General features: G+C 63.7%; 91 protein-coding genes and 1 tRNA gene. 51 read left to right on the top strand and 41 right to left on the bottom strand.

Translation table 11 applies throughout. The annotated features are described in order from the left end of the window. The first annotated feature begins 310 nt into the window (after positions 1–310). The 6 genes from G3N62_RS06455 (at position 311) to G3N62_RS06430 (ending at position 5155) form a co-directional block, all read left to right on the top strand. On the top strand, positions 311–889 hold the full coding sequence (locus G3N62_RS06455; protein ID WP_034187262.1) for a YqgE/AlgH family protein: 579 nt from the start codon (positions 311–313) through the stop codon (positions 887–889). Further along, on the top strand, positions 886–1335 hold the full coding sequence (gene ruvX, locus G3N62_RS06450; RefSeq protein WP_011351144.1) for a Holliday junction resolvase RuvX: 450 nt from the start codon (positions 886–888) through the stop codon (positions 1333–1335). The genes G3N62_RS06455 and ruvX overlap by 4 nt, the downstream gene beginning before the upstream one ends. Next, entirely contained in the window at positions 1322–1834 is a 513-nt protein-coding gene (gene pyrR / locus G3N62_RS06445) for a bifunctional pyr operon transcriptional regulator/uracil phosphoribosyltransferase PyrR (RefSeq protein WP_034187263.1), read from the top strand. The genes ruvX and pyrR overlap by 14 nt, the downstream gene beginning before the upstream one ends. A gap of 73 nt (positions 1835–1907) precedes the next feature. Then, complete coding sequence (locus tag G3N62_RS06440; RefSeq protein WP_006476735.1) at positions 1908–2939, top strand: aspartate carbamoyltransferase catalytic subunit; 1032 nt, start codon at positions 1908–1910, stop codon at positions 2937–2939. Between the two features lie 52 nt (positions 2940–2991). Then, positions 2992–4278, top strand: a complete 1287-nt coding sequence (locus tag G3N62_RS06435; RefSeq protein ID WP_034187264.1) for a dihydroorotase — start codon at positions 2992–2994, stop codon at positions 4276–4278. 19 nt (positions 4279–4297) lie between these two features. After that, positions 4298–5155, top strand: coding sequence for a lysophospholipid acyltransferase family protein (locus G3N62_RS06430; protein WP_124669244.1), 858 nt, complete (start codon positions 4298–4300; stop codon positions 5153–5155). 32 nt (positions 5156–5187) lie between these two features. Here the strand turns inward: G3N62_RS06430 and G3N62_RS06425 are convergent, their stop codons facing one another. Then, positions 5188–6027, bottom strand: coding sequence for a symmetrical bis(5'-nucleosyl)-tetraphosphatase (locus G3N62_RS06425; RefSeq protein ID WP_124669243.1), 840 nt, complete (start codon positions 6025–6027; stop codon positions 5188–5190). On the opposite strand from G3N62_RS06425, the gene G3N62_RS06420 reads away from it, so the two are divergent. The 14 genes from G3N62_RS06420 to G3N62_RS06355 all read left to right on the top strand — a co-directional run bounded on the left by G3N62_RS06420 (position 5983) and on the right by G3N62_RS06355 (position 22836). Further along, entirely contained in the window at positions 5983–6234 is a 252-nt protein-coding gene (locus tag G3N62_RS06420) for a hypothetical protein (protein ID WP_206141212.1), read from the top strand. The two genes, G3N62_RS06425 and G3N62_RS06420, sit on opposite strands and share 45 nt — an antisense overlap. Positions 6235–6370: 136 nt before the next feature. After that, positions 6371–7432, top strand: a complete 1062-nt coding sequence (gene rfbB, locus G3N62_RS06415) for a dTDP-glucose 4,6-dehydratase (protein ID WP_034187267.1) — start codon at positions 6371–6373, stop codon at positions 7430–7432. A gap of 11 nt (positions 7433–7443) precedes the next feature. Next, complete coding sequence (gene rfbA / locus G3N62_RS06410; protein ID WP_034187268.1) at positions 7444–8337, top strand: glucose-1-phosphate thymidylyltransferase RfbA; 894 nt, start codon at positions 7444–7446, stop codon at positions 8335–8337. Then, on the top strand, positions 8322–8873 hold the full coding sequence (rfbC, locus tag G3N62_RS06405; protein ID WP_011544743.1) for a dTDP-4-dehydrorhamnose 3,5-epimerase: 552 nt from the start codon (positions 8322–8324) through the stop codon (positions 8871–8873). Before rfbA ends, rfbC begins: the two co-directional genes overlap by 16 nt. Beyond that, positions 8866–9765 carry a dTDP-4-dehydrorhamnose reductase gene (gene rfbD, locus G3N62_RS06400; protein WP_124669242.1) on the top strand — a complete coding sequence of 300 codons (900 nt, stop codon included), beginning with the start codon at positions 8866–8868 and terminating at the stop codon, positions 9763–9765. The genes rfbC and rfbD overlap by 8 nt, the downstream gene beginning before the upstream one ends. Beyond that, entirely contained in the window at positions 9758–10666 is a 909-nt protein-coding gene (locus G3N62_RS06395; protein ID WP_124669241.1) for a glycosyltransferase family 2 protein, read from the top strand. Before rfbD ends, G3N62_RS06395 begins: the two co-directional genes overlap by 8 nt. Before the next feature lie 46 nt (positions 10667–10712). Further along, positions 10713–11495 (top strand): ABC transporter permease, encoded by a 783-nt coding sequence (locus G3N62_RS06390; protein WP_034187271.1) that lies wholly within the window; start codon positions 10713–10715, stop codon positions 11493–11495. Between the two features lie 10 nt (positions 11496–11505). Continuing rightward, positions 11506–12258: an ABC transporter ATP-binding protein gene (locus G3N62_RS06385; protein WP_034187272.1), complete on the top strand. Its 753-nt coding sequence runs from the start codon at positions 11506–11508 to the stop codon at positions 12256–12258. Between the two features lie 42 nt (positions 12259–12300). Continuing rightward, the gene (locus G3N62_RS06380) at positions 12301–14178 is read left to right on the top strand and encodes a glycosyltransferase family 2 protein (protein WP_124669240.1); all 1878 of its coding nucleotides are present in this window, start codon (positions 12301–12303) and stop codon (positions 14176–14178) included. 97 nt (positions 14179–14275) lie between these two features. Continuing rightward, positions 14276–15718, top strand: coding sequence for a mannose-1-phosphate guanylyltransferase/mannose-6-phosphate isomerase (locus G3N62_RS06375; RefSeq protein WP_034187274.1), 1443 nt, complete (start codon positions 14276–14278; stop codon positions 15716–15718). Positions 15719–15831: 113 nt separating this feature from the next. Further along, positions 15832–16866 (top strand): GDP-mannose 4,6-dehydratase, encoded by a 1035-nt coding sequence (gene gmd / locus G3N62_RS06370; protein WP_034187275.1) that lies wholly within the window; start codon positions 15832–15834, stop codon positions 16864–16866. A 4-nt stretch (positions 16867–16870) separates the two neighbouring features. Continuing rightward, positions 16871–17761, top strand: coding sequence for an NAD-dependent epimerase/dehydratase family protein (locus G3N62_RS06365; protein ID WP_059557220.1), 891 nt, complete (start codon positions 16871–16873; stop codon positions 17759–17761). Further along, positions 17758–17895, top strand: coding sequence for a hypothetical protein (locus G3N62_RS06360; RefSeq protein ID WP_154233728.1), 138 nt, complete (start codon positions 17758–17760; stop codon positions 17893–17895). The genes G3N62_RS06365 and G3N62_RS06360 overlap by 4 nt, the downstream gene beginning before the upstream one ends. A gap of 45 nt (positions 17896–17940) precedes the next feature. Next, positions 17941–22836 carry an FkbM family methyltransferase gene (locus tag G3N62_RS06355; protein ID WP_241012922.1) on the top strand — a complete coding sequence of 1632 codons (4896 nt, stop codon included), beginning with the start codon at positions 17941–17943 and terminating at the stop codon, positions 22834–22836. Between the two features lie 132 nt (positions 22837–22968). Here G3N62_RS06355 and G3N62_RS06350 read toward each other — a convergent pair whose 3' ends face one another. After that, on the bottom strand, positions 22969–24282 hold the full coding sequence (locus tag G3N62_RS06350) for a hypothetical protein (protein ID WP_124669238.1): 1314 nt from the start codon (positions 24280–24282) through the stop codon (positions 22969–22971). A 605-nt stretch (positions 24283–24887) separates the two neighbouring features. Between G3N62_RS06350 and G3N62_RS06345 the strand changes: the two genes are divergently transcribed. From G3N62_RS06345 to G3N62_RS06330, 4 genes are read left to right on the top strand one after another with little or no spacing between them, the layout of a single operon-like run. Then, positions 24888–25733: a glycosyltransferase gene (locus tag G3N62_RS06345; protein ID WP_034187278.1), complete on the top strand. Its 846-nt coding sequence runs from the start codon at positions 24888–24890 to the stop codon at positions 25731–25733. After that, entirely contained in the window at positions 25730–26695 is a 966-nt protein-coding gene (locus G3N62_RS06340) for an SDR family oxidoreductase (RefSeq protein WP_206141210.1), read from the top strand. Before G3N62_RS06345 ends, G3N62_RS06340 begins: the two co-directional genes overlap by 4 nt. A gap of 6 nt (positions 26696–26701) precedes the next feature. After that, positions 26702–27718 carry a glycosyltransferase family 4 protein gene (locus G3N62_RS06335; RefSeq protein ID WP_059557214.1) on the top strand — a complete coding sequence of 339 codons (1017 nt, stop codon included), beginning with the start codon at positions 26702–26704 and terminating at the stop codon, positions 27716–27718. Between the two features lie 12 nt (positions 27719–27730). After that, positions 27731–29614, top strand: coding sequence for a nucleoside-diphosphate sugar epimerase/dehydratase (locus tag G3N62_RS06330; protein ID WP_124669236.1), 1884 nt, complete (start codon positions 27731–27733; stop codon positions 29612–29614). Positions 29615–29709: 95 nt separating this feature from the next. Here G3N62_RS06330 and G3N62_RS06325 read toward each other — a convergent pair whose 3' ends face one another. Genes G3N62_RS06325 through G3N62_RS06305 form a run of 5 tightly spaced genes read right to left on the bottom strand, consistent with a single transcriptional unit; the run spans position 29710 to position 35138 of the window. Then, positions 29710–30816 carry a glycosyltransferase gene (locus G3N62_RS06325; protein ID WP_124669235.1) on the bottom strand — a complete coding sequence of 369 codons (1107 nt, stop codon included), beginning with the start codon at positions 30814–30816 and terminating at the stop codon, positions 29710–29712. Positions 30817–30843: 27 nt separating this feature from the next. Further along, positions 30844–31866 (bottom strand): UDP-glucose 4-epimerase GalE, encoded by a 1023-nt coding sequence (galE, locus tag G3N62_RS06320; protein ID WP_034187283.1) that lies wholly within the window; start codon positions 31864–31866, stop codon positions 30844–30846. Between the two features lie 15 nt (positions 31867–31881). Beyond that, complete coding sequence (locus G3N62_RS06315) at positions 31882–33018, bottom strand: glycosyltransferase family 4 protein (RefSeq protein ID WP_124669234.1); 1137 nt, start codon at positions 33016–33018, stop codon at positions 31882–31884. Between the two features lie 42 nt (positions 33019–33060). Next, positions 33061–33885 carry a glycosyltransferase gene (locus G3N62_RS06310; protein ID WP_059557209.1) on the bottom strand — a complete coding sequence of 275 codons (825 nt, stop codon included), beginning with the start codon at positions 33883–33885 and terminating at the stop codon, positions 33061–33063. Next, positions 33882–35138 (bottom strand): oligosaccharide flippase family protein, encoded by a 1257-nt coding sequence (locus tag G3N62_RS06305; protein WP_069706993.1) that lies wholly within the window; start codon positions 35136–35138, stop codon positions 33882–33884. The genes G3N62_RS06310 and G3N62_RS06305 overlap by 4 nt, the downstream gene beginning before the upstream one ends. A gap of 255 nt (positions 35139–35393) precedes the next feature. Here G3N62_RS06305 and G3N62_RS06300 point away from each other — a divergent pair, with 255 nt between their 5' ends. The 4 genes from G3N62_RS06300 to waaA all read left to right on the top strand — a co-directional run bounded on the left by G3N62_RS06300 (position 35394) and on the right by waaA (position 40263). Beyond that, positions 35394–36788 carry a phosphomannomutase/phosphoglucomutase gene (locus G3N62_RS06300; RefSeq protein WP_049030306.1) on the top strand — a complete coding sequence of 465 codons (1395 nt, stop codon included), beginning with the start codon at positions 35394–35396 and terminating at the stop codon, positions 36786–36788. A 174-nt stretch (positions 36789–36962) separates the two neighbouring features. After that, a complete protein-coding gene (gene waaC, locus G3N62_RS06295) occupies positions 36963–37958 on the top strand; it encodes a lipopolysaccharide heptosyltransferase I (RefSeq protein WP_034187288.1) in 996 nt (331 codons plus the stop codon). Between the two features lie 24 nt (positions 37959–37982). Continuing rightward, the gene (locus tag G3N62_RS06290; RefSeq protein ID WP_059557203.1) at positions 37983–38867 is read left to right on the top strand and encodes a Kdo hydroxylase family protein; all 885 of its coding nucleotides are present in this window, start codon (positions 37983–37985) and stop codon (positions 38865–38867) included. A 37-nt stretch (positions 38868–38904) separates the two neighbouring features. After that, positions 38905–40263: a lipid IV(A) 3-deoxy-D-manno-octulosonic acid transferase gene (waaA, locus tag G3N62_RS06285; RefSeq protein ID WP_124669233.1), complete on the top strand. Its 1359-nt coding sequence runs from the start codon at positions 38905–38907 to the stop codon at positions 40261–40263. An 81-nt stretch (positions 40264–40344) separates the two neighbouring features. Here waaA and ureG read toward each other — a convergent pair whose 3' ends face one another. The 16 genes from ureG to hemN all read right to left on the bottom strand — a co-directional run bounded on the left by ureG (position 40345) and on the right by hemN (position 54924). Next, positions 40345–40992 (bottom strand): urease accessory protein UreG, encoded by a 648-nt coding sequence (gene ureG, locus G3N62_RS06280; protein WP_034187291.1) that lies wholly within the window; start codon positions 40990–40992, stop codon positions 40345–40347. A 16-nt stretch (positions 40993–41008) separates the two neighbouring features. Continuing rightward, the gene (locus G3N62_RS06275) at positions 41009–41689 is read right to left on the bottom strand and encodes an urease accessory protein UreF (RefSeq protein ID WP_124669232.1); all 681 of its coding nucleotides are present in this window, start codon (positions 41687–41689) and stop codon (positions 41009–41011) included. Continuing rightward, positions 41676–42293, bottom strand: a complete 618-nt coding sequence (gene ureE / locus G3N62_RS06270; protein WP_206141209.1) for an urease accessory protein UreE — start codon at positions 42291–42293, stop codon at positions 41676–41678. The genes G3N62_RS06275 and ureE overlap by 14 nt, the downstream gene beginning before the upstream one ends. An 18-nt stretch (positions 42294–42311) precedes the next feature. Beyond that, on the bottom strand, positions 42312–44018 hold the full coding sequence (gene ureC, locus G3N62_RS06265) for an urease subunit alpha (protein WP_034187294.1): 1707 nt from the start codon (positions 44016–44018) through the stop codon (positions 42312–42314). 29 nt (positions 44019–44047) lie between these two features. Further along, on the bottom strand, positions 44048–44353 hold the full coding sequence (locus tag G3N62_RS06260; RefSeq protein ID WP_034187295.1) for an urease subunit beta: 306 nt from the start codon (positions 44351–44353) through the stop codon (positions 44048–44050). 8 nt (positions 44354–44361) lie between these two features. Then, positions 44362–44664 (bottom strand): urease subunit gamma, encoded by a 303-nt coding sequence (gene ureA, locus G3N62_RS06255; RefSeq protein WP_006406310.1) that lies wholly within the window; start codon positions 44662–44664, stop codon positions 44362–44364. A 236-nt stretch (positions 44665–44900) separates the two neighbouring features. After that, entirely contained in the window at positions 44901–45776 is an 876-nt protein-coding gene (locus G3N62_RS06250; RefSeq protein WP_034187296.1) for an urease accessory protein UreD, read from the bottom strand. Positions 45777–45955: 179 nt separating this feature from the next. Beyond that, positions 45956–46648, bottom strand: a complete 693-nt coding sequence (urtE, locus tag G3N62_RS06245) for an urea ABC transporter ATP-binding subunit UrtE (RefSeq protein ID WP_059557193.1) — start codon at positions 46646–46648, stop codon at positions 45956–45958. Positions 46649–46652: 4 nt separating this feature from the next. Continuing rightward, positions 46653–47510 carry an urea ABC transporter ATP-binding protein UrtD gene (urtD, locus tag G3N62_RS06240; protein ID WP_049033579.1) on the bottom strand — a complete coding sequence of 286 codons (858 nt, stop codon included), beginning with the start codon at positions 47508–47510 and terminating at the stop codon, positions 46653–46655. Further along, the gene (urtC, locus tag G3N62_RS06235) at positions 47507–48694 is read right to left on the bottom strand and encodes an urea ABC transporter permease subunit UrtC (protein ID WP_034187299.1); all 1188 of its coding nucleotides are present in this window, start codon (positions 48692–48694) and stop codon (positions 47507–47509) included. The genes urtD and urtC overlap by 4 nt, the downstream gene beginning before the upstream one ends. Position 48695: 1 nt before the next feature. Further along, positions 48696–50315, bottom strand: coding sequence for an urea ABC transporter permease subunit UrtB (gene urtB, locus G3N62_RS06230; RefSeq protein ID WP_124669230.1), 1620 nt, complete (start codon positions 50313–50315; stop codon positions 48696–48698). 113 nt (positions 50316–50428) lie between these two features. Beyond that, positions 50429–51736, bottom strand: coding sequence for an urea ABC transporter substrate-binding protein (gene urtA / locus G3N62_RS06225; protein WP_049033581.1), 1308 nt, complete (start codon positions 51734–51736; stop codon positions 50429–50431). A 367-nt stretch (positions 51737–52103) separates the two neighbouring features. Further along, positions 52104–52427 carry a rhodanese-like domain-containing protein gene (locus G3N62_RS06220; RefSeq protein ID WP_034187302.1) on the bottom strand — a complete coding sequence of 108 codons (324 nt, stop codon included), beginning with the start codon at positions 52425–52427 and terminating at the stop codon, positions 52104–52106. A 14-nt stretch (positions 52428–52441) separates the two neighbouring features. Then, positions 52442–53098, bottom strand: coding sequence for a protein-L-isoaspartate O-methyltransferase (locus G3N62_RS06215; protein WP_034187303.1), 657 nt, complete (start codon positions 53096–53098; stop codon positions 52442–52444). A gap of 104 nt (positions 53099–53202) precedes the next feature. Then, entirely contained in the window at positions 53203–53460 is a 258-nt protein-coding gene (locus tag G3N62_RS06210; protein ID WP_006488573.1) for a hypothetical protein, read from the bottom strand. Positions 53461–53532: 72 nt separating this feature from the next. After that, positions 53533–54924: an oxygen-independent coproporphyrinogen III oxidase gene (gene hemN, locus G3N62_RS06205; protein ID WP_124669229.1), complete on the bottom strand. Its 1392-nt coding sequence runs from the start codon at positions 54922–54924 to the stop codon at positions 53533–53535. Positions 54925–55100: 176 nt separating this feature from the next. On the opposite strand from hemN, the gene G3N62_RS06200 reads away from it, so the two are divergent. The 3 genes from G3N62_RS06200 to G3N62_RS06190 all read left to right on the top strand — a co-directional run bounded on the left by G3N62_RS06200 (position 55101) and on the right by G3N62_RS06190 (position 56909). After that, entirely contained in the window at positions 55101–55421 is a 321-nt protein-coding gene (locus G3N62_RS06200) for a YkgJ family cysteine cluster protein (protein ID WP_124669299.1), read from the top strand. Then, positions 55418–55999 carry a DUF1439 domain-containing protein gene (locus G3N62_RS06195; protein WP_034187305.1) on the top strand — a complete coding sequence of 194 codons (582 nt, stop codon included), beginning with the start codon at positions 55418–55420 and terminating at the stop codon, positions 55997–55999. Before G3N62_RS06200 ends, G3N62_RS06195 begins: the two co-directional genes overlap by 4 nt. A gap of 79 nt (positions 56000–56078) precedes the next feature. Continuing rightward, positions 56079–56909, top strand: a complete 831-nt coding sequence (locus tag G3N62_RS06190) for an undecaprenyl-diphosphate phosphatase (RefSeq protein ID WP_034187306.1) — start codon at positions 56079–56081, stop codon at positions 56907–56909. A gap of 89 nt (positions 56910–56998) precedes the next feature. Here G3N62_RS06190 and trmB read toward each other — a convergent pair whose 3' ends face one another. Continuing rightward, positions 56999–57766, bottom strand: a complete 768-nt coding sequence (gene trmB, locus G3N62_RS06185) for a tRNA (guanosine(46)-N7)-methyltransferase TrmB (RefSeq protein ID WP_034187307.1) — start codon at positions 57764–57766, stop codon at positions 56999–57001. Positions 57767–58121: 355 nt separating this feature from the next. On the opposite strand from trmB, the gene G3N62_RS06180 reads away from it, so the two are divergent. The 4 genes from G3N62_RS06180 to G3N62_RS06160 all read left to right on the top strand — a co-directional run bounded on the left by G3N62_RS06180 (position 58122) and on the right by G3N62_RS06160 (position 64605). Next, a complete protein-coding gene (locus G3N62_RS06180; protein ID WP_206141208.1) occupies positions 58122–59483 on the top strand; it encodes a P-loop NTPase fold protein in 1362 nt (453 codons plus the stop codon). A 1389-nt stretch (positions 59484–60872) separates the two neighbouring features. After that, positions 60873–61790 carry a DUF1837 domain-containing protein gene (locus tag G3N62_RS06170; RefSeq protein ID WP_206141206.1) on the top strand — a complete coding sequence of 306 codons (918 nt, stop codon included), beginning with the start codon at positions 60873–60875 and terminating at the stop codon, positions 61788–61790. 6 nt (positions 61791–61796) lie between these two features. Further along, a complete protein-coding gene (locus G3N62_RS06165; protein ID WP_206141205.1) occupies positions 61797–63887 on the top strand; it encodes a DEAD/DEAH box helicase in 2091 nt (696 codons plus the stop codon). A gap of 148 nt (positions 63888–64035) precedes the next feature. Then, the gene (locus G3N62_RS06160; RefSeq protein ID WP_206141211.1) at positions 64036–64605 is read left to right on the top strand and encodes a recombinase family protein; all 570 of its coding nucleotides are present in this window, start codon (positions 64036–64038) and stop codon (positions 64603–64605) included. 68 nt (positions 64606–64673) lie between these two features. Here the strand turns inward: G3N62_RS06160 and G3N62_RS06155 are convergent, their stop codons facing one another. The 3 genes from G3N62_RS06155 to G3N62_RS06145 form a co-directional block, all read right to left on the bottom strand. Then, positions 64674–65054: a hypothetical protein gene (locus tag G3N62_RS06155; RefSeq protein WP_206141204.1), complete on the bottom strand. Its 381-nt coding sequence runs from the start codon at positions 65052–65054 to the stop codon at positions 64674–64676. Positions 65055–65375: 321 nt separating this feature from the next. Further along, positions 65376–65681, bottom strand: coding sequence for a hypothetical protein (locus G3N62_RS06150; RefSeq protein WP_241012920.1), 306 nt, complete (start codon positions 65679–65681; stop codon positions 65376–65378). A gap of 84 nt (positions 65682–65765) precedes the next feature. Next, entirely contained in the window at positions 65766–66119 is a 354-nt protein-coding gene (locus tag G3N62_RS06145; protein ID WP_206141203.1) for a hypothetical protein, read from the bottom strand. On the opposite strand from G3N62_RS06145, the gene G3N62_RS36395 reads away from it, so the two are divergent. After that, positions 66004–66450 (top strand): helix-turn-helix transcriptional regulator, encoded by a 447-nt coding sequence (locus tag G3N62_RS36395; protein WP_307871475.1) that lies wholly within the window; start codon positions 66004–66006, stop codon positions 66448–66450. The two genes, G3N62_RS06145 and G3N62_RS36395, sit on opposite strands and share 116 nt — an antisense overlap. 3 nt (positions 66451–66453) lie before the next feature. On the opposite strand, the gene G3N62_RS36390 is transcribed toward G3N62_RS36395, so the two are convergent. The 3 genes from G3N62_RS36390 to G3N62_RS06125 form a co-directional block, all read right to left on the bottom strand. Then, the gene (locus tag G3N62_RS36390) at positions 66454–68457 is read right to left on the bottom strand and encodes a site-specific integrase (RefSeq protein ID WP_206141202.1); all 2004 of its coding nucleotides are present in this window, start codon (positions 68455–68457) and stop codon (positions 66454–66456) included. 84 nt (positions 68458–68541) lie between these two features. Further along, positions 68542–68616: transfer RNA gene (locus G3N62_RS06130), tRNA-Gly, on the bottom strand. Positions 68617–68833: 217 nt separating this feature from the next. Continuing rightward, positions 68834–69415, bottom strand: a complete 582-nt coding sequence (locus G3N62_RS06125; RefSeq protein ID WP_124669228.1) for a hypothetical protein — start codon at positions 69413–69415, stop codon at positions 68834–68836. A 417-nt stretch (positions 69416–69832) separates the two neighbouring features. Here G3N62_RS06125 and G3N62_RS06120 point away from each other — a divergent pair, with 417 nt between their 5' ends. The 3 genes from G3N62_RS06120 to G3N62_RS06110 all read left to right on the top strand — a co-directional run bounded on the left by G3N62_RS06120 (position 69833) and on the right by G3N62_RS06110 (position 72332). After that, entirely contained in the window at positions 69833–71263 is a 1431-nt protein-coding gene (locus G3N62_RS06120; protein WP_124669227.1) for an SIR2 family protein, read from the top strand. 64 nt (positions 71264–71327) lie between these two features. Continuing rightward, a complete protein-coding gene (locus tag G3N62_RS06115) occupies positions 71328–71909 on the top strand; it encodes a hypothetical protein (RefSeq protein WP_124669226.1) in 582 nt (193 codons plus the stop codon). A gap of 189 nt (positions 71910–72098) precedes the next feature. Next, entirely contained in the window at positions 72099–72332 is a 234-nt protein-coding gene (locus tag G3N62_RS06110; RefSeq protein ID WP_124669225.1) for a hypothetical protein, read from the top strand. Here the strand turns inward: G3N62_RS06110 and G3N62_RS06105 are convergent. Beyond that, the gene (locus G3N62_RS06105; protein ID WP_260449309.1) at positions 72308–73360 is read right to left on the bottom strand and encodes a restriction endonuclease; all 1053 of its coding nucleotides are present in this window, start codon (positions 73358–73360) and stop codon (positions 72308–72310) included. The genes G3N62_RS06110 and G3N62_RS06105 overlap by 25 nt on opposite strands. Positions 73361–73557: 197 nt before the next feature. Continuing rightward, a complete protein-coding gene (locus G3N62_RS06095) occupies positions 73558–73911 on the bottom strand; it encodes a hypothetical protein (protein ID WP_124669224.1) in 354 nt (117 codons plus the stop codon). A gap of 271 nt (positions 73912–74182) precedes the next feature. Here G3N62_RS06095 and G3N62_RS06090 point away from each other — a divergent pair, with 271 nt between their 5' ends. Next, the gene (locus G3N62_RS06090) at positions 74183–74497 is read left to right on the top strand and encodes a hypothetical protein (RefSeq protein WP_124669297.1); all 315 of its coding nucleotides are present in this window, start codon (positions 74183–74185) and stop codon (positions 74495–74497) included. 61 nt (positions 74498–74558) lie between these two features. Here the strand turns inward: G3N62_RS06090 and G3N62_RS36255 are convergent, their stop codons facing one another. Further along, on the bottom strand, positions 74559–74693 hold the full coding sequence (locus G3N62_RS36255; RefSeq protein WP_260404680.1) for a hypothetical protein: 135 nt from the start codon (positions 74691–74693) through the stop codon (positions 74559–74561). A 512-nt stretch (positions 74694–75205) separates the two neighbouring features. On the opposite strand from G3N62_RS36255, the gene G3N62_RS06080 reads away from it, so the two are divergent. The 3 genes from G3N62_RS06080 to G3N62_RS06070 all read left to right on the top strand — a co-directional run bounded on the left by G3N62_RS06080 (position 75206) and on the right by G3N62_RS06070 (position 78495). Next, a complete protein-coding gene (locus G3N62_RS06080) occupies positions 75206–76108 on the top strand; it encodes a hypothetical protein (protein WP_148094409.1) in 903 nt (300 codons plus the stop codon). A gap of 534 nt (positions 76109–76642) precedes the next feature. Beyond that, positions 76643–76987 carry a cupin domain-containing protein gene (locus G3N62_RS06075; protein WP_034187308.1) on the top strand — a complete coding sequence of 115 codons (345 nt, stop codon included), beginning with the start codon at positions 76643–76645 and terminating at the stop codon, positions 76985–76987. Between the two features lie 341 nt (positions 76988–77328). Continuing rightward, positions 77329–78495, top strand: coding sequence for a mandelate racemase/muconate lactonizing enzyme family protein (locus G3N62_RS06070; RefSeq protein ID WP_124669222.1), 1167 nt, complete (start codon positions 77329–77331; stop codon positions 78493–78495). Between the two features lie 3 nt (positions 78496–78498). On the opposite strand, the gene G3N62_RS06065 is transcribed toward G3N62_RS06070, so the two are convergent. From G3N62_RS06065 to G3N62_RS06055, 3 genes are all read right to left on the bottom strand, one after another. Continuing rightward, on the bottom strand, positions 78499–79125 hold the full coding sequence (locus G3N62_RS06065) for a LysE family transporter (RefSeq protein ID WP_034187310.1): 627 nt from the start codon (positions 79123–79125) through the stop codon (positions 78499–78501). Positions 79126–79233: 108 nt separating this feature from the next. Further along, complete coding sequence (locus G3N62_RS06060; RefSeq protein ID WP_124669221.1) at positions 79234–79575, bottom strand: SMR family transporter; 342 nt, start codon at positions 79573–79575, stop codon at positions 79234–79236. Positions 79576–79697: 122 nt separating this feature from the next. Beyond that, the gene (locus tag G3N62_RS06055; protein WP_034187311.1) at positions 79698–80636 is read right to left on the bottom strand and encodes a LysR substrate-binding domain-containing protein; all 939 of its coding nucleotides are present in this window, start codon (positions 80634–80636) and stop codon (positions 79698–79700) included. Between the two features lie 170 nt (positions 80637–80806). Here G3N62_RS06055 and G3N62_RS06050 point away from each other — a divergent pair, with 170 nt between their 5' ends. From G3N62_RS06050 to scpB, 3 genes are all read left to right on the top strand, one after another. After that, on the top strand, positions 80807–82129 hold the full coding sequence (locus G3N62_RS06050; protein ID WP_124607808.1) for an MFS transporter: 1323 nt from the start codon (positions 80807–80809) through the stop codon (positions 82127–82129). Positions 82130–82190: 61 nt separating this feature from the next. Next, a complete protein-coding gene (locus G3N62_RS06045; protein ID WP_124669220.1) occupies positions 82191–83414 on the top strand; it encodes a CaiB/BaiF CoA-transferase family protein in 1224 nt (407 codons plus the stop codon). Next, positions 83411–84220, top strand: coding sequence for a methylmalonyl-CoA decarboxylase (scpB, locus tag G3N62_RS06040; protein WP_034187314.1), 810 nt, complete (start codon positions 83411–83413; stop codon positions 84218–84220). The genes G3N62_RS06045 and scpB overlap by 4 nt, the downstream gene beginning before the upstream one ends. A 28-nt stretch (positions 84221–84248) precedes the next feature. Here the strand turns inward: scpB and G3N62_RS06035 are convergent, their stop codons facing one another. From G3N62_RS06035 to G3N62_RS06025, 3 genes are all read right to left on the bottom strand, one after another. Next, positions 84249–84791, bottom strand: a complete 543-nt coding sequence (locus tag G3N62_RS06035; protein ID WP_034187315.1) for a chromate transporter — start codon at positions 84789–84791, stop codon at positions 84249–84251. Continuing rightward, on the bottom strand, positions 84788–85399 hold the full coding sequence (locus tag G3N62_RS06030; RefSeq protein ID WP_069706099.1) for a chromate transporter: 612 nt from the start codon (positions 85397–85399) through the stop codon (positions 84788–84790). Before G3N62_RS06030 ends, G3N62_RS06035 begins: the two co-directional genes overlap by 4 nt. A 112-nt stretch (positions 85400–85511) precedes the next feature. Further along, on the bottom strand, positions 85512–86267 hold the full coding sequence (locus G3N62_RS06025) for a DeoR/GlpR family DNA-binding transcription regulator (RefSeq protein WP_124669219.1): 756 nt from the start codon (positions 86265–86267) through the stop codon (positions 85512–85514). 81 nt (positions 86268–86348) lie between these two features. Between G3N62_RS06025 and G3N62_RS06020 the strand changes: the two genes are divergently transcribed. The 3 genes from G3N62_RS06020 to G3N62_RS06010 all read left to right on the top strand — a co-directional run bounded on the left by G3N62_RS06020 (position 86349) and on the right by G3N62_RS06010 (position 88369). Beyond that, positions 86349–86948: an NUDIX domain-containing protein gene (locus tag G3N62_RS06020; RefSeq protein WP_034187318.1), complete on the top strand. Its 600-nt coding sequence runs from the start codon at positions 86349–86351 to the stop codon at positions 86946–86948. After that, positions 86945–87325, top strand: a complete 381-nt coding sequence (locus tag G3N62_RS06015; protein ID WP_059557169.1) for a hypothetical protein — start codon at positions 86945–86947, stop codon at positions 87323–87325. The genes G3N62_RS06020 and G3N62_RS06015 overlap by 4 nt, the downstream gene beginning before the upstream one ends. 183 nt (positions 87326–87508) lie before the next feature. Next, complete coding sequence (locus G3N62_RS06010) at positions 87509–88369, top strand: Sir2 family NAD-dependent protein deacetylase (RefSeq protein WP_049031360.1); 861 nt, start codon at positions 87509–87511, stop codon at positions 88367–88369. Between the two features lie 37 nt (positions 88370–88406). On the opposite strand, the gene G3N62_RS06005 is transcribed toward G3N62_RS06010, so the two are convergent. Further along, complete coding sequence (locus tag G3N62_RS06005) at positions 88407–89618, bottom strand: S53 family peptidase (protein WP_124669218.1); 1212 nt, start codon at positions 89616–89618, stop codon at positions 88407–88409. Positions 89619–90027: 409 nt separating this feature from the next. On the opposite strand from G3N62_RS06005, the gene crcB reads away from it, so the two are divergent. Together crcB and G3N62_RS05995 are read left to right on the top strand one after the other, a co-directional pair. Beyond that, on the top strand, positions 90028–90414 hold the full coding sequence (gene crcB / locus G3N62_RS06000; RefSeq protein ID WP_034187322.1) for a fluoride efflux transporter CrcB: 387 nt from the start codon (positions 90028–90030) through the stop codon (positions 90412–90414). A gap of 23 nt (positions 90415–90437) precedes the next feature. Further along, entirely contained in the window at positions 90438–90788 is a 351-nt protein-coding gene (locus G3N62_RS05995) for a DUF190 domain-containing protein (RefSeq protein WP_034187323.1), read from the top strand. 12 nt (positions 90789–90800) lie between these two features. Here the strand turns inward: G3N62_RS05995 and G3N62_RS05990 are convergent, their stop codons facing one another. Then, complete coding sequence (locus G3N62_RS05990) at positions 90801–91364, bottom strand: YggT family protein (protein WP_006488584.1); 564 nt, start codon at positions 91362–91364, stop codon at positions 90801–90803. Between the last annotated feature and the right edge of the window lie 103 nt (positions 91365–91467).

Below are 91467 nucleotides of genomic sequence, written 5' to 3'. Positions count from 1 at the left end.
GCCTCGACGCGCACGGCCACGCGTCCGACATGCTGCGCGCGGCGCTGCTGAAGATCGCGGCCGGCGTCGCGCCGCCGGACCTCACCGCGGCATCCGGCGCGCTCGGCACGGCGCTCGGCCGGACCTGACGAACGAGGGGACGGGCAGATGGCGGCGCCCCTTGTCGCGCGGGCCTGCAACACGCTGCCGACAGCACCCGCGCGCGTGTTAGAGTGCCGTGTGATCCGCGCGCGTCGTTGCCAGCGTGGCGCGGCGTTGCTTGTTGATCGCGGCCCGGTCAGGTCGCGGCGTCTTTGCTAAAATTCAAACCATGTCAAAGCCTTCCGATCGCATCAATCTCACCAACCAGTTCCTGATCGCCATGCCCAACATGGCCGATCCGACGTTCTCGGGAACGGTGGTCTATCTTTGCGATCACAGCGAGCGCGGTGCGCTCGGCCTCGTCATCAATCGTCCTACCGACATCGATCTCGAATCGCTGTTCAACCGTATCGACCTGAAGCTCGACATCGAGCCGCTGCTGCACATTCCCGTGTACTTCGGCGGCCCGGTCCAGACCGAGCGCGGCTTCGTGCTGCACGAGCCGGTCGAGGGCGCGAACTACAACTCGTCGATGTCCGTCGACGGCGGGCTGGAGATGACGACGTCGAAGGACGTGCTCGAGGCGGTCGCGACGGGCACCGGCCCGAAACGCTTCCTGCTGACGCTCGGCCATGCCGGCTGGGGCGCGGGGCAGCTCGAGGAAGAAATTTCCCGCAACGGCTGGCTGACCGTGGCCGCCGATCCGCGCATCGTGTTCGACACGCCGGCCGAAGAGCGCTTCGAAGCCGCCCTCGGCCTGCTCGGCGTCAGCTCGTCGATGTTGTCCGGCGAAGCAGGGCACGCATGAGCGGCGCGAGCGCGCGCGATGCGACGCTCCTGGCGTTCGACTACGGCGAAAAACGGATCGGCGTCGCGGTCGGCAACGCGCTGACGCGCTCGGCCCGTGCACTCGTCGTGATCCAGAACCTGAATCGCGAACACCGTTTCAAGGCGGTCGGCGACCTGCTGGCCGAATGGCGGCCGGACGCGCTCGTCGTCGGCCTGCCGATGCATCCGGACGGCACGCCGCACGACATGACGCAGCAGGCGAAGCGCTTCGGCAACCAGCTGAACGGCCGCTTCGGGCTGCCCGTCACGTGGGTCGACGAGCGTTATTCGTCGGTCGAGGCCGAGGCCGGGCTGCGCGAGCGCAACGTGCGCGGCCGCGCCCGCGCGGAGATGCTCGATGCCGAGGCCGCCCGCGTCATTCTTCAACAGTATCTCGATCAATTGTCCGATCATGAGCACCATTGATGCCGAGGCGCTTTACCGCGTCCTGCTCGACCAGATCCGCGCCGCGTACGGCACGGCGTTCGCCGAACCGGGCGGCCCGCGGCTCGCCGGCATTCACAGCGGCGGCGCATGGCTGGCCGAGCGTCTCGCACGCGATCTCGGCGCGCCGGCCTTCGGCGTCGTGAACGTCGCGCTGCATCGCGACGACTACGCGAAGAAGGGGCTCCACAGCCAGGCCAGCCCGACATCGCTGCCGTTCGAGATCGACGGCGCGCGCATCGTGCTCGTCGACGACGTGCTGTACACCGGGCGCACCGTGCGCGCGGCGCTCAACGAGCTGTTCGACTACGGCCGTCCGGCCGCGGTCGAACTCGCGGTGCTGGCCGATCGCGGCGGCCGCGAGTTGCCGGTCGCCGCACGCTTCGCGGGCGGCACGCTCGACGTGCCGGCCGGCGCGACGCTCGTGCTCGCGCGCGACGACGCGCGGTTCACGCTGCGCGTCGACCCGCACGGCGCCTGAACGACACGCGAACCGTATCCCGGGCCGCTGGTTTGCACCGCGGCCCGTTTGCATAGTTGGAATCACGCACACCATGACCACCGACACCACTGGCCGCACCGGCAATCCCGCCGCGGCCGCGAGCCCCGACCGGTTCCGCTACGGGTTCCTGAAGGGCAACCCGCAGCTCACGAAAAACGGCGAGCTGAAGCACCTGCTGTCGATCGAGGGCCTGCCGCGCTCGATCGTCAACCATATCCTCGATACGGCCGAGCAGTTCGTCAGCGTGACGGACCGGGAAGTGAAGAAGGTGCCGCTCCTGCGCGGCAAGTCCGTCTTCAACCTGTTCTTCGAGAACTCGACGCGCACGCGCACGACCTTCGAGATCGCCGCGACGCGCCTGTCGGCCGACGTGCTGAACCTGAACATCAACGCGTCGTCGACGAGCAAGGGCGAATCGCTGCTCGACACGATCAACAACCTGTCGGCGATGCATGCCGACCTGTTCGTCGTGCGCCATGCGTCGAGCGGCGCACCGTACCTGATCGCCGAGCACTGCGCGCCGCACGTGCACGTGATCAACGCCGGCGACGGTCGCCACGCGCACCCGACGCAGGGCCTGCTCGACATGTACACGATCCGTCACTACAAGCGCGACTTCACGAAGCTGCGCGTGGCGATCGTCGGCGACATCCTGCATTCGCGCGTCGCGCGCTCCGACATCCATGCGCTCACCACGCTCGGCGTGCCGGAAGTGCGCGCGATCGGGCCGCGCACGCTGCTGCCGGGCGGGCTCGAGCAGATGGGCGTGAAGGTGTTCCACAACCTCGACGAAGGGCTGAAGGGCGTCGACGTGATCATCATGCTGCGCCTGCAGAACGAACGGATGAGCGGCGCGCTGCTGCCGTCCGCGCAGGAGTACTTCAAGACGTGGGGCCTGACGCCCGAGCGCCTCGCGCTCGCCGCGCCCGACGCGATCGTGATGCACCCGGGCCCGATGAACCGCGGCGTCGAGATCGATTCGCAGGTCGCCGACGGCCCGCAGTCGGTGATCCTCAACCAGGTCACGTTCGGCATCGCCGTGCGGATGGCGGTGATGGGCATCGTTGCCGGCAACAGCGACTGAGCCCGCTTTCGCGCCTCCTTATTCACGCAATCAACGCATTCACTGACAGCGCATGAAGATTCATATCAAAGGCGGCACGCTGATCGATCCGGTCGCCGGCACCGAGCGGCAGGCCGATGTATTCGTCGCGGCCGGCAAGATCGTCGCGATCGCCGAGGACGGCAAGGCGCCGGCCGATTTCAACGCCGCGAAGACCATCGACGCGTCGGGCCTGATCGTCGCGCCCGGCCTCGTCGACCTGTGCGCGCGGCTGCGCGAGCCCGGCTACGAACACAAGGCGACGCTCGCGTCCGAGATGGCCGCGGCCGTCGCCGGCGGCGTCACGACGCTCGTGTGCCCGCCGGATACCGACCCCGTGCTCGACGAGCCGGGCCTCGTCGAGATGCTCAAGTTCCGCGCGCGCAACCTGCACCAGGCGAACGTGCACCCGCTGGGCGCGCTGACCGTCGGCCTCAAGGGTGAAGTGATCACCGAGATGGTCGCGCTGACCGAGTCCGGCTGCGTCGGCTTCACGCATGCGAACGTGCCGGTGCGCGACACGCAGGTGCTGCTGCGCGCGCTGCAGTACGCGAGCACCTACGGCTACACGACGTGGCTGCGTCCGCTCGACGCGTTCATCGGCCGCGGCGGCGTGGCCGCGAGCGGCGCACTCGCGTCGCGGCTCGGGTTGTCCGGCGTGCCGGTCGCGGCCGAGACGATCGCGCTGCACACGATCTTCGAGCTGATGCGCGTGACGGGCGCGCGCGTGCACCTCGCGCGGCTGTCGTCCGCGGCCGGCCTCGCGCTCGTGCGCGCGGCGAAGGCGGAAGGGCTGCCCGTGACCTGCGACGTCGGCGTGAACCATCTCCACCTGATCGACGTCGACATCGGCTATTTCGACTCGCAGTTCCGGCTCGATCCGCCGCTGCGCGGCGAGCGCGACCGCGAGGCGATCCGTGTGGCGCTCGCCGACGGCACGATCGATGCGATCTGCTCCGACCACACGCCGGTCGACGACGACGAGAAGCTGCTGCCGTTCGGCGAAGCGACGCCTGGCGCGACAGGCCTCGAGCTGCTGCTGTCGTTGACGCTGAAGTGGGCGGACGAGACGCGTACGCCGCTTGCGCAGGCGCTGCGCCGCATCACGTCGGCGCCGGCCGACGTGCTGCAGCTGCCGGCAGGTCGCCTCGCCGAAGGCGGCGCGGCCGATCTGTGCGTGTTCGATCCGCGCGCGCACTGGCGCGTCGAGCCGCGCGCGCTGAAGAGCCAGGGCCACAACTCGCCGTTCCTCGGCTACGAACTGCCGGCCACCGTGCGCGCGACGCTCGTGTCCGGGCAGGTCGCATTCGAGCGCCACTGAACCACGCCGGATCCTCGCCATGACCGCCCTTCGCAAGCTGCGTCTCGTTTTTCACCTGTTGCGCGGCATGGCGATCGTCGCGCTGCGTTTTTCGCATGTCACGCCCGCGCGTCGCGCCGAGCTGATACGTCGCTGGTCGGTCAAGATGCTGCGGATCTGCGGGATGCGCGTCGTCGTCCACAACGACGCGGCGCGCCTCGACGCGGGTGCGCTCGTCGTCGGCAACCATGTGTCGTGGCTCGACATCTACACCGTCAACGCGTGGCGGCCGACGCCGTTCGTGTCGAAGGCCGAGGTGCGGCAGTGGCCGGTGGTCGGTTGGCTGGCCGAGAAGCTCGACACCGTGTTTCTGCAGCGCGAGAAGCGCACCGAGGCAATGCGGGTGATGCACGAGATGGCGGAGCGGTTGCGCAACGGTGGTGTGATGTGCGTGTTTCCGGAAGGGACGACGTCCGACGGCCAGGCGCTGCTGCCGTTCCATGCGAACCTGTTCCAGGCCGCGGTATCGGCCGGCTGCGCGGTGCAGCCGATCTGTCTGATGTACGAGGATGCGCAAGGGCGTCAGTCGGTCGCGCCGGCCTACACGGGCGACCTATCGCTCGGCAAGTCGCTCGACATGGTGCTGCGTGGCGGGCCGCTCGTCGCGCATCTGTACGTGTGCGATCCGATCGCGCCGGGCGGCGACCGGCGGGCGACGTCCGCGGCGGCGCGCGATGCGATCGCGGCCGCGCTGGCGACGTTGCAGGAGACGGTCGGCAAGCCGTCGGCCGAGGCGCTCGCGGAGTTGCAGAAGCATGCGTATCCGGCGACCGAGGTCGGTGGCGGGGCGGCAGCCGATGCGGCGGCCGATGAGCCGGTGCCGGGGCGCGAGGGTTGACGCGCCCTCCGTTTGCGCGAATCGGCGTGTCGTTACTCGCCGCCCGGTGAGCGGCACGCTTCGCATTGCACCTGCGTGACCGTACGCTGCGCGGGGTCGGCCGTCAGCCTCACGGCCGACAACTGGTTCCCCCATACGCATCCCGAATCGAGCGCGACGACGTTGTCGCGCAGCATCAGGCCAAGCGCGGCCCAGTGCCCGAACACGACCGTCACGTCCTCCGTGCGGCGCCCCGGTACGTCGAACCACGGCAGGTAGCCGGGCGGCGCGCTGTCCGGGCCGCCGTTCGCCTTGAATTCCATGGCGCCGTCGGGCGTGCAGAAGCGTACGCGCGTGAACGCGTTGAAGGCGACGCGCATCCGGTCCCGCTTCTTCAGGTTCGGACTCCATTGATTCGGCTCATTGCCGTACAGGCCTTGCAGCGTGTCGCGCCAGTCGGGCGCGCGCAGCGCACGCTGCAGTTCGTCCGCGAGTTCGAGCGCGAGCGTAGTGTCCCATTGCGGCAGTACGCCCGCATGCACGAGCAGCATTCCGTCCTCCGCATGGACGAACGGGCGGTGGCGCACCCAGTCGAGCAGCGCCTCGGCATCCGGCGCGTCGAGGATCTCGCCGATCGTGTCGCCCGGGCGCTCGGTGCGCAGCCCGGCGGAGACCGCGAGCAGGTGAAGGTCATGATTGCCGAGCACGACGGTCGCGCGTGGGCCGAGGTCCACGACCGCACGTAGTGCGGCAAGCGAGCCGGGTCCGCGGTTGACGACGTCGCCGGCGATCCACAGCGGCGTGTCGGCTGGCGGCGAAAGATTGTCGAGCAGCGACCGGAAAGCGGAATGACAGCCTTGGATGTCGCCGATGGCGATGGGGGGGAGGGTCATGGGGCGGCGGATTTTGCGAGTATCGATAACGCGGGAAAAATCATCCAATCAATGCAGCGTGGCGCAATTTACATTCTGCGACGGCGGGTTGATTTGGCAAGAAATTTCATGCTCGGAAAGGGTTCGAAGCGCTGTATCAAGTTGTTAGCGGCATGGCTTTTGCAGGGGGCGGCTCCCTATAATTATCATTTTCCCCAACAAAATTAGCATTTCATGACTTTGGAGGCCATGTCGACCGGTTAAAATTCCCGGTCTGACGTAGCAATCACAAGTTACTAGCATTTGCGAATCTGATGTGGCCGGCGCCTGATGACGCCTGCTACACATTATTTGAGGGAGCCTCATGATCCTGGTTACGGGCGGCGCGGGTTTTATCGGTGCCAATTTTGTACTCGACTGGCTGCGCGCATCCGACGAAGCCGTGCTCAACGTTGACAAGCTGACGTACGCAGGGAACCTGCGCACGCTGCAGTCGCTGGACGGGAACCCGAAGCACGTGTTTGCGCGCGTCGACATCTGCGACCGTGACGCACTCGATGCGCTCCTCGCCGAGCACAAGCCCCGTGCGGTACTGCACTTCGCCGCGGAAAGCCACGTCGATCGCTCGATCCACGGCCCCGCGGACTTCGTGCAGACCAACGTCGTCGGCACGTTCACGCTGCTCGAGGCGACCCGCCAGTACTGGAACGGACTGAACGACGCCGACAAGGCTGCGTTCCGCTTCCTGCACGTGTCGACCGACGAGGTGTTCGGTTCGCTGTCGGCTACCGACCCGCAATTCTCCGAAACGACGCCGTACGCGCCGAACAGCCCGTATTCGGCGACGAAGGCGGGTTCCGACCATCTGGTGCGTGCATACCATCATACGTACGGCCTGCCGGTGCTGACGACGAACTGTTCGAACAACTACGGCCCGTATCAGTTCCCCGAGAAGCTGATTCCGCTGATGATCGCGAACGCGCTCGCGGGCAAGCCGCTGCCGGTATATGGCGACGGCCAGAACGTGCGCGATTGGCTGTACGTCGGCGATCACTGCAGCGCGATCCGCGAAGTGCTCGCACGCGGCGTGCCTGGCGAGACGTACAACGTTGGCGGCTGGAACGAGAAGAAGAACCTCGAAGTCGTGCATACGCTGTGCGACCTGCTCGACAAGGCTCGTCCGAAGGCAGCGGGTTCGTACCGCGACCAGATCACCTATGTGACGGACCGGCCCGGTCACGATCGCCGCTACGCGATCGATGCGCGCAAGCTCGAACGCGAGCTCGGCTGGAAGCCCGCGGAAACGTTCGAGACCGGCCTGGCGAAGACGGTCGACTGGTATCTCGACAATCAGGTCTGGGTCGACGAGGTCGCATCGGGCGAGTACCGCAAGTGGGTCGAGACGAACTACGCGAAACGCACTTGAGGAGAGAAGCGATGGCACGTAAAGGCATCATTCTCGCCGGCGGTTCCGGCACGCGGCTGTATCCGATCACGCACGTCGTCTCCAAGCAGCTGCTGCCGGTGTACGACAAGCCGATGATCTACTACCCGCTGTCGACGTTGATGATCGCGGGCATTCGCGATGTATTGATCATCTCCACGCCGCAGGACACGCCGCGCTTCGAAGCGATGCTCGGCGACGGCAGCCAGTGGGGGATGAACATCCAGTACGCGGTGCAGCCGTCGCCCGACGGTCTCGCGCAGGCGTTCATCATCGGCAAGGCGTTCGTCGGCAACGATCCGTCGGCGCTGATTCTCGGCGACAACATCTTCTACGGGCACGATCTGGCGAAGCAGCTGGAGCGCGCGCATGCCCAGGAAACCGGTGCGACCGTGTTTGCGTATCACGTGCATGACCCGGAGCGTTACGGCGTCGTCGAATTCGACAAGTCGTTCCGTGCGCTGTCGATCGAGGAAAAGCCGGCGAAGCCGCGTTCGAACTACGCGGTGACCGGCCTGTACTTCTACGACAACCGCGTATGCGACATCGCGGCCGACATCAAGCCGTCGCCGCGCGGCGAGCTGGAAATTACCGATGTCAACTCGCGTTATCTCGACAGCGGTGCGCTGAACGTCGAGATCATGGGGCGCGGCTATGCGTGGCTTGATACCGGCACGCACGATTCGCTGATCGAGGCGGCCAGCTTCATCGCGACGCTGCAGAAGCGACAGGGCCTCGTGGTCGCGTGTCCGGAAGAGATCGCCTATCGCCGCAACTGGATCGATGCGGAGCAAGTGCTGAAGCTGGCGCAGCCGCTCGCGAAGAACGCATACGGTCAATACCTCAAGAACATTCTTACGGATCAAGTCGCATGGCCATCCAAGTAACGGCGACGGCACTGCCGGAAGTCAAGATCATCGAGCCGAAGGTGTTCGGCGACGCGCGCGGGTTCTTCTACGAAAGCTTCAACGGGAAGGAATTCGCCGAGCAGGTCGCACCTGGCGTCGAATTCGTACAGGACAACCACTCACGCTCGTCGAAGGGCGTGCTGCGCGGGCTGCACTATCAGATCCAGCACGCGCAGGGCAAGCTCGTTCGCGTGGTCGAGGGCGAAGTGTTCGACGTGGCCGTCGACATTCGCAAGGATTCGCCGAACTTCGGCAAGTGGGTAGGGGTTGTCCTGTCGAACGACAACCATCGGCAGCTGTGGGTGCCGCCCGGTTTCGCACACGGCTTCGTCGTGCTGTCGGAGGCCGCGCAGTTCCTCTACAAGACGACCGACTACTGGTTTCCGGAACACGAGCGCAGCATCGTGTGGAACGACCCGGAGATCGGGATCGAGTGGCCGATCGATTTCGAGCCGCTGCTGGCGGCGAAGGACGCAGCCGGCAAGCGTTTGAGCGAAGCCGAAGTTTATGCGTGAGGTGGGTGTGACTCCAGAGCCGACGATCCTCGTGACGGGTGTGAATGGCCAGGTCGGGTTCGAACTGCTGCGCTCGCTGCAAGGCCTCGGCCGTGTGGTGGCGTGCGACCGCTCGATGCTCGACCTGTCCGATCTCGATCGGGTGCGCAGTGTCGTACGCGAGCTGAAGCCGTCGATCATCGTGAATCCGGCCGCGTATACGGCGGTCGACAAGGCCGAGACGGACGTTGACGCCGCGCGCCGGCTGAATGCCGAAGTTCCGCGCGCTTTTGCGGAGGAGGCGGCGCGTCTCGGCGCAGCGCTGGTTCATTATTCGACCGACTACGTGTTCGACGGGACCAAAGACGGTGCCTACGTCGAAACGGATGCGACCAATCCGCAGAACGTGTATGGGCTGACCAAGCTTGAGGGCGAGCAGGCCATCGCGGCGACGGGGTGCGCGCATTTGATTCTGCGGACGAGCTGGGTGTACGGCCGTCGCGGCAAGAACTTCCTGCTGACGATGCTGAAGCTCGGCAGCGAACGTCCGGAACTGCGCGTCGTCGCGGATCAGGTTGGCGCGCCGACGTGGTCGAAGACGATCGCCACCGCGACCTCGCACATCGTCACGCAGGCGTTGGCGGCCGATGACGCGGGCTGGTGGGCGCAGCGTTCCGGCGTTTATCACTTCACGTCGGCAGGCGCGACGTCGTGGCACGGGTTTGCCGAGGCAATCTTCGCCCACGCGATGGGCGAGCGTGCGCCGAAGGTGTTGCCGATTCCGGCGAGCGACTACCCGGTTCCCGCCAAGCGTCCGTCCAATTCGCGACTGTCGCACGACAAGCTGACCGAAGCATTCGGGCTGCGGTTGCCGGACTGGGCCGATGCATTGAAGCTGTGCCTGAGTGAGTAACTTGAATCAGAATTCCGCGGTTCAGGAGCGGGCCGGTGTCGTCATCGTGTTCTATCGACCAGATAGCGGTTGCGTGGCTCGCGCGAATCGGCTCGCCCAAGTATGGCCCTGCGTGGTGGTGGACAACACGGAGAGCATCAGTGCGCCGGGCGCGCTCGGGCTCGACGCGTGTATCGACTATGTCGCGAACGGCGCCAATCTTGGGATCGCGACTGCGCTCAACCAGGGTATCGAACGCCTGGCTGCGGCGAACTGTACGTCGGTATTGCTGTTCGATCAGGATAGTGAGCCATCGGACGAACTGCTGATCGAACTGCCTCGGACAATGGCGACCGAGCGCATGCGCAATCGTCGCGTGGCACTCGTTGGCCCCGCGTACGAGGACGCACGGCTGGGCGGTGTCGCGCCGTTCGTTCGATTCGGGTACGTGAAGCTGCGCCGGGTTCAGCCGGAGGGTGTGCAGCCGGTCGAAGTCGACTTTCTGATCACGTCGGGGTCGTGCGTGAATCTCGATGTGTGGCGCGACATCGGTCCGATGGACGACTCGTTGTTCATCGACTTCGTCGATCTCGAATGGTGTGTCCGCGCTCGCTCGATGGGATATTCGGTGCTCGGCGCGCCAGCGTTGCGGCTGACGCACGAATTGGGCGGCGAACCGGTCAAGGTGTTCGGGCGAAGCTATCCCGGACACGGCCCGGTTCGGCATTACTATCTGTTCCGCAACGCGATCGCGCTGATCCGGCGCGCTTATGTTCCGTGGAGCTGGAAGTCGACGGAACTCGTCAAGATGCCGGTCCGGCTCGCGATCTATGCGCTGTTCATGCAGCCTCGCTTCGCGCACCTGCGGCTGTCGTTGCTCGGGATCTGGCACGGACTGACCGGTCGTACCGGGGCGCTTTGACGCGCCGGCACCCCATTTTTCAATCTCATTCAACTAGAAAGCTTGCATGCTGACTCTTTCACTTGCTGACCTCAAACAGAGCATTGCCTCGTGGCGGTTGTGGACGCTGCTTGGCTGGCTCGAAATCCGGCAGCGCTATGCCCGCTCGAGAGTCGGACCGTTCTGGCTCACGATCAGCATGGGCGTGATGATTACGTCGCTTGGCGTGGTCTACGGTACGTTGTTCGGACAAAAGATGAACGAGTACCTGCCGTTTCTCGCATCGAGTATCGTGCTGTGGGGGCTTTTCTCGCAGACGATCCAGGAAGGGAGCATCGCGTATATCAGCAGCGGCGCCTACATTCGCCAGGTGCCCACGCCGAAGCTGATCTACATTCTGCAAGTCGTATGGCGGAACCTGATCGTGCTGGCGCACAACTTCGTGATCGTCATCGGTCTTCTGATGATCTTTGGCGTCAAGAGCTGGGAGACGCTGCCGATGTTCATTCCTGGGCTGCTTCTGTATGTGCTGAATGCGATGTGGATCGCCATGCTGACAAGTCTGTTGTCGGCACGTTTTCGCGACCTTCCGCAAATCATTGGTGCGCTGCTTCAGGTCGCATTCTATGTGACGCCCATCATCTTTCGTCCCGACGCGCTGAATCGCTTTTCGTTCATCGTCGAATGGAATCCGCTTGCGTACCTGATCGATGTCGTTCGCGGTCCGCTGATCGGACAAATGCCGAGCGCGCTGACGTGGGGAGTGACCATCGGCATGGCGATCGTTGGATGGCCGATCGCACTGCTCATGACCGGTCGTTATCTGAAACGTCTTCCGTACTGGGTCTGAAGGGAGCGACATGGCACACATTGAACTGAAGAACGTGACGCTGGATCTGCCGATCTATGACGTCCAGGGCCGCTCGCTGAAGAAGCAGGTGCTTCGCATGGGGCGACGTAACCGGATTGCGGAGGGTAATGACGGCGTCATCGTCGTCCGTGCACTCGACGATCTGAGTTTCCGCTTCGATCGCGGCGATCGCGTGGGGCTCATCGGCCACAACGGCGCGGGAAAGTCGACGCTGCTGCGCGCGATGGCCGGCATTTATCCTCCGACGGCCGGCTCGCTGTCGCGAGTAGGCAAGGCCGTGCCGCTGCTCGACATCAGTCTCGGTATGGACGAGAACTCGACCGGCATGCAGAACATCCGGTTGCGCGGCCTGCTGCTCGGCATGACCGACGCGGAGATTCGCAGAAAGCAGAGCGATATTGCCGAATTCAGCGAATTGGGCGACTACCTCGATCTACCTATCCGTACCTATTCGAGCGGCATGAAGATGCGGCTCGCCTTTGCCGTTTCGACGGCGGTCGATGCCGAGATCCTGCTGCTCGACGAAGTCATGGGCGTGGGCGATGCGTCGTTCATGCACAAGGCCGAGGCCCGTCTCGAGGAACTGCACGACCGTGCCGAGATCGTTGTGCTCGCGATGCACTCGAACAAGGAAATCCGCAAGGTGTGCAACAAGGCGCTCTGGATGGAGCGCGGGCGAGTGCGTGCTTTCGGAGAGGTCGACGACGTCGTATCGCAATATGCTGCGTCGGTGGGGGAGTGATGGTTGTGAAGTCGAACGCCAGTATGGCTGGGTGCTGAACCGATGAAGTTGCGCAAAGCACGTTCGTTCGTGAACCGGGTGGCAGGTGACGGTGGATTGCGACTGGTCGTGCGCAAGGCTTACGGCATCTTCCGCCGGGAAGGGGTCGCCGGCGTCAAGAGCCGGATTGCATGGTTGCGCGCGGGCGCTCCGGGTGTCATCGACCCGGTTCTCTACGCAGAATGGGTGCGCCGTTACGATCAGGTTGACGATGCAACCCGGGTGGCCATTCGCGAGCGAATCGCTGGCTTCTCGAATCCGCCGCTGATTTCGGTAGTGATGCCCGTCTACAATCCCGATCCCGCGTGGCTTGCGGAGGCAATTGAGTCCATCCGCGGACAACTTTATCCGCATTGGGAACTCTGCATTGCCGACGACGTGTCGACGAATCCGGCCATCCGCCCGCTGCTCGAACGTTATGCTTCCCAGGACCCGCGGATCAAGGTCGCGTTCCGGCAGAAGAACGGCCATATTTCGGCCGCATCGAATTCTGCGCTCGAACTCGTGGCGGGCACGTGGGTCGCGCTGTTCGATCACGACGACCTGTTGCCGGAGCACGCGCTCTATTGCGTCGCGGATGCGATAGAGCGCGATCCGTCGATTCGGATGATCTATTCTGATGAAGACAAGATCGATGGCTCGGGCAAGCGTCGTGAACCGTACTTCAAGTGTGACTGGAATCCCGATCTGTTCCTTTCGCAGAATATGTTCAGTCATCTGGGGGTATTTCAAAAGGCCCTGCTCGACGAGGTTGGCGGTTTCCGCGAAGGGTATGAAGGGTCCCAGGACTATGATCTGGCCCTGCGTTGTGTCGACCGGGCAGGCGCTGCGGCAATTCATCATATTCCGAGGGTGCTGTATCACTGGCGCGTCCACGCGGAAAGCACCTCGTCAGGAACGGACGCAAAGCCCTACGCGGTGGTGGCCGGCGAGCGGGCACTCAACGACCACTTCGAGCGAACGGGCGTTCGCGGTGTGGCGGAGTACGCAGGAAACGGCTACCGTGCGCGTTATGCGATGCCGGATCCGGTGCCGCTCGTCAGCCTGATCATTCCGACGCGCAACGGGCTGAACCTGATTCGGCAGTGCGTCGCGAGCATCGTTGACAAGACGACGTACGGAAGCTACGAAATCGTCATCGTTGACAACGGTTCGGACGATCCTGAGACGCTGAACTACCTCGCGTCGCTTGAGAATGACACGCGTTTCCGGGTGTTGCGCGACGATCGGCCGTTCAATTTCGCGGCATTGTGCAATGCGGCCGTCGAGGTTGCGAGCGGTGAGGTCATCGGACTGGTCAACAACGATATCGAGGTGATTTCTCCCGATTGGTTGACGGAAATGGTCAGCATTGCATTGCAACCCGGCGTCGGCGCGGTGGGCGCGAAACTGCTCTATCCGAACGACACTGTCCAGCATGCCGGCGTGGTGCTCGGGCTTGGCGGCGTGGCGGGACATGTGCACAAGCACGTTCCTCGCGGATCGTTCGGGTACTTCGGTCGCGCCAGCCTGATCGGCGCCTTCTCCGCAGTGACCGCTGCATGCATGATCGTGCGCAAGGCGGCCTATCGTGAAGTGGCGGGAATGAACGAACAGGATCTGGGCGTTGCGTTCAACGATATCGATTTTTGTCTCCGCTTGAAAAAGGCCGGCTATCGCAACGTTTGGACTCCGTATGCGGAGCTGTATCACCATGAGTCGGCGACGCGTGGTTACGAGGACGATCCCGTCAAACAGGCCCGATTCGACCGCGAGACCGAGTACATGCAAAAGCACTGGGGAGAACTGCTGCGGAATGATTCCTCATACAGTCCAAATCTGACGCTGAACGAAGAGGATATCGGTCTGGCCTGGCCTTCACGGGCGGGCGCGCTCGTCTGAGCGCATGCCCGGTGATACAGGCCGGATGTCGCTGGAATCAATGAGTCGTACTGATCTGGCGGGCGAAAAAATTGAAGGTATATCGAACGGAGTTGACGTGAACATCTTCCCTGTAGTCCTGTGCGGCGGTAGCGGCACCCGTCTCTGGCCATTGTCCCGGGGTGGTTATCCGAAGCAGTACCTCAAGTTGGCCGGAGAACACACGCTGGTTCAGCAGACCGTGCTGCGTCTGCAGGGCGTCCCCGGTGTCGAAGCGCCGATCATGATCACGAATGCGGAACAACGCTTCATCGTGGCCGATCAGTTGCGCAGCATCGACGTGACTGCGTCGGCGGTCGTCCTGGAGCCGGTCGGGCGCAATACTGCGCCCGCGGTTGCGGCGGCGGCGTTGCTCGCGATGGAGCAGTCGCCGGATGCATTGCTGCTCGTGCTGCCGTCCGACCATGTGATCCTGAGCGAGGCGGTGTTCGCAAATCTGGCCGAGAAGGCGCGCGTTATCGCCAACGGCGGGCATCTCGTCACGTTCGGTATCGAGCCGACCAAGCCGCACACCGGATACGGCTACATCCGCAGCGGCAACGCATTGACGTCGCATGACGACGCGTTTCGTGTCGATGCGTTCGTCGAGAAGCCGGATGCGGATACGGCGGCGCGCTTCGTGTCGGAAGGCGGTTACTACTGGAACAGCGGTATGTTCATGCTGAAGGCGTCGGTGTATCTGGACGAACTCAAGCGATTCGAACCGGCCGTGCTCGAACAGGTTGCGCTATCGGTCAAGCAGGCAAAGCGCGATGAGGATTTCGTCCGACTTGACGCCGATGCATTCGAGGCATGCCCGAACATCTCGATCGACTACGCGGTGATGGAGAAAACCGACCACGCGGTGATGGTCGCGGCAGCCGGCCTGAACTGGAGCGATATCGGCTCGTGGGCCGCGCTTGCAGATATTTCGGATACCGACGATACGGGCAATACGCTGTCGGGTGATGTGCTGACCGACGACGTTTCCGATAGTTATATCCGGGCCGATCATCGAATGGTCACGGCCATCGGCGTCAAGGATTTGATCATCGTCGAAACGGCGGACGCGGTCCTCGTCACGCATCGCGATCAGTCCGAGCGCGTGAAGAAGATCGTTGAGCGCCTCAGTGCATCGGGGCGGCACGAGTCGGTGACGCACCGGAAGGTCATTCGGCCATGGGGTTCATACGAGAGTATCGACCAGGGCGAACGCTTTCAGGTCAAGCGCATCATCGTCAATCCGGGCTCGTCACTCAGCTTGCAGATGCATCACCATCGGGCTGAACACTGGGTCGTCGTTCGCGGTACCGCGCGGGTCTTCAACGGCGACCAGGTCATTTTGCTGAGCGAGAATCAGTCGACCTACATTCCGCTGGGCGTGACGCATCGGCTGCAGAACCCGGGGAAGATTCCGCTCGAACTGATCGAGGTTCAATCGGGCTCGTATCTTGGCGAAGACGATATCGTCCGTCTCGACGACAACTACGGCCGGGATGTCGTTGCTGCGACCGGCAAGTAACCACGATTGGAACGTCCGGCCTGGACTCAGCGTCGCATCGGTCGCCCGCATGGCGTGATCGCGATTGACGATTCGGGTCGGAGCTTCAACACACTGAACAAACTGGAAAGAACATGACTGTTGCGATCATTACTGGCATTACGGGGCAGGACGGTGCGTATCTTGCGGAGCTTCTTCTCGAGAAGGGCTACACCGTTTACGGCACCTACCGGCGTACCAGCTCGGTGAACTTTTGGCGAATCGACGAACTCGGCGTCAGCAATCATCCCAATCTTCACCTCGTCGAATACGATCTGACCGATCTCGGCGCAAGCATCCGTCTGCTTCAGGCGACGCAGGCGACGGAGGTCTACAACCTGGCGGCTCAAAGTTTCGTCGGCGTGTCGTTCGATCAGCCGGCGACCACCGCGGAGATTACCGGGATTGGCGCGCTCAACTTGCTCGAGGCAATTCGAACGGTCAATCCTGCGATCCGCTTCTACCAGGCCAGCACGTCGGAAATGTTCGGCAAGGTACAGGCCGTTCCGCAGGTTGAAACTACACCTTTCTATCCGCGTAGCCCGTACGGCGTCGCAAAGCTTTACGCGCACTGGATGACAATCAACTATCGCGAGAGCTACAACATCTTCGGCTGCAGCGGCATCCTGTTCAACCACGAATCGCCGCTGCGCGGCCGCGAGTTCGTGACGCGGAAGATCACGGACAGTCTTGCCAAGATCCGTCTCGGCAAGCTCGATGTGCTGGAGCTCGGCAACCTCGACGCCAAGCGTGACTGGGGTTATGCGAAGGAATACGTTGAAGGCATGTGGCGCATGCTGCAGGCGGAACGCCCCGATACCTACGTGCTGGCGACGAACCGGACCGAGACGGTACGGGATTTCGTGTCGATGGCGGCACAGGCGGCAGGCATCGAACTCGCATGGCAAGGTGTTGGCGAGAACGAGACGGGCGTCGATACCCGAACCGGCAACGCCGTGGTCAAGGTCAGCCCGAAGTTCTACCGGCCCGCCGAAGTCGATCTGCTGATTGGCAACCCCGAGAAAGCGAGCAAGGAACTCGGTTGGGTGCCGAAGACGACGCTCGAGCAGCTTTGCCAGATGATGGTCGAGGCCGACATTCGTCGGAACGAAGCAGGCTTCTCGTTCTAAGGCCATGGCAAAAGTCTTCGTAACGGGCCTGGACGGATTTACCGGCCGCTATATGGCGGAGGAACTGATCCGCTCGGGTCACGAGGTCTGCGGGATCGTTCACAAGCCGATTTCCGGTGCTCCGTGGCGAACGCACGTGTGCGATCTGCTTGATCTCGACGCGCTGGTTCGTGTGCTGTCCGACGAAAAGCCGGATGCCGTCGTGCATCTGGCGGCTATTGCGTTCGTTCAGCACGGCGACGTCGGTGCGATCTACCAGACCAATGTAGTCGGGACGCGCAACCTGCTTGACGCGCTGACTCGCGCGGCATGCCGGCCGCAAGCCGTGTTGTTGGCAAGCAGTGCCAACGTCTATGGCAATTCCGACCGGGAAGTCATCGATGAAACCACTGCGCCGGCACCCGCAAACGATTACGCGATCAGCAAGCTGGCGATGGAAATGGTCGCACACACGTGGCAGGACAAACTTCCGATCGTCGTCGTGCGGCCGTTCAATTACACGGGTGTGGGTCAGGACGAGCGGTTCCTTCTGCCCAAGATCGTTCGGCATTTCAGCGAGCGCGCGGTGCGCATCGAGTTGGGAAATCTGAATGTCGTACGGGATTTCTCGGACGTGCGCATGGTGGTCGCGGCGTATCGGAAGTTGATCGAAGGCGACTTCGCTGGACGGACGTTCAACGTCTGCTCAGGCGTCGGGTATTCGCTGCAGGACGTCTTGGCGACAGTGCAGGAACTATCCGGGCACGAACTGGAGGTGAAGGTGAATCCGCAGTTCGTGCGTGCGAACGAGGTCCACAAGCTCGTCGGAAATTGCCGGGCGCTCGAACATGCGATCGGTTCGACTCACGCGATACCGCTTCGTAACACGCTTGCATGGATGCTCGAACATCCATGAGCGAACTGACTGTTGACGGCATGTTCGGCGTGGCCGATATGCACGGCACGGTCATGGCCAGAAATGCAGGAAATCGGGGCGGTGCCGATGTTTTCCTCGATACCGACTCGAATTCTCATAGCCCAGGTAAGTGAAAATTTATGCCTCTTGTTTCCTACGCGCAAAATTTCGAAGACGTCATGCTGCATCGCGCGCTGCAGCATGTGATGGCCGGTTTTTACATCGACGTTGGCGCATGGTCTCCCGACGAGCATTCGGTGACTCGAGCGTTCAGTGAGATGGGGTGGAGTGGCATCAATGTCGAACCCAATCCCGTCTATTTTGCTCGGCTCGAAAGCCGGCGTCCTCGCGATATCAATCTTCGGGTCGCGGTGGGTGATAGCGCAGGTACGGGGCGTATCCATTTGTTTCAAGACACTGGATTGTCGACGCTCGACGGCCAGATTGCCGGTGAACATGTCGCGGCAGGGTGGAGCGAGAATGTTCAGGACGTTGCGCTGACGACCCTCGACAACATCTGGCGAGAGCACGTCAGTGCTGGGCGAGAGGTTCATTTTCTGAAAGTCGATGTCGAAGGGGCTGAGCGCGCGGTGCTGGCCGGCAACGACTGGAAACGCAACCGGCCGTGGATCGTCGTGGTGGAGGCAACGCTGCCGCTAACCCAGAAGGAATCCCATCAGGAGTGGGAGAGCATTCTTCTGGGTGCGAACTACGTGCATGTCTATTCGGACGGTCTCAACCGGTTCTACGTAGCCGGCGAACGATCTGAGCTCATCGACGCGTTCAAGTATCCGCCCAACGTCTTTGACGATTTCGTGCCTGCAAGGACGGCCGAACTGGCTGGTCAGGTTGAGACCTTGACCGCCCAGGTCGTGGACGCGGAGCAGCGGGAACGCGATGCGGTGGAGTTTGTGCGGCAGACCGAGGTGGAAAAGGTACTTAAGGAGCATGAAGCGAAGTACCAGGAGCTCGAACGCCTGAACAAGGAGTTGATGCGCCAGGCAGCGGCGATGGAAAGCCGGCGGGCGGAGATGGAGCACGAGCACAAGCGTCGGCACAAGGATGCTGAAAACCAGATTGCCGAATTGCGTTCCGCGCTCTCCGGCCGCGACGTGATGGCACAGCAGGCCAGCCACCGGGCCGAACTGGTCGAGCAGCAGTATCAAGCCGTCACGCAATCGATGTTCTGGCGCGCGACGTCGCCGGCGCGCCGGATCGGGGCGATGATGCCTCCATCTGCGCGGGGGCGCGCGCGTCAGGTAGCCAAGGCCGCGTGGTGGCTGGCCACGCCGTGGCGGATGCCGGCACGGCTGGAGTTCTTGCGGCAGCGGCGGGCTACCCTTCTTCGCGAGCAGCAAGCCGTGAGCGATCAGGTCGAAGTCCTGCAAGACAGCGGTATTCCCGGTGCCGCGTCGTCGGGGCGGTACGCGGAATGGATTCGCACAGTCGAAACCCGGTCGAGCGCCGATGCCCGGATCAAGGTTGATGGGCCGCTCGTGAGCTTTTTGCTTGCCGATGTCGATTCGATCGAGAGCGCGTCGAGAACCGTCGGTTCGATTCGCGCGCAATCGTATCGAAACTGGGAAGCCATCGTTGTTCACGCTGACAACGATGCGGCGATGCTGAAACTCGTCGAAGAGTGGACGGGTGCCGATTCGCGCGTGATCGCTGTTGCCGCGTCAGGCGCGGCCCAAGGGCGGCCGGCAAACCTGGCAAGGGGTCTCGATCACGCCAAGGGCAAGTTCGTCGCCGTTCTGGATAGTGGCGATATTCTGGCGCCTAGTGCGCTGAACGATGTCGTTTCAGTACTCGCGAAGTCGCCGCAGGCAGACATCGTCTATGGCGACGAAGACGTGCAGTCGGTATCTCAAACGCGCGAGCGGCCGTACTTCAAGCCGACCTGGTCACCTGATCTTCTCTATGCGTTCAACTACTTCGGGCGGTTGACGTTGCTTCGCCGTGCGTTGGTGACGCAGGCGGGGGGCGTGGACGTTGCTGCCGCGACGGCTGTCGAATGGGATCTCAACCTGCGTGTCAGCGACCTTGCGCAGAACATCGTTCGTGTTCCGAAGGTACTGTGCCATCGCAAGCCGGGCGCATGCCAGGAGCGACCTGCACCCGACACCATCGAAGCCGGTGATCATCGCGCGGCCATCCAGCGATATTGGGAGCGTCACGGCGTTAGCGGTGCGGTGACCGTTGAAACCCAATCAAACGGCACTCAGCATGCCACCTGGCAGATCGAGCAGGCGCCGCTGGTTTCGATTGTCATTCCCACCAAGAACAAGCCAGAGCTGCTCCGGATGTGCCTGGAGGGGCTACTGCATGCAACCGACTATCCGAACAAGGAAGTCATCGTCGTCGATACGGGATCGGATGAACCCGAGACGCTCGCATACTACGAGCAGCTGAAATCCGAGCCGCAGGTTCGAATCGTTCATTTCCGGAACAAGTTCAATTATTCGGCCGCATGCAATTTCGGTGCGGTGAGAGCGCGTGGCGAGTTTCTGCTTTTCCTGAACAACGATATCGAGATCATCAAGAGCGACTGGCTGCAGGAACTCGTCCGGTTTGCGATGCGTCCGGGCGTCGGTGTCGTGGGTACGAAGCTGATCTATCCGTCGCTGGAACTGCAGCATGCAGGCGTGTCGATCGGCATCCACCTCGCCGCATTGATGTACCGGAGCGGCGGCGGTATCGAATGGGATGTATTCGGCTCGCCGGATCATCCGCGAAACTGGCTTGCGATCATGGGCGCCTGCCAGATGGTGCGCAGGAGCGCCTTCGAAGAGGTTGGGGGATTCGACGAATCGTATCTGATTGCGATGAGCGACGTCGCGCTGTGCATGCGGATATGGCGTGCCGGCTATCGTACGGCCTATACGCCGTACGCCTGTCTTGTGCATCACGAAGGGGCGACGAGAGGGAACAGCAATCCGGTCGAGGATATCCGGCGCCTGGCAGACGACATCCGTCATTTGGGCATCGACGAGGATCCGTATCTTCACCCCGAACTGGATGGTCGCCATGCCATTCCGACCCTGCGTCTGCAGGATGGCATTTCCGTACGGGCGGAACTCGACCGGCAGCTTCGAGACTCGGGATCGCTCCCGTTGCCGGCGAGGGCGCTTCGTCTCGACGACGAAGGCATTTGCATGGAAATCGCAGGATTGGCGCGAGACGAAGTCGTGTGGCCCCCGCAACCCGCTCACAAGGTTTCCGATATCTGGAGCGCAGCGCGTTGGTGTCTGGATCTGTTGCGACGCCGGGCCGATCTTCGTGTCCGCTTCCCGCAGGCGCTTTCGGCCGGACGTAACGGCGCGTTTGCGCAATGGCTGCTTGCAGGAGGAGGGCGTGCCCTCGGCTTGACGGATGCGGGCGTCACGGCGATCGGGCAACTGTTCGAGCAGGATTTTGGCGCGCCGGCGCGACAGTTCTTCATGTTCCGTCAGGATGTCCGGGCGCTGATGCCGCACGGGTTGACGCCGGTCGGGCAGACGGATCTGTTCGAGTGGTTCATCCAGCATGGGCGTGTCGACGCGGACCTTCAACTCGAGCAAATCTGGTGGCTCTTCTGGCAAGCGTCAGAAGCGCCGGCTCGTGAACTTGTGGAAGCCTATCGCTTTACACCGGCATGGCAACGACTCCACCCGGACGGCTTGACGATTTTCGGGCGTGCCGCATTTGCTGCATGGTTTGCCGCAACATACAGGGTCCACGACTCGTGGGTGGTGCCGGAGACCTGGCCGATCGACTTGTCGCCTGCCGAGCAGATTCGAACGGCATACAACGCCCGTGAAGACTGGCGCGATCGTTTTCCCGCAGTGCTGCGTGACGCGGCCGATGCGCGAGCACTGATCGAATGGCTGCGAACGGACGAAGCCGCATTGCCGCACGACGTTCGCTCATGGTGCGAATCGCAGGAAGTCGATGCGGTGGCCGCTTCGCTGGCGAAGCCCGGCGTCAACGTGATCGCACACTTCTGCTATCCGTCGGGTCTGCGCGTCTCGGCGGAAGCATTGGTGAAGGGGATGCGCGAGGTCGAGATGCAGACGTCGTTGCGCGATCTTCGTACCGATCAGAGGGATGATCCGCATCACGTCGATTTTTCCGGTACGGAAGATTTCGACATCACGATCATTCACACGCAGCCGGAGCCGTTTTTCGACGATGCATACGGGCGATCCGATTTGCTCGAGCGCGCGCAACGAACCTACCGGATCGCATACTGGTATTGGGAATTCGATTCGATACCGGACAGCTGGCTCGATCAAGCCGCGCGCATCGATGAAGTCTGGACTGCGACCGAGTTTGTCGCCAAGGGGTTGCGCGAACGGTTGACCATACCGGTGAGGACGATTTTCCCGGGGGTGCAACTTGGCCAGTATCAGCGCCGGGATCGATCGTACTTCGGACTGAACGACGGCGAATATACGTTCCTCTTTACGTTCCACATGATGAGCGTCATGGAGCGCAAGAATCCGATGGGGTTGATTCGTGCATTCAGCAAGGCGTTCGGGCCGGACGATCCGGTCTGTCTGGTGCTGAAGACTTCGTTCGGCGATCGTCATCCGGCCCAGATCAAGGAATTGCGGCTTGCGGCCGAGATGTCGGGGGTGAAGATCAAGATCATCGACCAAGTGTATTCACCGGACGAAGTGCTGTCGCTCATGGATGCGTGCGACGCGTATGTGTCTCTGCACAGAAGCGAGGGATTGGGGCTTACGATGGCGGAAGCCATGCTGATGGGAAAACCCGTCATTGCGACGAACTACTCGGGCAACGTGGACTTCATGGACGACAGCAACAGTCTTCTCGTTCCCTACGATCTGGTGAAACTGGGGCGACCGATTCCTCCGTACGATGCGAATCTCCACTGGGCGGAGCCGTCGGTCGATGAGGCAGCGAAAGCGATGCGCAAGGTGTTCGAGAATCAGGAATGGGCGCGTGAGCTCGGCGCCCGTGCCCGCGAAAGCGCGCTCGTCAATCTGTCTCTGACCACGGCTGGTCACCATGCGACGGATCGAATCAATGAAATCCTCGGTGCAATGCCCGGGCAGTCCGGTAACCGGTAACGAGTGCGGTATGGCGTTGGCCTCGGTTGAGTGTCGACGCCATCACCCGATCCGAAGTCGCGCGGCGGCACTGCCGTGAGGCAGCGTGTCCGGCAGTGCCGCCGGATTCGGTCGCCGCTTGCAAGCGCGCCGTCAGTGTCTTGTCAGTCGTTGCTTGACGGCGCGCAACGGCGCCGTGATCCGCCAACTCGTCGACGACAACATTTCTGCGTTCAATTCACGCATGCTGACCACGTCCGATTCCAGCGCAGCGACCGCCGATCGGGTTGCGGACAGTTCGGTTTCGGCTTCATCCAGCCGGTTGTATGCGTCGGTACGATCGACGTTTGCCGTGCGCAGCTCGTCGGACAATACATCCCGCTCGTGTTCCGATACGCGGACTGACTCGTTGAGCGAAGCGACCGATTCATTAAGGGATGCGACCGCCGCGTTCAGCGTCTTCGAATGGCAATCGAGTTCCCATTCGTATTTCAACAGCGGCGAGACGTCGGTGAGGTAGCGGCGCGCGCGCTCGACCGCCTGGTCGAGCATCGCGTTATCGGACGGAAGTCTGTTCCGGATGGTCTCGTCGAGCGCGGAGAACAGTTCCCGGACTTGCCGGGGAGATGAGCGAAGCGAGTCTAGATCCTGACGGGTAAATCTCGTATGGCGAAGACCGCCGTCGACGAACTCTTTCTCGAATGAATCGATTGCGGATTCGATCAAAGGCAGTCCCAACTCGGACGAGATGCGAGCCAGTTCCTGGCGTGGGGCGTCCAGCAACGTGTCGTAACCGATCAGCGTACGCGGGTGACTCGCAGTCATTTCGAGTGCGGAAACTGTGTAGGCAAGCCAGAGGATGTGTGATTTTTCTTCGGCGAAATTGTCGCGTTTCGATAATGAGCGTGCGACGCTGATCGGATTGCGAACGGCGATTGCGTAGACCACGCGAGACGGCAGGGCGGAGAAGATTGGTTGCCAGAACTGCGGCAGCCGGGCAATTCTCGGGTCCTTCAGTGCAAAGATCTTGCCGTCGCATTTGGTGCGCAAGACGCGCGATGCATTGGCCCGGAGTTGGTCCATGCGGTGCTCGTCGATCGAGCTCAAGTCGATCGAAGCCATGGTGTCCCAATCGAATCCTGCTTCGTGCAGGATTTCGATATTGACTTGATTGATATCCAGGTCCTCGAAAAACCCCTTGTCGTTATTGCCTGCGGCGGGAGGCATGAGTCTTTCGCCAAGGTCGGCGCCGATCGTTTCCATCGCGCGCGTGAGGACACTCGTCCCGCTACGATGCATGCCCAGGACAACGATCAGTGTGGGAGGTATTGCCGGCGGAGTGGGGAAAGTGTCGGGCATGACAAAAAATGCACTCTTTGATACGTGGAGAGCATCAATTCGATCGTTCATCGCTTCGTCGGTCGCTTCGATTGCGAAGCGGCCGACGGCCAATGGTGCAAATAGCATCGTGAAACGCGATACCGCTGCGCTACACGGCGGGGCAACGCGGCACGAACTGCATGGAATCGGAAGTGATGCGTCGATACTGCATTCTAAGCAGTCCAAACAGGAAGAGGGTGATTCGGATCGTTTCATTTGGCTGTCTGGCGTTACCGTGTATTACCGTCCCGAGCCGACGTTCGCATCAGGTGTTGCCGTGTTGTTCTGTTTCAGTGCAATGGACGGATGTGGGGTGGAGCATTGTGCGGATGTCGAGTCACGGTCGGCGTGCAGGCAATGATGCCGCTAGACGGTACGTGCGTTCGCGAGCGGGTGCTCACTTTGGATGAGACACAACGTGCGCGGTATCACGTCGCGGATTGGGACGTCACTTGCTCTGCTAGACGGCATGTGGCGCATGATGCCCACCGACGGCATCGAATGGTGTGCGAGAGTAAAGGGTCAGCTTTTTCCGGCGACAACGACCATGCTGACGTTAGAATTGCACTGTCGGCACCGTGAAAAGCACGGCATGTTTGCCGGCCGGCCGGCCGGTCGGGCGAGGCCGCAACCTGCCCCTGCCGGACTTTCTAACCTGCGCTTCATCTGGCAAGCGCGTAGCCGAACTACGGATGAATGTAACAAGCCTGCAACCCCGTGATGCCGAAGGATTGTCGGTTTCCATCGTCGTTTATCAGCCTGACATTGCTCAGCTTGGGCAGACGCTGACCAGTCTGGGCGTAGCGTGCGCGCGTTTGTGTGCGGGCGCATCGGCCTATCCGGTCGATCTGTTTCTCGTCGATAACGGCGGGCTGGGCGACGTGGCCGCATTGATTGACGAGCTCGGTACGCAAGGCATCACAACCCGGATCCTGTCGGGCCACGGCAACGTCGGCTACGGACGGGGGCACAATCTCGCGATCGAATCGTCGACACGCCCGTTTCACCTGATCTTGAATCCCGACATCGATCTCGACGTAAACGCGCTTGTTGCCGCTCGTGCGTTTCTCGATTCGCGTCCCGACGCCGGTGCGCTGACGCCGTGGATCGGTGACGATGCGGGCGGCCAGCAGTATCTCTGCCGCCGTTACCCAGCGGTTCTCGATCTGCTTGTGCGGGGCTTTCTGCCGGTCCGGTTCCGGGCGCATTTTGCCAGGCGCCTTGCCCGCTACGAAATGCGCGATGTCATCAACGGCCAGGACGTCGTCTGGGATCCACCCATCGTCAGCGGCTGCTTCATGCTGTTCCGCACTGAAGTCCTGAAGAAACTTGGTGGCTTCGATCCGCGCTACTTCCTGTACTTCGAGGACTACGACCTGAGCCTGCGCACGCACGAGGTCGCCCGCGTCGCGTACGTCCCTTCGGTGCGCGTGATTCATCACGGCGGTGGCGCATCCCGCAAAGGCTTCGCACACATCCGCATGTTCGCCGCATCGGCATTCAAGTTCTACAACCGCTTCGGCTGGAGGCTCTGGTGAGCCATCTCGTCGTCACCGGCGCGAACGGCTTCGTCGGCCGCGCGGTCTGCCGCCGCGCGCTGGAGGCCGGGCACTCGGTTACCGCCCTGGTGCGGCGTCCGGGCGGCTGCATCGACGGCGTGCGCGAGTGGGTGCACGACACCGCCGATTTCGATGCGCTGGCTGAAGCGTGGCCCGCCGATCTGGCCGCCGATTGCGTGATCCATCTCGCCGCGCGCGTGCACGTGATGCGCGACGAGTCGCCCGATCCCGACGCCGCGTTCGATGCCACCAATGTTGCCGGTACGCTGCGTCTCGCCGAGGCGGCGCGCCATCACGGCGTGTGCCGCATCGTGTTCGCGAGCAGCATCAAGGCGGTTGGGGAGGGCGACGGCGGGGTGCCGCTGTCCGAGGCTTCCAAACCCGATCCGCAGGATGCATACGGCCGTTCGAAACTGCGGGCGGAGCGGCAGCTCGCGCAGTTCGGCGCGTCGGCGGGGCTCGACATCGTCGTCGTTCGTCCGCCGCTCGTCTACGGCCCGGCGGTACGCGCCAACTTCCTGCGGATGATGGATGCGGTCGCACGCGGGATGCCGTTGCCGCTCGGCGCGGTTTCGGCGCGCCGCAGCATCGTCTACGTCGATAACCTCGCCGAGGCGCTGCTGCGTTGCGCAATCGACCCGCGCGCGGCTGGCGAATGCTTTCACGTTGCCGACGACGATGCGCCGTCGGTCGCGAGCCTGCTGCGTCTCGTCGGCGACGCGCTCGGCAAGCCGGCCCGGCTGATCGCGGTGCCGCCGGCGCTGTTGCGTGTGCTCGGAAAGCTGACCGGCCGCAGTGCGGCGATCGACCGCCTGACCGGCAGCCTGCAGCTCGACACGGGCCGGATCAAGCGCGTGCTGGGTTGGCATCCGCCCTATACGACCCGCCAGGGCCTCGAAGCGACCGCCGCATGGTATCGTTCGCGCGATACACGAAAATAAGACCACATGCTTCTCGCGAACCCCACCTGGCTCACCACGGCCGCGGTGGCCTTGGCCGCCGCATTCGCTTCGACGACGATTCTCCGCGTGCTGCTCGCCACCGGACTGGCCTGGCGCCTGGCGACCGACATTCCAAACGACCGTTCGCTTCATACGCTGCCCACCCCGCGCGTGGGCGGATGGGGCATCGTGCCGGTTTGTGTCGTTGCGCTGCTGGCGCTGGCACCGCGACTCTGGCTGATCGCCATCGCCGCTGCGGGCCTGGCCGCGATGTCGCAGATCGACGACCGGCGCGGGCTGCCGGCCCGCGTGCGGTTCTCGGCGCACCTCGCGGCCGTCGTCGCGCTGCTCGTCGTGTTCCCGGCCGATGCGCCCTGGTGGCTGCTCGCCGGTGTGGGTTTCGCGATGGTATGGCTGACGAACCTGTACAACTTCATGGACGGCGCCGACGGCCTCGCGGGCGGCATGGCGCTGTTCGGCTTCGGCGGATACGCGGCCGCGGCGCTCGGCGGCGCGAATACGTCGCCCGATCTGGTCGTGGCAGGCGCGGCGATCGCAGGCGCGGCGCTGGGCTTTCTTCTGCTCAATTTCCACCCGGCCAGGCTGTTCCTCGGCGACGCCGGCTCGATTCCGCTTGGGTTCCTGGCCGGTGCGTTGGGCTACTGGGGCTGGCGGACCGATGTCTGGCCGATCTGGTTTCCGGCGATGGTGTTCGCGCCCTTTATTGCCGATGCATCTGTAACACTTTTGAGACGCCTGTTACGCGGAGAAAAGTTCTGGCAGGCGCACCGCGAGCATTATTATCAAAGGATGGTCCGATCGGGCGTGAGTCATGGCCGGACCGCCCTTTATTGGTACCTCATCATGCTCGCGGGCATAATTGTCGCCGTGTGGGCAAAGGGCCGCCCCGAACTGCAGCAATGGCTGTCGTTCCTCGCGTGGTATGGCGTCCTGGCATGTTTCGGATGGTTGATCGACATGCGTTGGCGCCGGTTTCAGTCGGCCGCCAAAAACAACTATTGAGGTTTCCCGCCGATGTTTCGATCCAGAGCGTCGTGGCTGTCGCTGAGTGCTTTCCTGTTCGACCTGACGGCGGTTGCCGCCGCATGGTTGTTCGCCTATCTCGTTCGTTTCAACGGCAGCGTTCCGCATGATTTCCTGAGCGGTGCGCTGATGGCGTTGACCTGGGCTCTTCCCGTCTACGCGCTGATGTTCCACGGATTCGGCCTGTATCGCGGGCTGTGGGTGTTCGCGAGCCTGCCCGACCTGATGCGCATCGCAAAGGCGGTGGCCGGCGGCGGCGTGATCGTGATGATCGGCGCCGTGATGTTCCAGCCGCAGCCGATCATTCCGCGCTCGGTGTTGCTCGTGTCGCCGCTGATGCTGTTCCTGGCGATGGGCGGCGCCCGCGCGCTCTACCGCGCGACGAAAGAGTACTACCTGTACGGCGGCCTCGTCGGCAAGGGCAAGCCGGTGCTGGTGCTCGGCGCCGGCACGGCCGGCGCGAGTCTCGCGCGCGAACTGTCGCGTTCCGGCGAATGGCGCCTCGTCGGCCTGCTCGACGACGACGTCACGAAGCAGGGCCGCGAAATCTACGGCTATAAGGTGCTGGGCTCGTTCAACGACCTCAAGCACTGGACTGATGCGATGAAGGTCGAGTACGCGATCATCGCGATTCCGTCGGCGTCGGTCGAGACCCAGCGTCGCGTGGCGACGCTGTGTGTGCGGGCCGGCGTGAAGGCGATGGTGCTGCCGTCGCTGACTGCGCTGATGCCGGGGCAGGGCTTCCTGTCGCAGGTACGGAACATCGATCTCGAGGACCTGCTCGGCCGCGATGCCGTGACGATCGACACGCCGCACGTCGAGGCGCTGCTGCGCGGCCGCGTCGTGATGGTGACGGGCGCGGGCGGTTCGATCGGCTCCGAGCTGTGCCGGCAGATTCTGCGCTTCGCGCCGGCGCAACTGGTTGCATTCGACCTGTCCGAATACGCGATGTACCGGCTCACCGAGGAACTGCGCGAACGGTTCCCCGACCTGCCCGTCCTGCCGATCATCGGCGATGCGAAGGATTCGCTGCTGCTGGACCAGGTGATGTCGCGCCATGCGCCGCACATCGTGTTCCATGCGGCCGCCTACAAGCACGTGCCGCTGATGGAGGAACACAACGCGTGGCAGGCGTTGCGCAACAACGTGCTCGGCACGTATCGCGTGGCCCGCGCGGCGATTCGTCACGACGTGCGCCACTTCGTGCTGATCTCGACCGACAAGGCCGTCAATCCGACCAACGTGATGGGCGCGAGCAAGCGTCTCGCCGAAATGGCGTGTCAGGCATTGCAGCAGACGAGCGGGCGCACGCAGTTCGAGACGGTGCGCTTCGGCAACGTGCTCGGCAGCGCCGGCAGCGTGATTCCGAAGTTCCAGCAGCAGATCGCGAAGGGCGGTCCGGTCACGGTCACGCACCCGGAGATCACGCGCTTCTTCATGACGATCCCGGAAGCGTCGCAGCTCGTGCTGCAGGCGTCGAGCATGGGGCATGGCGGCGAGATCTTCATTCTCGACATGGGCGAGCCGGTGAAGATCGTCGATCTCGCGTGCGACCTGATCCGCCTGTACGGGTTCTCGGAAGAACAGATCCGGATCGAGTTCACGGGGCTGCGGCCCGGCGAGAAGCTCTACGAGGAGCTGCTCGCGGACGACGAGGCGACGACGCGCACGCCGCACCCGAAACTGCGGATCGCGCGGGCGCGCGAAGTACCGGACAATTTGCTCGACGAGCTGCTGCCGTGGCTGATGCAGCACCGCGTGCTGTCCGACGACGAAGTGCGGCGCGACCTGCGGCGCTGGGTGCCGGAATACCAGACGGCCGTTGCCCCGACCTTGCAGAGCGTACCGTCGGGGCGCGCCGCGTCGAACAAGTGACGCGGCGGCGCGAAGCCCGAACGGGGCTCGACGACGCATGAAAAAAGCGCCCCGCGGGGCGCTTTTTCTTTGTCCGGAAGCCGATGCAACGACGTTCAGTGGCTGCGCCGGTGCTTGCGTACCACCATCCACCGCGGCGCGCGAAACCGCACGATGCTGAGATAAAGCCACACGTAGGTCAGTGCGAACAGCACGACGAACACGAACAGGTGCAGCGTGTGTCGCCAGAACAGTGTCGCGGGAATCACCGCGACGAGGCACAGCAACCACAGATACGGCGACGTGAGCGAATTCCGCCGCGTCAGGTCGTGCGCGTGCTTCGTCCCGACGGCCCAGCGCATCAGCCGCTTGTACACGAGCATGTGCAGATGCACGCCGTCCGGAATCCCCGGCGACATCCCGCGGATGAACTTCTTCCGGTAGATCGAGAAACAGGTCTCGAAGATCGGGTACATGAACAGCAGCACCGGATACCACGCGGACACTTCGCGGTTGCGCATCACGAGCATGATCGCGAGTTCGGCGAGCATGAAGCCGATGAAATACGCGCCGCCGTCGCCGAGGAAGATCAGCCCGGCAGGAAAATTCCACAGGAAGAAGCCGAGCACCGCGCCCATCATGATGATCGACGCGGACATCACGACCGGGTCGTTGACGTGGAACGCGACGTACGCGAGCGACGCGAACATCATGAAACTGACCATCGACGCGAGGCCGTTGAAGCCGTCGATGATGTTGATCGCGTTCGCGAGCGCCGCGACCGCGAGCACCGTGATGAACGCCGAGATGGCCACGTAGCCGAGCAGGAAGTCGAGCGGCGGCACGCTGATGCGCTTGACCGAGATGCCCAGCAGCCAGAACGCCAGCGCGGCCGCGCCCATCGTGCAGAGCAGCCGCGCGCGCGGCGACACGCGTTTGGTCAGATCCTCGACGAGGCCGGACAGGAACGCCGGCAGCCCGCAGGCCGCGATGCCGAGAATGCTGCCCGCGATCGTCGGATAGCGCCGCGACAGGATCAGCGCGGCCACGACGACCCCGGCGAGGATCCCGATGCCCCCCACTCGCGGCACGGGCCGCACGTGGAATTTCTGCACGCCGGCCAGATCGCTGTCGATCGAGAATTTCTCGTGAAGGTGCGCGTAGCGCACGATGAACAGCGTGACGAGCAGGGAGACGATGAAGCCGGACGCGAAGCTGAGCATGGGATCGCTCGAAAAATGGACAGCGGATTATACAAAACCGCGCGGGTTCCCCTCCTGCCATCGCCAGTGGTCGGCACACATGTCCTCGATCCCGAGCGTCGCGCGCCAGCCGATGATGTCGGCCGCGGCCTGCGGATTCGCGTAGCACTCGGCGATGTCGCCCGGGCGGCGCGCGACGAGTTCGTACGGCACCGGGCGGCCCGATGCCTTCTCGAACGCACGCACGACTTCCAGCACGCTGTAGCCCTGGCCGGTGCCGAGGTTCACGACAAAGCTCGCGTCGCGTTTCGCGAGCGCGTCGAGCGCGGCGATGTGTCCTTTCGCGAGATCGACGACGTGGATGTAGTCGCGCACGCCGGTGCCGTCCGGCGTCGCATAGTCGGAGCCGAACACGCGCAGCTTTTCCAGCTTGCCGACTGCGACCTGCGCGACATACGGCATCAGGTTGTTCGGGATGCCGGCCGGATCCTCGCCGATCAGCCCGCTTGCGTGCGCACCGACCGGGTTGAAGTAGCGCAGCGTCGCGATCCGCCACGAAGGATCGGACACCTCGAGGTCGCGCAGGATCTGCTCGGCGATCAGCTTCGACTGGCCGTACGGGTTCGTCGCCGACAGCGGGAACGATTCGTCGATCGGCGAGCGCTCGGGCACGCCGTACACGGTCGCGGACGAGCTGAACACGAACTGCCTGACGTTGCGCTCGCGCATGACCTTGAGCACCGCCAGCAACCCGCCGATGTTGTTCTGGTAGTACTCGAGCGGCTTCGCGACCGATTCGCCGACGGCCTTGAGCGCCGCGAAATGGATCGTGCCGGTGATCGGGTGCGCGTCGAACACCTTCGCGAGCGCGGCTTCGTCGCACACGTCGACCTGATGGAACGCGGGCGTCTTGCCGGTAATCCGCTCGATGCGGCGCACGGACTCGGCCTTGCTGTTGACGAGGTTGTCGACGATCACGACATCGTAGCCGTTGTCGAGCAGCTCGACGGCCGTGTGCGAGCCGATATAGCCCGCGCCGCCGGTAACGAGGATGGTGCCTTTAGCGGTCATTGCTGATGCGCTCCTTCAGAGAGTGATGCCGGTCAACGAACGAATGGTCTGCCGGTAGCGTTCGACGACCTGCTGCTCGTCGAATTCCGCCGTGACTTTCTGCCGGCCGCGCGCGCCCATCGCGTCGCGCCCGGCCGTTCCGAGTTCGATCATGCGGAGCAGTTGCTCCGCGAGGCTTGCGCTGTCGCGCACGCGGCACAGGAAGCCGGTTTCGCCGTCGGCGACGACGTCGCGGCAGCCCGGCACGTCGGTCGCGACGATCGGGCGGCCCATCGCCGATGCTTCCATCAGCGTGCGCGGCACGCCTTCGCGGTACGACGGCAGCACGACGCAGTCGGCCGCCGCGATATGCGGGCGGACATCGTGCGCCTCGCCGAGATATTCGACGATGCCTTCGCCGACCCATGCGTCGACGTCCGCGCGCCCGATTGCGCTCGGATTGTCGACGCCGAGCGGCCCGAGCAGCTGGAAGCGCGCGTTCGGGAAGCGGCCGCGCACGATGCGCGCGGCTTCCACGTATTCGCGCACGCCCTTGTCCCACAGCAGCCGGCCGATCAGGATGAAGACGGGCGCGTCGCCGGCGGGCAGCGGCACGGGCGCGAACTGCTCGAGATCGACGCCTTCGCCGTGCAGCAGCCGCGCGCGCTCGGGATGCGCGAGCAACTGCTCGTCGGTGAAGGTCGCGAGGTCGTCGCGGTTCAGGAACCACACTTCACGCGGGAAGCGGAACGCGAACCGGTACAGGCGCTTCGCGACGCTCGCCGCGCGGCTTTTCTGGATGAAGACGTAGCCGAGCCCCGTCGTCACCGCGATCGACGGCACGCGCGCGAGCCACGCGGCGACCGACCCGTAGATGTTCGGCTTGATCGTGTAATGGAACACGAGATCGGGCTTGAGCGCGCGGTAGTGGCGCACCAGCGCCGCGAGCGTGCCGAGATCCTCGCGCGGGCTCGTGCCTTTCGACGCGACCGCGAGCTTCACGTAGCGGCAGCCCATCTGCTCGAGCAACGGCACCGTACGGTCGTGCGGCGCGATCACGACGACCTCGGCGCCGCGCGCGACGAGCGCACGGATCAGCCCGTGGCGATACGTGTAGATCGCCCAGGCCGTGTTGCAGACGAGCGCGATGCGCAGCGGGGAAGTGGCGGACATGAAAAAAGAAAAAAATAAAGCGTCGTAAATGCCGGATCGGCGTCAGGCGGACGGCCGCGCGGCGAACAGCGTCTGCTTGATCCGCTGCAACGTCCGGTACGGCGTCACGAAATGCAGCAGGTTCTTGGCGAGGCCGGCCCAGTCGTACGGGTTCAGCGCGTTGAAATGGCTCAGCAGCAGCGTGAGCGTCGACACCAGCTGGCGCCGGCGCTTGGTCGCACTGATCCCGCCCTCGTTCAGTTCGTAATACAGGCCGAGTTCCGGCAGGTTCGCGCAATCGTAGCGTTGCATTAACCGTAAAAAAAGATCGAGATCCTCGGCCGCGCGGTATTTCTCGCGATAGTTGCCCACTTCCCGCACGGCGTCGATGCGCAGCATCACCGAAGGATGCACGAGCGGCGAGCGCAGGAAGCGCGTGCGGCGCAGCGTGCGCGGATCGGCGGGCGGCGTCAGCATGAAACGCGGTTCGCCGGCGCGCGACACGACCTGCGTCCACATGCCGACGCAGGCCACGTTCGGGTGGGCGCCGAGATACGCACGCTGCTTCGCGAGGCGCTGCGGCACGGCCAGGTCGCCCGCGTCGATGCGGGCCGCATAGCGGAAGCCGCGCGCCGCGAGCGCGTCGATGCCGGCCGCGAGCGCGCGCTCGATGCCGCCGTTCCGCGGCATGCGCAGCACCTCGATCGCGAGGCCCGGCAGGTCGGGCGCGACGATCGGCGGCGTGCTGCCGTCGTCGACGACCAGCACGTGTACGGGCGCATCCTCGCGAAACGACGCAAGGGTTCGGACGACGTCGTCGTGCCCGTTGTAGGCCGGCATCAGCACGGCCACGTCGTCGAGCGGGGGCGGGCAATCAGGGGACGTCATGTTCGCAGCTTGAAACGGATGTAATAAAAGTTGACGGCGGCCGCGGCCAGGTAGCCGGCCGCCAGCCCGACGAGCGCGCCGTACAGGCCGAGCCGCGGGATCGCGAACAGGTTGACGACCGCGGCGATCGCCAGCGCGAGCAGCCATTTCGACAGCAACACGAATTTTGCTTGATATTTGAGAACGATAAGATTGCCTATCGCCTCGATGCCGGCCGGCACGGACAGCCAGACGGCCCAGCGGAAGATGTCGACCGATGCCTCGTAGCCGTGGCCGAACACCTTGCCGACGATCAGCGGGGCGGCCGCGTCGAGCACGAGCGCGCCGGCCGTCATCAGGCCGGCCGTCATCGCGATCAGGCGGACGATGTTGCGGCGCAGCCGCGCGACGTCCTGCACGCGGTAGACGAACGCGGGCGCGATGGTCTGCGCGAGCATCAGCGCGAGCGTGATCCAGTTTTCGTTGAGCTGCTGCGCGGCCGAATAGCGGCCGAGATCGGCGAACGACACGTGACGCTCGAGCATCAGGCGGTCGAGTTTCAGGAACAGGTACATGCAGATCAGGCCGAGCCAGAACACGGTGCCGGCCGTCGCAAAGTGCCTGAACAGCGGTTTATCGAACGTCCAGCCGAGCGCGCCGCCGTTACGATGCCGGTAGTACAGCAGCAGCGCGAAGCCGATCGCGGCGGCCTCGAGCGCCCACAGCCACGCGAAGCGGGCGGGGCCGGCGGCCGCGCGGACCAGCAGCCACACGAGCAGCGCCTTCGCGAGCGCCGTGACCATGCTGGTGACGAGCTGCGGCTTGCTGTAGGTCATGCTTTGCAGCCACGCGTTGATCACGCCGACGAACGGTTCGCGGAACACCATCGTGACGGCGAGACCCGTGAGCATCGCACCGACCAGCGGGTCGAACGCGCCCGCGGCGATCGCGATCCAGGTCGCGACGAGCGCGGCGACCGAGACGGCGATGCGCAGCGCGAACGCACTGCCGAGCACCGCGCCGAGCTGGGCGGGCGGGCGCTGGACGATGGTCGGGACGAGGATTTCCGCGCCGCACACCCAGGTGAGCGGCGCGAGTACCAGGAGAAGCGTATTCGCATACTGCCATTTGCCGAACACATCTGGCCCGAAATAACGGGCCAGCAGGCCGCTGATCGCGATCGCGACGCCGATCTGCGTGAGCCGTTCGAGCCCCAGCCAGACGAGGTTCGCGACGGCTTTCGCGACGTCCGGGTTGCCGAAGCGCTTCAGCATGCGGCGCGGCGGCGCGCGTGCGGGGCGGCCGGCAGGGCGCCCGAAGGCTGCGGATTGGCGGCGGCGGGACGGCTAGGCATTAAAATGGGCGGTATGCGCGTCATCGAAACCCGCGATTATAAGTGGGATCGCGACCGCTCCAGCCGTTCCGTTCCTTGTTTTGCGGGGCCGCATGTATCATGCGCGGCACCGGCGAGAGGCGGCCAGCCAAGCCAGACAATTTTCCATGCACGCAACTGAGAGAGAAGAGAATCGATGATCTCCCAATCCATCTTCAAGGCATATGACATCCGTGGCGTGGTCGGCAAGACACTCGACGTCGATACGGCGCGCGGGATCGGCCGCGCATTCGGCAGCGAAGTGCGTGCGCAGGGCGGCGACGCGGTCGTCGTCGCGCGCGACGGCCGCCTGTCCGGGCCGGAGCTCGTCGGCGCGCTCGCCGATGGCCTGCGTGCGGCCGGTGTCGATGTCGTCGACGTCGGCATGGTGCCGACGCCGGTCGGCTATTTCGCGGCAAACGTGCCGCTGGCGCTGAAGGGCGGCGAGCGCCGCGTCGATTCGTGCATCGTCGTCACGGGCAGCCACAACCCGCCCGACTACAACGGTTTCAAGATGGTGCTGCGCGGCGCCGCGATCTACGGCGAGCAGATCCAGGCGTTGTACCGCCGCATCGTCGACGAGCGCTTCGAGACGGGCAGCGGCACGTATGAGGAAGTCGACGTCGCCGATCAGTACATCGCGCGCATCGTCGGCGACGTGAAGCTCGCGCGGCCGCTGAAGCTGGTCGTCGACGCCGGCAACGGCGTCGCGGGCCCGCTCGCGACGCGCCTGTTCAAGGCGCTTGGCTGCGAACTCGTCGAACGTTTCACCGACATCGACGGCACGTTCCCGAACCACCACCCCGATCCCGCGCACCCGGAAAACCTGCAGGACGTGATCCAGGCGCTGAAGGACACCGATGCCGAACTCGGCTTCGCGTTCGACGGCGACGGCGACCGCCTGGGCGTCGTCACGAAGGACGGCCAGATCATCTATCCGGACCGCCAGCTGATGCTGTTCGCGGAAGAAGTGCTGTCGCGCAATCCGGGCGCGCAGATCATCTACGACGTGAAGTGCACGCGTCACCTCGCGCAGTGGATCAAGTCGAAGGGCGGCGAGCCGCTGATGTGGAAGACGGGCCACTCGCTCGTGAAGGCGAAGCTGCGCGAGACGGGTGCGCCGCTCGCCGGCGAAATGAGCGGCCACGTGTTCTTCAAGGATCGCTGGTACGGCTTCGACGATGGCCTCTACACGGGCGCGCGCCTGCTCGAGATCGTCGCGAAGACGGCCGACCCGAGCGCGCTGCTCAATGCGCTGCCGGACGCGATGAGCACGCCCGAACTGCAGCTCTGGCTCGACGAAGGCGAGAACTTCAGCCTGATCGACAAGCTGCAGAAAGAGGCGAAGTTCGACGGCGCCGAGGAAGTCGTGACGATCGACGGCCTGCGCGTCGAGTACCCGGACGGCTTCGGTCTCGCGCGTTCGTCGAACACGACGCCGGTCGTCGTGATGCGTTTCGAAGCCGAGACGCAGGAAGGGCTCAAGCGGATCCAGGAAGACTTCCGCCGTGTGCTGACGGCCGCGAAGCCGGACGTCAAGCTGCCGTTCTGAGCGCCTGCGGCCTGCGGGCCGCCCGCGGTGCCGCGGCAGCTTCGTCGGCCGCGATTCTCCCGAAAAGCGGTGCACGCCACGGGCGTGCGCCGCTTTTTGTCTGTCCGCCCCGCCGGGCGAGATAAAATCCCCCCTTTATGCCTGTCGCCGGCTGCCAGCCGGCGTTTTTTCAGCGTGCAAAAGATCCTGATCGTGCGCGTGTCGTCGCTGGGCGACGTCGTGCACAACATGCCGGTGATCGCCGATATCCGGCGCCGCCACCCCGACGCGCAGATCGACTGGCTCGTCGAGGAAAGCTTCGTCGACCTCGTGCGGCTCGTCGACGGCGTGCGCAACGTGCTGCCGTTCTCGCTGCGTCGCTGGCGCAAGAAGCCGTTCTCGGGCGCCACGTGGCGCGAGATCCGCGCATTCCGCAAGCGTCTCGCGGCCGAGCAGTACGATCTCGTGATCGACTGCCAGGGCCTCATCAAGACGGCCTGGGTCGCGAGCTGGGCGCGCGGCCCGCTGGTCGGCCTCGGCAACCGCACCGATGGCGCCGGCTACGAATGGCCGGTGCGCTTCTTCTATGCGAAGCGTGTGCCGATCGCGCCGCGTACGCACGTCGTCGAGCGGTCGCGGCAACTCGTCGCGGCCGCGCTGAACGACCCCGCGCCGACGCCGGCCGATCCGGTCGACTTCGGCCTCGACACGCGCGCGGCGGCGCTCGCGGTGGCCGCGCTCGGCCTGAACCTGCCGGTGCCGTACGTGGTGTTCGTCCATGCGACGTCGCGTGCCGACAAGCAGTGGCCGGACGCCGCGTGGATCGAACTCGGCCAGGCGCTCGTGCGGCGCGGCGCGTCGCTCGTGCTGCCGTGGGGCAACGACGCGGAACGCGCGACCAGCGAGCGGCTCGCGAAGGAATTCGGCGATGCTGCGATCGTGCCGCCGAAACTGTCGCTGCCGGCCGTGGTCGGTCTGATCGACGGCGCGGCCGCGACCGTCGGGGTTGATACAGGTCTGGTTCACATCGCGGCCGCGCTGAAGCGTCCGACGGTCGAACTGTACAATTTCGCGACGGCCTGGCGGACCGGCGGCTACTGGTCGCCGAACGTCGTCAATCTCGGCACGGCGGGGCAGCCCCCGTCGATCGCGCAGGTGAAGTCGGCGCTCGCGGGCTTCGGTCTCCTGTAACGCTGTCCCACACGCGAACCGATCATGAGCGAATCCCAGATCATCGAAGTCCCGTCCGCCGACTGGAGCGGGCACAACCTGTCGGCGCCGCGCGAGCAGTTGCTGGCCGCGGTCGAGGAAGGCAAGGTGCTGTATTTCCCGCACCTGCGCTTCGCGATCGAAGGCGGCGAGGAAGCGCTGCTCGATCCGGCGCTCGCCGATCCGAAACGCAAGAACATCAGCCTCGCGCCGAACGGCGGCACGCTCGCCGGCGTGCTCGGCGACAGCGTCACGCAGTCGGCCGTGCGCGCGCTCGTCGCGCGCTTCCAGCAGCAGGCCGGCACGCTGGTCGACGGCCTCTTTCCGGAATACCGCGGCAAGCTGCGCGTCGCGCCGACCAGCCTGCGGCTGATGCAGGTCGAGACGCGCCAGACGTCGTGGCGCAAGGACGACAGCCGGCTGCACGTCGACGCGTTCCCGTCGCGGCCGAACTACGGCGAGCGCATCCTGCGCGTGTTCACGAACGTGAACCCGGCCGGCGTGCCGCGCGTCTGGCGCGTCGGCGAGCCGTTCGAGGACGTCGCGAAGCGCTTCCTGCCGTCGATCAGGCCGCAACTGCCGGGCGCCGCGTGGCTGCTGAACCTGCTGCACGTGACGAAGTCGCCGCGCAGCGCATACGACCACCTGATGCTGAACCTGCACGACAGCATGAAGGCCGATCTCGACTACCAGAAGACGAGCCCGCAGGAGACGATGCCGTTTCCGCCGGGTTGCGTGTGGATATGTTTCTCCGATCAGACTTCGCACGCTGTGATGTCCGGCCAGTTCATGCTCGAACAGACGTTCTTCCTGCCGGTCGACGCGATGGTCCGCCGCGAATGCGCGCCGCTCGGCATTCTCGAACGCCTGACGGGCAGGGCGCTGGTTTGAGCGCGCACCTGCTTCGACGCAACACGAGGGCCGCCGCATGCTGAGGGTGATCTATCGCGCGCTGTGGTGGCTCGTCGCGCCGGCCGCGGTCATCCGGCTCTACGTGCGCTCGCGCAAGGAGCGCGGTTATCGCGAGCATATCGGCGAACGCTTCGGTCACGTTGCGGGCCGCTTGCGCGACGACCGCGCGCCGCTGATCTGGGTACATGCGGTGTCGGTCGGCGAGACGCGCGCCGCGCAGCCGCTGATCGACGCGCTGATGCATGCGCGCCCCGATGCGCGCATCCTGCTCACGCACATGACGCCGAGCGGCCGCGCGACCGGCGAACAGATCTTCGGCGATCGCGTGCTGCGCTGCTACCTGCCGTACGACATGCCGGGCGCGGTGCGGCGCTTCCTGCGCGCGTGGCGGCCGACGCTCGGCCTCGTGATGGAAACCGAGGTGTGGCCGACGCTGATCGACGAGTGCCGCCGCGCGGACGTGCCGCTCGTGCTGACCAATGCGCGGATGTCCGCGCGTTCGTTCCGGCGCGCGGCGAAGTTCGGCGCGGCGACGCGCGACGTGTTCGGCGGCTTCTCGCGCGTGCTCGCGCAGAGTCCGGCCGACGCGGAGCGGCTGACGTCGCTCGGCGCGCGCAACGTGACGGTGCTCGGCAACCTGAAGTTCGACATGACGACGCCGCCGGAACTGGCGGCACGCGGCCATGCGTGGCGCGATGCGATCGGCGCGCGGCCCGTGTGGGTGGCCGCGAGCACGCGCGAGAACGAAGAGGCGCTGGTGCTGCAGGCGTTCGCGGAAATGCGTACGCCCGACGCGCTGCTGGTGCTCGTGCCGCGTCATCCGCAGCGTTTCGCCGAGGTCGAGGCGCTCGTCGCGCGCAGCGGGCTCAAATGTGTACGGCGTTCCGTCTGGGCGGCGGACGCGGCCGCGCTCGCGGCCGGCCGGCCGGCTGCCGAACCGCTGCCGGGCGACGTGACGGTCCTGCTCGGCGATTCGATGGGCGAACTCGGCGCGTATTACGCGTCCGCCGATATCGCGTTCATCGGCGGCAGCCTGCTGCCGCTCGGCGGCCAGAACCTGATCGAAGCGTGCGCGGTGGGCGTGCCGGTGCTGATCGGGCCGCACGTGTTCAACTTCACGCAGGCGACCGCCGACGCGGTCGCGGCCGGTGCGGCGATGCAGGTCGCGGATCCGCTCGATCTCGCGCACGTGCTCGATGCGCTGTTCGCCGACAAGGCGCGGCGCGTCGCGATGGGCGCGGCCGGCGCGGCTTTCGCGTCGCGTCACCGCGGCGCGACGGCGCGTACGGTCGACGTGCTCGCGGCGCTGCTGCCGCCCGCCGAGCGCGGCGCGCGCACGCCGCAGGACGCGCCGGGCAGGTCGGACGACGAATAGAACGAATGGGACGAATCGACGAAGGGCGGCGCAAGGCCGCCCCGGTGCGCGTGGCGGCGTCGAGTGTCGCCGCCACGCTGCTCAGACCGTCAGCAAACCCTTCTTCTCGATGAACGCGATTACGTCCGCGACGCCTTCGAGCGCCTTCAGGTTCGTCATCACATAAGGCCGTTCGCCGCGCATCTTCCGCGTGTCGGACGCCATCACGTCGAGGTTCGCGCCGACCAGCGGCGCGAGGTCGGTCTTGTTGATCACGAGCAGGTCGGACTTCGTGATGCCGGGGCCGCCCTTGCGCGGAATCTTCTCGCCGCCCGCGACGTCGATCACGTAGATCGTCAAGTCGGACAGTTCGGGGCTGAAGGTTGCCGCGAGGTTGTCGCCGCCCGATTCGATGAACACGATGTCGGCGTCGGGAAAGCGCGCCAGCATCCGGTCGACGGCCTCGAGGTTGATCGACGCATCTTCGCGGATCGCCGTATGCGGGCAGCCGCCCGTCTCGACGCCCATGATGCGCTCCTCGGGCAGTGCGCCGGCCACCGTCAGCAGCCGCTGGTCTTCCTTCGTGTAGATGTCGTTGGTGATCGCGACGAGGTCGTAGCGCTCGCGCATCGCCTTGCACAGCATTTCGAGCAGCGTGGTCTTGCCGGAGCCGACGGGGCCGCCGATGCCGACGCGCAGCGGCGGCAGTTTCTTCGTGCGGCGGGCGGAGGAGGGAGCAGGTGCGTTCATGGTCTGGCGAGGGGGTTCAGGAGCGGAACAACCGCGAGTACTGGGTCTCGTGCCGCGCGGACAGGATGCCGAGCTGCGGCGCGAACGTGTTGATGGCGTCGGGCGGCGTCGCGAGCGCCCGGCGCACGGTCGCGTCGATCGCGCCGCGCAGCGCGACGATGATGCGTTGTCCGGCGAGCTGGCCGAGCGGCACGGCCTTCAGCGCGGCGGACGTCTGGTTCTCGACCCAGCCGAATGCGTATGCGGCGAGCGTCGCGTCGGCGCTGGCGTCGTGCGTGGCGGCTGCGTAGGCGAACGCGGTCGGCAGCGCGACCGGCGACAGCGACGCGAGCGTCGCGCGGCGCGCGGCATCGCCCCATTCGAGCGATACGCACAGCTGCGCGAGCGACCAGCCCATCTGTTCGGTTTCGCGGCGCAGTTCCGCCGATTCGCGGCTCGCGACGAACCACGCGTTTTCGGCGGCGAGCGCGTGCGTGTCGTGCGCCTGCCAGCGCGCGAGCTGGTGCGCGAGGAACGGCAACTCGCCGTGCGCGAGCACGTCGGTCAGGCCGCTGGCGATCCAGTCGCGCGCGGAATCGGCGTCGCGGATCAGGTTTGCGTCGAGTGCCGCTTCGAGGCCCTGCGAATAGCTGTACGCGCCGATCGGCAGCGCCGGCGACGCGAGGTGCAGCAGCGCGACGAGTTCAGTGGTGGTCATGGCCGTGGCCGTGCGTGCATCCGGGACCATGCTGATGATCGTGATCGTGATCGTGATCGTGATCGTGCGAGTGCGAGTGCGAGTGCCCGTGATGTTCGCCGAATACCTGCTGCGCGAGCGCGTAATCCTCGGCGAACGTCGCGTCGTGCCCGTGCTTGTGGCCGCCGCCGTACGCGCCGGCTTCCGGCTGGAACGGCACCTGCGTCTCCTCGACCTGCGTGCCGAGCCGGCGCAGCATGTCCGCGAGCACCGGGTCGGCTTCGAGCTTCAGGTAGCCGTCGCCGATCTCGACCGGCGTGTGGCGGTTGCCGAGGTGATACGCGGCGCGCATCAGCGTGAGCGGATCGGCCGCGCGTACGAGCAGCACGGTCTCGGGGGCGGCGGCGATGCGCACGAGCGCGCCGTCGTCGGCGACGAGCACGTCGCCGTCGCGCAGCACCGTGCCGCGCGGCAGCAGGACCGCGACGTCCTCGCCGGTGTCGAGCGTCGCCGCGAGGCGGCTCTTGCAGCGGGCGTCATAGGCGAGCGTGAGCGTCGGCGCGCGCGCGACGAGCGACGCGGCGAGTTTCACGTTCGGGGCAATGCGTTTGTCGAGGGTGCGCATGAAACGGAAAACCGGCAATCAGAACAGGAAATAGCGTTGGGCCATCGGCAGCACCGTTGCCGGCTCGCAGGTCAGCAACTGGCCGTCGGCGATCACGTCGTAGGTTTCGGGATCGACGCTGATCGACGGGCGCCACGCGTTGTGGATCATGTCGGCCTTCGTCACGTTGCGGCAGTTGCGCACGGGTACGATCCGCTTCGCGAGGCCGTAGCGTTCCGCGATGCCCGCGTCGGCCGCCATCTGCGACACGAAGGTCAGCGACGTGCGCGCGAGCGCCCCGCCGCGCGTCGCGAACATCTCGCGGTAGTGGACCGGCTGCGGCGTCGGGATCGACGCGTTCGGGTCGCCCATCTGCGCCATCGCGATCATCCCGCCTTTCAGGATCATCGACGGCTTGATCCCGAAGAACGCCGGTTCCCACAGCACGAGGTCGGCCCACTTGCCGGGCTCGATCGAGCCGACTTCGTGCGCGATGCCGTGCGTGAGCGCCGGGTTGATCGTGTACTTCGCGACGTAGCGCTTCGCGCGGAAGTTGTCGTTGCGTGCGCCGTCTTCCGGCAGCGCGCCGCGCTGCACCTTCATCTTGTGCGCGGTCTGCCACGTGCGGATGATCACTTCGCCGACGCGGCCCATCGCCTGCGAATCGGACGACAGCATCGACAGCGCGCCGAGATCGTGCAGGATGTCCTCGGCCGCGATCGTCTCGCGGCGGATCCGCGATTCGGCGAACGCGAGATCCTCGGCGATCGACGGATCGAGGTGATGGCACACCATCAGCATGTCGAGATGTTCGTCGAGCGTGTTGATCGTGTACGGGCGCGTCGGGTTGGTCGACGACGGCAGCACGTTCGACTCGCCGCACACCTTCAGGATGTCGGGCGCGTGGCCGCCGCCCGCGCCTTCGGTGTGGTACGTGTGGATCGTGCGGCCCTTGAACGCGGCGACCGTCGATTCGACGAAGCCGCCTTCGTTCAGCGTATCGGTATGGATCGCGACCTGCGTGTCGGTGTCGTCGGCGACCGACAGGCAGTTGTCGATCGCGGCGGGCGTCGTGCCCCAGTCTTCATGCAGCTTGAGCCCGATCGCGCCGGCCGCGATCTGCTCGACGAGCGGCTCCGGCAGGCTGGCATTGCCCTTGCCGAGGAAGCCGAGGTTGATCGGCCAGCCGTCGGCGGCCTGCAGCATCCGCTCCATGTGCCACGGGCCCGGCGTGCAGGTCGTCGCGTTGGTGCCGGTGGCCGGCCCGGTGCCGCCGCCGAGCATCGTCGTGACGCCCGATGCGAGCGCCTCGTCGATCTGCTGCGGGCTGATGAAGTGGATGTGCGTGTCGATGCCGCCGGCCGTCACGATCAGCCCTTCGCCGGCGATCACTTCGGTCGCCGCGCCGATCGCGATCGTCACGCCTGGCTGAATGTCGGGGTTGCCGGCCTTGCCGATCGCGGCGATGCGGCCGTGCTTGATCGCGATGTCGGCCTTCACGATGCCCCAGTGATCGAGGATCACCGCGTTCGTGATGACCGTGTCGGGCACGTCGGCGGCCACGCGCTGCGACTGGCCCATCCCGTCGCGGATCACCTTCCCGCCGCCGAACTTCACTTCCTCGCCGTAGGTCGTGAAGTCGCGTTCGATCTCGATCAGCAGTTCGGTGTCGGCGAGCCGGACGCGGTCGCCCGTCGTCGGCCCGAACATTTCCGCGTACGCGCGGCGGCTCAAGCGTAGTGTCATGTTGCTGTTCCTGAAGAGCGGGGCGCGGCTTACAGCGGCCCCATCACCTTGCCTTGAAAACCGTAGACGGCGCGCGCGCCCGCGAGCGCGACGAGCTCGACGGTGCGCGTCTGGCCCGGCTCGAAGCGCACGGCCGTGCCGGCCGCGATGTTGAGCCGGAAGCCGCGCGCGGCCGCGCGGTCGAACGACAATGCGTCGTTGACTTCGAAGAAGTGGTAATGCGAGCCGACCTGCACCGGGCGGTCGCCGGTGTTCGCGACGACGAGCGTCAGCGTCGCGCGGCCCGCGTTCAGTTCGTGTTCGCCGTCGTCGGTGAGGATTTCGCCGGGGATCATGCGGGGCCTCACGGAATCGGATGATGGACGGTCACGAGCTTCGTGCCGTCGGGGAAGGTCGCCTCGACCTGGATGTCGGGAATCATCTCCGGCACGCCGTCCATCACGTCGTCGCGCGTGAGCAGCGTCGTGCCGTAATGCATCACTTCGGCCACCGTCTTGCCGTCGCGTGCGGCTTCCATCAGCGCGGCGGTGATGAAGGCGACCGCCTCCGGATAGTTGAGCTTCAGGCCGCGCGCGCGACGGCGCTCGGCCAGCAGCGCTGCCGTGAAGATCAGCAGCTTGTCCTTCTCGCGGGGAGTCAGTTTCATGAAGGCAAACGTTCGGGAAAACGTAATTTTTATCGGTGTACATGCGACCAGGCGGACGCGCGAGTCATCGTAGCACCGCGCTGTTTTGCGTGCGTCGTGTATCGACTATGTAAGGAGCAAGGCGCGTGCCATGCCTGTCGCATGGTGCGCGATGCGCGTTCGTGGTGCGTCGTGCATGACGAACGTGCAGTGTCCGAGGCGGCCTTGCGCCGAAACGGTGCGCGGCGCGGACGCGCTCAGGTTTGCCAGAGGCGCAGCGGCCGTGCGTCGACGCCGTGCACGATCGGCCGCAAGTGCAGCCAGCAGTCGGTGAAGTGGCGCTGCAGCGCTTCCATCGAGGTCGACAGCGCGCGCACGAGCACGACCCCGGGCGTCACGCAGGTGGCGCCCGCACGCAGCGTGTCGTCGAACGGCATCCGGGCGGCGAGCGATTCGGCCAGCGCGGCGTCGCATGCGGCGCCGACGGCCCACAGCGTGCCGTATGCGGGAAAGCCGGCGAGGCCCTGCAGCGCGCCGCGCAGCGGATCGTGCGCGTCGAGCAGCGCGCGTTCGGTCCAAAGCGGCCGGCCGTCGGCATCGACGAGCGCCGAGGTCGATGCGATGCGTCCCGCCGCCCAGGTTTCGCCGGCCGCCTGCCGGCCGAGCTGTGTCGCGTCCCAGCCGATCGCACTGGCACCCGCGCCGAGCGTCACCGTGAAATCGAGCGCTGCGTGCGCCGCGTCGAAGAACAGGTTGTTCTGGGGCAGCCAGTCGAGCTTCGCGTCCCGGCCGACCGTGATGCCGATGCGCTGCGTCGCGTCGAGGCCGTTCGACTTGTACCACTTGGTCGCGCCGGGCGTCGTCAGCACCGCGTGCGTGCCGTCGCCGAGCGCGATGTCGATGTCGAGCCGGTCGCCGCCCGCGACGCCGCCCGGCGGGTGGACGATCACCGCGTGGCAGATCGCGTCGCCTTCCGGGTACAGCGGCCGCTGCACGCGCAGCGGGCCGTCGTGCAACCGGTGCGCGAGCGTCGTGCGCGCACCGTGCCGCTCGAAACCGAGTTCGAGGCGGCCGCGCCACGACTTGGCGACGGCGGGGCGGGACAGCGGGGCGTGCGAATCGGAGGCGGACATCGGCGGCAAACGGGAACGGGAAACGAAGGAAACGGGCGCGAGGAACGTGGATGCTACCGGAACAATAATGCAGTTGCCGCGTTCGGTGGAAGCGCCGCGTGCCGCGGCCCGGCCAGCCAGCCGTTCTCGCCGCGGTGCCTGCGCCGTGCCTGCCGCGGTGCCTACCGCCGTGCCGCGCATCACACCGCGATCAGTTCGCGCACGCCGTTCGCCGCCATGTCGCGCGCATCGCCGCCCGCGACGATCTCGCCGCGGCTCATCACCCAGTAGCGGTCCGCGATCGATTGCGCGAAATCGTAATACTGTTCGACGAGCAGCACCGTCATCCTCGATTCGTCGACGAGCTGGCGCAGCGTGCGGCCGATGTCCTGGATGATCGACGGCTGGATGCCTTCGGTCGGCTCGTCGAGGATCAGCAGCTGCGGCTCGCTCATCAGCGCGCGGCCGATCGCGAGCTGCTGCTGCTGGCCGCCCGACAGGTCGCCGCCGCGCCGCGCGCGCATGTCCTTCAGCACGGGGAACAGGTCGTAGATGCGGTCCGGCACTTTCGACGGCGCCTTGCGGCTGGCCGCGCCGACGAGCAGGTTTTCCTCGACAGTGAGCCGCGGAAAGATGTCGCGGCCCTGCGGCACGTACGCGAGCCCGGCCGCGACGCGCGCATACGGCGGCAGCGCGCCGAGCGCCGTGCCGCGCCACGACACGCTGCCGCTCTTCGCGGCGACGACGCCCATCAGGCAGCGCAGCAGCGTGCTCTTGCCGACGCCGTTGCGGCCGAGCAGCACGGTGAGCTTGCCGTCGTCGGCGGCGAGGTTCACGTCGCGCAGGATATGGCTGCCGCCGTAGTACTGGTTCAGTGCTTCGATCTTCAGCATCGCATCATCGTCCGAGGTATGACTCGATCACGGCGTCGTCGCGCTTGACCTGGTCGAGCGTGCCTTGCGCGAGCACCGCGCCTTCGGCCATCACCGTCACGCGGCCCGTGTCGCCCGCGAGCGCCGCGACGAATTCCATGTCGTGCTCGACGACCATCATCGAGCAGGTGCCGCGCAGCGTGTTCAGCAGCTCGGCGAGCTCCATCGTCTCGTGGTCGGTCATCCCGGCCGCCGGCTCGTCGAGCAGCAGCAGGGCAGGGCGCTGCATCAGCAGCATGCCGATCTCGAGCCGCTGCTTCTGGCCGTGCGACAGCTCGCCGGCCGCGCGGTAGGCGTGACTTTCGAGGCCGATCAGCGCGAGCGTCTCCTCGATCCTGGCTTGCGCCGAGCGGTCGAGCCGCGCGCGCAGCGAGGCGAGCCAGCCCTTGTCGGTCTGCATCGCGAGCTCGAGGTTTTCCCACACCGGATGCTGTTCGAACACGGTCGGCTTCTGGAACTTGCGGCCGATGCCCGCGCGCGCGATCTCGGGCTCGCTCATCCGCGAAAGGTCGAGCGTCTGGCCGAGAAACACGCTGCCGGCATCGGGGCGCGTCTTGCCGGTGACGACATCCATCATCGTCGTCTTGCCCGCGCCGTTCGGGCCGATCACGCAGCGCAGCTCGCCCGCGTCGATCGCGAGCGACAGCTTCTTCAGCGCGCGAAAGCCGTCGAAGCTCACCTCGATATCCTCGAGATAAAGGATCGTGCCGTGCGACGTGTCGATGCCTTGCGGCACGACGCGGCCCATCGATGCGGCGCCGCTGACGGCGAGCAATTCGTCCTCGGGCGGCGGCGTGAACTGGTACAGGGCCGTTCCGTTCATGCGCGTTTCCCCTTCGCGAGCAAGGTTTCGACGAGGCCCATGATGCCGCGCGGCAGCAGCAGCGGTACGAGCACGAAGATCAGGCCGAGGAAGAACAGCCAGTATTCGGCGAAGTACGCGGTAAACAGGCTCTTCGCGCCGTTCACCGCGAATGCGCCGACGATCGGCCCGATCAGCGTGCCGCGCCCGCCCACCGCGACCCAGATCGCCATCTCGATCGAGTTGCCGGGCGACATCTCGCCGGGGTTGATGATGCCGACCTGCGGCACGTACAGCGCGCCGGCGATCCCGCACAGCACGGCCGACACGGTCCACACGAACAGCTTGTACGCGAGCGGGCTGTAGCCGAGGAACATCAGCCGCGTCTCGCCGTCGCGCACGGCCGTGACGACGCGCCCGAGCTTGCTCGTGACGATCGCGCGCGCGGCGATGAACGCCAGCACCAGCGTCGCGAACGTCAGCAGCAACAGCACCGTGCGCGTGCCGGGCGACGTGATCGCGAAGCCCGCGATGCGCTTGAAGTCGGTGAAGCCGTTGTTGCCGCCGAAGCCCGTCTCGTTGCGATAGAACAGCAGCATCGCGGCGAACGTCAGCGCCTGCGTGATGATCGACAGGTACACGCCCTTCACGCGCGAGCGGAACGTGAAGAAGCCGAACACCCAGGCAAGCACGGCCGGCACGAGCACCACGAGCGCGAGCGCCCACGCGAGATGCTGCGTGCCGCTCCAGTACCACGGCAACTGGTGCCAGTCGAGAAACACCATGAAGTCCGGCAGGTCGCTGCCGTACTTGCCGTCGCGACCGATCTCGCGCATCAGGTACATGCCGATCGCATAGCCGCCGAGCGCGAAGAACAGCCCGTGGCCGAGGCTCAGGATGCCGCAGTAACCCCACACGAGATCGAGCGCGAGCGCGGCGATCGCATAGCACATCAGCTTGCCGGCGAGCGTCATCGCGTACGCGGACAGATGGAACGCGCTCGCTTCGGGCGCGACGAGCGCGGCGAGCGGCACGCCGATGCCGATCGCGACGCACAGCGCGACGAGCGCGAGCCATGCGCGGCGCGACAAGAGCGCGGGGCGCGGCGGCAGGCCGAGCGCGAAGCCGTCGGCCGCCCGTCCGGCGGCGGCGGGCGTCGGTGCGCCGGCGACCGGGTTCGACAGCGAATCGCTGATTGAAGTCACGTCAAGCCTCCGCGCTGCGGCCCTTCGGGGCGAACATGCCCTGCGGGCGTTTCTGGATGAACAGCACGATCATCACGAGCACCGCGATCTTCGCGAGCACGGCGCCCCAGAACGGCTCGATCGCCTTGCTCGCGAGGCCGAGCCCGAAGCCGCCGAGCACGGTGCCGGCGATCTGCCCGACGCCGCCGAGCACGACGGCCATGAACGAATCGATGATGTAGTTTTGGCCGAGGTCGGGGCCCACGTTGCCGATCTGCGACAGCGCGCAGCCGCCGAGGCCCGCGATGCCCGCACCGAAGGCGAACGCATAGGCGTCGACGCGTGCGGTCTTCACGCCGACGCACGCGGCCATCCGGCGGTTCTGCGTGACCGCGCGCACGAACAGGCCGAGCCGCGTCTTCGTCAGCACGGCCCACGCGACGAATACCACCGCGAGCGCGAATGCGAGGATCGCGAGGCGGTTGTACGGCAGGATCAGGTTCTGCATCACCGTCACGCCGCCGCTCATCCACGATGGATTCACGACCTGCACGTTCTGCGCGCCGAACAGCATGCGCGTCGCCTGGATCAGGATCAGGCTCACGCCGAACGTCGCGAGCAGCGTTTCGAGCGGGCGGCCGTACAGGTGCCGCAGCACGAGCCGCTCCAGCACGATGCCGACGAGCGCGGCCGCGACGAACGACGCGGGCACGGCGACGAGCGGATACCAGTCGAACGCGCCGGGCGCGTAGCGCTGGACCAGCGTCTGCACGACATAGGTTGCGTACGCACCGATCATCAGGAACTCGCCGTGCGCCATGTTGATCACGCCGATCAGCCCGTACGTGATCGCGAGGCCGAGCGCGGCGAGCAGCAGCACGCTGCCGAGCGACAGGCCCGCGAACAGCGTGCCGACGATCTCGCCGCGGCGCTGCAGCGAGTGCAATGCGTCGAGCCCTTGCTGCGCGGCGTCGCGCACGCGGGCATCGGGTTCCGTGTAGCTGCCGTCGGCATTCTTCGCGACGAGCGGGCGGAGCTGTTCGATCATGTCGAGATCGCGGCGCGCGGCCACCACCTGCACGGCTTCGAGGCGCTTCGCCGGATCGGCGTCGTGCAGCGCGGAGATGGCCCACAGCGCGTCGAGGCGGCGCTTCAGTGCGGGATCGGTTTCCTTCGCGCGGGCACGGTCGATCATCGGCTTGAGCGCCGGATCGGGCGATTTCAGCAGCGCATCGATCGCGTCGCGTCGCGCGGCGACGTCGGGCGATGCGAGCGCGAGGCCCGACAGCGCGCCCGCGATCTTCGTGCGCAGCAGGTTGTTCAGCATCACGGGCTGTGCATCGCCGGCCGGCGTCGCGGCCTGCGTGAGCGCATCGTGCGCGGTGTCGCCGGTCTGGATCAGCAGGCGGCCGTCGCCGGTCGCGAGCGCGTCGCCGCTCGACAGTGCGTTGAGTACCGTAACCGCGCGCGGATCCGTGTCGGCGGCGAGGCGTTCGATCGCGGCCGTCTTCGCGTCGAAGTCGTCGCCGGCGAGCGCGGTGGTATCGGCCGCCGTCAGCGCGAACGCGGCGCGCGGCAGCATGCCCGCGAGGGCGGCGCACGCGACGATCGCGACGGCGGCTCGGCGAAAGCGTGTAGGCATCGGGAGATCCTGTCGGCGTAGGGAGGCGGATTCACGCACCGATGGGCCGGCCGGCGCATCGGTGCATGCGTGCGAGCGGGGCAGCGCGTCGGTGTGCGTGCCCCTGCATCGCGTCAGGCCAGCGCCGTGCGCTGCCGGCGCAGGAACGCCGGGATCGAGCTGACGACGTCGGGCTTGCCCTGGTTGCCGGCGATGAACGGGCTCCACGGCTGCGCGCGCACCGCCGTCTTCGTCTTCCACACGACATTGAACTGCCCGTCGCCGCGGATCTCGCCGATCATCACCGGCTTGTGCAGGTGATGGTTGCCGTCCATCGTGAGCGTGAAGCCGGACGGCGCGGCAACCGTCTGGCCGATCATCGCGACGCGCACCTTGTCGACGTCGGTACTCTTCGCCTTCTCGACCGCCTGCTTCCACATGTGGATGCCGACGTAGGTCGCCTCCATCGGGTCGTTGGTCACGCGCTTCGCGCCGCCCGGCAGGTTGTTCGCCTTCACCCAGGCGGCGAACTGGTCCTTGAATTTCGTGTTGGTCGGGTTCTTGACCGACATGAAGTAGTTCCATGCGGCGAGATGGCCGACGAGCGGCTTCGTGTCGATCCCGCGCAGCTCTTCCTCGCCGACCGAGAACGCGACGACCGGCACGTCGGTCGCCTTGATGCCCTGGTTGCCGAGTTCCTTGTAGAACGGCACGTTCGAGTCGCCGTTGATCGTCGAGATCACGGTCGTCTTGCCGCCCTGCGAGAAGTTCTTGATGTTCGCGACGATGGTCTGGTAGTCGCTGTGGCCGAACGGCGTGTAGACCTCCTGAATATCGGCGTCCTTCACGCCTTTCGATTTCAGGAATGCGCGCAGGATCTTGTTGGTCGTGCGCGGATACACATAGTCGGTGCCGAGCAGGAAGAAGCGTTTCGCACCGCCGCCCTCCGCGCTCATCAGGTACTCGACGGCCGGAATCGCCTGTTGGTTCGGCGCGGCGCCCGTGTAGAACACGTTGCGCGACATTTCCTCGCCTTCATACTGCACCGGATAGTAGAGCAGCCCGTTCAGTTCCTCGAACACCGGCAGCACGGACTTGCGCGACACCGACGTCCAGCAGCCGAACACGCACGCGACCTTGTCCTGCGTGAGCAGCTGGCGCGCCTTCTCGGCGAACAGCGGCCAGTTCGACGCGGGATCGACCACCACCGGTTCGACCTTGCGGCCCATCACGCCGCCGCTCTTGTTGATGTCGGCGATCGTCATCAGCGCGGTGTCCTTCAGCGACGTCTCCGAGATCGCCATCGTGCCCGACAGCGAATGCAGGATGCCGACCTTGATCGGACCGGTGCCGGCATCGGCCGCGTGCGCGAACGGGCTCTTGCCCGCCAGCGCGAGCGCGCCGGCCATCGAACCGAACTTCAACAGACTGCGACGTTTCATCGGTATCCCCTTGTCGTGTTGGTTGTGCGTGCGCCGTGGCGGCGCCGGCCTTCCTGTAACGCAAGGCATGTGCCAGTCGCACGGATGCACGCCGGGCGTGCCTGTGCGGGGCGTTATCGGGCGTCGGGATGGTGCGGATGATGCGTCGCGCAGCAGGTGCGGTCCGTTGCGGTGCAGGCGCGTGGGCGCAAATGGTGCACGGTCGGCCGGGGCGCGGTGCCTTTGCCCGTCAGCGGCGCATGTGGACGGGAACGAAGCGGGGCGGAAAACAGAAACGGGCACGCGATGCGTGCCCGTTCGGCGGATCAGTGCGGCCGGCGGCAGCGGGCCGGCCGGCGGGGCGGCGCATGATGCGCCGCCGGACAGGTCAGTAACGCGGCACGGACGGATCGACGTCGCGCGACCACGCGTCGATCCCGCCTTGCAGGTTGTACAGCTTCGTGAAGCCGCGCGATTCGAGGAACATCGCGACCTGCGCGCTGCGCATCCCGTGATGGCACACGCAGACGATTTCCGCTTCGTCGTCGAGCTCCTCGCTGCGCGCGGGGATCTGCTGCATCGGGATCGACACGCTGCCGGCGATCTGCGCGGTCGCGATTTCCCACGGCTCGCGCACGTCGAGCACGACCGGCGCGGGGCGTGCCGAATCGCCGAGCCATTCCGCGAGCATCGCGGGCGTCAGGATCTGCATGGAGGCTCCGCCGCTCAGAACTTGAAGCGCGACGGCTCGATCGCGTTGACGAGGTGGTTGATGTACGTTTCGAACACGTCGGCGACACGATACTGCTTGTCGTCGATGCGCGTGATGATCTGTGCCTTCATCACCGGACGGCCGCCGACGAATGCCGACAGGCGGCCGCCGATCTTCAGCTGCTCGAGCATTTCCTGCGGCACGACCGGCAGGCCGCCCGCGACACAGATCACGTCGTACGGCGCCTTGGCCGCCCAGCCGCGCGAACCGTCGCCGAGCACGACTTCCGCGTTGGTCACGCCGTCGTTGCGCAGGTTGTCTTCCGCGAATTTCGCGATCGCCGGATCGATTTCGACGGCCGTCACGTGCTGCGCGCGATGCGCGAACAGCGCGGCCAGGTAACCGGAGCCCGCACCGATCACGAGCACGTTTTCGTGTTTCTTGACGGTCAGCTCCTGCAGCACGCGCGCCTCGACGCGCGGGAACAGCATCTTGCTGGTGCCGCCGGGCAGCGGCAGTTCGAGGTCGGCGAACGCGAGATCGCGGTATTCGGCCGGAACGTAGTTTTCACGCTTGACGATCGACAGCAGGCCCAGGACGTCCAGATCCAGCACGTCCCACGGACGGATCTGCTGTTCGATCATGTTGAAACGCGCGTTTTCGATATTCATGGTGTGGTCACGCAGCCTGGTCGGCCATCAGCGGGGATAGAGAAACTTCGTGATTGTACCAAACGGGGCGGCCGCGAAGCCTTCAGGCGGCCTGCAACAGACCTTTACCCCTTGCTCTTCTTGATCTGCGCCTCGAATGCGAGGTCGAGCTTGCTCGCCTTGCGCGGCTTTTTGGGGCCGAATTCGTCGACGAACTTGACGAACTCGTCGAGCGGCAGCGGCTCGCAGCGCTTTTCGGCGGTGCCGCCGGAACGGTCGACGAGATAGAACAGGCCGCCCGCCATCGCGACGGCCGCGAATTGCGGGTTGCCGGAGCGGGTCTTCAGGCGTTCGACCGCGTGGGTCGCTTTGGTGGTGCGCATCGTGCGGGTTCTGGCGGAGCGTAAGCCCCACACTGTATCAAACCGGCCGCCCGCGTGCGGCCGGCGCGGGTGTCAAACGGTGCGCGAGTAGCGCTGCCGCGGCATCTGGCCCAGGTATGCGTCGAACGCCATCGCGATATTGCGCACGACCATCCGGCCGGCCGGATGGATCGTCAGGCGGTCGCGCGCGATCGTCAGCAGCCCGTCGCGCTCGAACGGGCGCAGCGCGTCGAGTTCGCGCGCGAAATGATCGGTGAAGCGGATGCCGTGCGCGGCCTCAACATGCGAGAACGGCAGCGCGAGGTTGCACATCAGTTGCGTGATCACGTCGCGGCGCAGCCGGTCGTCGGGCGTGAGCCGCACGCCGCGCGCGATCGGCAGCCGGCCCGCGTCGAGCGCGGCGCCGTACGCAGGCAGGTCCTTCGCGTTTTGCGCGTAGACGTCGCCGACCTTGCCGATCGACGACACGCCGAAGCCGACGAGATCGGTATCGGCACGCGTGCTGTAGCCCTGGAAATTGCGCTGCAGCGTGCCGTTGCGCTGCGCGCGCACGAGTTCGTCCGACGGCCGCGCGAAGTGGTCCATCCCGATGTACACGTAGCCGGCCGACGTCAGCATGTCGATCGCGAGGCCGAGCAGCGCGATGCGCGTTTCCGGCGGCGGCAGCGCCGCGTCGTCGATCTGCCGCTGCATCTTGAACAGGTGCGGCATGTGCGCGTAGCCGAACACCGACAGACGATCGGGCGCGAGCTCGATGATCGTCTCGAGCGTGCGCGCGAACACGGCGACGGTCTGGTGCGGCAGCCCGTAGATCAGGTCGACGCTCACCGAATGAAAGCCCGTCGCGCGCGCGGCGGCGAGCAGGTCGGCCGTCATCGCGCGCGGCTGGACGCGGTTGATTGCCTGCTGGACGGCCGGGTCGAAATCCTGCACGCCGAGGCTCAGCCGGTTGAAGCCGATCGTGCGCAGATGCACGAGCGTCGCGGGCGTGACCGTGCGCGGGTCGATCTCGATCGAGAACTCGGCGTCGGCGTCCGACGCGAGCGCGAAGTGCTCGCGGGTGGCCGCCATCAGTTCGGCCGTTTCGTCGTCGGACAGGAAGGTCGGCGTGCCGCCGCCCCAGTGCAGCTGCGTGACGGGGCGGGACGGATCGAACAGCGCGGCCTGCAGCGCCATCTCGCGCTTGAGCTGGTCGAGATACGGGCGGGCGCGGCGGTGGTTGTTGGTCGCGATCTTGTTGCAGCCGCAGTAGAAGCACGCGGTGTTGCAGAACGGGATGTGGACGTACAGCGACAGCTCGCTCGACGACGCGCCGGGGTCGCTGGCCGCGCGTACGTAGTCGGCCGGGTCGAAATCGTCGCGGAACTGCAGCGCGGTGGGGTACGACGTATAGCGCGGCCCGTTCGCGCCGTATTTCGCGAGCAAATCGGGACGGAACATTGTGTCGGCAGAACCAGAACTCATGACGGTCTCGCGCTTTTTAGATGCTTTCGAGTATATAAACACGCGATTCGGCTGCATTGTGTAATAACGTCGCAGCCGACGATGGCACAATGCGGGGTGGGGCAACCGGGCACCGCGTCCGGTTGCCGCGCCGTTTTCGTTGTCTGTCGTGTCGAGAGAGCCGAGTGTCCGTCGAATTGCCTGTCCGCCCGGCGCCCGCCGACGTCCCGCCGCCGCATGCGTGCCGCGAGGGCTGCGGCGCGTGCTGCATCGCGCCGTCGATTTCCAGCCCGATCCCGGGCATGCCCGGCGGCAAGCCGGCCGGCGTGCGCTGCGTGCAGCTCGGCGACGACCTGCGCTGCATGATCTTCGGCCGGCCCGAGCGGCCCGCGTGCTGTTCCGGGCTGCAGCCGTCCGCCGACATGTGCGGCGCGTCGCGCGACGACGCGCTCGCGTGGCTCACGCGCCTCGAGGCCGCGACGCGGCCGTCGGCGCCTACAGGAGAGCGTTCAGCATGACCGTACCTCGCGCGCCCGGCCGGCGCCGTTTCCTTGCCGCCTCCCTCGGCGCTGTCGGCGTATGCGTATCGCTCGCCGCGTGCGCGTCGACGTTCCCGTTCATCCCCGATCACTACACGTTCTCGCGCGGCGACGTGCAGAAAGCCGTCGGGCGCAAGTTCCCGTACCAGAAGACGGTTGCGCAGGTCGTCGACGTGTCGCTCGCGAACCCGAACGTCAACCTGCTGCCGGACCAGAACCGCGTCGCGGTGCAGCTCGACGCGCATTTCGCGAGCCCGTTCCTGCGCGCGCCCGTCAGCGGCAAGTTCACCGTGTCGGGCCAGCTCGCGTACGACGCGCCGAGCCGCTCGGTCGTGCTGAAGGCACCGGCCGTCGACAGCCTCGTGCTCGACGGCGACGCGCAGATGTACGCGCAGCAGGTCGGGGCGGCCGCCGGCCTGCTCGCGACGCAGTTGCTGACCAATTACCCGATCTACACGTTCAAGCCCGAGCAACTGCAATTTGCCGGGGTGAACTACGAACCCGGTACAATTACGATTCTTACAAACGGCATACGCGTGGCGATCGTCGAAAAGTGACGACGGACCGCGCGCGGCCGGGCGGGCCGCGCGTGGAAGAGTGGCCCTTTCTTTCGACCTTTTCGGAGTTGGGCCACGGATGGACTGGATCCTGATCTGCAAGGCATTGATCCTCGGCGTCGTCGAGGGGCTGACGGAATTCCTGCCGGTGTCGAGCACCGGCCACCTGATCGTCGCGGGCAGCTTCCTGAATTTCAACGATTCGCACGCGAAGACGTTCGACGTCGTGATCCAGTTCGGCGCGATTCTCGCGGTCTGCTGGGAATACCGGCAGCGGATCGCATCCATCGTGTCCGGGCTGCCGAGCCGGCCCGACGCGCGGCGCTTCACGCTGAACGTCGTGATCGCGACGATTCCCGCGATCGCGCTCGGCCTCCTGTTCGAGAAGAAGATCAAGGCCGTGCTGTTTTCGCCGGTGCCCGTCGCGTTCGCACTCGTCGTGGGCGGCGCGATCATCCTGTGGGCCGAGGCGCGGCAGCGCGAACGCAGCGAGCCGCCGCGCGTGATGTCGGTCGATGCGCTGACGCCGCTCGATGCGTTCAAGGTCGGCATCGCGCAATGCTTCGCGCTGGTGCCCGGCATGTCGCGCTCGGGCTCGACGATCATCGGCGGGATGCTGTTCGGCCTCGACCGGCGCGTGGCCACCGAGTTCTCGTTCTTCCTCGCGATTCCGATCATCTTCGGCGCGACGCTCTACGAAACCGTCAAGGACTGGCAGGCGTTCACCGTCGATTCGCTCGGCCTGTTCGCGCTCGGGCTCGTCGCGGCGTTCGTCAGCGCGTTCGTGTGCGTGCGCTGGCTGCTGCGTTATGTCGCGACGCACGATTTCACGGTGTTCGCGTGGTACCGGATCGCGTTCGGGTTGTTCGTGCTGCTGGTCGGTTACAGCGGCTGGCTGAACTGGGCGTGAGGCGCGCGCCGGAATCCGGCGTGCGGGCATGAAAAAACGGCCCGATCGGCAATGCCGGTCGGGCCGTTTTTTCTGGGCGGAGCGGGGGCTTAACCGGCGCGCTTGCGGAACACCAGGTCCCACACGCCGTGGCCGAGCCGCAGCCCGCGCCGTTCGAACTTCGTCACCGGGCGGTAGTCGGGGCGCGGTGCGTAGTCGGTGGCCGTGTTCTCGAGCGTCGGCTCCGCGCCGAGTACTTCGAGCATTTGCTCCGCGTAGTTCTGCCAGTCGGTCGCGCAGTGAATGTAGGCGCCGGGCTTCAGGCGCGACGCGAGATGCGCGACGAGCGGCGGCTGGATCAGCCGGCGCTTGTGGTGGCGCGCCTTGTGCCACGGATCGGGAAAGAAGATGTGCACGCCGTCGAGGCTTTCCGGCGCGATCATGTGCTCGAGCACTTCGACCGCGTCGTGCTGGATGATGCGGATGTTCGGCAGATCCTGCTCGCCGATCAGCTTCAGCAGCGCGCCGACGCCCGGCTCATGGACTTCGACGCCGAGGAAGTCGTCGCCCGGGCGGTGCGCGGCGATTTCCGCGGTCGACGCGCCCATCCCGAAACCGATCTCGAGGATGCGCGGCGCGTTGCGGCCGAAGATCGCGTTCCAGTCGGGCAGTTCCGGCGCATACGGCACGACGAAGCGCGGGCCGAACTCGTCGAGCGCGCGGCGCTGGCCGGTCGACACGCGGCCGGCGCGCGTCACGAAGCTGCGGATGCGGCGGCGGTGCAGCGGATTGACGTCGTCGGCGCCGTCGGCGGCTTCGTCGGAAATGGCGTCGTCGTGCGGCGGCAGGCCGGCTTCGTTCGGATCGTCGTGCATCATCGGTGACAGAGAAAGGCTCGGTTGCGGGCGAGGGCCCGTTGTGCGCGGCAGTGCGCCGGGCGATCCGGCACATGGTACAAAAAAGCCGCCTTCGACGAGGCGGCTTTTGCGCAGGCTGCGATGCAGCCGAAAACTGGAGCGGGCGATGGGAATCGAAGCACCGTCCACGCGCCCCCGCAACACATTGATTTATAAGGAACACGGAGCGGGCTGCGCTACTCCATGTCGGATACTTTTGTAGGAGCGCATTGTATCAGAACCCAGAGGGCCGGTTCGCGATTGAACCGGAGATGGTAGTTGCCACTTCGCTTTCCCATGGTAGTGTTCATGACATATCAATGCCGAAACGAAAACCATGACAGGCACAAACCATCCGCCGCTGGCCTTTTCCGCATGGCAATTCGATCCCGAACAGCCGCCCTTTCACGATGATCGGCTCAACCGACAGCGATACGCGACCCGCCTGACGGACTTCGTCGGGCGCTTGGGGGCGGGCGGTGCGATCGCCATCGATGCACCATGGGGCGGCGGTAAGACTTGGTTTGGACGAAATTGGGCTGCGCAGTTGCGTGCTGCTGGGCACAAGGTTGCCTTCATCGACGCCTTCGAACAAGACTACATCGAAGACCCATTCATGGTTATCGCGGCAGAGTTGGCGACCTTGCTCGATGATAGCGAGGGTAGCGGTCGCCTGTTACGCGGGCGGGCCGCCGCGGTTATGAAGGCCATCCTGCCGTTCAGTGCGAGGATGCTTGTTGGTGCCGTCGGACGGCTGGCGTTCGGTGCCGCTGACCTCTCTGAAGATATCCAACAAGTGGTTGACGCGGCGCAGGACGGCGTAGCGGACCGGGCGGAAAAGTCCATTGAGAAAAAGCTCGAAGAGCACGAGGAAGAGAAAAAGTCGTTTGTTGAATACCGACGTGCGTTGGCCGAGTTCGCGGCAAAACAAGATAAACCAGTTGTCGTGTTTGTGGACGAGCTTGACCGATGTAATCCTTTGTTTTCCGTTCGTCTGATCGAGCGCGTGAAGCACTTCTTCGAAATTCCGAACGTTGTCTTCGTCTTGTTGTTGAACCGCGAGCAACTTGAGCAGGCAGTGAAGGGAATGTTCGGGCGCGAGACCGACGCTGCGGCATATCTCTCGAAATTTGTGCGCTTCTTCTTTCGGTTGCCTGCACCGTCTGCTGAACGGAATTCACAGTATCGCTCGCAAGCCACTGACTTTCTTACGCAGGAACTATCGCGTTATGGTTTCGATCCTTCGCAGAATCGCGCTGTAGAGGGCTTTTACGCAGCCGCGCTGGTTTGGGTGCACGCCGCCCGATTATCACTGCGCGATATGGAGAAATTGTGCGCGCTGTTTGCCTTATCCGGCCCCATCGGGCCTGCGGGACTTCTCGCATACCTGATAACGCTCAAGTTGCGGGAACCGTCAATTTTCGATGATTTGCTCAGCGGTAATCGCGACGCTCATAAAGCTGCTGCTGAGTGGATTAACGGTTGCGCCGGCAGCGCTGGCTTTGCAAGTGATTCGACACATGCAACTTATCTGGCCGCTCTTCGAGAGCTGCATTTTGGTTCGCTCGCACCGGAGAAGACAGAACGCAAGTATTTGACGGGACACATTGCCAGTTGGATCGTAGGCGAAACGGGGCTTAGCCTTGACCAGGCCTTTGCGATTGTTTTGTCTCGCATAGACCTGTCGCTTGAAATCTGAGCGACGAGCCGCGAAGGATTCGGCAACTGTCGTGGCCAATTCATGTCGATCCGCTTGAGCAGGTGTGGGTAACACTGCGTCACGTGCCAGCGTTTGCGGTGCGACTGTCTATTTGCCGCTCTGTAAGGATTGACGATCCGTGGGCTCGATTGAAGGACGCGATACCTTGGGCCTGCCTCGGCAATTCTAGGAGGTCCTACCGCTGGTGGTGGCTACTCGTTTGTTGCTCTTGCGTTCCGCAGATGGACGGGATTGACGCAAGCGTGTGTGTCAGCGATTCAAGTAGGGGAATGGGAGCAATCGGGGGTAACTTGTTCCAAGTTATTCCCATCGTTTTGTATTTGTTGTTGATGCCCTTCCCGTGGGAGAGCCAATACTCTCCCTAGGCTTCTCGAAAACGAGAAACCTAGTGCGAGGCATCGACGCTCCCATATTCTTCCCTATGGGTTCCCTTGCTCTGGTCATGGTGCATTATGTCGCGAGAGGTTGATCCAAAGCTGAGCCAACCATACCTCTCGTCATCGACCCGGCTGCACCTTCCTCTTGCGAGGCCACTCTACCGGCGGGCAATACGTAACGAACCCCATCTATGCCCCGCTGCGAATCCTCCCGCAGCTTTACGACCTTGCCCGACCGTTCTATCGCCGAAAAGCAAGGAAGCGCAAACAAAGTCTTCTCTTGTTTGCGGGGAAAAATTTACCACAATTCACTGACGCGAGTAAATAACTTTCGCATGATGCCCGGTTGCCGGTATCGTGTGCTCCCATTTTTTTGTGCGTTGAGCAAATTTTTGCGTGAGTTTTCTTGCATTTCGGGTGATGTGAGTCTCCACCTCACAGACGGTTAATCGCCGTGACGCAGGGCAGACGCACGTCTTCTGCCTAAGCCGTCAGAGGGCCAAGCTTGCGGATCGCAGTCCATCGTGGAAGAAGTGAATGGGTGCTTCCACACAAGCTCGTCGTCCGTGAGTCGCGTCCGTCCAGGTAACTATGGGGGCGCACCCGCCTTGACTTGCAGTAATATCTTCCTAGGGTCGGGTGAGCACAAAAATCGGGGGATGGCATGGGGCGAGGCAAGAAAGTAATTCTTGAGTCAATGAGCTTCGACAATCAAAGTTTAGCTAGGCAGTTCTTCCGAGAGATGCTCAATCGGTATGTGCCCGGTGAGCGCGTCTCGCCGGAGGACACGATAAACTTGCGGGCATTGTTCAAACGCCATCCGGAGTATGCAACGAAGAAGGGTTCTGGCATCGACTACTTTGAAGTAATGCCTGGCGATTATGGAACCCAATGCTTCTGCGCTGTCCGGACAGACGGAAGCAAAGAAGACTTTTCCTACATTAGGTGTGTTACCCAACGGCTGGACTGAACCCGCGAAGAGAACATTTCGATGGACTTCGAAATAATTGTAGATGACGCGTATCTGAAGATTTTCGCGGAGACCGTCCTTAGCCCGGCTGAAAACAAGCATGTTCTCAGTCTTGTGAATGATTTTGAGGATACGCATTGGCGATACGAGAAGTTCGAAAACTTCATCTGGGATAATATCGCATTGACGGCCTTGTCAGCATGGGAGCGGGAAAAGCTGACCGGGCAGAGCAGATCGACGCTGCGTGAATCGGCGAAAAACCTTCGGCTGACAGATAAGGCGGGTGACATCGGGCAAGGCAGCGAGCTTGCCGAAATTGTCTTGTATGGAATCATGCATCACCATTATGGAGCATTGCCTGTCGTCCCGAAGATTTTCTACAAGCAGAATGTGCAGGACAACGCGAAAGGCGCCGATAGCGTCCATATCGTGTTAGAGGGGGATGACGACTTCTCCCTCTGGTTTGGAGAAGCGAAGTTTTACAACAGTATTGAAGATGCTAGGCTTCCAGCGGTTATCGAGTCAGTTGGAAATTCACTGAAGACGGATAAGCTAAAGAAGGAAAATAGTATTATTACTAACACCTCTGATATTGATCGCCTGATAACTAATCCAGAGGTGGCGGCGAGAATCAAGGATGCTTTGTCCGCGAAGAATTCAATTGATCACATCAAGGCGAAGATTCATGTTCCCATTCTTCTTTTGCATGAGTGTGCGATCACCGCGTCAGCAACGGAGATGAATGATGCTTACAGGGATGAGGTTCGAAAATATCACCGCGAGCGGGCGACGGTCTATTTTAAGAAGCAGATTGATGCGTTGTCCGGGAAGGTGGCAAAATATTCGGATGTCAAATTTCATATCGTCCTTTTCCCGGTTCCAGATAGGGGGAGGTTGATTGAGCAGTTCTCCAAGGAAGTCGCGTTTCACAAGGCGTAATAATCAATGGAAACCTTTGATGAATGTGCGGTAATCAATGAATTACTGCAAGCCGGAAACGAAACGGAGGCGAGAAATCGCTTAATTCGCCTGCTCGATCAACACGAAAGAAAATCTGAGCATTATTCTCCGCTTGTCAATCATCTGATCAGGGAGTCGGGGCTTTTCCCATATCTTGATCCAGATACGTCCAGTTGGCAGGATCGGTTTGTTTACGAGTCTTTCAAGGTGGATGTGGGGCAGGATTCTCCCGTTACGCTTCATAGCGAGCAGTCAATGGTTCTCAAGCACCTCCTTGATGGGACGAATATAGCTGTCAGTGCGCCCACCAGTTTTGGCAAAAGCTTGATAATCGATGCTTACATCGCAATCCGCAAGCCAAAAAATGTGCTTATTCTCGTTCCGACTATCGCTCTAACGGATGAGACTAGGCGACGGTTGAGCAGAAAATTCTCGGCTGAATACAAAATTGTGACGACGGTGGACGTCGAGCTAGGGGAGCGGAACATCCTTATCTTCCCTCAGGAAAGGGCGATTCACTATTTTAGTAAACTGGATAAGTTGGATTTGCTTGTTGTGGATGAGTTTTACAAGGCAAGTCGAGATTTTGATAAGGAGCGTTGCCCTGCTTTATTGAAGGCAATGATGAAGCTTGGTTCGATTGCTGATCAAAAATACTACCTTGCGCCGAATATTTCGAGACTGAGCGACAACCCTTTTACAAAGGACATGTTGTTTCTGCGCCTGGATTTCAATACGGTGTTTCTTGAAAAGCATGAGCTTTATAGGGAGATTAAAAAGGATGCGCAGAAAAAGAGCGATTTCCTGATTGAGATACTCGGGAAGAAGAGATCGAAGTCATTAATTTATGCTGGCACTTATTCGAACATTGAGCGCGTGTCAAACTTGTTGCTCGAAAAGACGGAGGAGCTTGGCAGCGATTTGTTGGCAGGATTCTCCGACTGGCTTGCGAAGAACTACGATCCAAACTGGATACTGACTGCACTAGTTAAACGTGGGGCTGGTATTCATACCGGTCGACTTCACAGGTCGTTGAGTCAGATACAGGTGAGGTTGTTTGAGGAGTTAGAAGGGTTACAGACTATCGTGTCAACTTCCTCGATTATCGAGGGGGTGAACACATCTGCGGAAAATGTCATCGTCTGGAGCAATAAGAATGGAACTCTAAAACTCAACGATTTTACTTATCGGAACATTATCGGTCGCGGCGGCCGGATGTTCAGGCATTTTATTGGAAATATCTACATCCTCGAAGAGCCTCCTCTCCCGACGGATACGCAACTGGATTTGACTTTTCCGGATGAATTGCTTGCGGATGTTGATGAGCAGGAATTTAAGCAACAGTTATCCAAGGAGCAAATTGCTAAAATATTGCTTTATAAGGAGCAGATGGCAGATGTTCTTGGTCAAGAGGTATTTGATCGGCTCCGAAACGAAGGGGCTTTGATATCGAGTGACGCTGAGTTGCTGACCAGTATCGCGCTTGAGATCAATCACAATCGAAAGACGTGGCGAGGGCTCGCTATTCTGAATTCTCCATCGAACGAATATTGGGGTTGGATACTTCACAAAGTTCTTAGGCTGGCTCCCGGAGAATGGGAGTTTCCCTACTCTAAATTTATCGAATTTGTGAAGACGCTGTCGGCCAACTGGAAAAGCTCTATACCTGACCTGCTAGACAAGTTGGATGAGCAGGATGTGACTATCGAGGAATTTTTCAAGCTCGAACGAAATGCTACGTTCAAGTTGACGGCATTGCTGAGTGACATCAATGTCATTCAGAAGGAGATAATGCCGGATCAGCATCTTGATATCGCGCCGTTTATCGCTCGTCTATCAAAGGCATTCCTTCCGTCGTGTGTATTGGAGTTGGAGGAATATGGGTTGCCTAGAATGCTCGCGAAGAAAATACATGCCGCTGGGATTATCGATTTCGAAGACGAGAGCCTATCGCTTCATTCTGCACTCGATATGCTTAACAAGATGAAGCATAAAATACAGGAAAAGGTTGCAGACTTGGACGGCTTCGATAGGTATGTTCTTGAGCATTTCTTCGAGGGCATTGTTCGGCAGTGAGTTTTCTTGACGAGGAGATTTGTGTCAACAAACGACCGGTTTCTGACACGTCACCGATAGCGGGCGCCGATGTGTTGAAAATATAGCCCTTGGCTTTTCCGACAGGCCATCCTACCCTGGCACCGTTTTCTAACAGGGGCAGATGCAAATGGCGATCTTCGGATATGGGCGGGTGTCAACCGGGCAGCAAACAACAGAGAACCAGCGACTTGAGCTTGAGGGTGCCGGATTCGCGATTGACTACTGGTTTGCGGACCACGGTATTAGCGGAAAGACCTGCGCCAGCGAGCGTCCGGAGTTCGGGCGGCTGCTCGACAAGATTCGGGACGGGGAAACGCTCGTCGTCGCAAAGCTCGACCGGCTCGGCCGCGACGCTGTGGACGTGCTGCAAACCATTCGGGCACTCGAAAAGCGGTCAATCAAGGTGATCGTGATGCAGTTGGGGCAGACCGATTTAACGTCGCCTGCGGGGAAATTGCTGCTCACGATGCTGGCATCGGTTGCGGAGATGGAGCGCGATCTATTGATCGAGCGAACGCAAGCCGGACTTGCTCGCGCTCGTGCCGAGGGGAAGAAGCTCGGCAGACCGTCAAAAACCACCCCAGAGCAGCGCGGAGAAATTCTCGAAGGGCTAGGGCGGGGCGAGTCGGTGAGCGCTCTGGCACGCGCTTTTGCGGTTTCACGGGCGACGATCAATTCAATTCGGGATGGGGTTTAACGGAAGGTGCTTGACCCCACAAACCTGATTTGCCGTGGCAGTCGGGCACCCTTCCGGGCAACGGGAAATTAGATACCCTGCGACGCTTCGTCGTCCTTCATCAACTGCGACAATTCGTCGTCCTCCATCAGAAGAAGCTCCGCCAAGTCTCTCGACGAGTTGAAATGATTCAGGCCGCCCCAAATCGAAAATGCGTAATATATCCGGTCCTGTATCCTGAAGTGGCCGCTGCTGTTTGCAAGGTCTTTTATGAACAAGACGGCATCTTCAGGGTGTCTGAAAATCTTCTTGGACCATCCCTTTAGGTCAAGATTGCATTTATGTATTGACTCGCTGATGACGTGAAGCACTCCATCCATTGCGTCATCAAACGCGTCGATCTGATCTGCATAGATTACTTTCGCAATCGGTCCAAATTTTCTGTAGTTGTCGATTACATGGGCAACCATACTTCCTCCGTGTGGTGTGGTTAGCGCACCGTAGCTGTGCGTTTGGGAAGAAGAAGGTTATAAACCGGAGATAGGCTTTTCAATAGCTCTGGTAGGCAATATTGATTTTTTTAATTCAATGGAATCAATGGGTTGCGAGGAAAAAATCGCGAGCCTAAAAATTGAGCAGGCGAACGGTAATAATTACATGGATGCGGTGACCCCAAACGAGACGCGGTGGGCGTATGCGGCTCGGTTTGCCGACCGGTTGTTCGTGCCCATGCTAGTGCTTGGGCAGCGGCGCGCTAAAGCACGCGCCGCCCTTCGTGGATGACCCCGGCACTACCGGGTGTTGACCTGTCCGCGACTTTGGATGCGGATCATTTTGCCGTCTTTGTCGAAAAGGATTGCAAGGTTAGACGAAGTGCCACCGATCACTGACGCTTGCGAATACATCCATTGTTGAAGCGTGCCGCCGTTCGGCATAGCGTTGGTCGCCGTGGGTGTGCCCAGCTTCTCTTGCGCTTGCTGCATCGTCGTCACGCCCGGAACGAATTGGTCGGCGTCGCGGATGTCGAATTTGCTTCCCATCGTCATGCACGCCGACAGGGTCAGGGCCAGGGCGCACGCCCCGAACGTCTTTCTCATTGGTCAGGTCTCTTTCTTGTGGTGGGCAACAACAAACGCAACAAGACGTGCCCGGAATCTGTTGCGCTATGGCAGCGGTGCGTTTCAGTATTCGGAAACGCAAACCTTATAGACGGAGCGTTGTAATTGATCCGGCGTGGCGTTGGGGTGGCGTTTGTAAACCAGATCGAGTGAGCCCATGTAGAGTCCGCGGAATTCGCGTCGCCAATCGGGCTTGACCGTTTTGAGGTTCGTTTCGAACTTTGCTTGTTCGGTTGTGTAGGGCACCCCGTCGTCCCTGTCCCGGGCCATCTCTAGCGCCATGCGGCTGATTTGCAAACAGATGCCTTCGCTGCCAGCCCATGCCCGGTTGGTCGCTACCGGTCCGCACATCAGCGCCAGCAGCAACGCTACGGAAGCGCGCGTTGCGCGCCGATGGTTTGCATGTGGTTGTGTCATTTATAGGGTGGCTACTTTTAGGGTGGCCATTATTAGGGTGTGGTCGCGATTATACGCGCCCGCCAACATCCCACGGATGACGGCAAACACATCACTCAGGAATCGCTTTGGGGCGAGGGTTCGAGAACTGCGGAAAGCTACGACCGGGTTGAGCCAAGAGGCTTTCGCCGACAAGTGCGGCTTCGTTCGTAGCTATATGGGGAAGATCGAGACGGGCAAGGCGAATCCATCCTTGGACTCGATTCAGACAATCGCCGATGCTCTCGGCGTGCCGGTCAAGACATTGTTCGAGGAAGACGGTGCGGAGGGTGCACCGTCGGTTCAAGATTAGGGGCTAGTCCGCCTTCGTGCCGCTCGATCCACGACGAACGCTATCCTTCTGACGCTTGGCGCATTCAATGGCCCGGATGCCGTCTGACGCAATGAATGGCGCGATGTCGTTTGCTTCAGTGAAGGTAAGCCCATTGATGACTGCGGCCAACTGGTCTGCATCCCGGTCCTTCGCATAACGGTTCCAGCTTTCAGTGTCTCCGCGCTGATGCCCTGCTATTTGCGCCATCACCCGTTCCGGGGTGCCTAGACGTTCGGTTGCGGTCAGGAACGTATGTCGGAACGAGTGAAACGTCTTCATTCCGTTTCGTTCGATGCCGAGCGTTCGTCCTAAGAATCGTTCATTGAACCAAGAACTGGCGGGTTTACCGTAACCTTTTACCGCATCTCTTTTGAGTTCCGGAAATAGACGGGTGTAGCCTGCTTTGCGAAGCGTCTGGACGTATTCCGGCAGCCCGAGTTCGACGAGCTTGTTATGTAGCGGGACGACGCGTAGTGCATTGATCGTCTTGAGGGATTTGTCGCTCTCGTCAACTTTGTCGGGCCCCATGAGGTTGAAATCGAGATACCACGCGCCGCCTTCCGTCTGGTGGATGTCCGATAGGTATAACTGGCAGAGTTCGTTGATTCGTCCGCCAGTAAATAGACCAAGCAAGGGCAGCCAGTAGTAGTGTGGACGCCAAGTGGTCCAACCCGTCCGGTTGAACGAACCCGCACCGGTAGCAAACCAGTCCTGCGCGAAGATCAACGACAACTCCTGCGAGGTAAATGCGTGTCGCTCGTCCTGAGCGCGCGGCGCATTGAACCGCCCATCGCCACGCTTGTAGTCGGATGCGGGGTTGAAGCGCAGCATGTGCTTGCGCTCGCCGAATGCGAGGATCTCGCTAAGGCGTCCAATGTGCCCCTTGATCGTCGCTTCCCGCTTGAGTTCAAGTCCTTCGCGTTCCGCAATGCGGATTAAGTCGTCGAGCGAGTCGGTTCCGAACCGGCGCTTGGCTAGATAGATGTCGGGAGGTAACTGCGCCAAGCGGCTGGCGTATTGGTCGATGGTCTCCAGTTCGATTTCGCCGAGTTCCGGGTCGCCCATGAGGTCGCGAAAAAGACGTGCCTCTGTTGTCATGCGCCGGGTTTGATCCTCGCCCCATGTGCGACTTCGTGCATAAAGCTCGAACAGGTCCCAGAATCGTTTCTTGCCATGTTTGGCCGTGATCGGATCGAATACGACCGGCGTTGGTTCAATGCGCGTCGGCAACCCGGTTGGGACGGCGCCAACGGTCGCTGACGGGCTTGGGACGGACAATGCAGCTATGGACGCGCTCGAAATGATCGACGGCGGTGGCAGGGTGACAGTGGGGGCAGGGCTGAGTGATGCAACCAGCCGGGCGCGAACCTTTGTGACCGCCGTTTTGTGAACGATGCAACGAGCGAGGTCGATGGCTATCGGGTCCTCAAGAAAGATGCCCGCTGCCTTGCCGTCTCGGAACACACCTTCTTGTGCCGCCCCGGCGGTGATGACCTGTTGCAGCGTGGCCCGGCCATCGAGGACGCGCACGGTTCCGGTGTGGACGGTTCGCTCGCCGTTGATCTCCACCTCGTTCCAGATGAATTCGCCGCCGAAGTCCCGGTCCAGGTCGTTGAGCACTGGCACCCGCCTGCAGGATTGCCCGTGAAGGTGCGTGAAGACATGCGCGCCATCGTTGAGCAGTTCATTCGCCAGCGATTCCGGCTGCATACCGACGGTCCGGGCAGCCTCGACAATGGGAATCATGCCCTCGCCGTCAAGCAACGGGTTTCCTGCCCGCAGTTTTTCGATGTCCAACGTCATGAAGTGCCCGCGCCAATGCGACTGAATCTGATGGGCGACGAGTTTAGCGGCTTCCCAATCCCGGAGGCGCGTGGACGCGTGAATTTCGTTCTTGCCGACTGCTGAGCGCAACCGCTTAGGGACGACGAGACGGACGACGTAGATGCCGCTGGGGCGACGATAGAGGCAGGAGGTTTGAGCCACCGTAGGAGACCACTGTAGTAGTGGTGCGGTGAAGCTCGTGAGACATGCACTTAGCTCATTGGAATCAAGGAGCTAGGTGATGTGTGGAGCGGGCGATGGGAATCGAACCCACGTCATCAGCTTGGGAAGCTGAGGTAATGGCCATTATACGACGCCCGCAGAACGCGCAATTCTACAGGGTTTGGTATGGGGATGGCAAGCGGGTGGATTCGGCGGCTGGCGTGAAAAGTGGCGCCGCTGCGGCGGTTCCCGCTGGCCTGACTGGTGGGGCACCTATTTGGCGGGACGTGTTGCGACCGTTGTTGTACGTGGGAGCCGCTTCCTGCAGGCGATCGCGCAGACTTCGTGGCGACCGCCTTTTTCATTGCGCTAGTGCTCAGTCTGGCAGTGCGGTTGGGGGCGAGTCGCTAGGCTCGTGGTCGTCACGGTCGTCATCGTCGCCGTAATCTTCGACTCCCCACGGTCCGTCGCTTACCTCCATGTCGGATGCAACTTCGGCGATCAATTCAGACGGAAAGCGGTCGCCAAATTCGGCCTCCAACTCTTCGTGCAGATCCACGCTAGGCCAAGCGAAGCCGTTTTCCGACTCTGAATCGTAAAACGCGAACTCGATCAGGCGAGTGAAGCTGCCTTCGACGTATTCACGCATCTCTGAGCGAGCGACCTCCTTGTCCAGCGACTCATAACGCTGGAAGTCTTGGACTTCAGGGGAATTAGATACTCGCGTTGCCAGATCTGAAAAGCGATTCTCCGGCATGCGGATTACATCCTTATGGAGCAGCGACCAGTTGCGGTAACCCAGCGATACGGCGATCTGATCGAGCAGGGTCGACAGCTGTACAGTTTCGAACTCATCGTCGCGCAGTCGCGTCTTTTCCCGCTTCGCGACCCGTTTCAGGAGTTCAATGAGAGTGATGCGATTCGACGGCGCGCCGTGATTTTGATGGCGTGATGACATTAGTTTATCCTCCGAGCGCACGGATTTACTTAGGTACGACCCGCAGTCCCCGGTGGCGCTCAAGGGAATAACCAGTGTCAGAAAGACGTAAGCGAGATGCATTGCTTCGCAGCGCGGGCCAGCTGGCTCTCTCGCGGGAACCGTTTTTTACTATGGCAGAAACGTCTGTTCGTGTCAAGAGCAGAGGTGGAGCAACCGGCGGTTCCTGCTGCTCGTATCCAAGCGGGAGCCGCACGGGGGAGTGTGGTAGCGGCGCAGGCAGTGATGAATTGCGGCTTGGGATCGGGCCAAAGCAAGACCCAGCCAGTGGCGGAACGTTGTGCCGCAGCCTTTCTTAGCGGATCGAATGGGAATTGGGTGGCACAGCAAGGGCTGGATGGGCATACTAATTGGCGAGTAACAAAAAAGGGCTAGCCCATGCCGCTCGACTACAAGCAATACCAGGAAGAAGTCACCGCTGATGTCGCGAAGGTTCTCGCAGATGCCGAGTGCCAACCAATCCTGTTCGTCGGATCCGGATTCTCAAAGCGGTACGCAGGTGGGCCGAATTGGGAGGAATTGCTGACGGTCCTGGCAAAGAAGTGCCCGCAGATCGACAAAGATTTTGCCTACTACAAGCAAACCTATAACGGCGATTTCAAAAAGATCGGCTCGGTCTTCACCGACCTTTATCGCGAGTGGGCATGGGGTAAGGGCAAACACGAATTTCCTGCAGATTACTTCAGCGCGAGTGCGCCGGCCGACATTTTCATAAAACACGCGATTGCGGAGTCGGTCAGCGGGCTTGGCCCGAACGCGAAGGGGTCGTACGGCTCGCCGGAGCTCGACGCCGAAATAGAGGCGTTGAAGAACATCAGTGCGCACGCGATCATCACGACCAACTACGATGAGGTGATTGAGCCGCTGTTCCCGGAATACGAGACGGTCATTGGACAGCAGATCATGAGGAAGGGCTACCTCGCGATCGGCGAGATTTTCAAGATCCACGGCTGTCGGACGATACCGCAGTCGCTCGTTGTAAATGAAGCCGATTATCAGCGGTTTGACGAAGATCACAAGTACCTCAGCGCAAAGCTGCTGACATACTTTATCGAACACCCCCTTATCTTCGTCGGTTATCGCGCGGACGATCCGAACATCAAGGCGATCCTGTATGACGTATACCGCATGGTGCGTGCCACGACGACGGACGTCGTCCCAAATATCTACATCCTGCAGTGGGATGACACAATCAATGAGGCGTCGAATCCTGCTCGCGAATACGTGATTTCGGTCGCACCGGACATCAACATTCGGATTAAAAGCATTACGGCGAACTCTTTCGAGTGGGTGTTCAGAGCGTTTGGGCAAGCGGGAAACCTGGAGAAAATCAACACGAAGCTCCTGCGGGCCCTGATGGCTCGCTCGGTCGAACTAATCCGTTCAGATATTCCAAAGAGGCACGTAGAGATCAACTTCGAGCAGTTGGAGCATGCCGTAGAGTCGGGCGAGAGCTTCGCGAAGCTGTTCGGCGTCACATCGCTCGCCGACCCATCAAAGGTCAATCTCGACTATAAGTATGCTGCGACAGGGGTTGGCCAGCAGCTCGGCTACGACACGTGGCACGAGGTGAGGAAGATCATCAACCACATCAAAGAAGAGAAGGGGTTTGATATTACCGCGACGGATAATAAGTACCACATCGCGCTGAAGCTCGGCCACAAATCCCAGCAACTGACGCACCGCTATACGGACGCAGCCGTTGACCTCTTTCGTAAAGTCATTGGCGGAGAGCCGTACGAGCTTGACACCAGTGTTGTTGATGTCGACAAGTCTGCTTTCGCTGCGGCGGCAAAGAGCGCCTCCTAGATCACCGAACGTGTGGTGTCGGACCTCGAGCAAGCGAAACACTTCAAGTCGAAGGGGACAGAGGATGTCGTGGGAAGAGGGCGAACCTGTTGCGCGATCTTGCCCGTGCGGCAATGGCCACTATCTGGTGATTACGCGATCCGACGATTGGAATCGCGTTGACGAGCGATGGGAAATGCAATGCGCGTCGTGCGCTATAACGCACGGGCTGTATGCGTACGATTCCAATTGGAAGGGCGTGGCCGTTACCCGGCTCGGCTGGTTGCCGCGAGTGCTCCTGCTAGAACTGTCGCGCAAATATGAGGAAATGCAACGCGCCAAGAAAGAGATAACGTCCTACGCTATCGCTGAATATGGAGAGGTTTGGGTCAAACATTTTTCCGACCAGTCAAAGAAAAGCATCTGGCAGGAACTCACGGACGGCGGGACGTGCTATCCAAGCTTGGCAACTTTCTACTCCCATGTTCGACAATCCGGCTTAACAAATGTGCTGGAGCAGTATTTCGACTACGGCTATCTACAGACGGTGATACGTGTGCTGGAGCTAACGGGAAGCGACCTGCACTCACGCCTTAACCGAGTTGAAGAACTAGAACGGCAGTTCGAAGAACATCGTCGTCACGCTCGTCAATGCACCGTCGTCTAACGGCGATGTAAACCGACGCCTGACAGATTGCACGAGGTCCGTACGGTCCACGTCGTGATCGTATCAAACAGTCAAAGAGGCACGAAGCATAGGATAAGCAGCCAACAGTGATAGCCGATCGGAGTGTGTCGATGCTCATGTTTCGGCAGCCTGTTGTGTCGCTCGGTGTGCCCGAGGGATGGTGACGTTATGAACTCCATCCGACACTCCGACGAATTCTCACCGCTGACCATCGAACAGATTCACGAGCTGTCTATGGCAGTGCGCGAAACCTTTGATGGCAAGCTTTCGCGTGCAGCATTCACCGCAAGTCTACTGTTGCTCATCGAGGACGTTCCCGGGTTCGACGTGGGCGAGATTTCGACTTCTCTGATCGACGAAGCATGGGTTGCCTACATTCAAAGCGCGTCGCCGTCAAAGTAGTCCGAGTCGATCCTCTTGATCTGATAGCTGCTCGCGGTCGAAACCCCGACATCATGGTCTACCATGAGCTGAACGAGCAACTCGCCATCTACAAGGATGATCTTCGACGTGATCGCGCTTGCGTATTCCTTGGCTTCGCGAGTAAAGGTGGAAGTGGTGATGAATACCCCTTTGTTAGCGCGCTGCCCTTGCAGTGCTCCCGCGAATTTCTGGATTTCGGGACGGCCAACTGAACCTTCCCATTTCTTGGCTTGCACGTAGACGACGTCCAAGCCTAGCTTATCCTCCTTGATAGTGCCGTCGATACCACCGTCGCCGCTTTTGCCGATGACACTTCCGGCATCTTGACGAGATCCGCCGTATCCCATCGCAACCAGCAAGTCGATTACCAGCCGTTCAAAGAATGCCGGTGTTGAGTCCTTTATCTGCTCAAGCAATTCGGCTTCAAGGTTCCCCCGCAGTCGTTGATATGCTTGTGCGAACAACTCTTCAGGCGTGGAATCGACAGGTGGTGGGGAAACTTTGGTCGACAGGATCTTGCTTTGACCACTCGGGGAGTCGTCGACCTTCTTTTGTCGGAACGCTGCAAATTCGGGGAATTGATCGAGAACTGTATTGTCGATCTTTGCCGGGTGTTGTGCGAGTAGGGCCAGGCCGCGGCCGGTGATGTTGAAAAAGCCTCGTTTCTTCGATTCAACTAGTCCGGCTTGTTTCAGATATGTTCGCGCCCATCCCACCCGGTTGTCGAACAACGGAGCGGTTCCGCTGGGGAGGAGCGTCTTTCGATCATCGTCAGTTAACTGAAATTTGCCAGCCAAAGTTTCTACAACGTCTCGAAACCGGTGTTCTTGTTGGTCGGCTGCTAGTTCAAGTACCGGCAGCATGAGAGATTGATAACCGGGAATGGGCATGAAAGTATGATGTCGGCTGGTGATTGGCCGATGATACCAAGGCTGGTATTTCTTGCGTTGTCCCCGACGAGGATGCTTGGCCCTGAGCATGTCGGCAAGCTGCTGGACGAAATTCACCACGAGTTCCCGCTCGCCGCCGCCGTGCCCGTTGTGGTTGCCCGCTTGCCGTTACCCTCAAGTGTGATCTGCTGGGGCGTATCCATGTGGGCACTCGTGTAGCGACTTCGGATGATACGCCCGTGAGGAGATATTGACGACGCATCGAGGCAGGATGGCTCTTATCGAGTCATCCTGCCGAAAATTATCACAGTACGTTATTTCCCCTTCGAGCCTTTCTGCGGCTTTTTAGGCTGACCGGGGTTACGGTGAGGGACGGTATTTTTTATCTCGGCAACCTTGCTTTCGAGAGTTTCGATAGCATTTCTAGCGCCGTCTTTCTGTCCTTGGGCGTACACGGCCTCTAAAACTTGAGAGAGTCGAACGCCATGATACATGGTCATATCTTCCGTGATTTCCTCCATAGCTTTCGCTACGCGAGGTGATGCATAGACGGGAACGTTCTTATCACCAATCGGGATGAGATTTTTTTGATTTCGTGCTTTTCCAGGTGCCTTGGCAGGCGTGGCGGTAGCGGTTTTTTTCAATGCCGGAGTTTTTTTGGTCGCCATATAAATCAATGCAAAGATTGTTAGGGTGTGGTGTGAAATGCCCGGGTGCGCGTGTGGCCAAGAATATTTCAGGGCGGCATTGAACCTACTCTTGCAGATATTTCATGTCAATACAAGCGAATATTGAGCGCCAGCGGATCGTCGTCACGGTCGCATGCCTGTAGAGTCCCGCGATGGTCGCCGTCGTGTCGATCGTGGTTGTTCGGTCGCCGTTGCCCTGAAGGGTAGTCTGCTGGACCCTGGACGCACTTTCAACGAATGGGGTGCGATCATGGTCGATCAGAAGCAAGGTGCAACGAGCAAGGACGAGAAAGTTGGCAAGTCGGTTGCTCCTGACCAGAAGCAGGATGCGGCCTCGAACTCGACAGGGAACGATACCGCAGCGAAGGCGGCACAGGCGACGGCGGCGGCGCCGACGAAGATGGAACTAGCGACCGAAATCTACAAGCGGATGCGGACCGTCAAGGATGTGACCCGGAAGGACATCATCGAAAAGTTCATCGCCGAGGTGAAACTGACGAAGGCCGGTGCGAGCACCTACTATCAGATGATCAAGGATAAGCACGAGCCGCAGGGTAAGAGGTGATGCACTTCCGGCAGCAAAAAGAAGCGGGCTCCCTTGGGAGCCCGAGTCGTTTCGTTGTTGATCAGTCGAAGTTGAAACTCAACTGACCGGGTGCGGACCGCCAGTGCGAGCACACATGTTCCAGATGGCCGAAGCGAATCCGGGTGTAGTTACGCACGAAGACGGTCTTTGCCTGCTCGTGAGCGAGGTTGGGCATAAACCCCTCCATGTAAGGAGGTTGAAAGCGATTCTTGCCCTCAGCTCCCTTGTCGCGTAGACTACAAGGGTTATCTAGCCGATAACTGTGGGTGACAGAGGCACGCTCGAACGCGCTGTCTTCTGCTCACTGGCGCCCCCAACGTTTTGATCTCCTGGCCGAGATTGAGGTGTTGGGGGCGTTGTTTTTTCCGGCCCGGCTACTGCGAGCTATGTAACCGGGGCCGAGTCAGCGTCTCATCTATTGGGCATCCCTTGCCTACGTTCAGCGGGTCTAGTTGGTAGCAATGGTCTCTGCGCCGCCCCCATTGTCATGGGTAGCCAATCTACCCATGATGCATGATTGCACACTTCTCTGGCTAACGCAAATTTATTCCCCGCTAACCTGTAAAAACATTTCCCCTTATCTGCGTCGCTTTCTTGACGCGGTTGGTCGGTTCGGTTATTTTGAGGGGTTACTGGAGAGGTGTCATTATGGCTAAGGCTCGAAGCCCTAACTACCCGGCGTTAAGTTTGCGCAAGTCGCTGGAGTTCGCGGGGAAGGTTTACGCGAAGAATCACACGCACAAGGCGGAGCCGATTGTGGTGGCTCAAGCGATGGGTTATTCGGGGTTGAATGGGAAGTCGTTGTCGGCTATCTCGGCATTGAAGAAGTTTGGCCTTTTGGAGGATGTCGACAAGCAATTGCGGATTGCGCGATCTGCATTGACGATCCTTGTCGAGCCCAGCACGTCTGCCGAGAGAGCGGAAACGCTGGTCGAAGCGGCGTTCCTGCCTGATCTCTTCGCGGAACTGCGTGCGGAATACGGAGATGTTGCGCCCAGTGATGAACTTCTCCGCTCATACCTGCTGCGGCGCGGCTTCTTGCTTGCAACCGTAGATTTGCCTATCCGTGCTTACCGTGAAACGTTGGAGATGGTGGCCGAGGTGAGGGAGCTGTGCAGGGGGGATGTCGGAAAGACCAATCTAGATTCCTCAATGTCAGACGACGTGGGGGCGGTAGGATCGACAGCGGTCAAACCAAACATCGAGGTTGGCGATCTCGTGCAGTGGGAGGTAAATGGTTCTCCGCAGTTCGAGAGGTCGCGAACGGTGAGGGCGCTTCGTGCGTTGGACGGACAGAGCTGGGTATTTGTAGAGGGTAGGGAATCGGGGTTGCCGCTTCAAGAGGTAATCTTGGAGCGGAAGAAAGTCACGGATCTTGGGCTGGACCGTACTAGCCCGCCAATGATGCCGGATTTCGGGCGTAGTCTTCAGGTCGGAGAAGGCGAGCGGGAATGGCTTCGTGGGCCGCTCTCGAAAGATGTGAGCTATCGACTCCTTGTATCCGGTGATATGGGAGCGAAAGAAATTGGCAAGCTCATTAAGTTGTTAACCGCGCAAAAATCCGTGCTTGAGGATAGCGACGACGATTAACAGATGCCTGCGTCAAGGGCGCTGGCCGCTTGGCGCACCAATGTTATGTGGTGGCCTGTACTCGCAGCTTATTGAGATTATCGCTGGCGTGAAAACTGGCATCGCAGTGAATCCCGCATGAACAGCGGTTCTTCGTGGAGCCGGGGGAAATTATGACGTGAGAACGCGCGTGATCAGTGGTTCTAATTAACGCGCAGTGGTTTGGGAAGCTGAGGTAATGGCCATTATACGACGCCCGCAGAACGCGTAGTTCTACAAGGTTTGGCGACGACGTGGCAAGTGAGGTCGTTCGGGGGCCGGCAAACGGCTTTGCGTACCCCGCCGGGGACTATCTCGGTGCGGCGTCTGCGCGAGCAGAGCGACCGTGACGTGAGGCGGTTCCTCGGCACCCGGGCTGGACGAAACACGCCGGCGGCGTACCTCTACCAGCCGATGTCGAAAATGGACGAGTCGGTGTCGGACGCATACAAGCCCGGGCAAGGCTTTCGAACTAACGTGACAGGTCTCTTACACGATCGTCAGTCTGGAGCCGACATGTCCGATTTCATCACCGTTCTGCGCAAAACCTGCCCGACGCCTGTCCTTGATGCGACCAAGTGGAAGCGCATCGGCGGCGATCCGCACACCGTGAACCTCAACGCGTACGTCTCGAAAGACGGCAGCAAGATCATGGGCACCTGGATCTGCACGCCGGGCAAGTTCGAGGTGAACTACGAGAAGTGGGAGTACTGCCACTTCCTCGATGGGTACTGCATCATCACGCCGGAAGGGGAGGAGTCGGTGCACCTGAAGGCCGGCGACGTGTTCGTGATCGAACCCGGCATGAAAGGGACGTGGGAAGTGGTGGAGACGGTGCGCAAGTACTTCGTCTTCGCCTGAGCGGGCGGTCGATTCGACCCGGCCCACGCATACCGTCATCGCCCTGCATCCTCGCGGCTCACCGAGCCGCGAGGAGCAAACGAGGACTCCGGCTCAATCAATGAATGCCGATCCGGTCCGGAAATAGCGCGCCGAGCGTGGCAAAAGGCTCGGCGCGTTCTGCTATTCGGCTGCAAGCCGTGACGAATGCGACGCGCGGTTGTCCGGCGATTACGCGACGACGGTCGCCGCCGGTCCTGCACGCTGTCACGCAAACCCCTAAGATGCAGCGATCCGCCCATCGATTCCGCTGCAGCGCATGAACCATCCGCCTGCGCCGGACGCCTCTCCGGAGCCCGACCATGCGCATCACCGCCATCCACGAGCGCGCGATTCCCGTGTCGCGTTATGCCGATCCCGCGATTCCGTCCGGTGGCCTGACGACGAGCGCCGTCGCGGTCGTGACCGACGTCGTGCGCGACGGCCGCCCGGTGACGGGCTACGGCTACGCATCGATCGGCCGCTTCGCGCAGGGCGGTTTGATCCGGGAACGGTTCGCGCCGCGCCTGCTGGCCGCCGCCGATACCCTCGCCGACGACACCGGCACGATCCTCGACCCGTTCCGTGCATGGCGCGCGATGATGGCCGGCGAAAAGCCCGGCGGCCACGGCGAACGTTGCGTCGCGGTCGGCACGCTCGACATGGCGATCTGGGACGCCGCCGCGAAAATTGCCGACCTGCCGCTCAGTCGTTTTCTCGCCGACCGGCTCGAACGCACGGCGGCAACCCGCGTGCACGTGTATGCCGGCGGCGGCTACCGCTATCCGCATGACGATCTCGCGCGCCTGTCGGACGAGATGCGTCGTTTCGCCGATCTCGGCTACACGCATGCGAAGATCAAGATCGGCGGCGCGGATCTCGACCAGGATCGACGCCGCATCGAGGTCGCCGCCGCGCACCTCGCGGGCAGTTCGCATCTCGCGGTCGACGCGATGAATACGTATGACGCCACGACGGTCGGCGCGGCCGCCGAGATGCTCGCACCGTTCGATCTCTGGTGGTTCGAGGACGTGTGCGACCCGCTCGACCTGCCGCTTCAGGCGGACCTCGCCGCACGATACGCCCCGCCGATCGCGGCCGGCGAAGCGCTGTTCTCGCTCGCGGAAGCGAAGCTGCTCGAGCGCTATGGCGGTTTGCGCCGCGATCGCGACGTGCTCGTGTTCGATCCCGTGCACGGCTACGGGCTGCCGGGCTATCTGCAGATCGTCGATCACTTCGTGTCGCGCGGCTGGCGGCGCGATGCGTTCTGGCCGCACGGCGGCCATCTGTTCTCGCTGCACGTCGTCGCGGCGCTCGGTCTCGGCGGCGCGGAAGTCAGCCCGTTCGCGTTCCATCCGTTCAGCGGATTGGCCGACGGCGAAACCGTCGACGCCGGATACGCACGCGTGCCGCAGGCGCCCGGTATCGGTTTCGAACTGCATGCCAACGCGCACGATACATTCCGCGCGATCCCGGTATCCGGTCGCTGAAACCTAAAGCGCATCGATCGCGAACCGAATCGCGAAGCCGAGCATCATCACCGCGACGAAGCCGTCGAGCACACGCCACGCGAGCGTGCGAGCGAACCAGGCACGGCACGCGCGTGCGCCATAGGCAAGCATCAGGAACCAGACGAGCGAAGCGGTCATCGCACCGATCGCGAACGGCGCGCGTGCGGACGGCGCATGACTCACGATCACGGTGCCGAGCAGCAGCACGGTATCGATCCACGCATACGGATTGAGCAGCGAAACGGCGGCGGTGGCGAGCACCGTGCTCGACCGCGTGGGTTCGGTGGCCGAGCGTGGACCCGTGACGTGTTCCGGCTGTCGTCGCCGGATCGCCGAGCGCAACGCGAGCAGGCCGTAACCGGCCAGATACGCGATGCCGGCCCACAGCGCGGCCGACACGACGCCGGGATGGCGCGACAGCAACGAAGACAACCCGCGCGCGCCGAGCGCGATCAGCAACGCGTCGCTGCCTGCGCAGACGAGGGCGATGGAGAGCAGGTGAGGGCTCGAGAGCGAGCGCTTGATGACGAAGGCGTCCTTGGGGCCGACCGACGTGAACAGGCCGGCGCCAAGCAACAGGCCTTCGAGGAAGGCAGAGGTGTCGAGCACGAGCGGGCCGACAACCTCTTAAGCTGAACCGGTGATGGTTACGATGTGAGCAACGTTAAGGGGTGCCTGGGGGCGTTGTCAATGCCGCGCCGGGCGCCTGCGTGTCGATCACCGCGCTGCTGCATCGCCGAGGTTGAGCGCGACGAGCGCGCAGACGGTCAGCGCGAGGCCGGCGAGCTTCAGCGACGACACCCACTCGTCGACGCAGACGATGCCGATCACGGCGGTGGCCGCGGTGCTGGCGGCGGCCCAGCTCGCGTACGCGAGCCCCAGTTCGAGCCGCTTCGTCGCGAGCGCCATCAGCGATACGGCGCAGGCATAGCAGACGATCGTGAGCGCGGACGGCAGCGGGCGGGAAAAACCGACCGAAAATTTCAGGCCGACGGAGCCGAGCACTTCGGTGAGAACACTGACGCCTAGCAGAAACCAGGCAGACTGGGACGGGGACACGAACGGCCTCCTTCCCCCGACGCTTATACCGAGCGGCGAGGAGAAGCGGAGGTGTCAGCGGTCCCCCCATGAAAGGAGCTTGGTACGCGCGATGGAGCCGCACTAAGCAAGCGCGGCACGGCTCACGTGCGATCGCTGCGATCGTTATTGCCGGCCGCCCACTCCGGCCGCTGCCCGAGCGTGTCGAACAGCCGGACGATCTCGCCCTTGACCTTCTGCACCGCGTTGCTGACGAGCGCCGTATCGTGCCAGCACAGCGACAGGTCGCGCGCGAACAGCCGGTGCGCGACCGTCGACAGCTTGAGCTTGCGTTCCTCGATCTCGACGTGCGCGGCCGTCCACGGCAGGATCGTCACGCCGAGCTGCGCCATCACGGCCGCGAACAGCAGCCCGGTCGAACTCGCCTCGAAGCTGATCTCGTACGACAGCCCGGCCTCGCGCATTGCCCAGTCGACGCGGTTGCGGATCGTGTTCGGCGCGCTCGGCAGCACGAGCGGCATCCGCGCGATCGCGTCGAGCGGCACTGGATCGTCCGGCACCTGGAATTCGGGCCACGTGATCAGGTACAGCGTCTCCGTCAGCAGCCGGTGGACCGCGATGCCGCGCGTGTCGACCGCATCGACGACGATCGCGAGATCGAGCCGCGCGCGTTCGAGCAGCGTGTCGAGATCGGCGCTCGGCGCCTCGATCAGCTCCAGCATGATGCCCGGGTAGCGGTCGCGCACCGCGCGGGCGAGCGGAATGGCCAGCACGCGCGCGGTGCTCGACGGCATGCCGACCGTCACGCGGCCCTGCGGCGTGTCGGCGTCGCGGCGCAGCAGCTCGCGCGTGCCGTCGGCCTGGCGCAGCAGGTCGAGCGCGTGCTGGTACAGCGTGCGGCCGGCGGCGGTCGGCGCGACGCCGCGCACGCTCCGCTCGAGCAGCTGCATCCCGAGATCCTGTTCGAGATTGCGCATCTGCTGGCTCACCGCCGGCTGTGCGACGTGCAGCGCCTCGCTCGCATGCGTGACGTTGCCACATTCGACGACCTTCACGAAATAGCGCAACTGTCTCAAGTCCATCGCCGCCGTCTCCCGATTCGAGTCATAAGCCAATCCGATCGAGCAAGATGAATATCATATTTTTCCGCGATCGATCGGGTTTCTATACTCGTCTCACAAAAGAGCCCGACTGCCGGCCATTCCGGACCGGACGCGGCGAACGTGCCGGCCCTGCCGGCAAGGAGACGAAGATGTTCAAGGCGATCGACGCGCCGGCGGCCGGCGCGAAGCCGCGGCGCACGCCGCTCACGCGCGAGCAGGTGAAGGGCTTCTGGGCCGTCTACGCGGGCTGGGTGCTCGACGGCGTGGATTCGGTGATCTACGCGCTCGTGCTGATTCCCGCGCTGACCGAACTGCTGCCGGCGTCCGGCATCGCGGCGACGCCCGCGAATCTGGGGATGTACGGGTCGATCCTGTTCGCGCTGTTCCTGATCGGTTGGGGGCTGTCGTTCGTCTGGGGGCCGCTCGCCGACCGCTTCGGCCGCGTGCGCACGCTCGCCGCGAGCATCCTGATCTACTCGGTGTTCACCGGCGCGGCCGCGTTCGTGCACGACGTATGGGCGCTGGCCGCGTGCCGGCTGATCGCCGGGATCGGCGTCGGCGGCGAGTGGGCGCTCGCGGGCACCTACGTGGCCGAGAGCTGGCCGGAAGACCGCCGCAAGATGGGCGCCGGTTACCTGCAGACGGGCTACTACTTCGGCTTCTTCATCGCCGCCTGCCTGAACTACACGATCGGCGCGACCTACGGCTGGCGCGCGATGTTCCTGTGCGGTCTGGCGCCCGCGCTGCTCGCGGTGTTCACGGTGATGCGCGTGAAGGAGCCCGGGCAGTGGCGTCGGCACGACGCGCGCGACGGCGACGTGGCCGACGCGCGGCGCGCGCACCCGCTGCGCGAGATCTTCGCGCCGGCGTTCCTGCGCCGCACGCTGACGAGCGCGAGCCTCGTCGGCGTCGCGATCGTCGGGCTGTGGGCCGGTTCCGTCTACGAGGCGAGCGCGGTCAGCACGCTGGCGGCGCGCGCGGGCATCGATCACGTCGGCGCGCTGCGGCTCGCGTCCGTCGGTGCGGCGATCCTGTCGTGCGCGACGATCGCCGGCTGCCTGGTCGCACCGTGGCTGTCGGAGCGGCTCGGCCGACGCACCGCGCTCGGCGTGTATTTCGCGGGAATGGCGGCCTCGATCGTGTTCGCGTTCGGCTGGGCGTTCTACCAGCCGAACGGGCTGGCGGCGTTCATGGTGTCGCTCGCGTTCCTCGGCTTCTTCGGCGGCAATTTCGCGATCTTCTCGCTGTGGCTGCCCGAGCAGTACCCGACGCGCGTGCGCGCCACCGCGTTCGCGTTCAACGCGTCGGTCGGCCGCTTCATCGGCGCGGGCGTGAACTTCCTGCTCGGCGCCGCGATTCACGGCTACGGGTCGCTCGGCGTGCCCGTCGCGTGGACGGCGGCCGCGTTCGGACTCGGCATCCTGATCCTGCCGTTCGCGGTCGAAACGCGGCATCAGACGCTGCCCGAATGAGCGCCACACGCGCGTCGTTCGCCTCCACGCCACACCCAGTCATCAATATCAGGAGTCCGGAATGCAGGCATTGAAGGGAATCAAGGTCGTCGATCTGAGTCGCGCGCTGTCGGGGCCGTTCTGCTCGATGGTGCTCGCCGATCTCGGCGCCGACGTGATCAAGGTCGAGTCGGGGCCGCACGGCGACATGAGCCGCGCATGGGGGCCGTTCGATCGCGGCGTGAGCACGTACTACCTGTCCTGCAACCGCAACAAGCGCGGTATCTGCGTGGACTTCCGGCAGCCGGCGGGCCTCGACGTCGTGCGGCGGCTGATCGCGCAGGCCGACGTCGTGATCGAGAATTTCAAGGCCGGCACGATGGATGCGATGGGGCTCGGCTACGCGGCGCTGAGCGCGCATGATCCGCGGCTCGTGATGGGCAGCGTCACCGCGTTCGGCCCGCGCGGCCCGCTGCGCGACTGGCCGGGCTTCGACCAGATCGCGCAGGGTTACGCCGGGCTGATGAGCCTCACCGGGTTCGCGGACGGCGAGCCGACCCGCACGGGTACCGCGATCGGCGATCTCAGCTCGGGAATGTGGGTCGCGACCGGCGTGATGGCCGCACTGTTCGAGCGCGAGCGCACCGGTCGCGGCCAGCATGTCGGCACGTCGCTGCTCGAAAGCCTCGTTGCGCTGCTGAGCGTGCACGGGCAACGCTACCTGAGTCTCGGCGACGTGCCGCGCCGCACCGGCAATGCGCATGCGGTGATCGCGCCGTACGGCGTGTTCGAGACGGCCGACGGGCCGCTCAACCTCGCGCCGATCACGACCGACATGTGGCTGCGGCTGTGCCAGTTGCTGGAGCTGCCCGAGCTGCCGGACGATCCGCGCTTCGCGACCAACGATGCACGCGTCGCGCATCGCGACGAACTCAAGGTGTTGCTCGAAAGCCGGCTGCGCACGCGCGGCAAGCGCGAATGGACGCGGCGTTTCGTCGAAGCCGGGTTGCCGGCCGGGCCGATCAACACGCTCGACGAAGTGTTCGACGATCCGCAGCTCGCGCATTGCGGGCTGGTCGAGCCGGTTGCTCATCCGACGCTCGGCACGCTGCGCCAGGTCGTCACGCCGCTCGGCGGGATGGGCGACGACCTGCCCGCGCCGCGCACGCGCCACGCGCCGCCGCTGCTCGGCGAGCATACGGTCGACGTGCTGCGCGAAGCGGGCTACGGCGACGACGCGATCGACCAACTGCTGGCCGGGCGTGCGATCTTCCAGGCGGAAGCCGTGGCGGAGGCCGTGCAATGACCGCCATGACGAAACACGACAGCGCGTCGACCGTGACGGTCGACATGGTCGGCGAGCGGATCGCGCGCGTGCGGTTCGCGAATCCGGCGCGGCGGCATGCGCTCGACGCACCGTTGCTCGATGCGCTGGTCGCGCACCTCGATGCGCTCGCCGGGCATCGTCCGCCGCCCGTCGTGATCCTGTCGAATGACGGCAGCGGCGACGTGTGGAGCGCGGGGCACGACCTGCGCGAACTGGCCGACGATCGCGATCCGCTCGCCTACGGCAAGCCGCTCGAACGCGCGCTGCGGCGCGTGCGGACCTATCCGGGCGCGGTGGTCGCGGCGGTCGCCGGGTCGGCGTGGGGCGGGGCCGTCGATCTCGTGATGAGCTGCGACCTCGTCGTCGCGGCGCGCGACGCGCGTTTCGCGATGACGCCGGCGAACCTCGGCCTGCCGTACTCGACGAGCGGCCTGCTGCGTTTTTACGACAACCTGCCGATTCACGTGCTGAAGGAAATGTTCTTCTGCGCGCAGCCGCTCGATGCGGCGCGCGCCGCGCATCACGGGCTCGTGAACCGGCTGGCCGAAGCCGGTGGTGTCGACGACGCGGCGCTCGACGTCGCGCGCACGATTGCCGCGAAGGCGCCGCTTGCCGTGCATGCGGTGAAGGAGCAGTTGCGCGTGCTGCAGGACGCGCGGCCGCTGCCTGCCGACGCATTCGAACGGATTGCCGAGTTGCGCCGGCAAGCGTGCGAAGGCGCCGACTTCGACGAAGGGCTGCGTGCGTTTGGCGAGCGCCGAGCGCCGCGGTTTCGCGGCGTCTAGGCGGGTTCGGTCGCGCTGCGGCGGTGCGCTACATGCCGCCGAGCGCGTGCACGCCGACGAGCAGCAACGCGCCGAGCGCGATCAGCAGCAGGGCGTGAATGCGCGTGTAGATCACGCACAGCGTCGACGCCACCGCGATCGCGCGCGCGGCCCAGCCGCCGTCGAGCGCCTGCAGCAGCACCCAGACCGATGCGAGGATCATGCCGGCCGCGACCGGGCGCAGGCCGGCTTCGAGCGCGATCTGCCAGCGCTTGCCCTGGTGCCGCCGCCACAGATGCGCGACGCCGTAGATCAGGAACGCGGTCGGGCCGAACAGCGCGAGCGTCGCGATCACCGCGCCCCAGAAGCCCGCGACCTGCCAGCCGATCAGCGTCGCCAGCAGCGAGCCGGGGCCCGGCGCCATCCGCGCGATCGCGAAGTCGTTCACGAATTGCGTGGCGGTCATCCAGTGATGCACGTCGACGACCTGCCGCTGGATGTCGGCGATGATCGCCTGCCCGCCGCCGATCGTCGCGATCGACAACGGCGCGAATACGCCGAACAGGGCCGCATAACGGGGCGACACGGTCATCGCGTATCGTTCCCGGCCGGTGCCGCGGCCGCGCGGCGGTATTCGAGCGCGACGCTCAGCGTGCCGCCGATCAGCACGGTCCACACGAGCGGCCAGTGCAGCACCGCAACCGACACGAACGTGAGCGCCGTTACCGCGAACGGCAGTGCGCGACGCGGCAGCCGCCGCACGGCGGTGACGGCCATCGAGATCGACAGTCCGATCGCCGCGGCTGCGGCGCCTGCGAGCGCGACATGCGTGAGCGGGAAGCGCGTGAGGGTCGAGAACGCGACGCCGAACAGCACGATCAGCACGGCCGGCGGCGCGATGATGCCGGTGAAGCCGGCCACCGCGCCGCGCCATCCGGCGAGGCGGTAGCCGATCCAGATCGCGAGGTTCTTCACGTTGACGCCCGGCAACGCCTGCGACAGCGCGAGGCCGTTGAGGAACGCCTCTTCGTCGAGCCAGCGCCGCTCGTGGACGAAGTCGCGCATCATCCGCCCGCTCAGTCCGCCGCCGAAGCTGGTCAGGCCGATCTGCGTGAACGCGACGAACAGCGCGAGGAGGCCGGGCGGCGGTGCGTCGCCTGCGGGCGGCGCCGGGGAAGTCGTGGCGGTGGACGGGGGCATCGGGCGGGTAGCGCGTGGCGATCGGACGATCGCCCATGTTACAAGCGGCGCCTGTCAGCAGGCTGACATGGGCCCGGCGCCGGTGCGACGGCATCCGCAACGATCCGACGCGCTACGCGCGCACGACCGTCACGCCAGCCGCCTCGATCGGTTTCGTCAGCGCGGTGTCGGTTTCTTGCTCGACGACGACCGTCTGCGCCAGCGTGATCTCGCCGATCACGAACTGCGACGCCGCGCGCAATTTCGACTGCGACGCGAGCACGACGGTCTCGGCCGCGCGTTCCGCCAGCGCGCGCTTGATCGCCGCTTCCTCGAAATCGCCGGTGCTCAGCCCCGCGACCGGATGAACGCCCGTGACGCCCATGAAGTACAGGTCCGCGTGGACGCGTGCGATGCCTTCCATCGCCGCCGCGCCGACCGCGACGATCGAATGCTTGTAGAGCCGGCCGCCGATCAGGATCACGTCGATCGACGGATGCGCGGCCAGCGCGACCGCGACGCTCGGGCTGTGCGTGACGATCGTCGCGCACAGGTCGGCCGGCAACTGGCCGACGAGCAGCGCGGAGGTCGTGCCGCCGTCGATGATCGCGACCTGGCCCGGCGCGATCATCTCCGCGGCCCGCCGCGCGATGCGCCGCTTTTCCGCCGTCTCGAGCGCCTCGCGCTGCGCGAACGGCGCGACGGCCGGCGACGCCGGCAGCGCGCCGCCATGCACGCGCTGCAGCAGGCCTTCGGCCGCGAGCTCGCGCAGGTCGCGGCGCACCGTGTCTTCGGACACGCCGAATTGCGCGCTCAGCTCGACGGCCAGCACCTGGCCGTCGCGCGCGAGCGCATCGAGGATCGCCTTCTTGCGTTGGGTCGTCAGCATCGTGATTGCACGAAAATTCTTGAAATTGCACGAAACTGCACGTTACCATGGGCGCCGTCTTTTGTCGAACGGGAGGCTGCAATGGCTGCAACGCATGACCGGGTGCGCATCGTCGATACGACGGTGCTGTCCGATGACTGGTATGTGCTCAGGAAGGTGACCTTCGATTTCCGGCGCCGCGACGGAACGTGGCAGCGCCTGAGCCGCGAGACCTACGATCGCGGCAACGGCGCGACGATCCTGCTGCGCCATGCCGGCACGGGCGACGTGCTGCTGACGCGGCAGTTCCGGATGCCGGCGTTCGTGAGCGGCCACGACGGCATGCTGCTCGAAGCGGCGGCCGGCCTGCTCGACGATGAAACACCCGAAGCGCGCATCCGCGCGGAGGCCGAGGAGGAGACCGGCTATCGCGTGCGCGGCGTGCGCAAGGTGTTCGAGGCGTTCATGAGCCCCGGCTCCGTGACGGAGAAGCTGCATTTCTTCGTCGGCGAATACGATGCGTCGCTGCGCACCGGCGACGGCGGCGGCGTCGCGGAGGAGGGCGAGGATCTCGAAGTCGTCGAGATGCCGCTGCAGGCGGCGCTGGACGCGGTCGAGCGCGGCGAGATCGTCGACGCGAAGACGATCATGCTGCTGCAGTACGTCGCGCTGCGGGAAACCGCCGGCGCGCGCGCCGCATGACGCCGCGGCTCGTGCTGGTCGCCGGCCCCTACCGCAGCGGCACCGACGGCGACCCCGCGCGCATCGCCGCGAACCTGCACCGGCTGGAGACGGCGGCGCTCGCCGTGTATCGCCGCGGGCATGTGCCGATGATCGGCGAGTGGGTATCGCTGCCGCTCGCGGTCGCGGCCGGGTCGCGGCAGGTCGGCGACGCGATCAGCGAGACGTTCCTGTATCCGGCCGCGCACCGGCTGCTGCGACGTTGCGATGCGGTGCTGCGGATCGACGGCGCATCGCGCGGAGCGGACATGGATGTCGGCCTTGCACGGCAGCTCGGCAAGCCGGTCTATTTCTCGGCCGACGCGATTCCGGTCGCGCAGGACGATTCGGATCGCTAAGCGGGCAGCGCGGCGCCGGGCCGACGGTTCGCGGGCGGCCTCGCCGTAGCGGCTGCTGTCCGCATGGGGGCGGCCGGACGAGCGTGGCATCGCGCCGCTGTATCGCGCTGGCGTCGCGACGCTCGAACGGGCGTATGATCGCGTCGCCACCCGCGCAACGTTCGACGTTACCGCCTCCCCATCATGCCGTTCTCCGATTCCGTTGATTCCGCCGCCGCGCAACTGCCCGCCGATCTCGTCGCCGCCGCCGTCGATGCGCTCGCACGCGCCGACGCGTTGCTCGTGACGGCCGGCGCGGGTATCGGCGTCGATTCGGGGCTGCCCGATTTTCGTGGCACGGACGGCTTCTGGCGCGCATATCCGGCGCTGCGTCACGCGCGTCTCGAATTCCACGAGATCGCGTCGCCGCACGCATTTCGCGCGCGTGCGCCGCTCGCGTGGGGATTCTACGGGCACCGTCTCGCGCTCTATCGCGCGACGGTGCCGCATGCGGGCTTCGCGATCCTGCGCCGCTGGATCGACGCGATGCCGAACGGCGGCTTCGTGCTGACGAGCAACGTCGACGGCCAGTTCCAGAAAGCCGGCTTCGATCCGGCGCGCATCGTCGAGATTCACGGGTCTATTCACGCGATGCAGTGCCTGCGGCCGTGCACGGACGATACGTGGGAGGCGGCGCCGTTCGTGCCGGATGTCGACGAGGCGACATGCCGCCTGATCGGCGACATGCCGGGCTGTCCGCATTGCGGCGGCCTCGCGCGGCCGAACATCCTGATGTTCGGCGATACCGGCTGGCTCGGTGCGCGCTACGACGCGCAGGAACGCGCGCTGGAAGACTGGATCGCGCAGGCCGGGCGCGTCGCCGTGGTCGAGATCGGCGCGGGCACCGCGATTCCGACCGTGCGGCTGCTGAGCGAACGGCTCGGTGCGGACGTGATCCGCATCAACGCGCGCGAAGCGCAGGCGCGCCGTTCCGACGTGATCGGGCTGGAAGGCGGTGCGCTTGCGACGTTGACCACGCTCGATCGCGCGTGGCGCGGCGGCTGAGCACCTCGCCACGGGCCGAGCGGCGCCGATCGCGCCGTTACGGCCGGGCGACGAGCCCCTGCACGAGGGCCGGCGCGACGGGCGAACCGAGGCCGGTGACGTAGTCGTAGCCGCCGGCCGCGCTGCAGACGCTGCCGCAAGTGCCGTTGGACCCGGTCGTCACGTCGTGAAAGGCGCTGCCGTACGCGTTCTTGCCGACCGTATAAAGCGCATCGTAGGTGCCGCTCAACGACCGCTTGCCGGCCGCCATACGCAGCGAATTCGCGATCGCGACGAGCGCCGACCATTGCGGTGCGCCCGCGCTCGTGCCGCCGACCTGGAACCAGCCGGCCTGCCCCTGATAGGCGACCGAGTCGTACACCGCGAAGCCGCTGGACGGATTCGCGTCGTAGCTGACGTCGGGCACGCCGCGCTTGCCGGCCACCGGAATCGGCCATGCCGTCTGGCCGGCCGGCTCGGCCTCGGTGGTGCTCACGCCGCCGCCGCTGCCGCTCCACGCCGCTTCGCCGACGTAGTTGCCGGCGCTGTCGGACGACAGCGTCGTGCCGCCGACCGACACCACGTACGGCGACGCGGCCGGGTATTCGGTCCCGGTGCCGCTGTCGCCGGACGACGCGACGAACGTGACGCCCGCGACGCTGAAGTGGCCGTCGAAGCCGGTCTCGCTGCTGAACTCGTTGCCGCCGAAACTCATCGATACGACCGACGCTCCGCGCTTGACGGCCACGTCGACCGCGGCCAGGAGGTCGCTGAAGCTGGCCGACGCGGCCTCGACGAGCATGATCTTCGCCTTCGGCGCGATCGCATGCACCCATTCGACGTCGAGCGAGATCTCGAGCGCCCAGCCCGAATCGGTCTTCGGCCGTGCGCCATGCGCGTACACCTTGGTGAAACAGCCGTTCGACGACGTGCAGGCCGGCAGCGAGAACGCGTTGCTGAACACGCCGAGGTCCGACTCGATCTTCGGATCGTCGTATGCGTCGACGATCGCGACGACCATCCCGTCGCCCTGGTTCGCGATCGAGTCGAACCCGTATGCGTGCCGCGTGAGCGCGGGCGTGAGGCCCGCGATCGTGGCCGTGCTCGCGCGCTGCTTCGTGTGGAACGGCGGCCGCGCGAATCCTTTCGGCGCGCGGTTGCCTTCGACGTAGGACTGCGGCCCGTTGCCGTCGGCGAGCACGCCGCCCGATGCGAGCAGCGACGCGCACAGCGCCGGAATCAACATGGATGACAGGCGGATCTTGTTCATTTCTCGAGTCTCCATGTCGATGGAGTGGCGTGGCGAAACAATTTTACGAAATCGACGGAATCAATTGAATCGAATATCGGCCGGATGCGGGAATGCCTGATGAGGGTAAATCCGTGGAATGCCCGTATAAGCAGACATTTGCCGGGTCGACGGGGGAAATGAATTGTCTTTTTGTCTTTTAAAAATCCGATAAATAATCATCGTATTAAAACGAATTTGTCATGACGGATTGAATTGTTCGGAAATATCGATTACGTCGCGCTGGCGAAAATAACGGAAGGCCTCGAACAGCCGCGACACGATCGGGCGCGTACCGGCTCGCCTGCCGGCATTGCCGCCGTCGCGCGATTCCGCATACAGTTCAGCGTGGGCCGTGTCCGCCGCGCGGCGTCGTCAGTGAGGAGTGGCCTTGTTCTATTCGATCGTCGCGATCTTCGTCGGCGCCGGGCTCGGCGCGCTGCTGCGCTGGTTCCTGAGCCTCGCGCTCAACGCACTCTTTCCGGCCGTGCCGCTCGGCACGCTCGCGTCGAACCTGATCGGCGGCTACGTGATCGGCGTGGCCGCCGTCGTGTTCACGGCGCGCGTCGGGCTGCCGCCCGAGTGGCGGCTGTTCGTGATCACGGGTTTCCTCGGCGGCCTCACGACGTTCTCGACCTATTCGGTCGAAGTGATGACGCATGCGCTCGAGGGCGAATTCGGATGGGCATTGGCGGTGGCTGCCCTACACTTGACTGGATCGTTCGCGCTGACGGCGCTCGGCATGTGGACCGCGCGCGCGTGGCTTGCGGCGGCCTGAGCCGGCCGCCATCGGAGGGTGCGATGGACCGCGTCTTCTTGCGCTTTTACGTGCACGAGCAGCACCGGCTGCACTGGAAACCGCTGTGGGAATGGCTGCTGGAGGAGGCGAACCGGATGGGCGTCGCGGGCGGGTCCGCGTTTCGCGCGATGGCCGGCTTCGGCCAGCATCGCGTGCTGCACGAGGACCGCTTCTTCGAACTGCAAGGTTCGCTCGCGATCGAGGTCGAATTCATCGTCACCGAGGACGAGGCGCAGCGGTTGCTCGAGCGGCTGTCGCACGAGAAAGTACGCGTGTGCTACGCGATGATGCCGGCGCGCTTCGGCGTGATCGACACGCTCGGCGCACCGCCGGCGCAGGGGCCGGCGGCGTAGGGTGGCGTCGACTCAGATACCGAACATCGTCAGCGACACGGCGGCGCGCGTGACGATCATCAGCAGCACCTGCACGATCACGAACAACAGGATCGGCGACAGGTCGATGCCGCCGAGGTTCGGGATCACGCGGCGCAGCGGGTTCAGGAACGGCGCGGTGAGCTGGTAGAGGATCGGCATCGCCGGCGAGCGCGGGTTGAGCCACGACAGCAGCGCCATCAGGATCGTCATCCAGATCACGAGATTGAGCGCCCACTTCACGACGGTGAGCAGCGCGACCACGACGAGCGTCGCGATCACCGCGGCCGGATCGAAGCCGGCCATCACGACCATCAGCACGACGTAGACGAGCGCGGTGAGCAGCGCGGCGACGACGCTGGCCCAGTCGATGCCGCGCACGCCGGCGATCACGCGGCGCAGCGGCAGTACGAGCCAGTTGGTCGCCTGCAGCACGGCCTGCGTGACGGGGTTGTACGGCGGCACGCGGACGGCCTGCATCCAGACGCGCAGGATCAGCGCGGCGCCGAACAGCGTGAAGACGGTATTGAGCAGAAAACGGGCGATCTCGCCGAACATCGTTGGCATCCTTTTTATACAGTCAGTAGCGTGCGGCCGCCAACGCCGGTTGGCGGCGCATCGGCCGACACCTTATCACGCCTCGTCGCGCGACGGGGAGGGG

This window comes from Burkholderia sp. Tr-20355, assembly GCF_017104685.1.
Lineage (GTDB): Bacteria > Pseudomonadota > Gammaproteobacteria > Burkholderiales > Burkholderiaceae > Burkholderia > Burkholderia seminalis.
Note: the sequence above shows the minus strand (reverse complement) of the source record. Positions and strands in the feature narration are given on the sequence as shown.

Bases quoted from the DNA above. Each gene is read 5' to 3' on its own strand.
- G3N62_RS06455 (WP_034187262.1), top strand. From the start codon at position 311: ATGTCAAAGCCTTCCGATCGCATCAATCTCACCAACCAGTTCCTGATC.
- ruvX (WP_011351144.1), top strand. From the start codon at position 886: ATGAGCGGCGCGAGCGCGCGCGATGCGACGCTCCTGGCGTTCGACTAC.
- pyrR (WP_034187263.1), top strand. From the start codon at position 1,322: ATGAGCACCATTGATGCCGAGGCGCTTTACCGCGTCCTGCTCGACCAG.
- G3N62_RS06440 (WP_006476735.1), top strand. From the start codon at position 1,908: ATGACCACCGACACCACTGGCCGCACCGGCAATCCCGCCGCGGCCGCG.
- G3N62_RS06435 (WP_034187264.1), top strand. From the start codon at position 2,992: ATGAAGATTCATATCAAAGGCGGCACGCTGATCGATCCGGTCGCCGGC.
- G3N62_RS06430 (WP_124669244.1), top strand. From the start codon at position 4,298: ATGACCGCCCTTCGCAAGCTGCGTCTCGTTTTTCACCTGTTGCGCGGC.
- G3N62_RS06420 (WP_206141212.1), top strand. From the start codon at position 5,983: ATGACAGCCTTGGATGTCGCCGATGGCGATGGGGGGGAGGGTCATGGG.
- G3N62_RS06425 (WP_124669243.1), bottom strand. From the start codon at position 6,027: ATGACCCTCCCCCCCATCGCCATCGGCGACATCCAAGGCTGTCATTCC.
- rfbB (WP_034187267.1), top strand. From the start codon at position 6,371: ATGATCCTGGTTACGGGCGGCGCGGGTTTTATCGGTGCCAATTTTGTA.
- rfbA (WP_034187268.1), top strand. From the start codon at position 7,444: ATGGCACGTAAAGGCATCATTCTCGCCGGCGGTTCCGGCACGCGGCTG.
- rfbC (WP_011544743.1), top strand. From the start codon at position 8,322: ATGGCCATCCAAGTAACGGCGACGGCACTGCCGGAAGTCAAGATCATC.
- rfbD (WP_124669242.1), top strand. From the start codon at position 8,866: ATGCGTGAGGTGGGTGTGACTCCAGAGCCGACGATCCTCGTGACGGGT.
- G3N62_RS06390 (WP_034187271.1), top strand. From the start codon at position 10,713: ATGCTGACTCTTTCACTTGCTGACCTCAAACAGAGCATTGCCTCGTGG.
- G3N62_RS06385 (WP_034187272.1), top strand. From the start codon at position 11,506: ATGGCACACATTGAACTGAAGAACGTGACGCTGGATCTGCCGATCTAT.
- G3N62_RS06380 (WP_124669240.1), top strand. From the start codon at position 12,301: ATGAAGTTGCGCAAAGCACGTTCGTTCGTGAACCGGGTGGCAGGTGAC.
- gmd (WP_034187275.1), top strand. From the start codon at position 15,832: ATGACTGTTGCGATCATTACTGGCATTACGGGGCAGGACGGTGCGTAT.
- G3N62_RS06365 (WP_059557220.1), top strand. From the start codon at position 16,871: ATGGCAAAAGTCTTCGTAACGGGCCTGGACGGATTTACCGGCCGCTAT.
- G3N62_RS06360 (WP_154233728.1), top strand. From the start codon at position 17,758: ATGAGCGAACTGACTGTTGACGGCATGTTCGGCGTGGCCGATATGCAC.
- G3N62_RS06355 (WP_241012922.1), top strand. From the start codon at position 17,941: ATGCTGCATCGCGCGCTGCAGCATGTGATGGCCGGTTTTTACATCGAC.
- G3N62_RS06350 (WP_124669238.1), bottom strand. From the start codon at position 24,282: ATGCTATTTGCACCATTGGCCGTCGGCCGCTTCGCAATCGAAGCGACC.
- G3N62_RS06345 (WP_034187278.1), top strand. From the start codon at position 24,888: ATGAATGTAACAAGCCTGCAACCCCGTGATGCCGAAGGATTGTCGGTT.
- G3N62_RS06335 (WP_059557214.1), top strand. From the start codon at position 26,702: ATGCTTCTCGCGAACCCCACCTGGCTCACCACGGCCGCGGTGGCCTTG.
- G3N62_RS06330 (WP_124669236.1), top strand. From the start codon at position 27,731: ATGTTTCGATCCAGAGCGTCGTGGCTGTCGCTGAGTGCTTTCCTGTTC.
- G3N62_RS06325 (WP_124669235.1), bottom strand. From the start codon at position 30,816: ATGCTCAGCTTCGCGTCCGGCTTCATCGTCTCCCTGCTCGTCACGCTG.
- galE (WP_034187283.1), bottom strand. From the start codon at position 31,866: ATGACCGCTAAAGGCACCATCCTCGTTACCGGCGGCGCGGGCTATATC.
- G3N62_RS06315 (WP_124669234.1), bottom strand. From the start codon at position 33,018: ATGTCCGCCACTTCCCCGCTGCGCATCGCGCTCGTCTGCAACACGGCC.
- G3N62_RS06310 (WP_059557209.1), bottom strand. From the start codon at position 33,885: ATGACGTCCCCTGATTGCCCGCCCCCGCTCGACGACGTGGCCGTGCTG.
- G3N62_RS06305 (WP_069706993.1), bottom strand. From the start codon at position 35,138: ATGCTGAAGCGCTTCGGCAACCCGGACGTCGCGAAAGCCGTCGCGAAC.
- G3N62_RS06300 (WP_049030306.1), top strand. From the start codon at position 35,394: ATGATCTCCCAATCCATCTTCAAGGCATATGACATCCGTGGCGTGGTC.
- G3N62_RS06290 (WP_059557203.1), top strand. From the start codon at position 37,983: ATGAGCGAATCCCAGATCATCGAAGTCCCGTCCGCCGACTGGAGCGGG.
- waaA (WP_124669233.1), top strand. From the start codon at position 38,905: ATGCTGAGGGTGATCTATCGCGCGCTGTGGTGGCTCGTCGCGCCGGCC.
- ureG (WP_034187291.1), bottom strand. From the start codon at position 40,992: ATGAACGCACCTGCTCCCTCCTCCGCCCGCCGCACGAAGAAACTGCCG.
- G3N62_RS06275 (WP_124669232.1), bottom strand. From the start codon at position 41,689: ATGACCACCACTGAACTCGTCGCGCTGCTGCACCTCGCGTCGCCGGCG.
- ureE (WP_206141209.1), bottom strand. From the start codon at position 42,293: ATGCGCACCCTCGACAAACGCATTGCCCCGAACGTGAAACTCGCCGCG.
- ureC (WP_034187294.1), bottom strand. From the start codon at position 44,018: ATGACACTACGCTTGAGCCGCCGCGCGTACGCGGAAATGTTCGGGCCG.
- G3N62_RS06260 (WP_034187295.1), bottom strand. From the start codon at position 44,353: ATGATCCCCGGCGAAATCCTCACCGACGACGGCGAACACGAACTGAAC.
- ureA (WP_006406310.1), bottom strand. From the start codon at position 44,664: ATGAAACTGACTCCCCGCGAGAAGGACAAGCTGCTGATCTTCACGGCA.
- G3N62_RS06250 (WP_034187296.1), bottom strand. From the start codon at position 45,776: ATGTCCGCCTCCGATTCGCACGCCCCGCTGTCCCGCCCCGCCGTCGCC.
- urtE (WP_059557193.1), bottom strand. From the start codon at position 46,648: ATGCTGAAGATCGAAGCACTGAACCAGTACTACGGCGGCAGCCATATC.
- urtD (WP_049033579.1), bottom strand. From the start codon at position 47,510: ATGAACGGAACGGCCCTGTACCAGTTCACGCCGCCGCCCGAGGACGAA.
- urtB (WP_124669230.1), bottom strand. From the start codon at position 50,315: ATGCCTACACGCTTTCGCCGAGCCGCCGTCGCGATCGTCGCGTGCGCC.
- urtA (WP_049033581.1), bottom strand. From the start codon at position 51,736: ATGAAACGTCGCAGTCTGTTGAAGTTCGGTTCGATGGCCGGCGCGCTC.
- G3N62_RS06220 (WP_034187302.1), bottom strand. From the start codon at position 52,427: ATGCAGATCCTGACGCCCGCGATGCTCGCGGAATGGCTCGGCGATTCG.
- G3N62_RS06215 (WP_034187303.1), bottom strand. From the start codon at position 53,098: ATGAATATCGAAAACGCGCGTTTCAACATGATCGAACAGCAGATCCGT.
- G3N62_RS06210 (WP_006488573.1), bottom strand. From the start codon at position 53,460: ATGCGCACCACCAAAGCGACCCACGCGGTCGAACGCCTGAAGACCCGC.
- hemN (WP_124669229.1), bottom strand. From the start codon at position 54,924: ATGAGTTCTGGTTCTGCCGACACAATGTTCCGTCCCGATTTGCTCGCG.
- G3N62_RS06195 (WP_034187305.1), top strand. From the start codon at position 55,418: ATGACCGTACCTCGCGCGCCCGGCCGGCGCCGTTTCCTTGCCGCCTCC.
- G3N62_RS06190 (WP_034187306.1), top strand. From the start codon at position 56,079: ATGGACTGGATCCTGATCTGCAAGGCATTGATCCTCGGCGTCGTCGAG.
- trmB (WP_034187307.1), bottom strand. From the start codon at position 57,766: ATGATGCACGACGATCCGAACGAAGCCGGCCTGCCGCCGCACGACGAC.
- G3N62_RS06180 (WP_206141208.1), top strand. From the start codon at position 58,122: ATGACAGGCACAAACCATCCGCCGCTGGCCTTTTCCGCATGGCAATTC.
- G3N62_RS06170 (WP_206141206.1), top strand. From the start codon at position 60,873: ATGGACTTCGAAATAATTGTAGATGACGCGTATCTGAAGATTTTCGCG.
- G3N62_RS06165 (WP_206141205.1), top strand. From the start codon at position 61,797: ATGGAAACCTTTGATGAATGTGCGGTAATCAATGAATTACTGCAAGCC.
- G3N62_RS06160 (WP_206141211.1), top strand. From the start codon at position 64,036: ATGGCGATCTTCGGATATGGGCGGGTGTCAACCGGGCAGCAAACAACA.
- G3N62_RS06155 (WP_206141204.1), bottom strand. From the start codon at position 65,054: ATGGTTGCCCATGTAATCGACAACTACAGAAAATTTGGACCGATTGCG.
- G3N62_RS06150 (WP_241012920.1), bottom strand. From the start codon at position 65,681: ATGAGAAAGACGTTCGGGGCGTGCGCCCTGGCCCTGACCCTGTCGGCG.
- G3N62_RS36395 (WP_307871475.1), top strand. From the start codon at position 66,004: ATGCCTTCGCTGCCAGCCCATGCCCGGTTGGTCGCTACCGGTCCGCAC.
- G3N62_RS06145 (WP_206141203.1), bottom strand. From the start codon at position 66,119: ATGACACAACCACATGCAAACCATCGGCGCGCAACGCGCGCTTCCGTA.
- G3N62_RS06125 (WP_124669228.1), bottom strand. From the start codon at position 69,415: ATGTCATCACGCCATCAAAATCACGGCGCGCCGTCGAATCGCATCACT.
- G3N62_RS06120 (WP_124669227.1), top strand. From the start codon at position 69,833: ATGCCGCTCGACTACAAGCAATACCAGGAAGAAGTCACCGCTGATGTC.
- G3N62_RS06115 (WP_124669226.1), top strand. From the start codon at position 71,328: ATGTCGTGGGAAGAGGGCGAACCTGTTGCGCGATCTTGCCCGTGCGGC.
- G3N62_RS06110 (WP_124669225.1), top strand. From the start codon at position 72,099: ATGAACTCCATCCGACACTCCGACGAATTCTCACCGCTGACCATCGAA.
- G3N62_RS06095 (WP_124669224.1), bottom strand. From the start codon at position 73,911: ATGGCGACCAAAAAAACTCCGGCATTGAAAAAAACCGCTACCGCCACG.
- G3N62_RS06090 (WP_124669297.1), top strand. From the start codon at position 74,183: ATGGTCGATCAGAAGCAAGGTGCAACGAGCAAGGACGAGAAAGTTGGC.
- G3N62_RS36255 (WP_260404680.1), bottom strand. From the start codon at position 74,693: ATGCCCAACCTCGCTCACGAGCAGGCAAAGACCGTCTTCGTGCGTAAC.
- G3N62_RS06075 (WP_034187308.1), top strand. From the start codon at position 76,643: ATGTCCGATTTCATCACCGTTCTGCGCAAAACCTGCCCGACGCCTGTC.
- G3N62_RS06070 (WP_124669222.1), top strand. From the start codon at position 77,329: ATGCGCATCACCGCCATCCACGAGCGCGCGATTCCCGTGTCGCGTTAT.
- G3N62_RS06055 (WP_034187311.1), bottom strand. From the start codon at position 80,636: ATGGACTTGAGACAGTTGCGCTATTTCGTGAAGGTCGTCGAATGTGGC.
- G3N62_RS06050 (WP_124607808.1), top strand. From the start codon at position 80,807: ATGTTCAAGGCGATCGACGCGCCGGCGGCCGGCGCGAAGCCGCGGCGC.
- G3N62_RS06045 (WP_124669220.1), top strand. From the start codon at position 82,191: ATGCAGGCATTGAAGGGAATCAAGGTCGTCGATCTGAGTCGCGCGCTG.
- scpB (WP_034187314.1), top strand. From the start codon at position 83,411: ATGACCGCCATGACGAAACACGACAGCGCGTCGACCGTGACGGTCGAC.
- G3N62_RS06035 (WP_034187315.1), bottom strand. From the start codon at position 84,791: ATGACCGTGTCGCCCCGTTATGCGGCCCTGTTCGGCGTATTCGCGCCG.
- G3N62_RS06030 (WP_069706099.1), bottom strand. From the start codon at position 85,399: ATGCCCCCGTCCACCGCCACGACTTCCCCGGCGCCGCCCGCAGGCGAC.
- G3N62_RS06025 (WP_124669219.1), bottom strand. From the start codon at position 86,267: ATGCTGACGACCCAACGCAAGAAGGCGATCCTCGATGCGCTCGCGCGC.
- G3N62_RS06020 (WP_034187318.1), top strand. From the start codon at position 86,349: ATGGCTGCAACGCATGACCGGGTGCGCATCGTCGATACGACGGTGCTG.
- G3N62_RS06015 (WP_059557169.1), top strand. From the start codon at position 86,945: ATGACGCCGCGGCTCGTGCTGGTCGCCGGCCCCTACCGCAGCGGCACC.
- G3N62_RS06010 (WP_049031360.1), top strand. From the start codon at position 87,509: ATGCCGTTCTCCGATTCCGTTGATTCCGCCGCCGCGCAACTGCCCGCC.
- G3N62_RS06005 (WP_124669218.1), bottom strand. From the start codon at position 89,618: ATGAACAAGATCCGCCTGTCATCCATGTTGATTCCGGCGCTGTGCGCG.
- G3N62_RS05995 (WP_034187323.1), top strand. From the start codon at position 90,438: ATGGACCGCGTCTTCTTGCGCTTTTACGTGCACGAGCAGCACCGGCTG.
- G3N62_RS05990 (WP_006488584.1), bottom strand. From the start codon at position 91,364: ATGTTCGGCGAGATCGCCCGTTTTCTGCTCAATACCGTCTTCACGCTG.